Origin of the sequence: Dyella sp. 2HG41-7, assembly GCF_021390675.1 — a bacterium.
GTDB lineage: Bacteria > Pseudomonadota > Gammaproteobacteria > Xanthomonadales > Rhodanobacteraceae > Dyella_B.
This window is the reverse complement of sequence record NZ_JAJEJV010000004.1, coordinates 2,069,562-2,177,919: the sequence shown is the minus strand read 5'-3', so window position 1 is coordinate 2,177,919 and position 108,358 is coordinate 2,069,562. Positions and strand designations below refer to the sequence as shown.

Sequence of the window (108,358 nt, the reverse complement as noted above, 5' to 3'; positions counted from 1 at the left end):
AATCTTTCGTTGACGTTATCGACGCAGGTGACGGCACCCACGCTGCAGGCTCCGGTTTCGCAGGTGCCCACCTTCGATCACGTTTTTATGGTGATGATGGAAAACACCGATTACAGCGAAGTGATCGGCGACACCACCGACGCGCCGTTTATCAACAGCCTCGCCAACCAGGGCGTGTTGCTCGACAACTACAGTGGCGTCTACCACCCGAGCGACGAAAATTATCTCGCTATCGCGGGCGGCGACACTTTCGTAAAGGGCGCCATCTATTACCCGAACATCAAAGTGACCAGTCAACATATCGGCGATGAATTGGAAGCTGCCGGCAAGACCTGGAAAGCCTACGAACAAGGCATGGGCACGCCCTGCAACACCAGCAATAACAACGACAGCTACTACGAACCGGACGACGCGCCGTTCATCAACTTCACCGACATTTCGACCAATTCGGTTCGTTGCGCCGCTCATCTGTTCGATACCACGCAACTGAGCACCGATCTGCAATCGGCATCGACCACGCCAAACTTTGCGTGGATAGCCGCCGACGATTACTACGATGGCGAATCGTCCGGCAACGGTTCGGCGCAAAGTCTGCAGGTGCAGAACGGATGGCTGCAGCAAACCTTGCAACCGATCTTCAATTCGCCCGCGTGGACGCAACAACGCTCGCTACTAATACTCACATGGGACGAATCGGCCTCTTCCACCGGCAATCACGTGGCGACGCTTGTGCTAGGTTCGCCCGGCACGGTGCAGGCAGGCTACGTCAGTAACACCAGCTACAACCATTTCAGCGTCGGTCGCACTATCGAAAACGCGCTCGGCATCGCGCCGCTCACGCACAACGATCAATACGCGCAGCCGATCAATGATGCGTTCGTAAGCACATCCGCCGCCACAACACCAAGCCTCAGCAGCTCCATGCCGAGCGTGGCTCAGGGCACCTACATGCATGTCGACTACGCCACGCCGGCCAGCAAGCTCAATAGCGAGAATTGGATCGGCATCTACGCCTCCGGCAAGAGCCCCGGCAACGGCGCCTCCACGAGCTGGCAATACGCACCAAACGGCAGCGGCACGGCAACTTTCGACACATCAGGCCTCGCACCCGGCACGTACAACGTGTGGTACTGCTACAACAACGGTTACACCGAACTGGCAGGACCGATCACGCTGATCGTGACCGCTCCGTAACGCATCGCGCCCTCCTCATCCCACGAGGAGGGCGCAATCACGGGGCTCACGCGCGAGTCATGCCATAATGCCGAGCTTTCCAGCCTGCATTGCAACCATGCCTCGTCGCCTGCTCGTCACCCACGCCCTGCCCTACGCCAATGGCCCACTGCATCTGGGTCATATGCTGGGTTACATCCAGACCGATATCTGGGTCCGTGCGCAGCGGATGATGGGCAACGAGGTGTATTTCGTGGCGGCGGACGACGCGCATGGCACGCCGATCATGTTGGCTGCCGAGAAGGCGGGCGTATCGCCGGAAGCGTTCATCGACGGCATCCGAGCGAGTCATGAAGCGGATTTCGCCGATTTCCATTTCAGCTACGACAACTACTACACCACGCATTCAGAAGAGAACCGCGAGCTGGCCTCGCAGATCTACGTGCGTCTGCGCGACAGCGGCTTTATCGCCAAACGCGATATCCAGCAATTGTTCGATCCGGACAAGCAGATGTTTTTGCCGGATCGCTACATCAAAGGCATTTGCCCGAATTGCGGTACGCCAGACCAATACGGCGACAACTGTGAAAACTGCGGCGCAACGTATGCGCCCACGGATTTGCTCAAGCCGTACTCGGTGGTTTCTGGCGCCACACCTGTGTTGCGCGATTCGGAGCATTACTTCTTCGAGTTGAGCAAATTCGAATCGCTTCTGCGCGACTGGTTCGGCGGCAAACTTACCGACGGCAAGCAAGTCGCCAATCCCGGTGTCGTCGCCAAGCTTAAAGAGTGGCTGGATGGCGGCCTTAAGGATTGGGATATTTCGCGCGATGCGCCCTACTTCGGTTTTCCCATTCCCGATGCGCCCGGCAAGTTTTTCTACGTGTGGCTGGATGCGCCGGTCGGTTATCTCGCCAGTTTCAAAAATCTGTGCGACCGCACCGATCTGAAGTTCGAGGATTTCCTCTCGGCCGATAGCACGGCCGAAATGCACCACTTCATCGGCAAGGACATCATCAACTTCCACGGCCTCTTCTGGCCGGCGATGTTGCATGGCGCGAAGTTCCGCACGCCGACAGCATTGCACGTCAACGGCTATCTCACCGTCAATGGCGCGAAGATGTCCAAATCGCGCGGCACGTTTATTCAAGCGCGCACGTATCTCGATGTCGGACTCAATCCGGAATTTTTGCGCTATTACTTCGCCACCATGCTGAGCGATACGCCGGTCGACGTCGACCTTGATCTGAAAGCATTCGAAGAGCGCGTCAATTCGCATCTGATCGGCAAGTGGGTGAATATCGCCAGTCGCACTGCTGGTTTCGTGCACAAGTTTTTCGATGGCCGCCTTGCGGCGAATTTTTCGGAAGAACAGAACGAACTGTGGGGCGTGCTGGTGTCGCATTACGAAGGCGTGCCCGCGCTTTATGAGAGCGGCGAATTCGCCGAAGTCATGCGCCGCTTCGTGTTGATCGCCGATTTGGTCAACGGCCACATTGCCACGAAAGCGCCGTGGGTGATGGCAAAAGACGAAACGCAACGCGACGAATTGCACCAGGTGTGCTCGTTCTCGCTTGCTGCCTTCCGCTTGCTCGGTGGACTGCTCAAACCGGTGTTACCAGTCACCGTAGAAGCGGCCGAAAAATTTCTGGCTGCGCCCATCGCGGATTTCGACGCCGCGTGCGCCACGCTGCACAACCACACCATCCACGCCTTCGAACCGCTACTTTCCCGCATCGACCCCAAATACATCGAAGCGATGGTTGAGGCCTCGAAAGAATCGCTCGGTTCCAAACCGGAACCTGAAACCACTCCCAAGAAACCTGTAAAGAAAGACAGCAAACCCATGACCGAATCTGCAGCGCCAGCCCCCGAATCCACCATCATCGGCATCGACGATTTCGCCAAGCTCGACCTGCGCATCGGCAAAGTGCTGGCATGCGAATTCGTCGACGGCTCGGACAAGCTGCTGCGTTTCGAGCTGGACGGCGGCCCGCTCGGCAAACGCCAGATTTTCTCGGGCATCCGCGCAGCGTATAGCGAACCGGAGAAGCTCGTGGGTCGCAACGTTGTCTTTATCGCCAACCTGGCCCCGCGCAAGATGCGCTTCGGTTTATCGGAAGGCATGATCCTTTCCGCCGGCGACGGCGGTAGCGATCTGTTCCTGCTCGATGCGGATCAAGGCGCCAAGCCGGGAGCCACGGTGCGCTAACAGCGCGCGCCTCTCCTCCTTGGAGAAGAATGGCTAGCCCATGACGACATCGCTCGCTGACCGCATTGATGCCCTGCTGCCGCAAACGCAGTGCGAGCAATGCGGCTATCACGGCTGTCGTCCGTATGCGGAAGCCATCGCCAACGGCGAAGCCGACATCAATCAATGTCCACCTGGCGGCAGTGCGGGCATTGCCGCCTTGGCCGAATTGCTCGGCCGGCCGCCGTTGCCGCTCAATCCTGAAAACGGCGAGGAAAAACCGCGGACGCTTGCACGCATCATCGAAGCCGATTGCATCGGCTGTACCAAGTGCATTCAAGTCTGCCCCGTCGACGCCATCGTCGGTGCCAACAAGTTGATGCATACCGTGATCGATGACGACTGCACTGGTTGCGAGCGTTGCGTACCTGCCTGCCCGGTCGATTGCATCGTGCTGGAGCCCATGCCGCTAAAGCAGGCGACCGATGTCGCGTATGCGGATAGGGCTCGCAAGCATTTCCAACGCCGCGAAGCGCGACTGGCTGCGCAACAAGCGCAGCGCGAAGCGGAACTGACGGCGCGCAAAGCGCAAATGCACGGTGCCGGCCAAAATGTATTCGATGCGCTGGCACGCGCCAAAGCCAAGAAACAGGAACCGAAAACGTGAAGAAGGCGGACGTGGTCGAACTGTTCTCGCGGCTGCGCGAACTCAACCCGCATCCCACAACCGAGTTGATTTACACCACGCCGTTCGAATTGCTGGTCGCTGTGGTGCTTTCCGCGCAAGCCACCGATATCGGCGTAAACAAAGCGACGCGCAAGCTCTACCCCGTCGCCAACACCGCGCAAGCCATCCTCGATCTTGGCGAAGAAAAACTAAAGCGTTACATCAATACGATCGGTTTGTATAACGCCAAAGCCAAAAACGTTATCGCGCTCTGCCAGATTCTGGTGGACAACTACGACGGCGACGTGCCGAACGATCGCGAAGCGCTCGAAGCGCTGCCGGGCGTCGGACGCAAAACCGCAAATGTCGTCCTCAACACAGCGTTCGGTCACGCCACTATCGCCGTGGACACCCATATCTTCCGCGTCGCCAATCGCACCGGTTTGGCGCCTGGCAAGGATGTTCGCGCCGTCGAAGACAAACTGGAAAAAGTGATACCAGCCGAATTCAAGCAGGACGCGCATCATTGGCTGATTTTGCACGGCCGTTACGTGTGCAAGGCGCGCAAGCCGGATTGTCCGCAGTGTGTGATTCGCGATCTTTGTAAATACAAAAATAAAACGGCCGAAAAATAGCGCATTGCGAATTCGCAGCGAAGCGCACCTTCGCAGCGCTGCGCGTTCATTCGATTTTTTAAGCGATTCCACAAAGCAAAACGGCGGGCAATGCCCGCCGTTTTTCCATCCTTAGGTCGAACTCCCTTCTGATAACCGTAACAGCTATCCGTTTTCCACCGATTAGAACGGGTAGTAGCGGATGCTGGTGAAGAACATGTTGTCCGCAGCGGTCGGGGCGTTGCCCTTGGCGTCGGTGAACAACTGGCGAGCCAGATGCGAGTACTGCGCGGCGAACTGCACCTTGCCGAACTTGCCCTGGTAGAACTTCCAGGCAAAGCCGACGGTCTGCTCGGAAACCTGACGGTTCTGACCCGTGCATCCGGTGGCCAAGCCGTAGACGCCGCAGTTGGCGTTGTTGTAGCCGAGCGCCGCCGCACCGTAACCGAGTGCAAGGCCGTTCGCACCGGTGGTGAGGTAGCTGTCTTGCTGCTCGCGGCCGCCGGCGGCGTACACGTCGACGTCGTCCGTGGCATGCCAGGTCAGCGTGCCGAGCATCATGTTTTCCTTGAGCGGATGCGGAGCGCCGGTCGAGGTGTAGGTCACGTCGCTCAGACCCGCCGTGCCGTAACGGCCGATGCCCTTGCCGGTCATGCCGGAGAACTGGAAGTCCAGCACTTTCGGCAGCAACGGCAGCACCATGCCAAAGCCGAAGCCTTCGCCATGGGCGGTCTTGTTGTTGGTAGCAGTCGCGCCACCTGCAGCGGCGGTCGGTGTAACGCGCGTGGTGAATTCACGCGAGATACCGAACGCTTCGTAGTGACCCCAACCCGGATCGGCCGCGAATTTCACGAGGATGTCCGGGATGCTGTTGAGCGACACCGTGTTGAGGGTGTCGTACAGGCTGCCGGCCTGGACCGTGCCCGTCGTCGTCGTATAAGCCTTGGTGCCCGGACCCGCCGAGGAACCGAAGCCAGCCGTCTGCGGATTTTCAACCGACACGCCCAACCAGTACTTCTGGTCCCAATCCTTGACCAAACGCAACTGCGTCTGACGCGCCCAGGTGAAGCCGGCGGCGTACTGTGCGTCGATCGTCGGCGGCAGCACTTCCTTGCCAGCGATGATGCCCTGGCTGTCGAGCGTCAGCAGCGACCAGGCCTGACCGGCCAACAGGTGCACGCCGTAATCCTTCCAATCCACCGCGGTCCACAACTGACGTACGCGCATGTTGAACGAGTTGCTCTCGTTCATGTTTGCCGTCTGAGCGCCACCGAGGAAGTCCGTCTCGTAGTAGCCAGTGACGTGCGTGGAATCGTTGATGTCGCCTTCGGCCTTGATCGACAGGCGGCTCTGGCGCGCGCTGTAGACGAACTGATCATTCTTGGCGTTGGTGACCGGGTAAGCCGTGGTCGCGCCGGTGCCCGTGTTGATCGGCGCGGTGGTCGTGCCGCCTTGGAACGGAATGGCGGTGAACTTGGTCGCGATATCGTCGGCGGTGTCGCGCGAGCGGTACGCCGTTTCAGCAGCCAGGAAGCCGCCGAACGTCCACTTCACGCCACCACTGCCACCCAGGATGTCGCCCGAGTGCTGCTTCGCAGCCGTCGTAGCGGCAGCGACCTGAGTCTGCGTGGCCGCCACCTGAGCCTGCGTGGCCTGCACGGACTGAGCCGTTTCAACCTGCGCCTGCTGTGCAGCCTGCTGCTGGGACTCCAGGTCTTGAACCTTCTGCTCCAATGCTTGGATTTCTGCCTTCATCTGCGCCAGTTCAGAAGCGCTGACGGACACCTTCTTGTTGGATGTTTGTGCCGACACAGGCGCCGTAACGCTGGTCAAGCCCAAACCGGCAGCAATGGCTACCGTGAGCATCTTGGAACGCATGTTGTTGTCTCCGCTTTATCAATGGAACCGCAAGGCTTCTCAGCACATTCCCCTGGGAGCGGCCTGCGGGTTGGGGCGCATGATCGGGCGGGAGCTTTACCGTTAGATGGATGTTATGTGACAGAACGAAGACAAAAACATACGGTTCGTCATCAATGTCGCCGCGCGCGCCTGTAAAAACGCCGTTCGCATCAGCTTAGACAGGCCGACTGATATGCTTGCGCGATGGAGCAACTCACTAACAGCTTGGCGGCCCGAATGGCCGATCGTTTCCGCGGCTTCCTGCCAGTGATCGTGGACGTGGAGACCGGAGGATTCGACGCCGAGCACGACGCATTGCTTGAAATCGCCGCCGTCACCATCGGCATGGATCAGGAGGGCAACCTCTATCCGCACCCGGCGGTATCCACGCATGTCGAGGCGTTTCCAGGCGCAAATATCGATCCACGCGCCTTGGAGATCACGGGGATCGACCCGGACAACCCTCTGCGAGGCGCATTGGACGAACGCACCGCGCTCGACCATATCTTTCAAGCAGTACGCGCAGCCGTGCGCAGCAACGAATGCCAGCGCGCGATCCTGGTCGGCCACAATGCCGCGTTCGATCTTGGATTTCTCAATGCAGCCGTGCGCCGCGTCAACCACAAGCGCAATCCGTTCCATCCTTTCAGCTGTTTCGATACCGCCACGCTCAGTGGATTGCTCTATGGACAAACCGTGCTGAGCAAGGCCGTGCTCGCCGCCGGTTACACCTTTGATTCGCGCGAAGCCCACTCCGCTATTTATGACGCCGAGCGCACCGCGCTGCTGTTCTGTCGGATCGTCAACCGGCTTCGCTCGCTGGAGTTGCTGGAGCTTGATCGCGTGGGCTCCGAACTGCCTTAGGGCCTGCCCGTACTATTTAGGTAGCACGCGTTGCCGTGGAGTAGCCGACAGGTGGTAGTGCGAGGCGACGATGTAGCTGGCGCGCAAACGGCTCCCGGCGCAGGCCACGCAATGCGTGCAAACAGGCCCTAAGTGACCGGATTACGTCAAGAATTTGCGATTGTCATCAAGCTGACATATTCATCTCATCTCATTGCAACACATAACCTCTGCAATACGCGGGTCGCAGGCTTTCACTCGCTAAATACCTCCTAAGGAGCCACTGTGTTGAATTCATTCAAACTCCCGTCGCGCCTCGGCACGATCGCCATTGCGGTCGCCGCGTCGCTGTTCGGCATGAGCGCCCACGCTACCGATATCACGGGTGCGGGCTCCAGCTTCGTGTATCCGGTGATCTCCAAGTGGTCGGCGGCGTACGCCGAAAAGACTGGCAACCACATCAACTATCAGTCGATCGGTTCCGGCGGCGGCATCGCGCAGATCAAGGCAGGCACGGTCGATTTCGGCGCTTCCGATATGCCGTTGAAGGCGGAAGATCTCGCCAAGTTCGGTCTGGGCCAGTTCCCCGACGTGATCGGCGGCATCGTGCCGGCGTTCAACGTTGCCGGTGTTGCGCCGGGCGCGCTGGTGCTCGACGGCACCACGCTGGCCGACATCTATCTCGGCAAGATCACCACCTGGAACGATCCGGCGATCGCCAAGCTCAACCCCGGCGCACATCTGCCGAGCTCCAAGATTTTCGTGGTGCATCGTTCGGATGGTTCGGGCACCAGCTTCAACTTCACCGACTACCTCTCGAAGGTGAGCGCGGATTGGAAGTCGAAGGTGGGTGAAGGCACCGCCGTGCAGTGGCCGACCGGTATCGGCGGCAAGGGCAACGAAGGTGTTTCCGCTTACATCAAGCAGATTCCGAATTCAATCGGTTATGTGGAATACGCCTACGCCGTGCAGAACAAGCTGGGCTACGCCAAGATGAAGAACGCGGCCGGCAACGTGGTCGAACCGACCATCGCCAGCTTCCAGGCTGCCGCCAACACCGCCGACTGGAAGAGCGCGAAGGACTTCAACTTGTTGATGACCAACGCACCGGGCGCCGACGCATGGCCGATTACCGCCACCTCGTGGGTGATCATGTACAAGACGCCGAAGAACGCCGCCAACACCAAGGTTGCTTTCGACTTCTTCAAGTGGTCGTACGAGCACGGCCAGGATTCGGCCCGCGCGCTCGACTATGTTCCGCTCCCCGCTACGCTGGTGCAGCAGATCGAGACCTACTGGTCCGGCGAATACAAGATGTAAGCTGCCCGCTGCCGCAAGGACAGCAGCAGCGCAAACCTGCGACGCGCGCAACGTTACGTTGCGCGCGTCGTTCTGATTGAAACCGAACGCGGAATACGCAAAGCATGTCTGCAATAAGTGCCGAACCGGTCCCTCGCGATACCGAACATCGTTCGCGCACAGACGCCCGCCACGATTTTCTCTTTCGAATGCTGTTGCGCTTCTGCGCGTTGCTGGTGCTGGCGGCACTGCTGGGCGCCGCGCTGTCCACACTGTGGGGCGGCCGCGAAGTGCTGTTCACGGATGGCTTCCATTTCTTGCTGAGTTCCGACTGGAACCCGGTCGAAAACCAGTTCGGCGCGCTCGCCCCCATCGTCGGCACCTTGGTGACGTCGCTGATCGCGCTGATTCTCGCCGTGCCTGTCAGCTTCGGCATCGCACTCTTTCTTACCGAGATCGCGCCCAATTGGATGCGCGGCCCGGTTAGTTCCGCGATTGAATTGCTCGCGGGCATTCCTTCGATCATTTACGGCATGTGGGGCTTGTTCGTTTTCGTGCCGTTCATGGCCAACATCGAACCGACGCTCAACGACACGCTCGGTAACATTCCTGTTATCGGCGCTTTATTCCAAGGGCCGCCACTGGGTCTTGGCCTGCTTACCGCGGGCATCGTGCTGGCCGTGATGATTTTGCCGTTTATTTCTTCGGTGATGCGCGAAGTGTTCCAAACCGTACCGGCGCGTCTTAAAGAATCGTCGTACGCGCTGGGATCCACCACGTGGGAAGTGGTGTGGAACATCGTGTTGCCCTATACCCGCTCGGCGGTGATCGGCGGTATCTTCCTGGGTCTGGGCCGCGCGCTCGGCGAAACCATGGCAGTCACGTTCGTGCTGGGCAATTCGTACAACATCACGGCATCGTTGTTGATGCCAGGCACCTCGATCTCTTCGAGCATCGCCAACGAATTCAACGAAGCGGTGGGTTTGCATCGTTCCGCGCTCATCGCGCTCGGCTTCCTGCTGTTCGTGGTGACCTTCATCGTGTTGCTGGTCGCGCGCCTCATGCTGCGTCAGCTCGCTCGCAAGGAGGGTCGCTGATGTCCGCCATTTACGCTCGCCGCAATGCCACCAACATTATTGCGTTGGTGCTTAGCGGAATCGCCACCCTTATCGGCCTGATCTTTCTGGTGTGGATCCTTTGGATCACCGCGGAGAATGGTCTGGAGGCGCTGAAGCCGACGCTGTTCACCAAGATCACGGCGTATGCCGATCAAGGCGGTTTAGCCAACGCCATCGTCGGCAGCTTGATCATGGATCTGATGGCGCTACTGATCTGCGCGCCAATCGGCGTATTGGCCGGCACGTATCTCGCCGAGTACGCAAACTCAACGCGACTTGGCGCATCGGTCCGCTTCCTCAACGACATTCTCTTGTCGGCGCCGTCGATCGTGTTGGGTCTGTTCGTCTACGTGATCATCGTGTTGCCGACGACCGAGCTCACCAACGGTAGCATCACGTTTTCCGGTTTCGCCGGCAGCGTGGCTTTGGCGTTGATCGGTTTGCCGGTGATCGTGCGCACGACCGACGAAATGCTGCAGCTGGTGCCTGGCACGTTGCGCGAAGCGGCGCTGTCGCTGGGCATACCGCAGTGGAAATTGACCGTGCAGGTGCTCATCCGCGCGGCGTTCTCCGGCATTCTCACCGGCGTGCTGCTGGCGCTGGCTCGCCTCGCCGGCGAAACGGCGCCGCTGCTGTTCACCGCGTTCGGCAACAACTTTATGACCGTGCATCCGCTGGACAAGATGGCCAGCATGCCTGTCACCATTTATCAGTACACCAACGACCCGAATCCGGCACTGCACGCGATCGCCTGGGCAGGCGCGCTGCTGATTACCTTGTTCGTGCTGGCGTTGAGCCTGCTGACCCGCATCATGTTTTCGCGCAAGAAGGTGAGTTATGAATGACCTCGCCGCCGCTGCTGCGGCCCCACTGACCGGCGCTACGTCGCCCGCCAAACTGAAAGTGCGTGATGTGCACTTCTACTATCAAGGATTCCATGCGCTGAAAGGCATCAACATGGATATCCCGGAAAAGCAGGTGACGGCGATCATCGGCCCTTCGGGTTGCGGCAAGTCCACCCTGCTGCGCATCTTCAATCGCATCTACGCCATCTATCCGAAGCTGGAAGCGAAAGGCTCTATCGAACTCGACGGCGAAAATATTCTCGACGCGAGCTACTCCATGAACCGTCTTCGCACGAAGGTCGGCATGGTGTTCCAGAAGCCGGTGCCGTTTCCGATGACCATCTTCGAAAACGTGGCCTACGGCATTCGCCATCACGAGCGCCTGTCGCGCGCGGACATGGAAATCCGTGTCGAAAAAGCGCTGCGCAGCGCCGCCCTGTGGGACGAAGTGAAAGACAAGCTCAAGCAAAGCGCACTGGGTCTTTCCGGCGGTCAGCAACAGCGTCTGTGTATTGCGCGCGGCATCGCATTGCGTCCGGAAGTGCTGCTGCTCGACGAACCGACATCCGCGCTGGACCCCATCGCGACCGGCCGTATCGAGCAGCTGGTGGAAGAACTCAAGCACGAATACACCATCGTCATCGTTACCCATAACATGCAGCAGGCTGCGCGCGTGTCCGACCGCACTGCCTTCATGTACTTGGGCGAATTGATCGAGTTCGACAACACCGAAAAGATCTTCACCAAGCCGGGCAAAAAACAGACCGAGGATTACATCACCGGTCGTTTCGGTTGATCCAATTCATAACGCCCTCTCCATGTTTGCGGAGAGGGTTGGGTAAGCGGCAAACCTCGCGACATTCGTTGAGTCCCCTTCCCCATCTACCAAAGTTCAAGAGGCCATCCCCATGAGCGGCAGCAGCAAGGAACACATCATCAAGAGCTACGACGACGAGCTGATTCGCCTGACCGGCGAACTGGTTCGCATGGGCGAGCTGGCGGTGAGCCAGTTGGAGGCGGCCATTGACGTGGTGGATCGCCGCGACGAACGCGCCGCCCAGCACGTGGTGAACAACGACGACGCCATCGATCAGCTAGAACAGGAAATCAGCCACGACGTCGTGCGCCTGCTCGCCCTGCGCGCGCCGATCGCCGGCGACCTGCGCAATGTCTTCGCCGCGCTGCGTATCGCGGCCGATATCGAGCGCATCGGCGACTACGCCGCCAACGTCGCCAAGCGTTCCATTCCGCTTTCCATGGCCGCGCCGATGACGCCTACCGGCGGCCTCGCGCACTTGGCCGAGCTGGCGGCTGAGGAAGTTCGCGGCGTATTGCGCGCCTATCGCGACCGCGATGCCGACCTGGCTTACAAAGTGTGGCAGGACGATGTGCAGCTCGATGAGGCCTATACGGCCTACTTCCGTGAACTGCTCACGTACATGATGGAAGATCCGCGCGTCATCACGCCGTGCACGCATCTGCTGTTCATGGCCAAGAACATTGAACGCATCGGCGATCATGCGACCAACATCGCCGAAAACGTGTGGTTCCAGGTGAAGGGCGAACCGCTGATGGCGCAACGCGACAAGCGCGATCTGACGTCCAGCCCCGAACCCGTGAAACTGGGTAACCGCCCCGATTGACCACGCACTAAGCGGTAGCTATCAAGGCCCGGGTTTATCGCCCGGGCCTTTTCGTTCCGGCATCGCTCGCGTACTGTTCGACTCTTCCAAGACCGGAGACACGTCCGGCGTTACGCGATGCGAGGATTCCAAGCGTTGAATACCCGCCCAGCCGCCAGCTCCCAAAGCCGCCTCGATTGGCCCTGCACGCTTTATGCGCTTATTGCGCTGATCGGTTGCGTGTTCGCGTTCATCGGCCTTTCCAGCAACAGTTTCTGGGCCGACGAGCTGTTTACGATGCAAGTCGTCGGACATCACCAGGGCCTTGGTGAAGTCTTTCGACGCGTGCTCGCCGATGTCCACCCACCGTTGTACGACTTTCTTCTCTACGGCTGGATCAACCTTGTCGGCGCCAGCGAATGGGCAGTGCGGCTGCTCAGCGCCATGTTGGCTGTCCTTAGCCTCGTCGTATTTGCCTTCGGAACACGTCGGCGGCTAAGCCCAACGGCCATCGCCTTTGCTTGCGCCGTCGCAAGCACGTCCTTGTTCTGGTACGAACAATCTCAAAACGCGCGCAACTACACGCTGGCCATTCTCATCTCGTCCGCGCTGCTGGCCGCCGCCATCGATCTTTATCGACGTACGCGTTTGAGCGCACGCTTGCCGGTTGGCGCGTGGCTGTGGCTTACGCTGCTAGGTATCGCCGGGAGCCAAGTGCATCCCTATATGTTGCTGACGGTGGGCATGCTGTTGTTGTATTTGCTGCTCACGTCGCGGACCTGGCCGATGCGTATCGCGATGGGCGTATCCGGTCTTATCGTGTTGGGACTTTATGTCGGCTTGCTGTGGTTGATGACGCACACTTCGGCACACGATTTCCACGACACCTGGTATAGCAACAAAGCGTCGTTCTTCCTTTCGCATCTGCGGCGGGTGTTCTTCCACTTTATGAGCCGGCAGTCGCTGCTGGTGATCGTCGCCATGCTCGTAGCAATGTGGCTGCGCCGGTCGCGACGTGTCGAGCGCTCGGCTGACGCAGAGGTGGACGAAACCGGTTGGACGACTGCACTTTGCGGTGTGGTATGCGCGGGCGTAACAATCAGCGGCATCGCCGTGTCGTTGTTGATTGCGCCATCGTTCTCGTATCGCAATGTGCTGGTATGCGCGCCATTTGGCTGGTTTCTTATCGCGAAGCTGTACGACGTGGCGGGCCCACGTGTCGAGACGCGAATGGGCGCAATCTGTGTGGCAGCCATTGTTTTGCTGATCGGCTCGCAATCGATCGCACTGATACGCGGCCGGTTTCTGCCGTCGAACGAGCCATGGCGTGAATCGGCTGCCTACGTTCAAAGCCTGCCGGGATGCGACAACGCCACCATTCCCGTGGTTACGCTCCCAGGCACTTACGGTATCGGCATGACGCCCGCCGTGCACGATATGATCGAGCGGCATTACTACGGTTATTACCTGCCGGCATCGTATCGACCATATGCCTACGAGCCGGATGACTTGATTCGGCGCTATGCCGATGCGGCGCCCGCATCGAGCACCGCGTGCCCTGTTGTCGCGTGGACACTGCATGATATTTCCAGCGAAGACAACGCCCTGGCATTGGCGAAGAGACTCGCCAGTCAACCCGGGCTTGCCGATCGTCAGGTCGTCGTGCAGGAAATCGTCACGTACGACCTGAGCTGGCTAACGTGGAAACCGCAGCCGAGCGCGTTCGTATTTTTGCGGGCGACGCCTTCCACCGTCGATACGCAAGCAGTGCTAACCCATGGCACTGCGACCGATCGCACGTATTCGGTGGGCGACCGCTTGTTGGTCACTGCCGTGCCTTCACCGCAATCGCCCGGCGTTATCGCGTCGTATCGCATACGCCGCTGGCACACATCAAACGGAACAATCCGCGATACGACGACAACGGCACCAGCCACGTCGCAAAATCAGTAATGACCCCGTCCTACGGTTGGTTGTGGCGCGCTTCCCGACGCAAGCGCGCGCTGCGCGCGATGCCGTAAATGCCGATAAGCAACCACGCTACTTCCATAAAAAACGCCGAGGTGTTAAACGAACCGAACACCAGCGACAGCATCACGCCGAGCGCGCCAAGCACATTCATCAACTGATAGATCAACCCGTTGCCATGCAGCTTGTGCGCTTGCATAAGCAAATACGCCAACAACATCAGCGCAACACCGATGTAGCCAGCCCAATCGTGCCAATGAAACGTCATCGCACGCTCCTCTGACGCAAGGCTTCGAACAGCACGATGCCGGTGGCGACCGAGACGTTGAGACTTTCCATGCTGCCGGGCATAGGAATCTTCGCCACGAAATCGCAGGTTTCGCGCGTGAGTCGGCGGATGCCCTCGCCTTCGCTGCCCAACACCAGCGCCACGGGACCTTTGAAATCGATGTCGTAGATCGATTGGTCGGTATCGCCCGCCAATCCCGTGATCCACACGCCTGCATCTTTGAGTGCTCGCAACGCGCGCGCAAGATTGGTGGCGGCGATCAGCGGCACACGATCTGCGCCGCCGGCCGATGCACGACGTACGACTGGCGTAAGGCCGACGGCGCGATCCTTCGGCACGATCACAGCGGTCGCGTTGGCCGCCGCGGCACTGCGAAGGCATGCACCGAGATTGTGCGGATCGGTCACACCATCGAGCACCAACACCAAAGCGTTGTTGCCCGCCTTTTCGAGCAGATCGGGCAGATCTTGTTCGCTGGCCAAAGGCGGCGCCTCGTACAGCGCCACGATGCCTTGATGACGCGCTTCGCCCGATACGCGGTCCAACTGCTCGCGCGGGCGATGGTGCACCGGAATCTTCAGCGCTTTCGCTTTCTCCGCCAGCTCATGCACGCGTGCATTGCGCTGACCGTTTTCGACCAACACCTCGCGCACACGTTGCGCGTCGTTGTTCAACGCGCCGTCGACGGGATTGATACCGACTATCCAACTCTCGCTCATCGTTTGCCTTTCGATTTCGGCGGACCGCTCTTGGCGGCCCGCGGCTTGCTTTTGTTCTTGGGTTTGCTTGGCGCTTTGTCGTGACGCTTGCCTTCCAGTTTCGCCGCGGCTTTTTTCCCTGGCTTGCCCGTCGCGCGGTCGTGTGTTGGCAGTGGTGGCAGCGAAGGCAACGGCTTCCTGCCGGACGGCAAGGAATAACGCTCGCCTGCGGCAGCGTAATTGTAAGCCCGCGACGTGGGCGCCGCCGCAGCGCTGCTCGTTTCGGCAGGTTTCCGCGCACCCGGTTGCACCAAGCGGAAATCGATCTTGCGATCTTCCAAGCTCGCGCGCAGCACCTGCACATGCACGTGATCGCCGAGGCGGAACTGCACGCCGTTGCGCTCGCCCTTCAGTAAATGCCGCACCGGATCGAAATGGTAGTAATCGTTGGACAACTGACTGATGTGAACCAGGCCCGACACTTTCGATTCGTCCAATTCGACGAATAACCCGAACGAGGTCACACCCGTCACCACGCCCGCGAATTCTTCGCCGATATGCTTGGCCATCCAGGCGCAGCGGAAGCGTTCGTCCACATCGCGCTCGGCTTCTTCCGCGCGACGTTCGCGTTGCGAGCAATGCACGGCCATCGCCGCCATGGCTGCTTCCGAATACACGTAAGCGGAAGGCTTGCCTCCGCTCAATGCATATCGGATCGCACGATGCACCAGCAAATCGGGATAGCGGCGAATGGGCGACGTGAAATGCGCGTACGCTTCCAATGCCAAACCGAAGTGGCCGCGATTGTCGGGCTGATACGCGGCCATGCTTTGCGCGCGCAACAACACAGATTGGATCAGCTCGCGCTCGGGGCGATCGCGCACCATCCGCAGTACATCTGCAAAATCACCTGGCGTGACATCTTCGACCGGCGGCATGCGCAATTTGAATTCGCGCAGGAACTGCTGCAGATCTTCGTACTTCTCCGCCGGCGGCGGTTCGTGCGCGCGGTAGAGCGCGGGAATTTTACGCTTGGATAAAAACAGCGCCGCCTGCACGTTGGCGGCGATCATGCATTCTTCGATCAGCTTGTGCGCATCGTTGCGCTCCACCGCGCCGACCGTCTGCACTTCGCCTGTCTGATCGAGCCGGAACTTCACCTCCGGCGTTTCGAAGTCGATGGCGCCGCGGCGACGGCGTTGCTCGGCCATCGCCTTGTAGAGCGCGTGCAGATGTTCCAACTGCGGCAATACATCGGCGACTTCGTGCCTTGCATCGGCATCCTGCAAACCGATGGCTTGCCACACTTTGTCGTACGTGAGGCGCGCGTGCGAGCGCATCACCCCAGCATAGAACTTGGATTTCACAACCTCGCCGGTCGCATCGACTTGCATGTCGCAAACCATACAAAGGCGCTCGACCTTCGGATTGAGCGAGCAAATGCCGTTGGACAAGGTTTCCGGCAGCATCGGTACGACGAAACCGGGGAAATACGTGGACGTGCTGCGTTCGTACGCTTCTTTGTCCAGCGCGCTGTCGACTGGCACGTAGTGCGACACGTCGGCGATCGCGACCACCAACCGCCAGCCGCCGCCACGTTTGGGTTCGGCGTAGACAGCGTCGTCGAAGTCACGCGCATCCGCGCCGTCGATGGTGACCAGCGGCAGCTTGCGCAGATCGACGCGACCTTCGCGCTCGGCGGCGGTGACTTCCGGCTCCACCGCTTCGGCTTCGCGCAGCACTTCCGGCGGCCATTCGTGCGGCAGATCGTGGCTGGCAATGGCCATGTCGACCAACAACGAGGGCTGCAGGCGTTCGCCCAGCACGGCGCGTATGGCGCCTAGCGGGCCGCGATACGCGGTGGGCGGATCGGTGATCTCGGCCACCACGATCTGACCTGAGGTGGCGCCACGTTCCTTGCCCGGGGCGATCATCAGGTCCTGATGCAAACGGCGGTCGTCGGGCACGACCAGCGTCACGCCATTCTCGACCACGACACGGCCGACCAGTCGCGGTGAACGTCGCTGCAGTACTTCCACAATGGAACCCTGCCGCCGACCACGGCGGTCCAAGCCCACGACGCTGGCAAGCACGCGGTCGCCGTGCATCACGCTGCGCATTTGATACGGCGAGAGGTAAAGGTCATCGCCGCCTTCGTCTGGACGCAGGAAGCCGTAACCTTCCGCGTTCGCCAGCACCACGCCGGGGATCAGATCCAACTTACGCGCTGGCGCGTAGCCGCCGCGGCGTCCCAGCAGCAGCTGGCCGTCGCGCACCATCGCGGTAAGGCGCTTGGTCAACGCTGCGATGCCGTATTCGTCGTAGAGCTGCAGCGCTTCGGCGATGCGAGCCTGCGTCAGCAACTCCCCGCGCTCCTCAAGCAGCGCCAGGATGGCTTCGCGGCTGGGAATGGGACGCTCGTAGCGCTGCGCTTCGCGTTCCGCGTACGGATCGTGCTGCCGCTTGGGCGGCGCCTCGCCCGCGCCAGTCTGGCGATCGCGTCGCGTGGACTTCGAAGCGGCAGCGCGAACTTTCGGCGCCTTGGCGGCCTTGCGGGGCGCCTTCTCTTTGCTGGGTTTCTTTTTCTTGGTCACGTCCTAGTATCGCCTCGATGAATGCCGGGATAAATGACTTGTCGTCCGTTGATCGAACGCCACCGCCGCCATCGGCAAATTGTTGACAATGCATGCGTCGCCCCGTACTCTACGCGGCTCGCACAGCCCAAAAGGCTCACGCGACACCTGCCCAGGTGGCGGAATTGGTAGACGCACTAGTTTCAGGTACTAGCGGGTAAAACCGTGGAGGTTCGAGTCCTCTTCTGGGCACCAAACATAGAAACCAAGGTCTTGAAAAGCCTTGGTTTTTTCGTTTTTGTGGCTTGCTCTACCCACATATCTACCCACACGATTTCATGCATCGAGAAATTCATCGATTGCATCCTTCATGCTGTCCAAAAGATGCTCAAGAATGGAATCTTGCATTGAATAAGAGTGGCCCGGTAACGCGCGTCGCATTGCACTACGCACATGCGCTCTGCCCGGACGCTTTGATTCTGGAACAGTGATATGTGCAATGAACTTGTCGGAGACAATGTCATAGCCGTATCGAATCTCAATTCCTTGATGCACGGCAATCTCTGGACCTACGGCCATCGTCCCTACTCCTGTTGTGGACAAACGTGAACACGAGTGTACATCGGTGACTCAGATCAGCTGTGGGTAACCCGTAGCCGCTAGTCAATGTGCCGACGATCAGGGATACGATAACGACCGATAAAAAGTCTTGTCGGCAATTATCGGTCTGTCGGAGGCGCACACATGAGAGCCAAGTCAGAGCTCGAGACTCGTATGCGGAAGCTCGAGAGCGACCTCTATATGGCGCGGGTGACGATCATCGAATTGACCGGGCCCAAGTTCGAAAAGGTGTTATATCCGCGAGCAGACTTCAACGAACCCGGCGCTGTGTACACCTGGTTTCGCGATGCCGTCGAGAAAGTGCTTGAGCTAGCGGACGTCATTACGGTCGGCAACGAAAAGTACAGCGAAGAGCGAGCAATATGTCCGCTGTGTCGCGCTGAGGCGCAAAACTTCTACAAGCACGGGCCGGGGTTTACGTACCCTGAGGGCCTGCGTAGGCATCTCCACGGCACTCATCGCAGTGCGCAATGTCCTGTCACCGAAGCCGCGCACGAACTCGCCATCAGCAACCGTGAGCGACAAGAACAGCGCGGTTGGTAGTTCCTCAACGTCACTCAAAAAATTTGACTGCGATTGACGGTCACTTCGGCACGAATCGTGCTCATGTCCCCCGGCTTCCCACAAGCGGGGACATCGGGGGAACCAAGGGGAAAACGCCGTCACACGAATCCGTCTCAAACCGGCCACGGCCAAGGCTCGTTCGGTTCTGGCGCATAGTTTCCAACCTTCATCACCTGCCCTTGCAGTCTCGACTCGTGATGCTTGGCATAGCCGAGGACATAGCGCTTTGCCTGATTGAAACTGTAGGCGTAATACGGGCCCGGATTCTTCGGGCCTTTGCCGGCGGCAAACAGGATTTCGAACTCATGGCCGGTGTCACGGACCCGGCAGAACGGCTGCGCGGCGTAGTTGACCTTGAAGTAGGTCGAATCATCAATCCACTGCAGCCTTTCCATGTGAGTGCCCATAGCGGCAAGCTACGCCGCCTCCGTCTCACCCCGTGCGAGCGCCCGTGGCATGATGGACTCCCCGGCTTCGGAGCACGGCGGTGTGTTACTCGGCGATGATCTACGCGGACTTCCGCAAGTACGAACATCACGGCGGCAAGCTCGACATTAAAGCGTTCGTGAAGATGTTCTGGGAGCGCAAGAAGTCCGGCGACTGGGTAAAAAAGGTTCCCAAGGCGATGCGCGATTCTTTCGCCGATCCGCGAACACCGGACGAAGCCGAAGCCAATGCCGTAGCGATCGAGGCCTACCGCTCGGCTGCGCTCGTCTACGAGAAGGAAGTCGCCGAGCAGACGGAGCGGAAGGTGAAAGCGGAGACGGTGCTTGCCGGCGCCAAGCCTACCAAGAAGGCGGCAAATGATGTCCGCGTTGCCACCAACAAGATCGCTGCAGCCGAGGCCAAGCTTCGCGAGCTGAACGACCAATCCAAGACGGACGGCTACGGTCGCATCTGGCCTGGCTCGTACTGCCCCGTGTTGATGCGCGATCACGCGACCGGTGAGCGCATGATCGTTCCGATGCGTTACCGTTGCCGCCTGCCCGGTTGGTCGGCGCAAGACGAGGTCGAGAAGCCAGGAACGTACAACGCCAGACGAGACAAGCTGTCGACCGTCTGGAAGAAACTGTTCGGCTACAACCACGGCGTTGTCATAGCGAGCAAGTTCTATGAATCGGTGAGCCTGCACCGTCTGCACCAGCGTGAACTGGCACCAGGCGAGCGAGATATCGCCGTCGAGATTCGGTTTGAGGCGGAGCCGAAGCAGGATCTCTTTCTCGCCTGCCTTTGGCGCTACGTCGAGGATACGGACGACGGGCCAGGGTTCTACTCGTTCGCGATCATCACGCGAGATCCGCCGCCCGAAGTTCTCGCTGCCGGCCATGACCGCTGCGTCGTCGCCATCAAACCGGAAAATCTCGACGCGTGGCTTGCGCCGGATCCACATCACCTAAACGCTATGTTTGAGATTATCGACACCCCGCCCGATGTGTACTACCAACATGAGTTGGTATCCGACAAGGCGGAGGCTGTATGAACCCAAATGAAGAAGGGCGCAGGCGCTATCCCGAGTCCAACGGGTACTACACGGCAAGTCATGTAGATCCCGTGCCATGTACCTGCGTCGTGACATGCGACCCGAAGTGCGCCGGCGAGTGCGGCTGTTCCGCCTGCATGATCCGCTTCCAAGAATTTATAAGCGACGTTCCGCAATTCTTTAAGGCTGATTTAGCGCTCGATGAAGATCGCGCGTTGCGCGCGTATCGGTTTGGGGATTGGAGCTGATTGCTCCCCGATTCACATGCTCACCCTCGCTGTTCCCTTTTTTTGTAAATGTGGCTCGTCAATTCTCCTAGCGCACGCACCTCTTCAAGGATTCGCTCTGAGATAGCGTCAAAATCTCTGATCTTGTATATCATCATCGCCCCAAAAGTCGGCGCGAGTATTAGTGCATCTGGATAGTCATCGCATACAGCCCACGTTCCGTGCGCAACTTCACTTCGCTCGTTATAACGCTTCCGAAGTCTCATGGCATTCCCTTCCCTAAACTGCTGAGACAATTCCGGCTCGCGCCAATCAAGCAGCTTGCACAAAAGCTCCAATTTGGGATTGAAGGCATTTAGCGCGTCCATTACTTGGCGGGCAACCGGATGCGTTGGTGGAGCATATCCAGGAACCCTAGGGAGATAGTCGCCCATGAGAAAAGCGTAAATTGAGATGACGTGATTTTCGACCAGGCTCCAATTTGCGCACACATTGGCGATCGCCGCAGCTAGATCGGGGCGCTTGAGGACCGTGTTCGGACCATACTGAACACCTTTTCCCGGCATCAAAGGTTGTGGCATTTGTCACCCAATAATTTTGTTTATTGTCATCGAAGCCGTTTTGTTGTGCCTCGCCACGCATGGGTAGAACAGTGGGTACTAACCATATCGCGTTTGCGCAATGCCAAGCGTTATCGGGATTCGCAGCACAATTGCGATTCCCGCTACAGAAATCGAACTATTGTCCCTTGAAACTTAAAAAGGCAAAGAGGGGAATTTGGCACAATACTTCAGCAGTCCAAAATACAATCCTGTTGGCCCAACGAAGTTGTCTTGGTGACCAAGATGAATTGGTCAGCATGATGTTAACGAACGTAAAGAAGGCACACGAAATTCCAATCTGCGCTAACAAATAAAGAATGCCACCGATTACGTATGAAACAACACCATGCAACGCGTGAAACGGCTGGCGCACTATGAAATAGGCAGCACCAGTTGAAAACGCAAACATAGTTGCCAAATTTCGAAGAAATTCGACCACTCCACGCAAAATGGCTAACTGCTTGTCACTAAGGCCGAGCACTTCAGTCGTCATTTTCTTTCCGCCGTTTTGAACATTCCGTTGTGGAGAATCCAGGCATCGGCTACAGCGTCTTGATGAGACATCCGGGAATTTGTTCAACGGATCCATACTTCGTGAAGCACTGTGCAATGTTTGAGCAACTCTTCTTTGTAATTTCGGTCGCAGCGCCGCCGGGAAGGGAAACTCGGAGAGCTGTCAAGACAATTGACTTGTTTGTGACTGGACAATGCTTTGGTAGCGATATTGGCTCTTTGATGCTTGCCATGATCATTCCTTTTTCTGGCGAATTTGACCGACACACTAATTTCAGGGGCTGCTACATCCGCTCAATCGGCATCACGCGACGACGAGTACGTTCACGCAGCGAACATTCCCGCAATTCGTCGGCGAGCTGCTCGAGGCCAGGGATACCGTACAGGAGCACCGAGGGCATGCCTTCGTCGGACGAGTGCAAAAGCACTTCGCACAAGCCCAACGCCTGCATTCCAATCGGCTTCACCACATCGAAGTGATCAACGCGAAACAATTCGAGGTTTCGCTGCACCTTCGAGAACAAACCTTGTTCGACGCGCACGCGCTGAGTCGTGATGACGAACGTCGTCGATAGGCTACGGATCCAATAAAAGAACAGCGCGATGCCGAGCGTGATCACGCACATGACGTACTGGTGGAAGATATAAATCACTCGCGGGTGCCCGGAGAACAGGGTGCGCTCCACCGTCTGCTCTCGGCTCGCGGTATACGCCTCGATATCCGTTCCGCAGAAGCGGCACTTATTCGCCGCGGCCTGGATCGTCTCTGCGCATGCAGGGCATGCCTTGGTCCCGTCTGCCATGAAGCTCCCTCCCCTTTAGTTGGCGGCCTGAGGGTAGCGCAGTCGCGTCCGAGGTGCTCGGCGGCCGGTGTGGGTAGGACGGAGGGTATCCAGCTGCGATCCCACCGGGAGCCCGTTGGCAGATGCCGCTTACGGGCTCGAATGTGGTTGCTCAGTTGGAAGGTGAACCGGCCAGCGCGCACGGCAAGTCACTTGCGCGTCGGCGGAGAGTCCGTCGCAAACGGGCGTTCGGGCAGATACCCCGTCTTCTGCAATTGCCGCACGACCTGCCTTTTGAGCTTCTCCTTCTCCCAAGAGAAGTTCCCCGCCGTGGTCGCTTTGTCTTCAGGGGTCCTTGGTCCCGTAGACAAACCGCCATGCCATTTGCATCGACCGTTCGGTTCGAGCCCGAGCGAACGACATGGGCGCCCCGATTTGGTCCGCGCATTGCACAGACTCGGATCATCGCCGGCGTAGTCGGCGGGAACACCGCGCTTCGTTGCTCCGGGCCCAGGGTCATAACTGAGGATGCGGTCGACCACTTCCATAACACGCTTATGGTCATTTGGGGATCGCATGTCAGTTTCTCCCCGCATTAGTTGAGACAGCGACGTCGCTGCCGGTCTTGTTCGAGATAGTGATGTTGACGTTCGCACCCTGCGCCTGCTGCTTGGCCATCAGCTTGAGCACGCGATCGATGTATGCACTGGTTTCGGTCGGAGACGATGCCTGCCAATCGGCGTCGCCTTTGGTGAGGCTCTTGTCGAGGTTGCCAGGACCCCAGTTATAGCCAGCAAGCGCCTTTCTCAGATCGCCGTGGTATTTCGTTTTCAGATCATGGTCGTAGTGCGCCGCGGCCTCTGCAGATTGCGCGAAGTCGAAGGGATCGGTGACGCCATATTGTTTCGCAGTCGCATCACCGAGCTGGAACGGTCCCTTCGAGCCCTTCGGCGAAATTGCGTATTGCACCCCCGATGATTCAGCGAACGCTTGAGCTTCCAGGAAGCCAGATGGCAATCCATATTTCTGCTCAAGATTGCTGAGCAATGCCGCGTTCTTCTTGTAATCGGGATTCTTCGGATTGAGAAAATTGTAGTACGGGCCGCCGTACTGCTTTTCCGTCCAGTCGCCGAGCCATCCTGCATGATGCACGTCGTAGTAGTTGTAAGGGTGCGACGTTTTATATGGAACGTAGTTCGGGTCGATCTTGCTGTTGGGATCAAGCTGCTCTTCGGGCATCTTGTATTTGTCAGGCAGTAGGTCGGCGATAAATCGCGCCACGGCGCTCACGCCATCGCCGAAGGTCTTGATGTCCTGGCCTGCCTCCTTGAGCGTATTCTTGAAGTCGTCGCTGCCGAGGTAATTTGCAAAATCCTGGATGGCGTCTTCGGCCTTGTGCAGGTTTGCCGGCGTGAGCACCTCATCCAGCAAGACTTTGGCATCGCGCTCGAGCGCGGTAATGAAATCGCCCAGGTGTGGGCCGAGCTCCGCGAGCTTATTGGAAAAATAGGTCTCGATATCGGAGCCCGCCAGCTTCAGATCCCGCATAAAGATGTACAGCGAGTCCGTGCTGCGGTCGCTAACGTTCAACGTTTTGGAGTCCTGCTGGTATTGAGCGATCGCTCTCACGAGCTCAGCGCGATCAGTGTGCCCCTCCTGGCGCGCCAGCTCGAAGGGAAAGCCGGATTGTTCCAGTCCGGTCACCTGATAGAACTGTTTGTTGCGTTGACCTTCCGGCGTATTGGCCCACCAGTCGTGCGCCCGCAGCGCCATGATCCCCGCCAGCGTACCGACATCCGTTTGGTCGATGCGCGCCTGTGACAAGCCGGTGGCGCTGCGGAGCGCCCATTGCTTCGATAGGTCACCTTGCGCGTCTGCGATGGAACCCAGTACGCCGGCGTCTACATAGCGCCCACCAAAGTCTGTTTCGAAGGCTTTCAGCTGACCTGGCGTGAGGCCGAGACCGCGGGCGCTTCGCTGCGTGCCCACCGCACTCTCCGCCAGCTTGTCCAGCCCGAACAACCCGCCGGCAGCGGAGCCAACTCCGAGCACACCCAACTTCATCAAGAACTTTCCGATGCCGAAGATGCTGTCCGCAAATACTTTGGCCTCCTTGCCCATTTTCTTCAGGGCAGTTTCACTGTCAGTCGAAACTGTGACGAAATCTTTCTGTGCGTCGGTCGCCTCTTTGAAGTGATCAACCAGTTCCTTCGCGTGGGCGTTCGAGACAATCATCGTTTCGACAAACGTGCTGACGATGTTCGACATCGCCTCGCTGCTTTCGGTAATCGCTTTGTTCAATGCTTTCCAGTCCTCCGGCATGTTGCCGGCCTCGACCTGATACTCCTTGAAGAGCTCGTAGAACTGGCGAAATTGCGCGTCATCAATGTCAATTTCAAGAATCGGTTTGAAGGCCATGTGTCGTTTCCTCTGATAGGTGTGCGGTTGCCGGTGAGCGCATCAGCCCTGCGGTATGCAATTGAAGATCGTGGACCACGCCGAACCATCCGGAGACCGATAGTCTCCGACGTGGCGCATTTCCTTGATCATGAAATCGTTCTGAAACGCGCTCTTGTATCGAATGCTCGACGGATACGAGCTACCAACCGTCGTTATGAAGCCGGGCGCGTTCTGAAAGCCTTTCGGCATCTTGATGATGGAGCCGATCTGAAGGTCGCCACGCATGACGGTCTTGACCTGCATCACCTGTTTTTCGATCCAAGTAGGCTGGCCGACGAAATCCGTAAACTCCATCTGGATTGGCGAGGGCTTGTGCGTCGAATCAAAAACGACAATTTTTCCCGCTTGAATCGTGATGGTCACCGCCTGGCCAAATTGCTTCTCTGTGAAGGAAGTAAACATGCCGGCGAAACTTTCCAGGGACGAAGCACGATCGATGAAGTCGTAGTCGACCTTCAGATTCGATCCAACGTTGATGCTGACGGGCATCCCTGGGTACGCGGTCGAGAACATGCTCGTCAGCGCATCCGGAAGTGACTGGCCGGCGCGCCAAATGAACATCAAATTCCCTGGCTCGCTCATCGTGTACCCCGAGGGCATAAGGAGCAGATTCAACACCATCTCCGTGCCTTCCCAGTTACCCCAAGATTGGAAGATTTGACCTTTCGCCAAAAGGCCTGCCTGATTTGGATTCGCCAACGGCAGACCCTTTTTCATTCCGCCAATGACTTCTATGTTCCAGCCGGCGAGATCCTGGGCCTCGCCGAGTAACTGAAGCGGCACGCCTTCGACTTGAATCGTTTGGCCGCCCACTGGTGTGTCATACGGCAGGATCGGCATATCGAAAAGGACATTCAGCGCCGCCGGGTCGTATTGCCCATTGGGGTGCGACGTGAAGTGAATCGCCGGTGTCGTTGCATTTGGCTGCGAGAGTGCAATGTCGTAGTAGCGCATCGTCAGAGTTCCTGTGCCTCTCCAAAGAAGGGGCGCCATCCCTCCACGGGGAGATCGGCCGTGTGGTGTCGTGAGGGATGGCGCCGTGAACTCAAGTTCCGTAACCCACTGGAGCGTTCTTGGCTTCGGTAATGTCGCGCTGAAAGTCAGAGGCGTCGTTGCGACTACCGCTATCGGCGTGGCGAATCACCGCTCCGTTTTGGCGAACGATCGATCCATCCGACCTTAGGATCACAAGTTCATCGCTGTCTCTGAGCTTGACTGTTTCTTCGTGCGTGCCGACATCTTTGTTGATCTTTCCGTAGAAAGCCGGGGCTTTGAACATGTCCCAACACACCGCAGGGTCACCCTCGAACCAGACTTCCTGCATCCTCGGATCGCTGCCTTTGACATGCCGAAGCATGAAGCCTTGGGTAGTTGCCTTCTGGCGCGCCGCAGTCAAGGCAGAGTTTTCGACAAAATTGAATACGTTCGGATCTCCCTGCACCAGCTTCGGGAAGTCGAAATTCTTTTCGACAACACCGAGTCGCTGCAGCTTCATCAGCTTCTGTGCGCGAGTTCCGATGGAGCCCTCGCCATCCATCAAATTGCCGTCGATGATGTTCGGATGCTTCGTTTGATCTGCAAATCGAGTGTTGGATGCCTTGCTCGGTCCTATGTCGCTCATGATCATCTCCTCAGGTGAAAGCGATCGCGAGCGTCTGGCCGGTGCCAGGCACAAGGACGATGCCGGTGTTAACGCGGAATCCACCCATTGATGCGGGGCCCACCGTGTTGGGGACGGTGCCGATCTGATTGGCCGTTGAAAGGCCAGAAAGCGAGTTGGAGTCGTAGACGCTTCCAGGCGCGGACCCTGCGACGATGACTGAGACGGTCCAAACACGGCCGAGCACCGCTTTGCAGAGGGTCGGGCCGGTAATGTTTTTCAAGCTCGTGCTGCCGCCGGGAAGCGGGTTCAGTTGTTTTGGGTATGACATCAGTGATCTCCTGGTGTGTGGGTACAGCTGCGGGTAGTTCTGTGGCGTCGAGCCGGACAACCGCGGTGCAGCGCCAGTTGCGCGACCGAAGGTGGTTGCGTGGTCAGGAAAGAAAGTCGCTGGCGCGCTTTTACGGCATGACATTGGTCGAGACGGGTCATTGCTCCGCTCAAAGTCATTCGCGCACGCGCGCCTGTGCGAAGTGAGTGGTATCGATGGGTTGCAGGGCCTGTTTTCATGCCCTGACTACTCGTGTGGATTCCCCCATACCCCCTAGGTAATCCACGAGTCACGAGTCGATCAGGTGCAGAGGGAACGGTGAGAAAGCGCACTGCGTGCGCGCTTTTCTCACTCGTCCCATTTCCCTTGAGCAGTCGTGGATTGCGTATCCACGAGTCACCCACGAGTCGAAATGGCACAGTGGCGCGGTTTAAACGAGCACTCGTGGATTTCACTTGTCACCCTCCCACGAGTCAGAAGGAATGAAATACACAGGCGTCTCGCCTGAGGTGCGGGGGATCTTCGCCATCTTCGTTGCCAGCCGACCTTCGTCCACGGCTCGGAATAGATAGGGGACCGCCCAACCGGTGGCTTTTCCGGCGGCGAGTGACACTGCCCTAGCACTAGCCGGTTTGTTTTCGCGCTGGAGCTTCCTAACCGCCTCCACAGCTTGATCGACCTTCGCCGCGGTCTCGGCATCTTTTGCGTCTGCGCGTGCGTCTGCGCGCTTGCCACTGAGCATCTCGCGCACCTTGCGCCAGCGTTTACCCTCGACCGATGCCGGCGGCGTGAACTCTTTCAAAGCCGGACCATACGGCGTGACATGCCATTTGAAAAACACCGGAGGCGGGTCGATCGCCTTGGAGCTATCCAGGCAGATCAGGACTGAAATTCGAGCTCCGTCCGAAGGAGCAACCAATTCGCGTAACTGAGTGCGCGCATCGTTGCCGGGATGCGGATCCTCGTCACTGCCGAGATTCACCAGTTGAAGGCATTGGCGGCTATTGGCGGTCAGTGCCGTCGCGCCGCGTATGTCGATGGTCGCGAGGTTGAGGGTGGGAAGATTTGCGGTCGCGGCCTGGCTGGTGTGGTGCACCAGCACTACGGCGATCTCTAAAGTTCGCGCAATCTTCCGGAGCGCAGCGATAAGCGTTTTGTGTCCAGCGTTGTCCTCGTCCGCCTGCGTGAGCGTGCTAGCCGTCTCGAAGATCAATAGCCCTGGTGCGCCGGGTTGGCTCATCAGCGGCTGAATAGACGCGATGATGGCGTCGACCGCGGGACTGATCTCTGGGCGTCGGTCTGTCACTCGAACCAATTCGCGCCACTCCATGACACCAGGCGCGTTGAGGTCGGGAACGATGATGCGATTGGTCCATTCGCCTTCGCCGTTGAGCCAGCGCTGTGCCGCGACCTTGCGGGCATATTGGCGACGATCGTCCTCGGCGCTGTAGATGATCACGCTTCGCTCTGCTGCCGGCGTCAGTCCCACGAGGGGCTTGTTGCGTGCGAACGCTGCGGCGAAACCGATTTCGCAGAAGGTCTTGCCTTCCCTGCCCTGGGCGGCAATCAATGTCACCTCACCAACTGGGAAGAGGCCTACATCGGCAGCCTGGAATGCATGAGGATGAGGGGTCGCCGCGTCGCTGAACTCCTGCGCTGAGAAAGGCGCCAGAGCCGACGACAGCGCTGCGGCGATGGGGTTGAGCTTCGTATGCCGTGCGCTCAGCGCATCGACGTCTGCGCGAGCTTGGATGAGTAATGCTTGCGGGTCTTCCGTCCCTTGCAGGGCCGCTGCGGCGAGACGTTCGCCGATATCTACGGCGGATCGAAGTCTGGATTTCTCGGCTACGATTTCCGCGTAGCCGACAATGTTCGCCGCGCTCGCCGTAGCCTGATCGAGCTCAATCAAATAACCGCGGCCACCCGTCAGTTCAGTGAGACCATTCGTCTCAAACCAATCGCCGAGCGTGATGGCATCAACTGCATCACCGCGATCGATCAGCACTGACATCGCACGATAGATCGCCTGATGGTCGCGACGGAAGAAATCGGACTCTTGAAGCCAGTCCTTGATCTTGGCCAGCGCAGATGGCTGGATCATCAGCGCGCCGAGGACTGCCTGTTCGGCGTCGATGGAGCAAGGCAATTCGCGCAACGCATCAGGGCACGGCGTGGTGGTCGCCACGGTGAGCATGCGGCGACGTGGTCGCGTGCTTTGAGCGATGTCGTTGCGCGCTGCGCTCATGCCGCGGCCCTCAACCCAACGAGGTCGCGAATAGCGGATTTGAATTCGATCCCGCGAAGGCGCATGTGGAAACCCACCATGTCACCGCCGCCGCAAGACCCATTGCAGCGCCAATGTCCACGCTCACCGAGCAGCTGCACCGACAGGCTGTGGTTTTGGTCGGCATGGAACGGGCATGTAGCCTGAGCCCATCCCGTGGCATTTGGCGCTCCGAGGTCGCAAACATGGTGTGCGTAATACGTCGATGGGGCCGGCAGACGCGAACGCCAGTTTGCGGGCAGGTGATCGGTGGCCATCAGGCGGCTTCCCTGCCCATCAGCGCGGCGCGGCGTTCAACGACCAGCCTGCGGAAGCCGTCGGCGACACGTTCCAAATTGGTCAACAGCTGAGGCTGCAGTCCGTGTGAGGCTATATGCTCGGCAAGCACTCCCATGCTGTGGCAGGCCGCCAGCAGCTGCGCGTCGACTTCGTCCAGCGGGCGGTTGGTGCCACTCATGCCGATGCCCGCTGAATGAGTGCCTGGATATCCTCTACGCGCCAGGCGGAAACACGCTCACCCAGTTTCACGGGTTTCGGATAGCGCCCAGCTTTGATGCCGGCAAACCAAGTCGACTTGCAGACGGGGAAAATTGCCGGGATGGCCGGAGAAGTATCGGTGGCTGGCTTACCGATGATCTGCGGTAGGCGCAGATAACCAGTTGCCGGTAATGCAGTGGTGTTCATTTTTGACTAACTCCATCCGTTGCGGGATGAAATCAGTCTGTGGCGTCCAACTAACGCTTACACCTCACGAGCAAGCACGTAGGGGACTTAGCTCGCTGAGTCCCTATTTTCCGCCTCTTGATCCGACCACTCTTTGCGCCAACGCTCGACAGTTTTCGTCGCCGTGACCGCTGGAAATTTTTCGACTATGTGCCGATCGAAAGCAGCAGCGGATTTGAATATCGCCGCTCCAGATCGCCAATCCCGCCAAAGCTTGTGGGCGTCGGTCTTGGCCGCCTGCGTCGGATCATTTGCAAGTTTTACGCCTACCGCCTTTTTCGCCCTGTTGATCCTATCGAGCTTGACCATTTCGATGTCTGTTAATTGGCTCAGAAGCGAATCCGCGGCAAATCGAGCATCTACGACATATGTCCACGCTTCAGTGACATCGCCCGCTCGATACGCGGCAATGGCTTGGACGCAATAACCACACGCAACGAGCCCCCAAAATCCGCGATTGCTAAGAATGGGCCTCGCATTCTTAGGCACGAGCCCTTTGTTTTCCAAAGCACTGTAAATTCTCTTATGGCCACCATCCGTAAAGCCTAAATACCAATCGTCTCCGCCGAGTCCATGTTTTGCGTGGGCGTTGGCTGCAAAATTAAACATTCGATCAATGAAATCAGCTTCATCCTTTACAAAGCCGAGCGCCATGAGCGAGTTAGCGGCGGAATCGAGCACCTGCCCCGCATACTCTTCCGGAGTTCGCTCTTTGCGCGGTTTTTCATGCGTATCGATCATGCGCACACCTCTGCGCCCTTCAAATAGGAGCCGCGCCAGCCACTGAAGGTGCGTGGTTTTTGGGGATCAGCCTAGGCGCGGAATAAACAGTTATTCCGTAGCTTGTGACGTCGAGCTACGCGCAGCAATAGCACCACAGATCGTGTCGTGCAAAAGCCACAGCACACCGTCCTGGATCGTCTCACGATTTTCAAGGAACGGCTGAAGTCCACCACCGTAAAGCATCGCTGACAGTGCAGCCGCTTGGTATAACTTGCGGTCCACGACATCCGCGGAACTCTCATATGCCAAGTAGTCTTCAAAACGGTAAGCGGTCGGAGTAACGGCCACGTCGTCTGGCTTCATATTCATACCTCACCTCGTGTGTTGATATTTAACGCGCAGAACTTCACCTGCGATGGAAAGGGAATGATTTCCCCGATGAAGATCAAATACCGTCCCTTGCGAGCTGATCCATATAGTCCGCGATCGCAATCCCGCCTCTGACGAACAAATCGTCCCCCGGCCTTGAGCATGGACGTCGCATAAATTCAATCATCGCGGCCGAGAAGCGAGCACTCTTTCCGTCTTTGACGAAGATGTCGAAGATTTTGCGTTGGCGGTCTGAATAGTCCGCTCTGCCACAGCGAAACCGAATGACTTCCGCACAAGGACCCTTGCGCGATTTGGCGCCCGGTTTCTTTTTGCGCGGAAACGGGATGACTTGAGAACCACGGCCAAACTCGTCGGGCCAAGTAGATCGAATCATCGCTTTGAGTCGGTCGACCATCTCCCTATCGATGCGTGGACTGGGAGTTTCGTGCTCAATCGTTGGCACCATAACTTTCAGTTCCGGCTGGCCCAGCGCGAACTCTTCCGGCCACGTCTTTCGAATGTGTGCGAGCAACTGACCGCGAATTTCCTCGCGAGACATTTTTGCGTTTGCGGGACTCGTTACAGGAACCGAAGGGACGATCTTCAAATCAGCCCGTTTCGTGTTGTATCGCTCCGGCCACTTTGCTCGAATGAGCGCTTTCATTTGGCGGGTCAGACGCTCCATCTCCAACTGGTCGGGCGTCAAAGTGTCTTGGTCTTTCATTGGTGCCTCCCTCTGCGCGAATGAGCCACCTCCGAAGAGGTGATGGACGTGCAGGGTTGGCGAACCGGCGACTAAGGTTACCGGCCAGCCCGAAGGCTGCCCTGCACGCCCACCGCAAAGTGAGCAAGCACACGCGCCGGGCACAAAAAAAAGCGCCATCGGCGCCGTTGCGCCTTAGTCAGTTCAGGTCGCCAAACCTGGTCCCCGAATTGGCAGGGACAAATCTAGAATGCTCCGCGATGCGCAACCTGTCAATTCTGGTTCGCGCAAAAAGAAACGCTTAGGCTTCGTTGCCAGCTCAAAAACTGGAAAGGAGGGCCGCGCTTTGCTCAAGTTTTTGCACGGCCCCCGCTGCCTGCACCGATACGTCGGGACACAAACGAGCCGAGGGTGCGTCGCACTAGACCTCGGACCAGCCAGGCCTTTGCACCCGGGGTCGTAAAGTAGGTGCGCGCCAGAAGCGGCGTATGGCGCAAGAAAGGGACGGTTTAATACCGTCCTTTTCTTTTATTCCCAGACACTAAAAACCCCGCTGGCGCGGGGTTGCAGTTGGCAAATTCAGTTCAGAAGTCTTTTTCCCCTGCTTGCCGGATGATCTCATCAGCAATATTCAAGGCGCCCTTGATCTGCTTTTTTATGTTCTCGGACACGCCATCTGCATGTGCTGTAAGTGCGACCTTTTCGAACTTTGTCGCGAGCAGTCGAGCGACAATATCGCTCCGAACCTTCGCCAAATCATTCATCTCGACACCTTGTCTGCAGTTAGGTACTGGCATTGTGCACTAATCAGTTACCCAACTGCCTTTTTGCGCATCGGCACCACGTTCGCGCCCTTCCGCTTCGCATCGATCATGTCCGCCCAGGCCTGCAGCAGCACCCGCCGTTCTTCGAGATACTGGGAGCGGTGATAGGCCGCGCGGATCTTGTCTTTTGGCACATGCGCCAGCGCGCGCTCGATCACGTCCGGGTTATGCCCCAGTTCGTTTAGGGTCGTGCTGAACGTGGCGCGGAAGCCGTGTGCAGTGATGTCACCAGTCTCGTATCCCATGCGCCGTAGCGCGGCCAACAGCGCGTTAGCGTGCAGCGGCTCGTTCTTCTTCACCGGACTTGGGAAAACCAAGTCACCGTTGCCGGTGAGCGGCTGCATGCGTTCCAAGATGGCCTTGGCTTGCTTGCTCAACGGTACGAGGTGCTCCATACCGGTCTTCGTCCGTTCACCTGGAATACGCCACAGCCCTTTGTCCATGTCGACCTCTGACCACCGCATGCCGCGAGTCTCGCCAGAGCGTGTCGCGGTGAGGAGAAGGAATTCGAGGGCACCTTTCGTTTCGGCACCGGCGCCAACATTCTCCAAACGCCCAAGGTAATCTGGCAACTGATCAAAGGTGAGTGCTGCGCGATGCTGCACTTTGCGTGTCCTAATCACGCCGACAAGTTCTCGTGCCGGATTCGTCTCGCACCGCAACGTGCGCACGCCAAGCGCAAAGATGGACGCTACCCGCTGCAGACAACGTTTCGCCTGATCGAGCGCGTCCCTGCCCTCCACGCGCTTTGCGACCGCCAGCACTTCGGCAGGCGAGATGTTGCTAATCGGTCGATCGCCAAGCGACGGGAGAATGTCGCGGTCGAGTTGTGATTGCACACGTACGACATGCGTTGCACGCCACTTGCCCCGATTGAGTTCGATCCACTCCTCGGCGACCGCGCGAAACGAATTGGCCGCGGCGACCTTCGCCTGTGCCTTCGTTTGTTTTCGTACGGCGCCGGGGTTCAAACCACCACGTAGTTGCGTACGCGCATCGTCACGCGACTGACGAGCCTCAGCAAGCGATACCTGTGGCCACTGACCGAAGCTGAGCATTTGCTCCTTGCCGGCAAAGCGGTATCGAAAGCGCCAAAGCTTTGCGCCATCCGACTGGACCAGCAATGTTAGGCCGAAACCGTCGGCCATTTTGTACGTCTTGGGACGCGGCTTGGCGTTCTTGATTTGCGGCAGCGTGAGCATGGGAATCCACCTGTGATCTACCCACAATCTACCCACACTTAAAGCCGGATGCAATGAATACACCTCGGACGCCACTGGACAACAAAACGCGATAAATGCCTAGAAAAGCCCGCGTTTTTCGGAGCGCACTGGACTTCATCGGATTCCCTTGGACAGCCAGTGTGAGTCCTCTTCTGGGCACCAGATAAAAGCAAAAGAGCTGCCGCAAGGCGGCTCTTTTCGTTTGTGTCTTCACAGCTCGCGCAGTATGCGAAAGCCCACGCGACCGCTGCGAATGCTCGCGTCCGCTCCCTGGCGATACGCCGAATTGGCCTGCTCCGGCGAACTGCCCCACGAGCCGCCGCGCACGACGCGGATCGAACAGCCCGGGTTGATCCACGCCGAACCGTCCACCGGCGCGCGCACGTAGTTATCGTGCCAGCAATCGGCCATCCATTCCGACACGTTGCCGTCCATGTCGTAGAGACCGAACGCGTTGGGCGAGAAACTCATGATCGGCGCGGGCCCCCAAAAACCGTCGCCGTAGTTTTGGAACGCGTGGCTCCAGCGACGCCCGCTCGGCGAGCGATCGAGTGAACCGGTGAGGTTTTCCACTTTGCCCTTGGGCGTACTGTTGCCCCACCAGTAACGCGTCGTGCTGCCGGCGCGCAGCGCGTATTCGAATTCCGATTCGCTGGGCAGCCGGAATTTCTTGCCGGTGCGCTGACTCAACCATTGCACGTAGGCATTGGCGTCGTTCCAGGAAATATTGACCACCGGCAAGTTGTCCGTCGCGGCGTGACCGGCGTAATCGTCTTGCCAATTCGCATCCGACACATCGCGCATCACACCGGTGCGTTCGTCGTAAACGCTAGCGCCGCCTTGCGTCGTCGAATCGGGTTTGTAGCCGCTCGCGCGCACAAACTCGCGAAACTGCGCCACCGTGATATCCGATTGCGACAATGCGTAGCCTTTGCTGATGGTGACCTCGTGCTGCGGCGTCTGCGTATCGGCGCGCCCCGCTTCGTTGTCCGGCGCGCCCATCATGTACGTACCGGTCGGAACCACCAGCATGGTGGGCGATTGACCGTTCATATCCACAAAGCGATCGCTGAACACCTGTCCCGGTTTAAAGTTCGCATAGAGACGCGCATTTGTCAGACGCTCTTCGAATTCCTCCAGCCCGGTCAGCTGCGCGCTGATCGACTGCGCCTGCCCCGCCAGTTGTTTGGCCAGCGGAATGTTGCCGGCATCCAGCGCCGAGCGCGCTTGCGCGAGAATATTGGCCGCGCGTTGCTGGCGAATCGTGTCGATCTGGTTTCGCACGTCGTGCAATTGCGGCGAATCGGGCTGGATAGGCGTCGCTTCCGTCATCGCCTGTTCCGCGCCTACGAAATCGTTCTGCGCCACGGCCGCAAGCGCGCGGTCTAGCACCACCCGTTGCACCTGCAAAATACCTTGCGCGGCCACAGCATTTTCCGGATCGACTTTTTGCACAGAGCGATACATATCCAGCGCATTGCCATCGGCTGGCTTATCGACCTTGCCTTGCTGCAACATCGTCGCCGCTTGCGCCAGCATCGGGCGCACTTGCAGCAAGGTCTTCATGCTTGCTTCGAGCGGCGCGACATCGTTCGCGGTATTGGGTAGCGCCTTGAGGGTGTCCAGCAAGGTGCCTGCCGATTCGGAATCGCCGATGGCGATGTCTTGCGTGATCTGCGCGATCAGATGCGTGCGAACCTGATCCAGCCCCTGCGCCGCGGCACGGCTGTCCGATTTGAGTTTGAGCGCCGCCAGATACAACGCCGCCGCACTGTTTTTGTCGCCAGCGATGCGCCCCGCCTGGTATGCCTTGTCCGCGCGCTCGAGCAAGGCTTTCACTTCCGGCGGGTCCGCCGTCAATTGCTCGGGCAACGGTGCGGGCTTACGAGTCAGGCGCGCGGCAATCACTGCAGTCGGCGCGAGCGTCAACGGCGGGCCGGCGTTGATCTCGTCCTGCTCGGAAGGCACTGCGGTGACGGGACGCGTGGCGGTCGTGGGCGCCAAGCGCGGCACGCCGGGAGCCGGAGGGTTGGCGACCTCTTCCGGGCTCACATGAAAGACCTGGGGGAAAAAGTGATACGTGAGGCCGAACGCCAGCACGAGCACGCCAAGCGCCCCACCTAATGCGCGCTGGCGTTGTACGGTTTCCTTGCTCGGCATGGTGGGCTATCCGTGACTGGCCTGCTATGGTTCACCGCTTACCTTATGGCACCACCGATGACGGGGCAATCGCGAATTGCAGATCCGGTCGTCTCAAGGAATACACATGCCCCTGCTTGCGCCGCCCCCCAAGGCAGATTGGATCGAACAACGCAGCGAACTTGAACGCTGGCTGGACCAATTGTCGACCCCTCAGGTGCTCGGTCTCGACACCGAGTTTATGCGCCGCAATACCTTTTATCCGCAGCTCGCGTTGCTTCAATTGGGTTTGAACGATCAATACGCGCTGGTGGACCCGCTCGCTTTCGATATCGGAACGGCACTGCAACCGCTGAACAATGCGAACGTCGTCACCGTGATGCACAGCGCGAGCGAAGACCTCGAAACGCTGTCGCCCTGGCTGCCGGAAGGGCCGCGCGTATTGTTCGATACCCAGATCGCTGCGGCCTTCGCAGGCATGGGTTTCGGCCTCAGTTATCGCGCGCTCGTCGCGGAACTGGCCGGCGCAGAACTCGATAAAGGCGAAACACGCTCGGACTGGATGCAACGCCCGCTCACGGCATCGCAACGCGACTACGCGACGCTGGATGTCGTTTACCTCAAGACCATCCATGAGCAACTCGTCGAACGCCTGGCGCAGCGCGATCGCACCGCCTGGCACGCCGAAGACTGCGAACGCCTCAAACGCAAAAGCTGCCCGCGCGAGGGCGATCCGCAACCGCAACTCGCCTTTCGCAACGCCGCCGAATGGCCGCGCGAGCAGCAGGCATTCCTGCGCCGCATTTTGTTGTGGCGCGACGCCACCGCACGACAATTGGACAAACCGCGTCCGTGGCTGCTGGAAGACGCGCTCGTCCTCAGCATCGCCGAACAACGTCCGCGCAATCTGGAGGAACTGGACCGCCGCGGCTCAGGCCAACGCGCGCTCCGCTCTCAGCAACGCGCCGAATTGTTCGAGGTGTTGGAGGACGCCGTCACCGACGCTGAAATCGCCGAAACCGGCCTCATCGCCCCCTACCCGCAAGGCAAGGCTAAGCAAGCCCTCTCCGCGATGAAGCTATGCGTGGACACGCTGGCTGCGGAGCTCGACCTGCCCGCCGGTCTGCTCTGTTCACGTCGCGTGCTCGAAGAGTTCGCCGTTACGGCCCAATGGCCTGAAGCGCTGGAAGGCTGGCGCCGCGATGTGCTGTACGACCGGCTCGGCAGCCTTTTACCGGGCTAAGCGTGCAAGGGCTTGGCTCGATCCCCGCTCCGCTGCTACCATTTGGAGCTCGCGTGGGGCGGTAGCTCAGCTGGGAGAGCGCTGCGTTCGCAAGGTAAATTTCTTGCCCACGTCGAGAGTGTTCCAGAGACAATTTATTGGGGCGGTAGCTCAGCTGGGAGAGCGCCACGTTCGCATCGTGGAGGTCGTGAGTTCGATCCTCATCCGCTCCACCAACTTCTTGATTTGATTGGGATTTATGCTCCAATCAAACAACAAGAATTTCGGTGGTGTAACGCCAAAAAAGAACCCTTGAAGGCCAAACCTTCGAGGGTTTTTTTTATGGCCTCACGGTTCGCGCGCTTCCGACCGTTTCCAACCGTTTCCGACAATTTCCGACTGCGTTACCCTGCTGTCCAACCCCTTTTTGGCCCAGATTTGGCCCAGTCCCCATGACCGAAACTTCTCCTGTTGCAGACATCCTGGAAAGTGTTCTCCGGCTCTTTCCCGACCGCCTGGGCGGCTCGCTGTCGATCGAGGAAACAGCGCTCTACCTTCACAGGGTCCATGGCATGGGGAAGGGAAACGATGACTCCAGGTATGAAGTGGCCCGGCGCAACCTGCCGAAGCTCGGCATCAAGCCGCGCGAGCTGTCCGGTGCGGGCAAACGCATCTGGGTGTCTGACTTGGTGAAGGCGATGGCCAAGCTTCGGGACCCGGAGGCCATCCAGCCCAAAGAGTCGAAATCGACCAAAGGTAAGGGCGGCTTCCGGAGCAATCGGATTAACTACGAGAACGAGAACAAGAGCACGAACAAGAGAGGCCCCGGTGCGGACAAAGGGGGTGTCACGACATCCACGGCCGGCCTCATCACGAAAGGCAACATCCTGGTGGCCAACCCCGAGGGGTGGCGTTGGCGTCCCCAGCGCCAGATCCCGGTGGTGCCGGTGCGCACCGAGTTTGTGTCGGAGCTGGCCGCGGTTCGCTACAAGAAAGCCCAGGAACGCAGCAAAGCATTCTGGAATGCCGTTTGGCGCGAGATTGAAGTGCTCCGGGCCACCCGGCGCCAGGCCGAAGCCCTCGCCTCGCCGCCCACGCGCCATCGCGTGCGCCCGCCCACCTCGCGCTCCTGATCCTGTCCAACGAAAGTTGCCTTTTTCGCTATTTTCGTTGGCTCAGTCCCCCACCCGCGCGATCAATCCCAAGCCTGGGAAGGCGGTGCCGACGCTGTTGCGAGGCATCGGTGTCGATGCGTCCACCCACACGGACGGCTCTGGCCACGGGTGAGCCGCGCGCCAGGCCGCCATCCGAGCTCGAACGCTGGCCTCATCCCCGGCTTGGGCCAGGTGCGGTTCCACGCTGACCAGGTGCACCCCCACCGTGCCGCGTGGGGGCGACGCCGTCAGGTCGAGATATCGCCAGGCATCGTGGATCACGTCCCGCCGGGCACCTTCGGGGCCAAGATCGACACCGGCGCCGACGCATCGCACCGCCAGGGGCCCAGTGGATGTCGTCAGGTGCAAATCCCAATCTTCGTCGGCGCTGGGCTGCCCCTGCCAACCGAGGGTTTTGGCGGCCTGGATGATGGCTTGCAGCCGCGCGGTAGGATCCAGCCACCAGGGCGTCACGTGCGCCGGGCCGGGGCGGGCGGGGACGATCCGGGCCCAGGCCTGGAGTAGCAGCGGAAGAAGTGTGTTCACGTCAACGACCCCTGGGGATGGCGCGGATATTGAGTCACTTCCGTGGGTTCGTGAGTGGTGCCACCGGCCAGAGAAGTCCTGGCACGGTGGCCCAGTCATCAGCCCATCAACACCGTCGGCAACACGGTGATCGCACCGATGCGGTGGAAGTAGTCGGTGCCCACGAGCTGGGGGTGATAGCGCATGCCGCGCTTCAACTCGCTCGGATGCGTGAACGTGGCAGTGCCCAGCAACTTCTCGATGCCATGGACCACGCCATAGGTCGAGCCGAAGGTCAGGTCGAGGATTTCATGGCTGGGCAACGTCAGCCAGGCATGGAGGCTCAACGGTCCGGAGATCGGCGGGCCTCGATCCAGCATGGCTTTCAGTTGAGCGACCTCGGTGTGGAACACCGCGCGACCCGTTTCATAGGTGACGTAGCCGATGGTGTAGAGCAGCGGCACTCCCAAATCTTGTTCGAGCGCATCTTTGATGAAGTGATGCACGGCGAAGCACTGGCCCGCGACGGCTTCTGGTTCCAGGTGACCCGTGACGCGCTGGGCGCTCTTCACGATCTTTCCGATGAACGCATCCGTCAGGTAGCGCTGCGTGTTGAACTTGATATCGGGGCATTCCAGCCCCCATTGCCTGGTTCGCGCGATGGCTGCATCCAGCTCGGCTTCATAGCTCACTTCCTGAGGGTTCAACATCGACAAACTCCTGTTGTGGGTGGCGACCTGAGCGTAACGACTTGGCGTCCAACACGCCGCATTTGAGGATCAAGCCTCCAAGCGGTCGCTCCTTTCTGTGCCTCTTGTCGTTCCCGGTTTCGATATAGTTCGAGGCGGGGACAGGCTTTCAGGGACAGGGTGATCATGAGAGTGGCCGATCTTTCGATCAGGAACTATCGGGGCATCCGCGAGGGATACCTTCGATTCAAGCCTCATGTGGTCCTGGTGGGGGCCAACAACACCGGCAAAACCACCGTCATTGAGGCCCTGACCCTCCTTTTGGGCCGTGATCGATTGATCCGGGACCTCACCGAACACGACTTCTTTGGTTCCGATCCACAGCCCGCCGATCGGATCCAACTCGTCGCCACGATCACCGGCTTCGAGGGCGATGACCCCAGTGACCACCCGGATTGGTTCCGAGATGGGCGCGCTGTCCCAAAGTGGTGGGACGATGCGGAGGGCGCGGTCCATCCTGCCCGGACGGATGCCAACTGGAAACTGTGTTGTCAGATCGGTGTGCAGGCCTACTTCGACCGCCCATCGCTGACGGTTGAAGTGGTTCGCTACTTCCATGACCACGATGGCGTCATGGACCCGTTCGATGATGACTCCCCGATTGGCGTTCCGCCAAAACTCGTGCAGCAATTCGGCTTTTTCCTGGTGCGGGCCAGCCGCACCTGGGACCGAGTTCTGTCCTGGGGTAGCGAACTGTTCCGGCGCACCCTTCAAGCAGCCGCAGCGCAGCCAGCCGATGCGATCCTCGCCCAACGCAATCAACTTCGGACGCCAGAAAGAGCCATCGAGGAAGACCCCCAGATCGCTCCTCTGATCAACAGCGTCAACAACGAGGTCGCGCGATGCATCGCCATGTCACCTCGGCTCACGCTCCGGGTGACCAGCACCGACAGTCGCTCGGTGTTGGATGCGGTCTCGCCGCACTATGCGGTGGGAGATGCAGCCAGTGTCCCTGCCGCACGGCAAGGCAACGGGCTCATCTCACTTCAAGGCCTTTTTCTTTTGCTCGAACTGGGTCGCCTTCGCGCCGAAGCTAGGGACGGCTTCACGATGGCACTGGAAGAACCGGAACTGCACCTGCCGCCGGCAACCCAGCAGCAACTGGTTCTGCGTGTGCAGGCCCTCTCATCCCAGACCTTCATCACCACGCACTCGCCGACCATTGCCGCCATGGCCGATCCCACGTCGGTTCTGATGCTGAGAAACGTCCAAGGGCGGCTTTCGGCGGAACCGTTCCTAGCCAAGAAGTTGGGACCGGATGCAGCTAACTGGCAGCGCAGGTTTTATCAGCACAATCGCACCGAGGTGATCGATGCATTGATGCATGCCACGGTCTTGGTGCCGGAAGGCCGCTCCGATCACCTGCTTCTCAAGACCGTGCTCAGGCCCCTCATGCTGCATCAAGGCTGGGGTGGCGAGCATGCCCATGCGTTCGGGCTTGAAGTCGGCGTGGTGCCCACTGAGGACGCGAAGGTCGTGGAAACGACATGTGACCTGTCGCGGATCCATCCTCGGGTGTGTTGCCTCGTGGATGGTGATGATGAGGGGCAACGTTACGTTCGCAATCTTGCAGCCTTGGCCCAACCGCCTGCCGTGGTGATCCGCTGGCCCGACGGTCAAATGATTGAAGATGCCGTCGGCTGGATCCTCGAAGCGGATGTGGCGTCCCTTGCGGGCTTGACCAACGACGTGCCAGAGCTTGATGGGGCCAACCTTGCTGGCGTGATCGCGCACATGAAAATAAAAAACAAAAAGTGCGATCTCGTGTTGTATGAGGCCGTTGCCGAAGCCATCTGTGAAAGCGCCGCGTGCCGCGCCCGAGCATCGGAACTCTTCCAGGCCATCGCCAAAGCGTGCGCAGGAACAGCCACCCCTCGCTTCGTCCAACGCGACCAGGCCTGGGTATTCCAGCCATGAGTGTCACCGTCTTTTCGGGCGGAGCGGGTTGCGGCAAAACGTATCAGTTGATGCAACGGCTGGCCGCCATCATCGAGGCCCAGCCGCCCAAGGACGGCCAGAAAGTGCTCGCCCTGACCTTCATGCACGGCGCGCGCCGAAGGCTCGATGATCGTCTGGCATCGGTGCCAGGGCTTGGAAGGCGTTACGAGTGCACCACGCTGGACAGCTTTGCCGCACGGATCGTTCGACGGTGGCAGTCCTTGGCCGTGCAACAGGGCGCCCGCATTCCCCTGGAGACCGAATATGACGACATCTGCGCTGTTGCCGCTCTGATCCTCGCCCACCCAGAGGTCGTGCGCTGGGTCAAGGCCTCCTTTCCCATCCTGGTGATCGATGAAGCCCAGGATCTCTCTCATTCCCGGCTGAGCATCGTTCAATGCCTTGCCACGGAGCTGACCGCGCTGATCGCGGCCGATGAATTCCAGTGCCTGAATGAAGAGCTGAGGCCCAATCCCGCGTGGGAGTGGTTGAGCGCTCAGAAAGACCACATCGCTCTCGAACAACCGATGCGCACCCGTGTCGCCTCCTTGCTCGATGCCGCAGCTGCAGTTCGGGGTGGCCGGGCTCTGCCGACTGGGAAAGGCTTCACCGTTTCCCTCACAGCAACCGCCCCCATGGCGGGCGGATATCTGAACACGCGCATTGCCGGACTTAAGGGCGGCGGGCTGGCCATCATCACGCCAACCATCAAACACTTCGCAGAGGGCGTCGTCACTTGGTCCAGCACCAAATCAAACAGCCGAGGAATGGGTCCTTACGCGATTGCGTGGGAGAAGAGCGAAACCAGGGCCGCCGAAATCGCCATGGAAGGCATTGCTCTGCCCAAAGAAGCTACCCCGGCCCAAGCGCTCGCGGCCCTGCACGCCCTTCATGACCAGGCTTTGGTCCGCGAGGTGGCATCGTGGCTCGACCGATTAAGTCGCACCCGCGGTCCGACCACCATCACCCGAGAAACGCTGGCTGAGCGCATCCAGATGATTTACGCCAACCGCCGCCGCTTCCAGCGCCCGCTTGATCGGGGTCTACGAGCCATGTCCATTCATGGTGCGAAAAACAGGGAGTTCGAGCATGTGGTGGTGCTTTGGCCCGCGGCCGTGGCTGGTGACGACGAACACAAACGTCGTCTGCTTTACAACGCAATCACCCGAGCGAAATCGGACTGCCTCGTGCTGGTCCAGCTGAAGCAGCAATTGGACCAACCCCCGTTTAAGTAGCGGCACTTTGCTCTTTTATGTGAGCGCCTTGATGGCCTGTGCCAGCCGGCCATTGCGTTCCTCGGTCGGGAAACGGGCCCGATCCACCACCACGTAATGGTGCGCGACGTAATCGACATGGGGTTGGACATCATCGTAGGGCGCCAACGCCTCGATCACGCGCTTCCCGAAAGGATCCGCGAAGCTCGTGGTGTCGCTGAGCACCGCAAAGCCATAGTTCAACACCGCATCGACTGCGGGGAACGGGCTTTCGGTGCATTTGAACAATCGATTGGGCTTCATGCCTTCGTCCTGTTTCTGCTTCAACTGATTTCGCGCAGCTCGTTCCAGCGGGTCGTGTAACGGGGCGACAGCATCCCGCGTTGCATCGACCAATCGCGCTCGCCTTTCACGCCGGCCGAGCCGATGCCCAAGGAGCCCCGCCCCCATTTGCCGTTGGCTTTATCCATCACGCCCATCAGCTTCTCGCGCTTCATGTCCTGCTCCGATGGCAGCGCATCGAAGAGTGACCCTTGCATCACACTCTTTGGTCGCAAGTCATCGAGCATCACACCAGCCTTGACGAAGCGATAAGGCCGGAAGATGGATTTGAGGATCTGCACGGCCCACACCGTCAGCGTGGCGGTGTCGTCCGTGGGCACGGCCAGCCGGATGGTGCGGATGGGTGAGTATTGGGGGTCTTGCGGGCGGAAGGCGTTGGTCGTGATGAACACGCCCAGGCGCCCCGCCACGGAGCCTTGCGCGCGGAGTTTCTCTGCCGCGCGGCCCACGTGCATGCGCACGGGATCGGCCAACTCGTCCACGGTATAGACCGGACCACCGAACGATCGGGAGGAAATGATCTGCTGCTTTGTGGGTGGCTCGTCTTCCCAGGCGATGCAGGACACGCCATTGAGCTCGTTGATGGTGCGTTCCATGACCACGCCCCACCGCTCACGGGCGCGCTTGGGATCGCACCGCGCGAGGTCGCCCGCGGTGTGGATGCCGTGCTCTTTCAATTGTTCGGACAAGCGCCGCCCGATGCCCCACACATCCTTGGCCTCGAACTGATCCAGCAGAGCCAGTCGCTCCTCCGCGCTCAGCGCGGTGAGGTCGCACACGCCCTGCCATTCGGGGCGTTTCTTCGCCACGTGATTGGCAAACTTGGCGAGGGTCTTCGTGCTCCCGCCGAAGCCCACGCACACGGGCAATCCCAGCCACTGTTGCACTTGGCGCTTGATCGCGTGACCAGTGGCGGTGCGGTCGATCCTCTGGCCACCGAAGTCCAGGAAGCTCTCATCGATGCTGTAAATCTCCTGGCAATGCGGCGGCACCCAAGTCGCCAGCAACCCATGAAATCGACGGGACATGTCGCCGTAGAGTTCGTAGTTGCTGGACATCGCCAAGATGCCGTGTTGCCGCGCCAGGTTTTTCATCTTGTGCCAAGGCGTCCCCATCGGGACGCTGCCCAATGCCTTCACCTCGGCACTGCGGCTGACGCAGACCCCGTCGTTGTTCGACAAGATAACCATCGGGGTGCGTTCCAGATCCGGGCGCATCAGACGTTCACAACTCACGTAGCAGTTGTTGACGTCCACCAGCGCCAGGCACCTTCGTTCTGGGGGTTCCATGTCACACCGGCTCCACGTGCACCACGCGCAGCGTCGGCGTTTCCATCGGGTTATACGTGGCCGAGATTTCGCCCATGCCATTCGGCCCGCCGCTGGGTTCCAGTTGCAGGAAAAGGTGACCCGCCACTTGGCTGGCGTCCAACAGGATTTCGCGTGGCGTCAGACCGGTGTTGAGCAAGGACGGACGTGGCGGGTTCTTGCGCCAGGGCGTCAGATCGAAGCGGCCACCGTCACGGATCTGGGCTTGATCGTTGGGCAGCTTGACGCCCAGGTCTTCCAGGTCGGCCGTGCCCAAGGTGAAGGTGTAGGTGTCCTTGCCGTGGACGGCGTTGTAGAGCTTCTGGCGATCGTAGGTTGGGTATTGGTATGTCATGGGATGTTCCTTTTGGTTGTATGACCCACTTATTTATGCCCGCCAAAAACGCGTGTCATCGTCGTCCGCGTTTGAAGGATTTCAGGCAGTGGGTCACGACACCCCAGACCACGAGTTCATCGCCTTCATCGAACGTAATTTTGGGAAAGTGGCTGTTCTCGGGGATGAGGACGGGTTTACCGTCCTCCTCACCCAGAGTCTTGATCGTCAAATCGTTATTCACGATCGCCACCACGACATCGCCCCGAATGGGATGGAGCGCCCGATCCACCACCACACGGTCGCCATCGAAGATTCCGGCGCCATGCATGGACCAGCCCCGCACCTGCAAGATAAAGGTGCTCGCCTCATGCCCGGGAATGACCATCTCAGCCCCAAGATCCAGGTGCTCTTCGTAATCCTGGGCAGGGCTCGGAAACCCACACGGCACCCGGCTGACAAACGCCACCAGGTTCAGATCAGGCGCGATGGCGACCGGCTGAGGATGCTCCGCCGTGGTGTCCTGCCGGTAAGCGTCGAGGAACGCCACGACGGTCTCAACCTGAGAGAGCGGGACCCGGATTTGCTGGGTTTGCTCGCCAAAGGGACCGCCGGGTTTGCGGCCTGCGCCGGGGCGGGCACCGCCGTGTTGGGAGGGAGGCATGGGCGTAAACTTGAATTTTGTGCAGAATTCAAGTTTACCACCGGGCCGGTCTCAGGAGCTGAGAGACCTCACAGCCATTTCCTGTCCGGTTCGGACTCCGCAGGCGGCTGGGAGTTTGCCAAGGTGGCTTTCTGGGCCAGTTCCATCACCCAAATCAGATCGTCCAATTTCACTGTCCTTGGCTCCTGCCCCTTGGCGATCAGGTCAAGGAGTCCCTCGGACTCGGGATCGTTTTGCTGAGCCTGTTTCGCATTTTTGGCCGCGTCCCTCACCGCCGCCTGGACCTCCGGGGTCAATAGGGGTGAATAGCTGTTCGTGTCCATGGCCAGCAGCAACGCTGTCTTGATGAGCTTGGCCGCCGGATCCGTCGCATCCAGTCTTCCCACGCGGTCCGACTGTTCGTTCGTCAACATGCCCCACCCTCCGTCGCGGAACCTGAGATCGGTCGGTGTAGGCTAATTCCAACCCCATCCTCTGCCCAAGCTCCCATGTGCTATTCCGCTGAGGTTTATTCGGATTTTCGCAAATACCAACGCTACGGCGGCACGCTGGATCTGAAAGCCTTTGTCGATCTGTTTTTCCACCAGGGCAAAAAAGGCACGTTCACGAAGCTGGTGCCCAAGGCCGTGCGTGATGCCTTCGACCAGGCCGTGGGCCAGGACGAACAGGACGTCAAGGCCGCGGTGGTCCAGGCCTATCGTGATGTGATTTTGCACTACGAAGAAATTGTGGTGGAGCAAACCGAGCGCCTGATCAAGGCCCAGCAAAAACTGGCCAAGATGCCCACGAAAACGGCGGAGAACGAGGCGCGGATCGCTCAGAAGAAGATTGATGAGGCGAATGCGCGCATGGCGCAGGCGCATGAGGCAGCGGCGCAACACGATGGGTTCACCCGGATCTGGCCGGGGCACTATTGCCCCATCCTGATCCGCGATCCCGCCACGGGGGAACGCCGGATCGTGCCGGCGCGCTACCGATGCCGGTTGGTGGGGTGGACGGAAAAGGACGAACGCCTGAAACCTGGCACGTATAACGCGCGAATGGATTCACTGAAAACCGCGTGGCGCGGGATCTTCGGGCACTTCCATGCGGTGGTCGTGGCGCGGCGGTTCTATGAGTCCGTCTTGCTTCACGACAACCAGCAACGTGCGCTGGCGCCGGGCGAGAAAGAGCAAAACATTGAGATTGTTTTCAGCCCGGAACCCGAGCAAGAGATGCTGCTGGCGTGCCTGTATCGGTATGTCGAGCCGGAAGGCGACGAAGGGGGTTATTTCACCTTCGCTGCGGTGACCCGCGAACCGCCCCCGGAGGTCTTGGCGGCCGGCCACAACCGGTGTGTGATCCCGTTGAAGCCGAAGAACCTGGACGCGTGGCTGGATCCCGATCCCAAGAACCTCGGGGCGCAATATGCGATCTTGGAAGACCCGATTGGTGCGTTCTACCAGCACCAGATTGTGCAGAAGGGATTTGATGCAGAGGGTGAAGAGCCGCCACCCGGGTCGTCATGACCCAGGCGGCCATCGGCCACCGCACCGCCCGGGTTCAATCCTTGCGCCGCGCGCCGAACTCGCCGCTCATGGTCCACACCGTGGACTGGTGGTTTTCGAACTTGCCCCCTACCTGAAAGCCAGCCCCTTCGATGGCGGCGGTCAGGTGGGCGTTGACCTGAAAGTCGTCCTCGTAGTTCACGGTGAGCGAAAACACATCCAAGCCATGGTCCAATCTCAACTTGGCCACGGCTTGCCAAGTCGGCTCATGGGGAAACCACACTGGATTGTCGATCATGGCCGCCGCGTTGCTTCCGCGAAGTGAGGCATGGAACAGCAGGTTTTCACCGGTGCGTGCTTGTGTGCCGACCGAGCCCCCCGCTTGCCCCGTGCCCGCACTGGGTGGAATGGGAACGGACAACTCGCCGGCAAACTCTCGTGACCACCCCTTCACGTGCTGAACATTGATGGTGTTCGCGCCGAGCGCGCCCAGAAGCAGGAGGGCTTCACTGAACTTGTGTTCAAACACATGCCTGTGAAAGGACGCCACCGGGTAATACAAGCGTTGATTGGCGGGATGCTGCATGTAGACGACTTTCGCCCGCGGATGACCAGGCGGGAACAGCAGATCCTTGGCCACGCCGGAACCCACCATCTGCACATCCAGTCCTTCGGATTTTGCACGCCTGCGTGCCTCCATGATGGAACGAATGGCCAGCCCTCCTAGACCAAAAACGCTCATTTGCCAAGAGAACTTGGCGTAGTCCACTGCGAGGCTTTGAACCTTTTGCAGGAAGGGAGCTTCTTCGCTTTCGTTCTTTGGTGTCCCCATCTGCTTTTCAACTTCAACCACGGCGTCGGGGACAACCGTGATCAACAAGCTCAACTGTTCCATCTGCCTGCATTCCCCTGTTTTCAACACGCCCCATCACACGTTCGAATGAGTGCTTTCCAGATATTTGGCCAGACCCAGCAACGCAAATCCATACACCACAACGGCACCGATAACCTTGAACATGTCGAGCTCCTGATGGCGGCGCCCCCTGTGGGCGCCGTTCAACGCAAGGCTACGTGCGTCAACTCTCAGAGGTTGAGATTGGTCCGGCAAGCCATCAGAAGCGCGTCAAGTTCGCCGGAGAAACGGGGTCCGGCCCCCTTGGCCAACGTGCCTCCAAGGCTTTGATGAAACGCACGGTGCTGGCCACGTGGCTGTAAATCAGCAAGGCCTCGTCGTAGCCCAGAATGGTGTTGTCGTGCGCCATGGAGTGGTTGTTCCGCACGTGGTTGAAGGCCTCGAAGTGCGCGATGCTCGATTTCAGGATGCGCTCGGCCATGTCGGAGCCGATCTTGTTCTGCTCTTTCAGCACCTTCACGTAAGCGCCGACCAAGCCGTTCAACGGCACGTTGCGATCCAACTTCAAGTCGTGGTCATCGCAAAGCTTCCGGAAGAATTTCACGACGAAGGTGTGCAGGCGATCGAGGCCGGCTTCGGGCTGGTTCTTCTCGATGGCTTCGCGTGCAGCCTTCGCCACGGCTTCAAAATCCCGGTCATCGGGTTCGGCGGCAATGGCGGCCAGGTCCGCGACGGGCTGACCGGCGGAAATGCGGGTGAGCACCGCCTGGTAGCCGGCCACCAGCTTTTCGTCGGTGATCGCTGGCCACCCATCCTCTCGGGCCAAATCGAGGAGCGCCGTGAGACACTTGGCCACGACCCAGTTGTCCTCCTGATCCCAAAAGGCGCGCATGCGCCACGCTTTGGAACCGCTCTGGATTCGGAAGCGTGGATCGTCGATGTCACGATCCACTTCTTCGGCAAAAAACCGCGCATAGGTCCGATCACTGAAATTCAGCACATAGCCGGAGCCCATGCCCAGAAATGCCTCCAACGCTCGCCGCTCTTTGGGGGTCAAGTCAGACATGGACGCCTTCAAATATCCAAGTTAGGAAGGGAGCGCACGATCTTCATGGACTCCATGCTCACGGTGACCATCCTGAGGAACAGGTCCAGCGGATAGCGCGGATTGTCCATGGTCTCCTCGGCCCAGTCGTTGGCGTCATTGACGATGCCGGTGGGCTTATCGGGATCGACGCATTGCTGTTCGATCACCCATTGCAGCGCCGGCTTGCCGTTGACCACGTAGTCATAGGCTTCCGAAGGAATGCCGGTCACCGTGATCTTGGTGTTGTAGACCAAGGTGGTCAGGTCCTTCCCCTTACCCTTCTTCGGGATCTTCATTTTTTCAACGCGATAGTCCTCATCCTTCAACTTGCCGCCGACGGCCTCGATCTTCGCCGGAAAGAGTTGGACATTTTCGTAGTTCAGATGCAGCTCCGCCAAGCCGCGACCCGCCTGGACGATGAACCGGAAATCGGCGATCGCCTTGACGCAGGGCACGCGCGGCAACTCCTTGGCCAGGTTGTCCGCGAACCGTTCCTGATAGTCCGGGGCATGGAGCAGCCCGTAGACGTAATAGAAGATGTCTTCCTTGGTGATGGCCTCACCAGGATAGGCCGCCTGGAAATGGGCCAATCCTGCGTCCGTGATGGCGTCTTGTCGCACCTCCGCCGGGGCGTCTTGCCCCGCCGTGAAGAGGCCCTCCTCGCCCTCTGTCTCCTCGCTTTTCCCGTAGAGATAGAGCGGGAAGCACTGGGTTCCCCCGTCCGTCTGGAACTCGGGGATCGCATCCACCATCAAGGCAAACTGCCCCACGCCATTCCAGCGTTGCTTCACCATGATGACCTTGTTTTCGGCCTCCGCATGGGGAAACAGGCGCGGCAACTGATAGACATACTCATTGAACCTGCGGTCGAAATACAGCCAGCGCTTGGCGAAGGGTCGATACACGCTCTTCACCAAGGCCTCATCCGAAAACTCAAACCGCTTGCCCTTGATCAGCTCCTTTTTCAGGCCTCGCGTCCAACTGATCTTGGTTCGGTCCGTCTCAATCAGGTGTTCAAGACGCTCTTCGCGCTCCTTGCGACCCAGGCCCGCGCAGGCGTTCTCAAAATGAGTCACTTGTTCGTCGTAGAACTCGATGAAGCTCTGCATGTTCCGGGTCAGTGTGGCCTTGCTTGAGTTGTAGCACCACGCATCCCGGGCGGTGGTCACACCCTGGGAGAAGTTTTCAAACAGGCGATCGCCACCACCCTTCTTGTCCCCCATCGAGATGAACTGCTCGAAGCCAGCGTCCCGCTGACGGAGCCAATCGCCATGGGCGTCGGGTTGGATGGTCTGCCACTCCTGGATCCCCGCGATGCTTTGAAACCCCGCAATTCGCTCCAGCTTTTCGTCACGCGTCAGGTAATCACCAATGTCGTGATAGTGGATGGCGCCCCGCTCCGACTTGGCCGGATTCTTGACCAGCAACGAGATGGCGATGGGGGCGCGACTGCCGCCCTCAAAAATCTTTCCGCCCTCCCGGCGCGACACTTCGCCGATGGTCCGCTGGTTGCCCCGGAGATTGAAAATGTGGAGGCTCGAAAACTCTTCCGCGAGGCACCGACGCATGCCGTCTGCCGTGCCGGCCTCCAGAAATCCACCGTTGGTCACAAACCCAATGACCCCTGCATTCCCGATGCGATCACTCGCCCATCGGATCGCCCGAATGTAGCTGTCGTAAAGGTTTCTGAGGTTCGTTGCATTGGAGCGGGCCGCATAGGTCGCTTCAATGCGATGGTTCAGATACGGGTAGTCCACGTTCTGGTTGTTTTCGTTCGCGTCCTCTTGCCCAACCGCATAGGGCGGGTTGCCGAGGATGACTCGAATGTCCAGCCCCTTCTGGCGCTTTCGGCGCTTGCTGTTGTCCACCAGGATCTGATCGACCAAATCCTCCTTCTCATACATCTGGAAGGTGTCAGTCAGGCAGATTCCCTCAAAGGGCTCGTAGTGGCCGCCCACCAAGCCGTGATACACCGCCTCGATGTTGATGGCCGCGATGTAGTAGGCCAACAGCACGAGCTCATTGGCGTGGATCTCATTCTTGTATTTGTAGGGGAGTTGTTCCGGGGCGATCAGGCCACTTTGCAAGAGTCGCGTGATGAACGTTCCCGTTCCGGTGAAGGGATCGAGAATATGGACATTCTTATCGCCAAGCGACTGCCCAAATTCGGTCTGCAACAAATGCGCGACGCTGTGGATGATGAAGTCCACCACCGGCACCGGGGTGTAGACGATGCCCAGCTTGTCGCGGAGTTTCGGAAAGGCGGTGGCGAAGAATTTGTCGTAGAGCTCCACGACGATCTTCTGCTTGCCGGCCGCATTGTCGATGTCCCGAGCCCGTTCGCGCACACTCTCGTAGAAAAGTTCGAGCGTGTCGGCTTCCTTATCCAGCCGGTGCTCCTGCAGGACATCCAGCACACCCTGCATCGCCTGGCTCATCGGATTGTGTTGGGCGAAGCTGTAATCCGCGAACAACGCGTCGAAGACGGGTTTGGTGATCAGATGCTGGGCCAGCATCTCCACAATTTCGTCGTCGGTGATGTTGTCGTTGAGGTCATCCCGCAACTCAGCCGCAAATGCGTCGAAGGCCGCCCGCTCGTTGGCGTGATTCGGATCTTCAATGATCGCGTGGATGCGATCGATGTGCGTGCGTGCAATTTTGGCAATGTCCTTGGCCCACTCTTCCCAGTGGCGCCGATTGCCGCACTTCTTCACCACCTTGGCGTAGATAGCTTTCTCGATTTCCCCGATCTCAAATGCCAACTGGCCCTGATCGGGCTTCTCACCATGATTGCGTTGCGGGGCGCCAATTCCGAACTGGCCCCGCCCGGCAGCCTGGTTCGATTTTCCCGCTTTGGCATGCGCGGGTTTGCGCTGCACCTTGTCGCTGATGGCGATGACCTCCATCTTCTTCGTGTCTTGGCCAATCAGGTCCAGCTTGTTGACCATGGCGTCGAAGCGGTCATCGTGCGATCGCAGGGCTTGCAAGACTTGCCACACGACGGCATAGGTCTTGTTGTCGTTCAGGGCCTCGTGCGGTTCCACCCCAGCCGGAATCACCACAGGCAGGATGACGTAGCCACGCTTTTTGCCCGGGGCTTTGCGCATCACGCGCCCCACGGACTGGACCACATCCACCTGCGAATTGCGGGGGGTCAGGAACAGCACCGCATCCAGGGCGGGCACGTCCACGCCCTCGGAGAGACAGCGGACGTTGGAGAGCACGCGACAGGTGCCCTCGGGCACTTGGGCCTTGAGCCAGTCGAGTTTCTCCTCCTTGGTGCCCGCATTCATGCCCCCATCCACATGCCGGGCCTCACAGGACAGGCGTGAAGCGGGCTCAATGTCCTCGGCTTCCTGGTAGGCGTCCACCACCGCCTTGAACATGTCCGCGATGTTCTTGGAGCTGACCTTGTGGGCTTTGGCCCCCTTGGCGATTTCAATCACTTGGCAGAAAGCGACCGCACGCTGCATGGGGGCGTCATCGCCCAAAAGGTCTTCGGTCAAGCCCTGCTTGGCCAGGGCTTTCCAGCAACCGATGATCTTGGCGGCGTCATCCACCTTGATGTGGTTGTCGTCGCCGGCAAGCAAGGATTGCAGGCGACGGTTGACGTGGCTTTCTTCCACGGCCAGCACCAGGACCTTGTAGTCCACCAACAACTCGCGTTTCACCGCTTCGGAAAAGGTGATCAGGTAAAGCTGCTTGCCATACAGCGTCTCGTCGTCCATCGAGCACAGGGCCACATGGTCCCGCTCGGCGGTGGCTTTGGCGCTGTCCGCGTAAATACGCGGGGTGGCGGTCATGTAGAGGCGTCGCTCGCTCTTGATGAAGGCCGCATCGTGCACCTTCACAAAATGACTTTCATTGTCGTCATCGGCGAAGGTGAAGCCTGTGGTGCGGTGCGCCTCGTCGCAAATGATCAGGTCGAAGTCCGCCATCCCGAAGTTCGCTTGCGCGTCGTGGATGACGTCGATGGAGTGGTAGGTGCTGAACACCACGCTCATGTGCTCGTTGTCATGTCGAGCCTTCATGGCCTGAGCCAAGCGCCGGGCATCCGTGGTGGCCGGGTAGCGCAGTTCGTGGACGAAGGTTTGGACCTCGTCGTCTTCCTTGCGGCGCTTTTTCTTCCCCACATCGCTGTCGGAGCACACCGCGAAACTGTGAAGGGGTGTTTCGCTCTCCTGAGTCCATTCCGTGAGGGTCTGGGACAACAGGGACAAGCTGGGGACCAGGAACAGGACGCGTTTGCCCCGCCCGGCCATGCGCTCGGCAATTTTCAGGCTCGTGAAGGTCTTGCCCGTGCCACAGGCCATGATCATCTTGCCGCGATCCGCGGTGGCCAGGCCCTGCATCACCGCACGCACCGCACTGTCCTGGTGATCGAGCAGACGCTTCTTGGGTTTCAGTTCGACCTTGTGGAGGGCTTTGAATCGTGCCCAGTCGATCTGGCTGTTTTCGAGCGCGAACAGGTCAATCTTGCTGACGGGCGGCTGCTTATCGACCAAGGCGTCTTCGGCGTGGTCAGACCAGTTGTTGGTGGTGCTGACAATGATTCGATGGGCAAAGGTCTTTTTGCTCGATGCATTGAAAAAGCTGTCGATGTCCGACTTCTGGACCTTGTAGTCCTCTGCGTAGAACTTGCACTGGATGGCGTGGAACTCGCCGGTTCCCCGAGTCCTGGCCACCAGGTCAATGCCGGTGTCCCGCGCGTCCATGCCCTGTTCCCTCGCCCACTCCGCATAGGTCCACACCTGCTCATAGAGGTCTTGGTAGGTGGCCTCATGGCGCAGGTAAGCGCAGATCAGTTCCTCGAAGTAGGTGCCCTTTTCCCGCTCGGTGACGGCGGCATGTCGGTAGGTGTCGAGCAAGTCATGCAGGGCGCTCATCGGAACATCATTCTCCATCAAAGACTTAGGCCGCCCTCTTGGCAGCCTGTCCCCTTCATTTTGGCATGCTTGAGGAGCGGCTCAACCCACGCCGATCCAGGATCAACGCCCCGGTGATCGCCATGAGCACGCCCAAGGGGGCGGCAGCGATGGGAATGTCCCGCTGTGGCGCCAGGACCAGGGTCAACCCCAAGACCAGGAGAGATCCGGCCACCCGCAGACGATGACGGGTTTGTTGGAGTGTTGGGGGTGTCCGCAGGTCGCGCCAGAGGACACACCCGATGACGCCGGCCAACAGCCCGGGCCAAAAGCCCAGGGCGTTCTGCGGGGCCGTGATCATCAGTCCGATCAACAGGGAGTAGGCCGTCAGGACAACAAGCAAGGATTGGATCCGGCGATCGAGGGTGAGCATCAGAAGATCCGAGCAGGGCGATCCCCAGACCCTAGGCCAGCTTCGCCCGTTCGCAAGGCATCAGCCGTCGATGCCCAGGTCCTTGGACTGCTCAGTGCAAAACCGCACGGCGCACGCGATGCACCCGCACTCGCCCTGGCAGGGGTTCCGGCACGCGTCGTTACATCGGCACGCCACGGGGCCCACCTCCTTTGCCTCCCGAAAAATCCCGTCCGGCGGATAGCGTCGGCGCCCTTGCTCGCTTGGCTGCATGTCATCTCCTGCTGACCCGGCGAGCATAAACCCGATGATCAGGTGGGGGACAGGCTTGAATCCGACCGGGAGCGGGCGCAAGAATGAGGGGCCGGGAAGTCCTTGGCGTCCGCAGTGGGGCCCCGCTGCATCACGGATGACCGACGCCCGACCGCCACCTCACTCACCCCGAGGTGGCGTTTTCTTGGGGGCCTTCTTGGCCACCTTCTTGGCCACCTTCTTGGCCAGCGGGGGTGGCATCACTTCCAGGGCCTCGTCCAGGCGCCGGGCAAATTCTGTGAAGCTGGATCCGCAGGCTTGGGCGAAGGCTCGGAGCTGCAATGCGTCCAGCCGGCGCCCCGCCAGTTCCACGTCACTCACATAGGTCTGGGGCCGATTGAGGCGCTCCCCCAGCTCCTTCTGACTGAGCTTGGCCCGCGTGCGCAAAGCACGCAGCAGCCGGCACACGACCTCGTATTCGCGCTGATCAATCGACTTCGTGCTGTTGGCTGGGTTGGCCATGACCGCCCTTCTTCTGCGGTCTCACACAATATGCGCGCCACTCCATGACCTGATGCTCAGGTGGATACGCCGTCCAAAGGCCGTTTTCAAGCCACATCGACACCTGATGTTCAGGTATTCTGGCCAGAACGGGCGCAAGATGAGCCCCAGGCCACGGTTTTGGCCGCCCCAGCGTGCGCTGCCGGTGGGGCTGGTGACGGAGCAGCGCATCCGAAACAGGGGTCCACCATGAAGACCATCCTCACCCTCGCCGCCCTGGCGCTCTCCTTCGTCGCGTCGTCCGCCCTCGCTTCCCCCGACGCCGCCCACCTCCCCGTGACTCACTTGGCCACGCTCGTCAGCCAGCCCGGTGAGAGCGAACACGCGTTCCTCCTGCGCATCGCGCCCCAGCTCCGCGACTACGCGACCCACACCGGCTACCAAGCGTGCGGTCTGATCGGCACCGACGGCCAGGGCCGCTACGGCATCGAGCTGGGTTCCAACCGGTCGCACCTGGGCTGCATCGCCCACGCGTTGCCCGAGGGCATGACGGCGACCGGTGAGAGCATCCACGGCCCCGGCAAAAAGGGTGGCTTCACGATGAGCAACACGGACAAGGTGATTTTTGCCGCGATGGACGATCCGCACGATGAAGTGGATGGCCTCACCCCGGACAGCGGCATCTTGGTGACGATGCACGGCCAGGATCCCAACGTGTTTTCTGACACGGACTTTGCAGCGCCCAGCTATCTCGTCACCCCAACAGCTCTGCTCTATCAGCACGGCCGGAGCCATGTGCAGGCGATCGAGGCCGAACCCAACGCGTTGGCCGCCACGCCCTAAACCCAAGGGGGAAATGAAGATGTCCACTGCGTCGCGCATAGACGAAGAAACAGTTGATCAAGTTAATCGGCATTCGAGCCGCATGACCCGGCTTCAAGTTGACCTCATGCACCAGCGCCAACGGTCCCAAGAGGCGACGCAGGGCGCCCGTCGCCGCGCGGTTCAGCGCGAGAACGATGACTTAGAGGACGAATGCGTTCAATTGCGGGCCGCGCTATCCGAGGCCGAAGAGCTGATCCATTTCTGGGCCAACGGTAGCGAAGCGTTCCGGCGCACCATGCAGCACCTGCGCCAGCACTGGACGCCGCCGGCAGGGGCCGCAACCGACCTGAGCACGCTGGTGAACACCCACCATGCCGAAGCACAACAGGATCCGGCGTGGATCGAGAAGCGGGACGCGACGACGAAACACCAGCGCGAGCGGATCCGCGCCCGCCAATCCTCCGGACGAACCAAGTTCTGACCACCGCATGACCGTGCACGCATTTGGGCCGCCTCAGGGCGGCCCTTTTTTTGGCCTTCGATCCACGCAGAGGTCGTTTGACCTCTTTTTTCGCGTCAGGGGCTTGCCAAGCAGCGATTTTTTGGGAAAACCTGGTAGAGGGCCTCCCGCTCTCGTCCCCTTTCCCCAATCGAGAGCCCCGCCCCATGAACCTTCGACGTTTTCTGCCTGCGCTGCTGGTGCTGGTCGCCTTGGCCACACCTGCCCTACACGCGCAAACCACCGCTGCACCGCAAACCACCCTGTGCTCCGGGTATTTCTGCGCCAACGGATCCGGTGTGGGCGACACGCCCACCGTGTCCGGGTTTTGGTCGCTTGCTGCCGGTTCCGGTGCCCAGACCACATCGAGCCAAGCCATCGCGCTCGGCAACAGTGCCCAAGCAGGCAACGGACAGATCGTGGATTCCAATGGCCAGCCCATCGGTGGCCAAGTCGCCATTGGCTCACTGTCGCAGGCCATCCAGCAGGGGGCTGCCGCTGTGGGATGGGGCGCGCAAGCGCAGAACGTTCAGTCCTCGGCCTTCGGCACCGGCAGTTCCGTCACGGCGGACTACGGTTCGGCCTTTGGTGCCGGCGCGACTGTCACCGGCGCTTACGGGTCAGCCTTCGGCATCGGTGCACGTGCCATGGGTCAGTATTCGCTTGCTGGCGGCAACAACGCCCAAGCCCAAGCCCAGTATTCCATCAGTCTCGGCACGGGTTCCTACGTGCTTTCGAGCGCCACGGGCAGCGCGGCCTTGGGTTTCGCTGCGTCAGCCCAGGCCGCTGATTGCACTGCAATCGGCAACGGTGCCACCTGCACCCAATCGGCCACGGTGAGCTTCGGCAGCCCGGGTTACGACTACACGCTGCAACACGTGGCGCCCGGTGTGCTGAGCAACGACGCTGTGAACGTGGGCCAGCTCAACACGGGGCTGAGCTACTTCGGCGCCGGTGCAGGCCTCAACAACGGCGTGTTCACTGCGCCGAACTACGTGCTTTCGGGCGGCACGTTCAACAACGTGGGCAGCGCCCTGCTCTACCTGGACAGCAAGCCCTCGGGCACGGGCAGCCAGGGTCCGGCCGGTCCTCAGGGGCCAGCCGGTCCAGCCGGTTCTGGTGCGAACGTGGTGGCCGGCACCAACATCGTGGTGAGCCAGAACGCGAACGGCGACCAGGTGGTGTCCACCAGCGCAACGCCGACGTTTTCCACCGTCACCGCTTCCAACGGTGGATCCAGCACTGTGGTCTCCGGCGAGGGTGTGGTGATCACACCTGCGACCTCCAACGCAGTGACGCTGAGTGGTGCAGGGCTGGACAACGGCGGTAACGTGATCAACGGCGTGGCCCCCGGTGCCATTGCACCTGGATCGTCGCAGGCCATCAATGGTGGGCAGCTCTACGCAGCGCAACAGTCCGACCGGAACTGGGCCAAGGCTTACACCGACCAGGCGATCCAGGGCTTGAACGATCGCATCGCGCGCGTGGGTGCCACGTCCGCCGCTTCGGCTGCCTTGGCCTCAAACTACCGCGACACCCCCAACAGCTTTGCAGCAGGGCTGGGCTTCCAAGGTGGCCACAACGCGATCGCCGTTGGCTACCGGCATGTGAGCGAGTCGCAGCGGGTGTCCTGGTCCATCCAGGGTGCCATTTCCGGCAGCGAACGCAGCATCGGGGTGGGCATCGGCTACGGCTGGTGAGCCCTTCGCCTTGAAACAGAGGGCCGCTCTTCGGGGCGGCCTTCTTCGTTTCAGCCCTTCTGTGACCCATCGATCTCTCTTTTCGGTTGGGCTCTTGCCAACCGGCGATTTTCTGCAAAAACATTTCGGAGGGCCCAGGAAAACGCGCGCTCTCGTCCCCGCCCCCATCCGAGAGAGCCCCGCCCATGAAATCTCTGCTTTCCGCTGCGCTGCTGTTGGCCCTGGCTACCCCTGCGGTGGCAGGCCAGAACATCAGCGCGAACGTCTACGACTCGCGTGCAGCGCTCAGTGCACAGAGCGCTGAGCTGGCCACGGTGGTGGCTGTGCGAGACGTGCAAATCAAAAACACCGGCAGCAACCCGGGCACGTATATCGGTGCCACCGTGGGCGCTGCAGGTGGCTACGCTTTGTCCCGCGGCTCCAGCTCGTTCACCGCTCACATGTTGGGCGGTGTCCTTGGCGGGGCAATGGGGGGAGCCGCGGGACAAACCATCGGAAACATGTCCGGCCCCCACCACGCGCTCCAAATTTTCGTTCAGCGCTATCAGATGAACGGGCGTCCTTATCCGCAATTGACCAGTGTGGTTGAGGCGGACGATCAGGGCTCGTTCCGTCCAGGTGATCGTGTGTTGCTCGTGCGCGGCCGCAATGGTCTTTCGATCGTTCGCGCCGACGTGCAACTCGAAGCCCAGCCCGCGCAGACGGATGTGCGTGGGCCGGGTTCGTATGGTGTAGGGGTGCTGCCATGAAGCGCTTGATCCTTGCCGCGCTGGTGATGGCCAGCGCTCCCGCCTTCGCCGATGAAACCTCGCGCGCTGCCCAGGTCACCGTGTCGGTGGCTGAGCAGATCCGTGTCGGACACCCGAGCGGCGATTACGCCGACCTGGGGTCTGGGCGCCAAACGGTGGCGTTGCCGTGGGGCACGTTGCTGGCCTTTGCCGGCACCTACCCCGACACGCGCACCACCCGCAATTTCGGCCTGCACATCGATGGCCTGTCCAGTGGTGACTGCATGGCCTACGTGCGCGCGATTGCGCCTGCCTTCCAGGACGTGTGGATCGCCGATGCCTCCCCTAGCGCGGTCGGCGGATCCGTTTACCGCTCTGGCCATCTCGACCTCGCCGCGCTCGATCGCGCCTGCCATGCCCACGATCAGGTGGGGATGGACCTCATCACTCACTGACCCGGACCCCGCCATGTCTGCCCTTGCCCTCTCTCCTGCTGTGACTTTTCCACCTCTGCTCAAACGCCGCATGCGTGCCTTCGGGTTGCTCGAAGTGATCCTGGTGTTTGCCATCGTGATCGGCGCCGCCGCCGTGGTGTTCACTGTGTTCACGGGCGCCAACGGTTCGGCCAATGCCGACCGCGTGGTGGCCCAGACGGACCTCATCGCAGCGAATATCCGCACGAGCCCGTGGGGCATGAGTCATGACTACTCCACATTGCCCACCAACGGCCAATACATCCCCGGCATTTTTCCGACGGATTGGAACCAGAGCGGCCAGGCGATTGATCCGTCCACGGGACAGCCTGCCCTGATCGGTCCGGGTTTCAACAATCAGCAGTTCAACATCACCATGAATTACGAGCCGTCGGACGGCGCGGCGTGCACAAAAATGCTGAGCGCGTTTGCCGCCGAGGGCTACGACGACATCTGGGCCGCTGGCCCGGGTCCGACGGACACCGGCGCATCGGTGTGCGCCACGACCAATCCCTGCAAAGTGGACATGACGAAAGTGACGGCCTGGTGCTCGGGCACCTTGTTCACCGATGGCCCGTCGTTCGGCTTCTCTGTCTTCGCGCACTGAGGGCCGCCATGACCACGCTTGCTCTCCCCCTCTCCTTCCCCTTGCGCCCGCTGACGAAGACACGGCGCCGCGCCTTCGGGTTGCTCGAAGTCATCCTGGTGTTCGCCATCGTCATCGGTGCTGCGGCCGTGGTGTTCACGGTGTTTCAGTCCGCGCAGCATCGCTCAGACGTAGAACATGACCGCACGTTGGTTCGCACGCTCGGGGCCAACATTGGCACCTTGTTCCATTCGCCGTGGGACAGCTCCTCCGGTCCCGGCGTGATGATGGCTTACATCACCGCGCCGACCGTGGTGGGTGGTCCGTCGTGCACCGGTCCAGATCTCGATGGCTCGCCCAGTGAAGGCCAGGGCTGCTATTCCGCGCTGACCGGCATGTCCATCCATGTGGGTGAGCTCGACCAGGGCACCACGGGCACGGCTTATGACGTGCAGATCCAGGGGGTGCAGTCGCCTGCCGATTGCGCCGATTTTCTCACTGGCGGCCCAGGGGCCTTTGGTGCCGTTGGTGTCTCATCCGATCAAGACCCGCTCGGCGTGTGGGCCAACCCCATTAATCAGGGGGACGTGCTGACCTGGTGCGAAGCGCACACGGGCGGCAACGGCGTCATCCAACTGTGGTGGGGCCACCCGTGATCACTTATGCCCTGCCCCTTCCACACTCACCCTCCCGGTCCGGGAGCCTGGGCGGATTTGTTGTCCGGAAGGGGCGGGGCACCTTCTCTCCTGGTTTCCTGCTCATGGACGCGATGCTCTGGCTCGCGCTCGGTGTGGCGGTCGCCACCGTCGCCCTCGTGCTTTTCATCACAACGTGGGGTGGCAGTGAAACGGCGCAAGCGCAAGCCTGGGTGCAAGACACCGCACAACGCACCGCTGCCGCTTACATGTCACGCCCGGACTATTCGCTGCTCACGCAAGCCAGTGCACAACAAGATGGTCTCTTTCCCCCTGCCGCATTCACCGGTGGCCAGCTCGTCAATCCTTGGGGTGGTGATTTTGCGATCACAGGGGTCGATACACCTCTGAAATCCATGGGCGCGTTGGTCATCACGATGGACCAAGTGCCGGCGGGTGATTGCGTGAAGTTGGCCGGCAGTCTTGTCACCAGCGCGGATTCGATTACGGTCGATGGAACCCCTGTTTCAACGGGGCACACACGACCCGATCCGCAAACCACGAGCATCGCGTGCGAAACGGAGGGGCGGCTCCAATTCACCTACATCAAGCGCTGATCCATGCGGCAATTCCGACACACTCAACTCGCGTTTTCTCTGCTTGAAGCGATGATCGCGGCCGGCTTGATCGCAGGTGTGGCGGGGGTGACGTATGCCATTTTCAGCCCCACATGGAGTGGCGGCGAAGTCACCGGTGAGGTGTCGCGCCTGGATCAACTCCGGCGCTCCGTGCCAGGTCTGTATGCCAGTGCACCAGACTTTCAGGGCATCGGCACGGATGCCACGCTTGCGCATCTGGCCACGCCCTCGCCTTGGGGGAGTTTCTCGCTTCAACCGGCGCAAGTGAATGCCCCCAATGATGGTTGGCTGGCCGCGTATGCAGGCGTGCCCACCAAGGAATGCGAGGGATTGGTCAACGCCGAGATGGGCCGCGAATGGACGTCCATTCAAGTGGATGGCACCGCCCTCAATGACGCGCCACAGGGATTGACGCTTTGCCAGACCTCGAACGCCCACGCCATGACGTTCACGATGTGGGGTGGCTTCCGCGGCGGTGCAGGCGTGGGGCAATTGCTGCCGCCGGGTTCCGGTCAGCCGCGCAACCCGCCGCCGGGGATGCCCACGCCCCCGCTTCCGCCACCCCCGCCCTGGACACCGGCGCCACCGCCTTCCACCGTGCCCTCGGGTGGGCCCACGCCCGCACCAGGTCCTAGTCCCGCACCAGGTCCTGCTCCACCGCCGGTGTATCCACCGGTGCCGCCTCCGCCCGGGTATCCGCCCGTGTGCGTGCCGGCATCGCCTCAAACCCAGGCGATCGCGTGCCCGGCGGGCCAGATCCAATCGGTGTCGCCGTATGGTGTTGATGGCATCAGCCAAGCGCGCTCCGCTTCGTGCACTTACAAATATGGGATCTCGGTCTACGGACCATGGTTGACCACTGGCAACACGTGCGCGCCGAAGTGCGTGGCGCCGCCGACGGGCACCGGCACGCAGACCGGATCGTGTCCGGCAGGCCAGGTGATTGCCTCGGGTGCGACGACGTTTCCGCAGACGCAAGCCATCACTTTCGCGTGCCCCGCACCGACGGGGGCTTACACCACGGCCTACGGCGCCTGGTCACCGGCAGTGGCCAGTGTTTGTGCGCCGAAGTGCGTGGCGCCCGGTCCTGGCTCTCAATCGCAGAGTGCCGGGTGCCCAGCCGGGCAGGTCACCAGCTCGGGTGCCACGAGCTTCACGCAAACGCGATCGGTCACCTATGCGTGCCCGGCGCCACAGGGGAGCTACACCACCGCTTACGGTGCCTGGGCGCCGCCAGCATCGAGCGTGTGCGCGCCGAAGTGCGTGGCCCCAGGCCCGAGTTCGTGGCTGGAATACCGGTGGGATCCCACGACACGCTATGGCACGTGCCCTGCCGGTCAGTCTGGGACGATCAGCTACACCGAACAGCAAGTGCGAACGGACACGACCACCTACGCGTGTCCCGCACCGCAGGGGGGTTACACCAGTTCCACCAGCTACGGCGGATGGAGCGACACGGGCGCGACCACCAACAACGTCAACACCTGCACGCCGAACGCGCCGCCCACCGCATCGGGGAACGGTTGCACGGCCACGGGCATTCCGGGCTCAGGGGTCACGTCCACACCTTGGAGTTTGACGTGGCCCCAGGCAACGACTGTCCAAAAATCCTGCACGTGCTCCGTGACGCTCACGAACAATGGGGTTTCCCAGGGTGTGAGCCTGACCGCTTCGGCTTTCAGCTCCGGCGGAGGTGGCTACTACGGCTACAGCTCTGGAACCTATTCCGTCGGCGGTGGGACCTTCACGGTGGGCGTCATGATCAACGCGAGCAGCTCGCAAACGAGCAGCGGAACGAAATGGGCGAGCACGTGCCAGATTTCCGTGGCGTTGCCCAACGGCGGGGCGGAGCCATGAACGCTGGGGAACCGGATCAGTGATCAATCGACACCTGCCCCCGGATCGATGGTAAGACAAACCTGGTCGCGGGTGAGGTCAGACTCATCGAGCAAGAGCCACGGCGAGGGGTTGAGGGGCTTGATCATGACGTGCTCCGGTTCTCTTCACGCAGTTGTCTGGCTTCCCTACGTGCACATTTCTCCCTATCACGGGTCGCATCCAACGTCCGCTTGAATTCCTTTCTGGCGCCGTTGTGCTTCCTCCGGTCATCACTTTGAATGATGTAGTGCATGTCAATCGCTGAAATGGTGATTTCGCTTGGATCCATGCTTGTGAGGTGCCAAAAACCGCACTTCGGACACAAGTAGACATGGCTCTCATAGTCCTTCCTGCGCCGTTTGATGGCTTCCCCGCGACTGCTGCGTTCACTCCGGACCTCGATGAGCTTCAACTGGGCAGCATCACGCGTTGCGTGCTTCACTTTCATGCAGGGTCTGGCCCAGGTTTGGAGTTTGCTTTTGAGTGACATCCGTTCAACTCCACCGGCGCCAACGATAGGAAAACGGGGTTGGCCGCCACAGCGTGAATGCAAGGCAGTAGAACAGCGATAGGCTCGCAACTCCTGTCGGCCACCATCCTGGTGTGCTTCCCAAAGCCTTATCGAAATGACCGATGGTGGGGAACAAAAACATCCAGCCATAGGCGACGTAAACCATCGCCTTGTCGAGTTTCACATTCTTGTTCATGCGTAATCTCCCGGGTTCCAGTTGCGTGTGCGGCGCCACCCATCGACGCCGATGAGCGCGGCGACGATGCCGCCGGCCATCGCCCACGTGTGCACGGTGGGATCGTTGATGAGTGGAATGAGGTAAGCGACGGCGAGTGCGGTGAGGCCGCCTGTGAGCATCAGGGGGACGGGGCGCATCAGTGACGCTCCTTGGCTTCCAAGGCTCGCACCCGTTCCCGGGTGTCATAGACCAGCGCTTGAAGTTCGACAATGTCGACACTGTGCCGATCCACGATCTTGTCCTGTTCGTCCGTGCGCAGGTGATCCTTTGCTTCAAGCACCGTGACTCGGTCCCGGAGGGGCTGCTGTTTGTTCGTCGGCTCTGCCGACAACAATGCGATCATCGTGGCAACGGATGCACCGAGAAGGATCCCGTAGAGCCATCCCTTGATGAAGTTAGAAAATTCAGCCTGTGTCATCACACCATCCCCTTCTCGCGCAGGATGCGCAGGGCATCCCGGCAGACCGATGAGTTCATCGCGCGCACCACGTCTTCACGCGTGAGCGACTTGGCACCCGGCCGTCCGAAAATCACCACATCTTTGTTGGGCTGGCGCGCCAGGTATTCCCGAGTGGCGGGCGAGGCCTTTTGCCCGCTGGCCACCAGGTGCTGGATGAAAGTCTTTTGCTGTTCGGGATCCGCCGAAGCCATGGCGATGCTGACGGGCATAGGGGCTTGGATCGTCCGATCGGGTGCGGCAGCTTTCGACTTGAAGGAGGTCATAAACTCTTCAAAGCCGACAACGAGGCGGGCGACAAAGCTGGCTTCCTGTTCGCTGCGGGGCTCCTTAACCAAGCGCCTCTCCCGGCGCTTGGCCAGCAATTGATCCAGCTCAACACCTGCATCGATGCTGGGCTCAGCGTGCGGCCCGGCAAAGGCTTCCATCGTGGTTGGGAATTTTGCGCATGGCCGATCACCCGGCATCCCAATCCCGCCATTTTCGGGAATGATGTATCCCCATGGGTATTCGTTTCGGGTGTCCCACCAGCCCTGCTTAAACCACTTGTGGGTCAGACCCTCAATGCGGTTGAAGTCGATATCCAGATGCAGGCCCATGTCGCACACGTGTAGGTCCGCGAGGGCTGTGCGTTCGTCCGCATTCGTCGGCGAGCCCCTCACGCGTCGTTCGCGTTCAAGCAGCATGGCAAACAGGTTGAGTTCGTCTTGTTTCTTCATGACGATCACCACGCCGTTCCGAACCACACGACCACGGCCACCAGCCCACCGATCAACAAGGTGATCAGGAAACGGTTGTGCTTCGTTTGCTTGGCCAGCCGATCAGCCAGGGTCGCCGCGAGCTCGCGGAAGGAGTCGGCTTCGATCTGGGAGGCATCTAGGGCGGCCTGCATGGATTGCAGGGTCTCGTGCTGAACTTGGGTGAGGTCGTCGGCCATGGCGGGGCTCCGATTAGAAAAAGGGTCTTGATTGACCTTGTTCTAGGCCGAAACCGCTCCTTGGCAAGACTGATTGGTGCGTGTATCGACACGGAGTGTGACGGTGATCCCAACAGAGGTGGTTGGGTCACTGATGCGGTTGAAGCCTCAAAAGGAAAGCCCCCGATGGGGGCTCAGAAGTGCAAGATTCGAACTTGCGAAGTCCGCGGCATTTGCGCCCCGTATCGGGCTTCCGGAACTTTTAGATACGTCAACCTTAGACCTGGCTCAGTCAACTTCCAAACACACAACCATCCACCAAAGGCCCTCGATCTGTTGTGTTGCCCTGAGAAAGTGAACCAACAGGTCCGAGGTTTTCCCACTTCGCTTTGGATGACTCTACGTTCTCAAAAAATCGCCGGTTGGCAATCCCCTCGCCGATCGTTCGTGTCGATGGATGTGCCTCGTCCCAGGTGGGGTCGTTGCATCACTGCCGGCATCACCTGGCTTCAAGATGTGCTCTCAGGTCTCAGCCGCCCCAACGAAATCTTCGGCCCTTGGCAAGTCAGCCATTGGCCCTGCTTTTCGCAAGATGTTTCGGAGGGCATACTGGCCCCAAGCGCCAGGGGGCGCGGTTCAATAAGGACTTTGACCGATGGTGCGCAAATCCGTTTTGGCTTTGGTTGTGTTGACGCTGGCCGCGTGCTCGCAATCGCCCGCTCCAACCCCTACCGCTCAGGTGGCCCCAGCCGCTGCTTCCACCAGCTTGGCGATCCCGCCTCCGCCGCTCGCATCGAAGAACACCCCGGAAGCCTGGCGTGCGGCGTTCGACAGTTCGTTCCACATCGTGGGCAAGCCTGAGGATCAGGGCGACGGCAACACGCAGTTCTACGCCTGCTTCGACGCGGCGGTTCCCGAGAAGATGAACAAGTGTCAGTTGGGTGCGGCGGTGGATCGGGATGGCTTCCGCAAGCTGTGGATCTTCAAGTCACGCGGTGCGGGGATCGACAGCATTGCCCCCGATGGTCCGTATTTCGCCCAATACGTTTCAGTGAGAGAGAACCGGGCGCCCGTGTATTTCCTCGCCACCCACTTCGTCGGCGGGCATTGGTTGTTCATGTCGGATCTGGCCATCATGGTCGATGGCGACATTGTCTTGGAGCACCACTTCGATCACGCCGACGTCAACACGCACGTCGGGACGGGTTACGTCCAGGAAGATTCTGATTTTGTCCTGACGCCCCAGCAAATCACCGCGCTCCGGAAGATCGGACCGGATAGCCAGGTGATCATTCGGATCACCGGAAAAAATGGCTACGTGAGTGTTGACCAGGGCGGCAAGGGCAAACATGCACCCCTGTTCAACTCGAAGATCTTTGCTTACGACACCCGCGAAATGCTGGGGATCTACGATGCGATTTCAGCTCCGATCAAGGGCAAGGAAGTCCTTGCCCCGTAAGTGAGGCCAAGGCGTGGTCAGAGGCTCTGGCCACGCCCTTGTGAGCGACGCACCGCCTCGGCCAGCGTCGGTGGCACCTGCTCACGCAAGCGCTGGAAGGCCTCGGCGGCCTTGGTCACCGCGGCGGCATCCAACTTGGGGGCCTGAGCCTGGGCCTGGGCTTTCTTCGCGCGATGCTCGGCGATCAGGTCCTTCGTGCTGCGGCCACCGAAGGCGACGCCCTCTTCCAGCGCGTTGACCTGCAGGCGGTCGGTGACCACTTGGGCGTCGCGGTGGAGGTTGTCCTTGTCCTTCGTCAGCATGTAGAGCCCGAAGTGTTCCTTGTGGCGCGTGTAGGACACCATCGCGCTCTGACGGTCTACGCAACGCGGGTTGTGCACTTGGTAGACGTCTTCGATGCTCTGGCCCTGGCTGCGGTGCACCGTGCGGCCCCAGGCCAGGCCGAAACTCTGCTGGTCGGAGCGAAAATGGATGTTGCGACCGTCCTGCTTCTCGATCGAAGACTCGATGCGCGCCTCGATCTGGGCCTTGCCGTCCTTGCCCGGGATCAGCGCCGTGACCACGGCCACCGTCCCGTTGACCACGTCCAGGTCGTCATCCTTGGCCGCGAAACGGATGCGATCCCCGACGGCCAGCTTCATCCGAACCTCGTGGCCGGCGCGCGGGGTCTTCGTCAGCACTTCCTTGTCTTCACCGAGCTCGCCCGCGGCTTGCTTGACCTGGCGCAAGGCCTCCGTGACTTCATCCACGTCTGCATGGACGCCACCCAGGATGACCTTCTCCCGATCGGGCCGTGGGTTGGCCTGGTAGTCGGCCACCAGGTTCTTGATCAGGGCCTTGCGGTCCAGGTAATCGAGCAGGTGCCCGTTGTCGTCCATCTCCTGCATGATTTCCCGGCCCTTGCGCAGGTTCTCGGCGCGGGAACGCTTCTCGGCGCCGCCGGCCTCACTGAATTTCGTGGCGATGTCCCGGCCCTTCTGGCTCTTCTGCCGGCGAATGTCTTTCAGCTCCGTCATGCCGATGGCATCGACCACGGTCCTGAGGCCACCCCCGGCCTCCACGGATTGGAGCTGGTATTGATCACCCTGGAGAATCACTCGGGCCCCCGCGTCGTGCGCGTGCTTCATCAGGCGCTGCAAACTCCGGGTGCCGATCATGCCCGCTTCGTCCACGATCAAGACGGTCTTGCTGTCCATCTGGATCTTGGACTTCGGCCCTTTCTGCATCTGGTTGAGAATGCGCGAAATGGAGTGGCTCTCCACGCCCGTTTCCGCTTCCAGTTTTTTCGCAGCATCCCAGGATGTGGCGGCTCCCAGGACTTTGAAGCCGGAGCGACGGTAGGCATCGACGGTGACGTCGGACGAAGTCGTTTTGCCGCTGCCCGGGGCACCACGCACCACTGCCACGCCGCCCGTCTCCTGGGTGACGTAGCGCACGGCGGTGGCCTGCTCGGGCGTCAGGGCAAAGCCGCGCTTCTTCTGGAAGTCCGCCATGCACTGCTCCACGACCTTGGGATCCAGGCGCTGGTGGGTCTCGTGCTGACGGGCTTTGGCCCCTTCGGCCAAATCCTTCTCCATGTCGAGCACGCGGCTCTTGGACGCGAACCGGTATTCCTTGAAACGCATGGAGGGTTTTTCCACACGGTCATCTTCGTGCACCTGCTCGCGCTCGATCACCGCCAGGTCGTCCTGGCGCGCCAGGAAGTCATTGGCGAGTTTGATGATGCCCTTGGCGTCGTAGTCGCCTGCTGTTTTGTCAGCGATCACGCGCACGAGGTCGCGCTTGCGGAACACCGATTGGGTTTCGTGGAGTTTGTCCAAGACTTCGCCGTCAAACTCCTCCTGCGTCTGCTGGGCTTTCTGTAGGCGCCGGAGCTGCTCCTCTTCCGAGGGCGCCAGGCCCAGCATGTCGGACAGGCGCTCGGGGAGGTTCAACTCGGGGTGACGGCGCCGGAAGTCGGCCTGGCTCTTGCGCCAGTCGTGGATCAACTCCTCAAACTCCGGTTCCCTCTTGGCCTTGCGGGTGGCCAAGTTGGCTTCCTGGCTGCTCGCGCCGGGGTTTTCCTCCAGGAACGCTTCGATCTGCTGCCGCCGCCCGGATTTCTCGCGGCGGTATATTTCGGGAATGCCGACAAGCTTGTAGGCACCCTCGATTCGTTGACCGTTCTTGTCGAGCTGCTCGGTGAAGTCCAAGCCGAACCGCGCTTCCTGCAGGTCTTTGGCCATGCCCGCGCGATAGATCGCGCTGGCCGTGCGCAGCACTCCCAGCATCTCCTGCGCTTCGAGCGAGGAAAAGCGGCCGTCGGCCATGCAGGTGTTCATCACGACAAAGTGGGTGTGTAACTGCTCATCGATGGTGTCCGCCTCCGAGTCCTGTCCGCGATCGTGCGCGCGTGCGGTGAAGTGATGGAACGCCCCAATCACCAGGCCTTCGCCCTTCAAGTAGTCGTTGCTGCCAGCGCCCCGGCGCGTTTCTGCGTGGTCCTCAATGAAGGTGATGGCCTTCAGGGCATTGCGCTCGTGGATCTGGTGGATCAGTTCCCCGAGGGCCCGCTCTTTGGGGTCATCGCTGGCCATGCCGATGGCCCACGCATTCGACACGGTTTTTTCAGGAGAGCAGCACAGGTCGTAGCCCATGCGCATCTCCTGGAAATGGCCAGCGGGTTCGCCCTTGTCATCGAGCTTCGGCGTGCCGTCACGATTTTTGGCCGCGATCCAATGGGGCTTTTCGCCCGCGTTCTGGCGCAACTGTTCCCCTCTCGGGCCAATCCCCATGAGGAGGTTGGAAAACACATCCTCGTCCACGCGACCCGTGAGGCCGAGGGCTGCGGCTCCCTTGCCGCACCATTGGGACACGCTCTTCTTCTCGCCCTTCGCGTCGCAGTAATAGCTTTTCGCACCCGCGCCGAAATATTGGCTCAGGTCACCGCACGTGCCGTCGTCTGCACTGGTCTTGAGTTCTGCTGCTGTGAACATGTGAAGGGATCCGCGTGGGTTCCCTCCAACTTCTCAAAATTCCGCCGGTTGGCAATCCCAGGCCTATCGACGCCGCCTGCGTGCCGGTGGTGGACCCTTGGCCGCGTTGGCCTCCCGCGCCAGGCGCATCCGTTCTTTCATCGCGTCCAGGTTGTCGATGCACCACAGGCCTTCGAGGCACAGGAACCGATCGGACATCACGGCGTCCAGGAGCTCGGGCAGTGTGGCTTCAAAGCCACTGGCGCCGGTGACCTTGGCCTCCCCTGCGTCATCCAGCGTCAGGATGGCCATGGGCAGGTCGGGATGGCAGGCGCCCTGTCGTTCCAGGTTTGGGTTGTGCCGATCGGCGCGCCACTTCTCTTTGGCCAGGGACATGAGCAGGGTGCGGTAACGATCCAGGCGCAACAGCCACACGGTCCTGACGCCCGCCGCTCGGTATTTCTCCTGGCGATCCAGGTAATCGCGCGAGTGCTGGTAGGAGCGCTGGATTTCCACAGCGATGCGCATGTCCCCGCGCTCACCCCACACGTCCGCTTGCCAGCGGCCAAGCTCGCCCTGGCCGGGCTGCTCCAAGGTGGCCACACAGCCGAGTGCTTCGAGGGTGGCCCGGACGGTGTGCTTCGCCGCTTGATGCCACTGGCTTTCCTCGGACTCACTGCACGCGCCGGACGCGTGGGCAAAGAACGGGTGGCCGTTGGGGCTGACCTTCGGCACGGCGCTGCCCTTGCAGCACGGCATTTGTAGTTCACCCATCGTGTAGGTGTCCTGCAACTGCCGCCATTCGGCAGGGGTCATTTTGAGCGCGTTGACCGTGCCGCCGTTGACGTGGAGGGCTTCGATGCATTCGACGTAAGACATGGACATTCCCTGTTGTGCAATGGGGAGATGGTCGTGTCACGACCGTGCCCTGTCCATCAGCCGGTCTGCCGAGCCTTCGCCAAGGGATTGGCCTTGACCTCTTCCAGGAGGCGCTCAGCGGGGGTCATGACGGGTGGGAACGGCGAGGCTTCGGCGTCCAGGCCAGGTTCCGGCTCGTATGTGTTTTCGTATGTGAAGTTGGCCCGGTTGCCCGCCGGCTTCCGCCCCGCGCGCCATTCCGCGTCCGCGTTGCGTGCATCACGGGACGCCGCACGCTTGGCTTCCAGCTCCGCCTGCTTCTGCTTTGCCTTCTCCTCGTTCTCCTTGCGGATGGCTGCCGCCTTGGCCTCCCGCTCCACCTTGGTGAGTTCGGGCGTCATGCCGGGCTGAGCGGGGCCCAGGGTCCATTTTGCCGGGCGATGTGGCGTGCGGCGCTTCGTCGGGGACACGCCCGGGAACACCGCGCGCACAAGGTTGGGGCCGATGCCGGCGACGATGGCCGTGACACCCCAACCCAGCGGCAGTTTTTTGTCCTTGACGGATCCGAGTTCGGAGAGCTCATGGGGTGCCACCACGGCACGGTTTTCCTCGTGCAAAGAAGTGCTCTGACCACTGTTCGATGTGCTGACCGCGGTAACAGCCCAGCGGGCCTTACCGAACTGGTCCGCGACGTCATCGCGGGTCGCACCGGGCTGGATGCGGAACACCAGATGCGTGCCCAACATGCTGCCCAGAGATCGCATGGTTTCTTCGCCCCAGACTTCTTTTATTTGTGAGAGGTCTTGGCAACAGCCGACGAAAATGCACCCTTTCGACCTGCCCCTTTCGAGCGCCGCCTTGAACGGGATGGGTCCAAGTGAGGGCATTTCGTCGATCACAAACGCGATCGTGCGCCCGAGTTCATCATCGGGCGTGGCTGCGCTCAGGATCTGTGGGAGCACGAGATTAAGCATCGCCGAACCGAGCGCGGTGTTCATGGAGGCATCCGGGCCGGCCTGGAAAATGAGCTGCCGGATCTTGCCTTCATAACCATCGCTGGCCCAGGCGCGCAAGGAGATGGACGGGCGCATGCGACCCGCGTCATCGCGGCCATCGCCCCATGCACGTGCCAGGTCATGCACGACTTTTGTGTAAGCGCTGAGGGTAGCGAGCACGGAACTGGTGGTGCTGCTCTGCGCGTCCGCAACCAGCAAGGCGGCGAGCGGGGCGTGTTTGGCCATTCGTTCGGCAAATGAGGGGGCATCTGCGGTCAAACGATCAGCCAGAGTTGACCAGCCCCAATTGGTGCCCAGTTCGTTCTGCAAGGAAATCAACGTGCCTTCGAGCAGAGACTTGGCAGCCTCTGACCAGAACTTGCCTTCGCCGCCGGCTTCACCAATGAGGGACGATGCAAACACCTGAGAATCACTGGGGGTGCGCACATCCGCGCCGATGTCCCACGTCAACGAGCGGCGATCTTGGGGACAAATCAGCCCCACCGTGCCGCCAAGCCAATAACTTGAGAAGTCTCCTTTGACATCGTAAATCCAGGCGCGATGTCCCTGGCCCGCTGGGCCCGCTGCGATCAGTTGCTCGCAGATGGGGATGAGGGATTGGGTTTTCCCCGAACCCGGCGATCCATACAACAAGACCCCACGCGTCCATCGCTGCTTCGGCAGCCACACGCCTGGCAGGAGCTGCATGAAAGGCTCCTTGCCGGCGAGCTCCTCGGCGGCGGCGCGCATCAGTTCTTGCAGCGCCTCTTTCGGATCAAGGATGAGCTTTGGGCCTTCGAGGTGTCGCATGCGCGAGTAAGGGTGGAGGCCTGCACGAAGCGCGAAGCCACCGGCAACGAGGCCCACCAGGAGACCGGGGAGCAATCGCAGGTGCACGGCAGCGGGGGTGGAAAGGTCACTCGCGGGGTTGTCCGTCCACACCGTGACGGCATGCGGATGGAGCTGAGCCACCAGGAGGGTGGGATAGTGCAGCCACTGCCAGAGCAAACCCCCGGCGGGCACAGGCGAACCGAACATCGGATGCCAGAGCACCCAACCGATCGCCAGGCTCACCAATGCGGCCACGAAAAGCCCCAGCCCGATCGCGGCATCCACCCGACGAATCGGGATCGCCGGGGGATGGTCCGCCGGCACACTCGTCAGGAAAAGGTTGAGGACTTCTTTCTGGGCCATCAGCGGCCCCGATCAAGGCCCATCGCGCGGTCGCCCTGTTCTTTCGCCAACGCGATCATCGCCGGCCCGTAAACCAAGGTGTCCCGCAACTGCTGTGGGGTTTGCCGGTCATGGTCGGGGATGTCCGTTCGAGCGCCCCGCTCCACCAGCGCTTGCCAGATTTCGGGTTGCTTCTGATACGCGAAAGCAGCTTCGTGCAGAGCCGTGCGTCCATCGCGGTTCGGCACATTGAGTTCCGCGCCCGCATCCAGGAGCAGGTGCACGGCATCGACGCTCTTGGCCATGATGGCCACATGCAAGGGTGTGTCCTGCATGTGCAACGACTGGAAGTTGACGCCGGCCCCGTTCGCCAGGGCTTCCCGCATGCCGTCGAGATTGCCCATGGCGGTCGCGTAGTGAAGGGCTTGGTGGGGTGATTGGTCAGAGGCCATGGCTCATTCTCCGGTTCTGTCGTGCGGTCAGGCCGGCACGCAACTGTTGCGCCGTCAGGCCCTGGTTGTTCTTGAGGTCATCGCTCGCGCCGTGATCAACCAGGAGGGACCAGATCAGCGACGATCGCTTCGCTGCGTGATGGAGCGGTGACATGCCTTCGCGGTCGGTCAGGTTGACGTCCGCGCCCCAGGACAACAGGCAGCGGACGGCTTCCACATCCTCCCGATCGACCGCAAGGATCAGGGCCGTTTCCTGCTCCGGGTAGGTCTGAGCGTTGATGTCCGCGCCTAACAGGAGCGTGATGCCCATGGTCCACAGGTCACCGTCTCTGGCGGCCAGGAGAAAGAGTTGCGACATGTTCACGCGGCGATCCTCCAGAACAGGCGAACGGAGTGGCTCCATGCCTTGCGCAAGTCATGTTCCAGGGATCGTTCGATCTCTGGGAAAGTCGGCACGTCATCCTTGTGGCGCGGCTGATGCCGCCACCGCACCTGCACCAGGGCTTCCATGACGCGGCCGAGCAAGCGGCGCTGGCCAGCGGCATCCAGGAGCCCTTCGACGCCGGCCTGTGTGATCACGCGTTCCACGCGCAGATGCGCCTGGTGACGCGCGCGTTGATGTTCCGGTGCGTCGGGAGTGTGCGTGTGCCACACAGCGTTTTCTTCTGCCCACAGGCACGCGTGGGCCGCACGCAACAGGGCTTCACGAAGGATGCCAGCGCGGTTCATCGGGCGGCTCCGGCGGCGATGGGTTCGGGGGTGCGCGAGCGGCGCTGCTGTTGCTGGGCCTGCTCGGCCTCGGGAGCGCGTTCGATCGGTTCGATCTTGCGGGCCTCGATCATGGCCTGCTCGTGCACCTGGTAGCGATCGAACTGCATCAGGAACTGTGTGGCCACATCGGCCTTGTGAGCGGCGCGGAAAATCTCGTTGGGATCCTTTTCGAGAATTTCCAACCAACTCCGCAAATAGGCGGCATGTTGCTCGTCCAGGCCGGGTCGGCTGAGCGCCATGTTGCGGCACATGAAGTGCGACGTCAGCTCCGCCGCCAACTCCTCACGAGCATAATCGGGGGTCCCGAACCCTGCCTTACCAATCTCGCGGTTGCACCGGTCTGGATGTGAAGTCCAATGCCCAAGTTCGTGAAGCACGGTTGCATAGGCGTGCTCCATCTGGGGGAACTGCCCCATCTCGGGCACGACGATGCGATCAGAGGCTGGGCTGTAAAACGCAGCGTTGCCGTTACGGTATTCGATGATCGCGCCTGAGGCCTGGATCAGATCATCGGCACGAGCGTTCGGCTCCCACGTGGGCTCCGTTGGTTTGTATTCGGGCAACCCGAGAATTTCCGAACCGTTGAACACGTAGCTGTAAATCGGCTTCCGACGAACCAGCTCAATCTCACCGGTTTCCTTGTTTTCTTCCTTCTTCGGTGGAGGCCAATACTCGATCAGCCGGGTGGACTCCGGTGAGCGCTTGACTTGGCACCCGATGCTCTGGGCCTGCAAGTAAGTCATCCACCGCTTATCCTCGTAGCCAGCGGCCTCAAGGACGACCGAATTGATTCCGCGATAAGACTTGCCTGACGTAGGGTTGTAAGGAGCTTCCCCCATCCCTGGCTCCCAAGGCTTGATCCACTGACAGGTGCCGTTCTGGATCTTGTCCAGCAAATCCAGGTTGGTCTGTTGCCGATAGGGCAGGCGGTTCTGGTCCTTCATGGCCCCACCTCTTCCGGCTCGCGCGCCGCCAGGGCGTCTTCGTAGCTCAGTGCGTCTTCGGTGAAGCAGCCGAGGTTTTCCGCTTCTTCGGGTGTGAAGCGGCGCACCCGATGTTGCAGGGTCAGCGTGGGACGGTCAGGCGCAGGCGCCGCCGGCTTCTTGCGGAAGGGGTTGGACATGGGGAAGGTTCCACGGGGATACTCCTAATGTCCTAGTCGATTTCAGCCGGTTGGCAACCCGATGGTCCCGCACCTCTTTTTGCTTCCTCAGCTCCCTGCGTCCAAGGTCGCCAGGACCACGGAAGCGCTGATCACGTTGCCCTACGACCAGGTGCGGCTGCTGCGCGCGGGTCTCCATGCACTGGTGGAAGTGGACTCTTCGGAGGACCCGGCCCGTGTGGCCGATGCGGTGTCAGCCGTGCTGGCTCCGCTGAAACTCGATGTGGAAGCGCTGAGCTGCGGGAAGGAACACTTCTACGACCACACGCTGATCGTCGGGAAAGTGGATCCCGTGAGTTTCACCGAACTGCTGGCCAGCCAGTTCTACCGGGATGAACTTACCCTTACGTCGCTGGATCCAGGCGGAGAAAAGTGGCTGGTGTCGATGCCCCTTCTCCCCTTCGGCTCTTTCGCAACCATCAAGCAATTGGCGAAACCGCTCAAGGTGCGCGCGGTGCACTTCAAGGCGCCCTGACGGGCCGAGATGGGGTGGCATTGCACCACCCCACCCTTGTCGATTACGCCGGTTCGGCTTCGGTCTCGGTTTCCCGGGCCACGTCCGGCCAGATCGCCAGCATCAGGCCGACCAGCTCAATGCCGCGCTTGATGATGGCGTCTTCGTTCCACACCGCCGCTTTGGCCTCGTCGTGGAAATACTGCGTCAGATTGAGTTTGGAGAACTTCAAGAGCTCGGGCCGTTTTTCGTTCCAGGGGCCATTGCTCAGCGACGGGTTCAAGGACCCGGTGATGAGGGTGAGGTTGCCCAGAGTTTGCAACAAGGCCTCACGACGATCCTTCCACTTCTTGATGGCCTCCGGGTCGGTGCCGATCTTCTCCGGCATCGGCCAGTGATCTTGCCACTCCTGCGGCATGACATGCTCGATCGTCAGGCCACTGGGCAGCGGGACCGCTTCGGATTTCTTGTTCTGCAAGGATGCGTCCACGGCTTCGAGGATGGCGCGCACTTTCTTTTGACTGAGGTTCTTGTAGATCGCGGAGATGGCGATGGCGCTGCCGAAATCCTCGTTGTTCGGGAACTTCAAACTGTCGGCCTTGCTCTTGGCCAACCAGGCGCCCACGCTCTCTGCGGTGAGCACGCCACTCTTGGCCACGCCCTTGATCAGGTCAATGAAGAGTTTGTTGTAGTTCTTCGTCGTCAACTGGCAGACCATGCGGCGCACCAGGAACGACTCAATCACCTGCAGAACCTTATCGAACTCAGCCGGGTTGTCCGGCATCAGGTGATCGTGCGCCATCAGCAGGAACGGATACACGGTGGTCGTGTCCACCGCATCCAGGCGCCGGAGGAACGTGGCCAGGCGCGGGTGCGCACTGGCTTCACCCCAGCTCCGATAGATGCGCCCGAACCGGGCCAGCATCGCCATGTGTTCCTCGGCGGTGCTGGCTGAGCCAATGAGCTTGTTTTCTTTCTGTTCCTCGTCCTGGACATAGCCCTTGAAGGCATTGAACAGGTGCGTGGATTTCACATCGTCCTGCGTGGTCAGGGCGAGGTAGTGGTTGAGAAAGATGTCGATGAGGGGACGGGTGATGCGACCCTGTTTCACTTCCACGCGCCAGGGCTTTTCATCAAAAAAGGCCCAATGCTGCGCGTAGAGTTTCTCCACGTCCGCATCCTCGGCCATGGCCCGGCGGAACAGGTAGTTTTTGATCAGGTCTGACGGCAGCAGGGGTTCGCCCAGGCTGTTCATCGTCTCGAAAATCACCTGCGCCTCGTCTTGCTTGTCGAGGTCGATGACCACGAGTTGCAGCTTGCCGCGCATGACGGTCCACAGCGCTTCCAGGCGGCGCGCGACGTCGGGTTGATCGGCCAGCGGGCCGTCCTCCCCTTCCAGCTCGCTCTTGAACCAGGTGGCCAGGCGCTGAGCGAAATAGAGATAGGCGCCGATGATGTTGGAGCTGCGCAACGTGGGGTGGGCCTTCAACTGCTTTTCGAGCTCAGCCGGGGAACCACTGGCCTGGATGAGGCGATAGGCGCCGCGATCGGAGTTCGTCGGCCAGACCTTGAAGGCTTCATCGGCCTTGTCGATGCGGTTTTCCCGGTTGCAGACCAAATCCCCGAACCGCTCCCCGAACTTTTCGCTGTCCAGGCCCAAGGCATGATCGCGGCACACAGTCATGACAATTTGCAGCGTGGTGAAGCGCTGCTGGCCGTCGATGATCTGTCGCGTTTCCACGGCGCCCGTGGCGTTGCCCAATTGCTCCAACACCACGGCGCCCATGAAGTGCGGGTGCACCTTGCCCCGGGTCAGCTCGCGGTTGAGCAGATCCTCGATGTCTTCCCAGAGCTCTTGCCAACCCTTGTCCACATCCCAGACGTAAGGCCTTTGGAACAACGGGATTTGGTATTGAATGGCCCGATCAAAAATCTTCTCAAGATCGCGTGCGTGCGCTTCCATGTGTCGGCCCCCTGAGCCTGTTCGCAAGGGTCCAAGGATACGCTCCCAGGCGGGATCTCAGAACCGGGGCGGCCGAAGTTCATACCGGGGCGCGCACCGGCGGGTCTGGCGCCAGGGCACGTCCGCGCTTGCCGGCTTCGGGGTGCGCCAGTTCACCCCGAGCTCGGGGTAGAGCCGAGCCATCGTGGCATCCAGGCGGAGTCTGGGCACATAGATGGGCACATACACCCCCGGCGTGGTGCCGGGCGGGAACGGAGTGGGGTTCATCCGGTAAGCGTTCACGGCCCGCGCCAAGGCGCCCTGCGTGACCTGGGGTCGCACGGTGTCCCGCAACTGGCCGAGCATGTCATGCATGTCCACCAGGTGCTTCAGATGATCGAGGCCCATGAAGCCCAGGGTGCACCCTGCTAGACAGCCGGCGAAGGCTTCCAGGAACACGGACTCTTCCCGGGGTTCCAGGGTGCGCGGGTCCAAGGGGACAAAGAGCAGCATAGTGGTCGTGGCGGGGTTCATGAGGGTTCTCCGGCGGTGCAAACATTCTTGGGTTTCTGCCACACGACACTCGCGGTCGTGGGCCAGTGCGGATAGGCGGCGCATGTGCGCACAGGGGCGCCTTTGCCGTCGATGTAAAGGTAGGTGCCACTGACACTGCCCCATGCCTTTTCCAGTTTGGGCAGGGCATCGGTGGGAACGGCGGCGCACCCTTCCGAGAAGTCTTGGTGGGTTGCAGTGACGAACTTGGACGGGTGGAGCGCGATGCCGCGCACCAAGGCGTTGGAGTTGGTCTTGTCGAGCCCCAGGAGCTGATAGCTCCACCGATCGTATTGGATGCTGCGGTAGCGCTCGCCCACCGCGTAGAGGCCCAGGCTCGTCATCTGGCTGTCGGGCTGGTTGCCAAACACGCTGGCGTAGCCGGTGTGCTTGGGATCGGAGCCGCTGCCGTGCTCCACCCAGGTCTGCAACACCACCTGGGGATGCTGGGGATCCGAGAGGTCCAGTGCCCACAGCCGGGGTTTGGAGTTGCGCTCGTGCATGTCGGCAATCAAGAGCCGTTCGGGCATGTGGCCCGCGGCGCACACGGCGGAACTGAGGGCGTGGTCCAAGACTTGGGGTGGCGGTAGATCGAACATAGGCGGGGTCTCACTTGTTAAACTTTTGCCGTGATCGTTAGATCACTGTCTCTATCTCCAGGCTAAGGGAAAGGGGGTCGCTGTCAATGCAGGATCGATCGTCGGTCGATGTCAGAAAAGGCGCACAAACACCAAGGGCCGCTTGCGCGGCCCCGGGTGATGGGTGGAGGGTTGGGTCAGATGCTCTGCGTGCGCCGACGCTTCTGGGCGGCTTCACGCTGCACCACGGCGTCCCCGATCGTGTTGCTCCGCTGCGGCATCGCCATCCCACCCACGGGCACGGGGTTGTAGTAAGAGCTGTGGCTCGGACGTTCCTGGCCACCCTGGCGACCGCCCTGCCCTTCCCCTTCACTCTTGCCCTGCCCAGTGGCTGCGGCGGCCGCTTCACCCAAGCTGGCGTGACGCTTGGGCATGACCATGCCATTGGCCACGGCGGTGGCCAAAGTTGGCGGGACGCGCTGCATCTGTTCGTCGGGTTTCATGTTCTTTTCCACGGGATTCTCCTGTTGCTGATGTTGAAGGTGCTGTCGCTCCGCCGAGGCGTCCCGAACCGCTTGCTCGAATGCGGGGCCCTTGCTCACGGGGATCAGGCCGAAACTCTCAGGGTCCTCGGCCCATTTCTGAGTGACGGACAAGGGTTTCTCGCGCGTGCCCGCGTTGGCCTGGATGTCAGCCCCGGCGAGCACCAGGCGCCGAGCCACTTCGGGATCCTGGGCCAGATGCAACGCGCTTTCGCCCTGAGTGCTTTCGTCCGCATCCATGTGTTGTTCTTGGGTGCGAGCATTCGGATGGAGGCCCCGATCCAGGAAAGCTTGGGTCACCTGCGGGTTGGCGAGCATGTCTTGATGCCAAAGGCACTTCTGAACATCGGCCCCGTTGTTGCAGAGCAGATCCACCATCTCGGGGGACTTGGCGCGCATGAGCGGAACAAGAGGCGCGTCTGCATTCGCGGCATACTCCGAGATTTGGAAGTTCGGATCCGCCCCGTGGTCCAAGAGGCGTTGCACCAGGCCCAACTTGTTGTCCGCCACCGCGGAGTGCAGGGGCGTGGTTTCGTCTGTGGCGTGATCGAAGTCCACATTGCTGGCCTGGTGGGCCAATGCCTTGTCGATCGCGGGCGCCATCGGATCCTTGAAGTCGATGAGGGACACTTTGGATCCGCCGGGCAGTTCGATGCTCGATTGCTGCAACAGGTCTTCATTCGTTTGCGACGGCTGAACGAGATTAAGTTCGCGCAATTCCGCGACGCGGTCACGGGCCTGGTCGAAGGCCTGGCCGAAACGCGCCCGGGCTTCTTCCAGACGCTGGTCTTCGTGTTCGATTTTCATGGGGACCTCCCCCTGCTGTTGAGTGTTCGGTTCGAGGGTCGGCGCCGAGGTGGGTCCAAACAGGTTCATCCCGGGGATCGGTGTGTGATCGTTGGACACCTCCTGACGCTCCCGTTGCGGGAGTTGGACGCGATGGATGAAGAGGTTGCGGTTCATGCGGTCACCTCCGCGGCGGCCTCGGCTTCCGCCTCAGCGTTGGCCTTGTCCGCCGCCTCTTGCGCGTTGAATGCGGCCACTTGCTCCTTGATCTTTTGCATGTCCGCTTCGTGCTTCTTCCGCTGTTCCTCGGTGACTGTCGGATCCAAGAGGTCAGCGGCGATCGGGCCCGGGGGCAGGAGTTGCACGAAGTCGCGGCGGATAGCGCCGGCACGCATCACCTGCACGAAGGCCACGCCGCCTTCGGGTTCGAGTCCGTTGCCGCCCTTGGTGATCTTTTGGGTCTTGCTGAGGAAATCAGCCAAACTGATCAGCGGCTCTTCCACCCACTGCCCGCCCGTGACCACGGCGTGCCGAGAGGCCCTTTCGGCGTGGTCGTCCTCCGTCACCCGCTGCACCGTGCCGGGCTTGAAATGGACTTTCTGGAACGTGCCGAAGCCACGACGCAACAAGGACTTAAGGAACGCGCGGTCGGGATGGCTGGTGTCGTAGAGCACGCTGCCCAGGGCGTTCGACGCGGAGCTGATGTAATCGATGCCCTGCGTGTTCTTCATCCAGCCCGGGATCCACACGGGGCCCACGGTGTCCTGCAACCACTTGGCCGTGATCGGGGTGGTCTGCATCACAATGCGGCTGAGCAGGTTACCCAAGAAGGCATCCAGGCTCGATTTGTTGTGATTTGTGGCGTAAATCGCCTCGATGTTCTGGGCCAGGCAGCACAGCCACAAACCGAGCGAACGGCCCTGCAGCGCGATGGTGACCTCCGCCTCGGTGGCAATGGCCGGATACTCGTCTTGCACCACCCACACCGGCGTCGAGCCAGGAATTGCCGCGGCCCAGTCGTTGCCGAAGTCGGCGCGCTTCTTACCCTTTGTGTAAATTCGGTTCTTCAGGAAACTCGAGGCCAAAATTCCCGCGCGTCCAAACTGGACCTCCCCCAAATTGATTCCAATAATCCCCCCGAACAAACAGGCCTCTGGATCTTTCTCAGAGTGCACCGCGCGCGCCCAGCGCTGAATGTCCTTCTGCGACAACAACGGCGTCGTCCAAGCACCGTAGGTCGCCAGCACCGAGCCGCGGACCGTGTCAGCCCATCCGCCCATGGTGTTCTCAACATAGTTGATGGCACCGCCCAGCAGACCCGACATTTCACCGGGGTATTGCGCCTTCAAGAATTCCAGGTATTTGCCCACCTCGACTCGGTCGGCGTCCTTATCGGAAAGCGCCAACTGGGCCAGTCGATCGTGGTCATACATGCACCAGTTCCACACCCGGTCTTCTTCGGGCGTGTTCATGGCATCGGCATACTTCACGAGCCACCAGAGGATCACGGCGGTGTTGTAGATCACGTCACTGGTGCTGTTCTGCCAAATGGGATCCTTGGCGTCCGGGCGCATATTGATTTGCGCATAAGCCGTCGTGACGCCCTCGGGTTCCAAGCCTTCGTAGAGCGAGATGACGCACACGCGAGGATCGATGAAGATGTAGTTTTTCAGGTGCCGGAACTCGGCGGGCAACGCCCCTTTGCCGTCCATGATCACGAGTCCGCCGATGTTTGCGCGGATGTAGTCCTGAATAAGCTGTTTAAGAAGGACAGTTTTGCCCACACCATTCGCGCCCAAAATGATCATGTGTTGCGCGAGAGCACTGGGCTCCATCAAGACGGGAAGACCCGGATCAGGTGCGAAGCCATCCCAGCGGTTCAAACTGAGGAACCCCGTGGCGGTGCCGAAATGCAGCATGCCGGCATACGGAAGATTTTTGACGGTGTAAGGCAGGGGGTTCACTTGCATGACGCATACTCCTTAGCGGCGCGGAGGGTTTGAGCACGACGGGCGTCCACGTGGCCGAGACCATTGGCGCTGTCTTCCCAGTTGCAGGTGGTGCCGTAGACGGCGAGCTCGATGCCGCGGGCACGGCGGAGGAAGAACGCCCATGCCCAAGGCAACGCGCAGGCGGGGATCAGCAGCACGGCGGGTTTGAGGGCATCGGGCGCCACGGAGGACAGCAGCAGGACGATGGTGAGCAAGAGCAAGCCGCCGACGGCCGTGCGGGCGTTGCGCAGGCCACCGAAGAGGAGAGCAAGGCCGACGATCACCCCGGCCTTGACCGCAAACCCCACTGAGTCCCAATCACCCGTCATGCTCAGGGCGTGGTCGGTCAATGTTTTCAGGGGCAGCAGCGCAGCCAGGGCGGACAAGAGCACCCAGCCCTTGCCCACGGATTGCGTGGCGTTTGAGATAAAGGCCAGGAGCAGGCCCAGCACCCCCAGCACAGGGGCAATGACTCCGATTGAGTCCAGGGCACTGGCACAGTAGATCAAGAAACCAACGAAGGGCACCGCCGCGAAGAGGATGGGCACCGCGCTGGACGGGGAGCCACTCACCAGGTCATCGGGCAGGATGCGGCCAGCCACGCGACCCTGGCGCCCCGTGACGGGATCGGGCGCGGTGCGGTAGAGGCGCGGGCGCGTGTCGCGGAGGTCCGGAGGAATCGGAAACCACTCCTTGCCGATCTTGATGTAAGGGGTGTCGTCATCGTCGGGCTGACCTGGCTTGCGCTCACCCTGGATCACGTCCCAGCGCGTGGCGACACTCTGTGCGGTCTGCACGGCCCGCTCACCCATTTGTCCGTGATCGAGCCAGCGGCCCAGTTTTAAGAAATCCAGCATGGCGGGGTCCTCATTGATAAACGGGGTGGGGAGCGTTCATGTCCGCGGTGCGGATGAAGCCGCGAAGCTGACAGCTCGACAGGAAACTGCCCAAGGCGATGTCGTCCGGGTCGATGCTGTAGCGCCAGTGATCCTTGGCCGTGAGCGCATTGAAGTCGGCCACGTGCGCCTGGCAGGTTTGCGGGCCCACGACACCGAGGGAGGTCTGGGAGAACTTCCGGACGTGGTATTGCACCGGCAGGGTGGTCGAGGCCGCGACGAATTCCTGGGCCACGCAGTTCTGAGTGAAATTCATGAGCGCGTGGTCGTCGTCGGACCAGTCCTTGATCGGCTTCTGGTTGCTCGACAGGTCATTGATGTCGCTGAGATGCGACGCGCAGTTGGCTTGAGTGATGTCGCCGAGGGCCTTGATCGCATCCGCCTTGTGCTGGGCCTCCACCTTCACCTCATGCGCCTCGTATTTGGTCTTGATGTCCATCCCCCACTTGGTGAGTTGCACACTCACCAGACTCAGACCCAGGACGACGGCGAAGCACAGGCCGCTCAGGACCAGCCCAAGGCGGTTGGTCAGGCTGAGGCGGTAGACGTTCGTCATGAGCTTGTCCGCGAGCACGTCGCGCTTGCGGATGTCCTGGGGCAAGGGCTGCACGCGGTCGCCCATGTCGAAATAGAAATCCGCGTCCATGCCCAAGGACTCGGGCGTTCCGACAAAGATCGAACCGAGGCGGTGCAGGACTTTTGAGGTAAGGGAGATCGTTTCCATGGGGCTCTCTTGAGGCGGGGAGAAGAGAGAGCCGGAGCCCTCTCAAATGTTTTTGCAGAAAAAAGCTGCTTGGCAATCCCTGCTCAGTGACTTTTTTTCCAGGCGTTCAACGCCGCGTCTGCGTCCTGCTCGTATTTAGGTTTGGCCGCGGGCTTCGGCGTCGGTTTCACCACGTGGACGTTCTGGGCCCACCGTGCGCGGATCTCCTCCGGCGTCGGACTCTTGACCGGCACCGGCGCGGCTTTCTGTGATCCTTCAACCTCTGGAGTCGGCGCGGAAATGGGCGATGGGGTCACCTGTGCCACGGGGGCAACCGGGGTCACCGGTGCGGGAGCGGGAGTCACGGGTTGCGGCGCGATCGCCACTGCAGGCGTCGGCGCGCTGACGGCCGGTGCAGGCTTCGGCGTCGAAGGCGCCACGACAACGAGAGCCGGTGCCAGCGTGGAAGGTGCCACCGCGATCGGCGCCGGCTTCGGCGCTGGTGCACGGGTGAACCACCACCCTGCTCCCGCCGCGAGTGCCAGCACGGCGATCCCAGCACCCAGGACCTTGGCGGGAATCTTCGGCATCGAGACTTTGGGCAACGTCAGGTTGGCCAGGCGTTCCTTGCCCTGAGCGAAGGTCTCGCGCGCGACCTTGGCCGCTTCATGAGCGCGGGCTTTCGTGTCCGTTGAGAAGAAATCGGTAGAGGCCGTCGCGGGAGCCTGGGTCGGTGGGGCAGCGGTCGTGCTGCCTCCGTTGAACTGCTTCAAAAGTCTGGACATGACTTACTCCTTATCTACAGGGCACTCGTCGGCCGAGGCCAGGGGACGCACGAAGCGCCCCTGCTCCACCACGACGATGCAGGCCGAGAGGACCGGGTGCTGGTGCGCCTCGCTGGCGAGGAACACCGGCAACCAGGCCAGCTCGGCACGCAGGGCGGGGTCAAAGGTGACCATCAGTGCTGCGCCGGGGTCGGGATCGGGCTGATCACCAGGCTGGGCACCTGGGCATCGGTCTGGATCAGCTTGACCGTGCTGTCCACCTTGAACGCCCCGCGAAGCTGCGACGTCATCCACGTGCGCTCGGACAACGTGCCCTTGACCTCAATGGTCGTCTGCTCAGCCGAGCTGTCGGCCACAGTCGCGGCCTTCTCCAGGATGCGCTGCACGGCCGGCGCATGCGTCTGGACGTCCTTGCCCGGCAGCGTGATGGTCAGCTTGTCGAGCGCTTCGGTCTTCGTCGGCTGGCCGTTGTCGTCCTTCGCATCGACGGTCTTGGTGGCGACCGTGGCGGTCACACCCTTGGTGGCTTCGGCTTCGGCGGCCAGGGCACGGGCCTTCTCCAGTTCATGCTTGTGGATCTGCACCGACGCAATGGCACCCGTGGCTGCGCCCACAGCGCAACCGGCCAGCGCGCTCTTCCCGAGGAAATGGCCGATCAGGGCGCCAGCGCCGCAACCGATGACGCCGCCGGAGACGGCCGAGGCGGTGTTGTCGTTCTTGATCCCGACCGCATGCCCCAGCGACTGCGTGGTGCTATCGATCGTCGCGCAACCGCTGGTCACAGCCAGGGCGACGCTGATGGTGAGGGCCAAGGTGGCCCGAGTGATCTTGTGGTTCATGGGTGTTACCTCTTTCGATGTGGGAAGTGGGTGTTGCGGGGCAGACCGTGGGGATCGGTCCGAACGACTCAGGCCGGAAGGGGAACCGGCGCGGTGCGGGTCGCGCGGTGGATCCACACCGTCGTGCTGATCAGCAACCCGGCGATGTCCATCCACCACCAACCGGCGGCCATGAAGACCGTGGCCGGGATTTGGAAGAAATGGACGGAGCTAACAGCGAGGGCCACGACAGCAGCGAAGGCAATGGCGATCCTGGCGATGGCGGGGAGTGAGGGGGTTTTCATAAAGGGCTCCTTGGCGGGTTGAGAGGGATGGCAGCGAAACGGGGTCAGCAGGAACGGGATGCTTCGGTCGCACCGGCGGCGACAGTCGGGGTGACCGTGTGCTGTTCGGCATCCACGTTGTGCAGGACGACCGAGGGACAGCCGGCGGCCAGCCACTCCGCGCCGGACAGCGCCTGGTTGATGGAATGGCCGAACGCTGCGGTGATGGCGTCCACTTCTTCGCCGCTCACCCGGTAGCCGGCGTCCACCAGGCGCGTGATCAGTTCCAGGGCGCCCACGGGGCCCGTCTGCACCGAAGCGCCGATCACTGGGAGCACACGAATGAGCGGCAGCACGCGGATGGCCTGCGGGTCGGCGTTGTCCTTCAGCAGCGCATCGATGTGTCGGGTGGGCAGCGACAGGCGGGCGCCCGTGATGCGCCGGGTGCTTTGCTCGATGCCATCAATCAGCGTGCTCCACACGTGCACCAGCTTCTCGGTGGCGTGCGCGTTGAACGTCGCCCCGATGCGCGGGAAGAGCCAGGCGCGTTGGATGGTGGCGAACAAGCGCACCTCTTCGGCAACAGCCAGTTCACGTTCGGTCGGGAGGTCTTTGTCGGGATCGTGGGCAAACATGGGCAGGCCTCGTAGGGGATCAGCGGGAGCGGCGCGGCATGTCGCTGCCGCCCGTGGAAGTGGTGGAGGTGTCGGAAGGCGCCGGAGCCGGCACGTGCGGGGCGAGGTCGCCGAGCTTGTTCAAGAAACTGGCGAGGAGCTGGCCGAAGCTTTCAACGGTGATGGCGTTGGCCTCGACCATCTGCTCGCGCACACCGGCCCACTCGGCTTGCTGTTCGGCGAGTGCGGCTTTCAGCTCCTCGTTGACGATCTGTCGAATGGCCTTGCGGTGCTCACCCAGGTCGAGGCGGAAGGTCAGACCCGTGCGGATGTGGCCGGTGACCGTGCCGCCCTCTTGACGCACCAATGCATCCAGGGCGGCGAGCTGGCCGGGGGACAAGCGAAGGGAAACGGACGTGGACATGAGGCGGCGGGGCTCGGCGAAAGTGGAGAGGTCGCTCGACCTCTGTAGATCCAACCTTGCAGAAAATCGCCGCTTGGCAAGCCCCCGGGGCGTATCTCGCGCTCGGGCCTGCAAAACAAGGGGTTTTCCGTGCTTTTGGGGGCGCGTGTCAGTCAGCAGGGGGCGCGCAGCGCATGCCGGCGTGCAGTGCGGCTTGGCGCTTGTGGGGATTGGGTTTTCCTGCTTTTGCGTATTACGTTCTGTCACCCCTCCGAAGGAGCGCAGCGTGTGTCCTCAGATGTTCTACATACAACTAAGTGATATGGAACATCGAGGACGTTCTTGGCTTCATGCTTTTCCCGCCACAGCTTTTCAGTGGCGGCATTTTGCTTTTGCTCTGGGGTCGGCTCTTGCTTCGGTTTTGGGGGTTGCCAAGGAGCGGATTTTTGGGAGCTTGAAGGTATCCCTCCCCTTCACTCGGTTCCCTCATGTCCACGCCACTCGTTCGCCCTGATGGTCGTCCACTCTCTCCTTCCGAACGAAAGCGCCGTTGGAAGGAGAAGCACAAGGACGACCGTGGCATTCGCACGTTCCACCTGCCCACGGGTGCCTCAGCCATTCTGGAGCAGGACGCTTCCGCCCTTGATGTGAGCGACTCCACTTATCTGACGGCGGCCATCCTTCTGGCTCAACGTCATCACGGGGAAATGTCGGCACACATCCATGAGGCCCGCATGCGCTATCTGCTGCAGGTGCATCCGCGCTCCAAGGATCGTGGCCCCCGTGGTGTCCGTGCGCCGCTTGAAAAACTTTCTGGGGGTGAGTGATGGCCCACCCGCTCTTCTCCATCACGCGTGAGCAGGCTCAGGACATCATTGACCACCTGCGCTCGTTGCCCAGCATCCGTGAGCTGGCGGCCAACCCACCGCCCCGCCCATGGACCCCTGAGTGGACCGTGCCGGTGAACCCGGAGGCCCTCGCGGCGTTCACGGGCAAGATCGCGCGGATGAAGCCATGGAGCCACGGCGGGCAGGCTTGGAGTCACCGAAAGCTCTTCAAAGAGTGGGGCGGCAAGTGCGCCTATTGCGGCGTCAAGCTCTTGCACCCGGATGAGGCCACCCCCACGGAACGTCGCTTGCGCCCGTGTGCGGATCACCTGCTCCCGCATGCCTCGGGGGGAATGCTCAACGGTGCAACGGTGTTGGCCTGCTACTCCTGCAACACGCTCAAGGGCAGTCTCGATTGGTTGGAATGGGGCAAGGCCCGGTCCCCAAATGTGCGCAAGCGGCTGCTCGCGCTGCGCATGGCCGAGCATCGCCGTGCCTTCAATCACTTCAGCCGCGATCCGGTGAAGGTGAGGACGGATCGAATGATTGGCCGGATGCTGGAAGCCCGATGGCAACACCCTCGCTTTAAGGTCTATGCCTCGATGACGACGGCTGGCACGTTCATCGGCTGGAAGCTGGGCTGGCATGTGCCACAGGCTGCCCTGTTCATCCTCAAGGGATTGAAGGGGGAACCGCTCAATGATGGATCTGGGGTCATCGGCTTCACGTTCGACAAGCCAACGGCCGCCCTCGAAGCCATCTGGTCCCTCATCGACATCAATGCGTGGGTCCTGTCCCTGGAACTCGACGGCTTCCCGCACCTCGCGCCCCAGGGTGCCTCGGACTGGCGGATGTGGTCGCCCAATTTCCGCGACCTCGTGAAACGCGAATTGGCGAAGGATCGCCCCAAGCGCAACAAGCCCAAGTGGAAGCCATACCGGAGGCGCAACCGTGAGTGATCAAGCCTACCGCACGCGCACGCGCCACCTCTACGCGCTCCTCTGGCGATCTGGAAGAGCCTACATTGGGCAATCCGTAGACCTGCGTCGTCGCCAGAGTCAGCACAGCAAGGCTTGGGGCGAACCCTTCAAGATGGTGCACCTCGGGGATTGCCAGGGCACCCTCGCGGATGCAGAGGAACACGAATACGCCTGGCGCTATGTCGGGCAGTCAGCCGGCTGGACCATCGTCGCCCGCGACCGCCAGAACAACACATTCACCGTCAACGCCACTAACCGGATGACACCCGATCGCTACCGGCTCGCCGCCACGTGCAAGTGGCCGCGCGCACACCGGCGCAACGGATGGAGCATCCCTTGGTGGCTGCAATGGGCAGCCTGGCAGGGAGCGGCGCTGGCCAGTGTTGTGCTGATCCTGCGCCACCCCGTTTGATCGCCGGGGTGCTCTTTACCCCTTGAGTTGGGCGGTCACGGCAGCCAACGCGGCGCGCAATGGCTCAACGAAGGCCACGGGCATCCGCACCGTGAACCCCGATCGAAACTCGACGGGCTGGGCGGTGGCGTGCCGATGCAAGGCCGTGAGCAGCCCGTCGTCCCCCACGGTGATTTCGTCCGGTTGGTAGCGGTTGAAGTCGTCGTGCGTGTAGCTGGCTTGGTCGGGGCGGTCATCCCACAAGCGCGCATCGACCCCAATCCAGATTCCCCCGGCCTGCTCGCACACGCCCAGGCGCACCCTCAGGTCATCATCGAGGACACCCCAAAGGGTGCCCTCGTGCCATGAGTAGACGTCGGCCATGAGTCAGTCCTCGTCCACGAACATGATCGTGGACACCGGCTGCGGTGTGTCACCAGGTCCGATCATCATGTAGAGCTGCACGTCCCGCGTGACCGGTTCACCTTCGTCGTAGATCACGGCTTGCACGTGAAAATCGCAACGGTCGGGCTGGGCATCCGGCACCCCTGCCCGCTCCATCTGGATCTTCGTCCGAACAGACAGGAACGCGGCGCGCAACAGGGCTTCTTCCCGGATCCGCTGCATGCCCTCCTTGTTGCTGGCGAACGGCCAGGCGATCAGGGAGGCCCACACGCGCTCGGTGCAAGCGGTGTGGATCTTGAAACCCTGGTGCGGAGCTTCCTTCAGCTCAACGAGCACACCATCGGCCAGCGCCATCTTTCGGGTGTAAGCAAAGATGATCGGAGCCCCTTCAAACGGATTGCCGGCGTTGTCGCTCATGCCTGCTTCTCCTGGCGAACGTGGCGGGTGATGGCGCGCATGGCACCGATCAATGTGCGGACTTGCACCAGGTGGAAACCGCCGTCCGTGTGACCGATGCGCACGCGGATCTCTTCCTTCGAGTGCCGATCGGGGGTGCTGAGCTGGATGTGATGGCCGCGATAGCCGAGTGTGTGGAACATGCTTCCTCTCCTTTGTCATTGCTGGCCCTGTAAGGGCAGCGGGTGCGAACACGCTGCCGATGGCAGCCGCCCCGCCCGGAGAGAGGCGCGGTCAAGAGCAGAAGAGAGGGGGTTGGAGCGGGATGGAGGCCGCATGGCGCGGGAACGAAGTGACACGGGCGGCCGACTGACACGGACCCCCGAGCGTCTCTTGACCGGGGAAGCCGAGCGTGAGGGCTGCTTTTGCCTTTGATCGATTGCTCTTGTGAGCCAGGGGCCCCGCGAGCCCCAGGCGTGGTTGCAGATGGTGTTTTGGACTTTCGGTGCGCGAAGGGTGGGCAGGCGCGTGGGCGATCAGGTGGGGAAGCCGAAGGCTTGTCCACGTGTCGTCCATCCGGCTGTCCACGCGGTGCCCAGCGGGCATCGTGCACCGGCTCGTGACTTCATCTTTCGCGCTGCTGGCCGATACAGGGTGAAACCGGCAGGACGCCGGCAACATGGAGCTCGTCTTGATCAAGAAAATCGTTTTCGGCGCCGCCCTGGCGCTGGCCACCCCTGCCCTGTTTGCCCAGGTCTCGGTGATTCAGTTCATCACCCCGACGCATTACAAGGCCCTGAGCCAGGACGCGCGCGAGAAATACGTGGCGGGCATCCTCGACGCTGAAAGCGTTCTCGTCCCCCAGGGTTTCGCTGCCATCCAGTCGTGCGTGAAGGGGGCGGACGTGGCTGATTTGACCGCCAAGGTCGATCGCTACATGGAAGGTCAGGCGGCCATGGGCAGCGCGATGGCGCTGAACGTGCACAACGCCATCGTGATGTCCTGCAAGCCTCAGCCGTAAATCGCAGCGGTCCGCAATGAAAAGGGCCCCAGGGCCCTTTTTCATTTGCTGTCGATGTTTTTCAAGCGGCGCGCGTGATCCGCTTGATCCAGATGTGCACGGTTTGCCGAGACACGCCCAGACGTTCCGCTATCTCGGCGGCCGGGAGCCCTTGCGCGTGAAGCGTGGCGATGTGGCCGCGCAACGGGGAGCGGTGCCGTGGCGGTCGCTTTTCGCGCGCGAAAGGCGGGAGGCGCATGTGAGCGCGCAGGATGTTCACCGCACGAACCGTCAAGCCCATGCGCGCGGCGACCTCGGGCGCAGAGAGCCCGTGGTAACGGAGCTTGGCCACCTTGCGCATCCGGAACGCGCGGGTCGAAGGGAGGCCAAGGATCTTCGTGTAATGCTCCACGTAATACGTGTTCAGGCCCACAGCTTCCGAGATGGCCTTGTAGTGATCGCCGCGAATCCGGCCCTTCACGATGCCCTTTACCTGGCGTTGCGTGGCGGGGTCGAGCTCCTTGTAGCGCTCCCACCCGATCCGCAACAGGCGGGGATAGAACTTCAAACGCGACCAGTGAAGCGGGTCCAAACTGGGCTTCATGTCAGTCTCCTTCGGGCCAGCCTCCATGCCGGCCCTCGTTTGTGGATGGGTGGGATCAGGCGGCCTTTGGAAACGCGTGACCGGGCAGCTCCTGGATCAGCGCTTGCAGCGTGCGGCCGTAATTCGACTTCGGGCCCTGGTTGCGCGAGTCCACCTTCCAGCTCTCGATGACTTCAGCAGTCGCCTGGCGGGCATGCACATACTCGACACCCACGGGCAGCTTTACGGTGCTCAATTTGACCGGGAAGCCCCACTTGCCGCCGCTACTCGTGCCAGTCTCGACCACGATGTAGCGGGCTTCGGAGGTGATGATTTCAGCGTGGATTTTCATAGTGATTTCCTCGATTGGGTTGTGTGTGCCACCCGTGCGGTGGCTAAGTCGTTGTGTGATTCATAGATCACACCTCATGACTCCAACCTAGGCTCGCCTGAAAATCTGTCAAGCCTTTTCAGGAAAATAATTTCAATCTTTTTGTGCGCCATCGACAACGCATTGCGTGGGTCTTTTCCTACACTCCACCCACGTTCACCATCGATGTTTTTCAAGTGGTGCCCCGGCGAGGCCATGCCGAGCCTTGCGCCCTGCTCTTCCCCACCAGCGCCTTTGCTCTTGGGATCAGCCGCGGAGCGGCCGGACAGGTGACCCGCCCCCATGCGTTCGGTATGTTCGGCACAACACCACAGGGATGGTTGCCATGGATCCGCTTCCCCGCAGCATTTTCGATGTGTTCGCCCTCTCGCTGCCGCGCGGCCTGGGCTTCGGCGAGAACCCTCCGGTCAACGCCTGGGCGGGTGCGGATGGGATCACCGTTGGCGCGCTGACCCGGAATGCAACCTCGCAGCGGCATGGCGTCCTGATCATGCGGCGGCGGGTCGACGACGTCTGGGCCGTGCTTCGTCGGGAGGACGATGCTTTCACCGAAGAGGAGGCCATGGAGATCCTTCGCCAGGCGTGCGACGAAAACGCAGACCGGGTCCCCGTTCCACCTGGCGTGAAAAGGCGCCCTGCACTCCCCGATTTCAGAGGCAAAGAGCCCAGCGGCATCTTCAAGCTTCTGGCTCACCCCTTTCGTGAGCGCGGCGCGTGGATGCTCAATCAGTTGTATCTGGCCCTACCGAACCCCGACGACAACTGGGCCAGCGACTGCCGCACGGAGAATTTCCACACCCGACTGTGGGAAGCACTGTTGCTGGCCAGCTTCCGCGAGCAGGGGCTCCTGGTGACTCAGGACCATCCCTCACCTGATTTTCATGTGTCCAATCGCAAGGGAGGTGAGGCATGGGTCGAGGCCGTGACCGCCAATCCTGCGGTGCGTTACGACCACGCCAAAGCCAAGGAAACCCCGATGCCCACCGAGCGCCGGGAGCTGATGCTGGGCACGGCGGCGGTTCGATTTGCAAAAACGATCAAGAGCAAGATGGAAAAGGGCTACGCGCAGATGCCCCATGTTGCGGGACGGCCCTTTGCGCTCGCGGTCGCCGATTTCCACGCACCGGGTTCGATGGTGTGGAGCCGCTCCGCGTTAATGGGGTATCTCTACGGGATCTACGCCCGCGAAGTGGATGTAGATGGAAAAACGGTGGCGGTGCATGAGGACGTCGAAACGCTGCTGGGAGATCAGCACATTCCCGCTGGGCTCTTCCTCAGACCGGAAGGGGTAGACCTGTCGGCCGTGATCTTCTCTAACGGGGCAACGCTCGCCAAGCTCAGCCGCGTGCCGATGTCCTTCGGGGGTCCCACCGGGGATTTTCGCTATGTGCGGATTGGGGAGTTCGCTGATTTCACCCCAGGGGCCTTGCGGGGCATCCCTTTCAGCATGGACGTGAACACGGATGAATACCGTGCGCTCTGGACTCCCTATCCCTACGAGCCCTGGACGGCCGAGTTGGAGGTTTTCCACAATCCCAACGCCAAACACCCCATCAATCCAGCGCTCTTTCCCGAAGCCGACCACTGGCTTCCGGTCGATGGGGTCATGGATTGCCAGCGTTTCTTCAAACACAGCATCCTCAAGTCGCGCACCCTCATCCAGCCGGCTGACGATCCTATCCCACTGGCAGAGGAGCTGGCGTTTCAGGAAACCCACGACAGCAATGACGGGATGGGTCAGTAGGTCACCCGCACAACCGCCGTTCCCGCGTAGTCCCCCACCGGCACCTCCTGCCCACCCTGCACGTTCCCGGTCACCGGCAGGGACACCACACGCGCTCCCTGCCCGATCGCCGAGCTCGGCGCGCTGAGCGTGTAGGCCAGCGTTGCCCCGCCCGGTCCGGTAAGCGGCCCCTGTTCCAGGGAAACGGTGACGGGGGTGCCGCGTGTGCAACGCAGGTCGATGCTCCCGGCGGTGACGGTGCCGGTTGGGGATGCGGAACCGGTGGAGTGCGGGGTGAGGGTGAGCGGCTGAGTGGAGACGTTGCAACTTGCGACCACCGTGGCTCGGATTTCGAGGGTTGCGGTGACGCTGCCGGCGCTGGCCAGTGTTGGCAACAGATAGATGAGGACGATGAGGAAAAGACGCATGGCGGGGTCTTTGGATTCGTTTGTGGGGCGCCGGAGCGGATCATTGGCGGGTTGGATCCGCCTCCGGCGAGTTACAGCGGGGTCAGGCGACCAGTCGCAAGTGTTTCAACCGGTAAGCCATGGTGGCCGCCACCGACTGGCCCAGGCCTTCATCCAGGTGCGGTTGCCAGAGGGCCACGGCTTCTCGGCACTCCTCAAACGTGTTCAGGGGCAACCCTTCACGCTTGGCCAAGGCGATCACGATTTCCGACCACTCATCCCAGATGCTGTGGGGCGGCTCGATGGGGGTGTGAGGGATGGCCACCACATGTGTCTTGATACGAGCTGCCACACGGGCCATTTGGGCATTGAGCTTGGCTTGGCGTTTTGCCTGCCGGCGGTCGTCCAGGGAGTTGAGCAGAACATTCATTGAATAAAAGTAGGCTGGCATTCCGATCATGACGACGGACAGATAGATGCCCGCTTCTGCATAGATATTCATGGGGTTGCTCCTTGGTTGTGTTTGAGGGATCAGTGGGCGATGAAATCGATGCCCACCGAGGGTGAGGGTTGTGCGGGATCAGTAGCCCAAGACTTCGTTGGCCAGCGTCGCCGCACTCTCGGCATCGCGGGCGCGCAGTCCGCGCAGGATGCTCAGGGCTTGGTCGATGATGACTTTGCGCTCCGGGATCGAGTCCGGCATCGGAAACAGTGGTGCGGTCTTGCTGGTCAGGTGAGCTTTCATGGGCTGGAAATCAGCGGCCAGGGTGCCCATGCCGTCCTGGGCAACCAAAGCCTGAAATTCGTCTATGACATAAGGGGTCCCTTCAACGGGAGTGCGTTGGTCTTTCAGAACGACGATCTTGTTTGTCACGGCGGGTCTCCGATGTGGATTTTTCGATTTACGTGATCGTTAGATCACAGTCTTACTGAAACGCTAGGCCGATCTTCGAGGTCGTCAAGATGACCGCTGTCCCACTTTTTAAACGTCGCTCAACCCCAACCGTCGCCGGATGTCGCCCACGGTGGCTTCCGACAGGCCCACGCGTTCCGCAATCTCTCGCTGGGTGACGTGATGCTGTGAGGCGGCACGGACCTGCTGCTCCCGGATCCGGATGGCCGTGGGCCAGCCGTGGGTGTGCCGGAGGTGGCGCACTCGGTTATCCGTGACACCCAACCGTCGCCCGATTTCGCAATCTCCCAGGCCCTTCATGACCAGCGGGCGCACAACCTTTACGTCGATCGGGGCCCGGTGGGATGGGATGCCCCATTCGTGCCGAAGTTGGCTGATGCGCTGTCGGGTCACCCCTTGGGCGCGAGCAATGGTGACGTCGTGTTCACCAGCCAGGAGGGCGGCGCGCACTTGGGATGGGTTGAGCTTCTGGGTTTTCACTGGGCCTCCTGAGCCACGGGGATTGGATGGGGGTGCGGGTGATCGGTGAGCGCGACGGTCAGAAGCCCCCAGCACATCAGAGCCATCACCAGGATGGGTTTAAGCATGGAATGCGGGTCGATGGGTTGCAGGTGCATGGCGGGGCTCCTTACAGGGGTCGTTCGATCACAGTTATTTTCAAGCTAGGCCGAAGTTCACAATCGTCAAGGGGCCAACCGTCGCACTTTCACCAGGAAGGTGCCGCGGTAGCTCTCGATGACGTCCGTGACCGCGGCGGTCCAGGTCTCCCCTCGTGCAGAGGTCATGGCCACGCGATCATTGGGTTGCACGTCATCGACTCCGTTGATGCAGGCGCCCCAGGTTCCGTCCGGCAGCCGAACCGGATGTCCGGCGATCATTGGACACCCCCGACGTAGACGCCCAGGCCGAAGCTGACGGGCCACTTGTTGAGCTTGTCGATCTGTTCCAGGTCGTATGCGCTGGCGTCGGTCTGGTGCACATGCTCCCGGACGATGCGGTAGCGGTCCGCCTGGTCGCGGGCAGCCATGGCCAACAACACCGGGTTGTCCGGGTAGAGTTCGCCGGCCAGGTCAAAGGCCTCTTTGGACGGCATGCCATTTTCGCGGAGAAACCGCACCTGGCGTTTGCGCAAGGCACCGATCAATCGGGGCGCCAGGTAGTCCACGGGCAAAGCGTTGAGGTCTGGATAGACCGGTGGGTAGGCGCGTTCGCCGTGCTCCCAGGCCGTGAGGGCTTCCAAGTAGGTTTGGGTCTTGTGCATGCCACCCTCCTCAACCCTGGTTGGCGCGCAGGGTGGCCGGGTGATAGGCCATCGGGTCCGTCGGGCAACCCGCCTCGGCACCTTGGGCGATGACTTGCTCACGCGTGCGGTCGAAGCACAGCGGCGCAGGTGCGGGGGCCATGACTAGCGTGTTCACCGGCGGTGGCGTCGGCTGGCCACCGTAAGCCGGCATCTGGCCAAAGACATACCAAGCCCCGGCGCTGAGCATGGCCAGCAGCACGATGACAAGGAAAGTCTCGAAGAGGGAGTGGCCGCCAGGGGCGGTGTCGTAGATGGGGGTGGTGTAGGTCGAGGTGGTCATGGCGGGGTCCTCTTGGTGCTGGGTGTGGGGGGTCTTGCGGGTGGTGCGAGGGGGAAGGCGCCAGGGGGTTCTGGCGCCCTTGTTGCTCAGTTACCCCAGGTCTCGAAAAGCTCGGCGCGCTCGGCAGGGGTGGCTTCAGCAAACAACCCGAATGCCTCGCGCTCCATTTCGCCCCAGTGCGGCATCTCTGCTTCAATCGCATAGATCCCATCCGGATCCTCGACGCGGTCTTGGGCCGAGAAGTCCTGGAAATAGTCGTTGCGCAACAGCTTGCTCATGAAAGAAGCGGCGTCGGAGGCGCTGGAAAAATAGTTGCTCATGGGTATCTCCTCGGTTGGATTAGGCGTGATCGAACGATCACTTCATGATTCCAACGTAGGCCGATTTTCGAGATGCGCAAGACCTACAACTACTGAAATCGACAACGCGTTGCGTGGGTGTTTTCCTACAACCCGGCCCCTTCGTTCTATCGATGTTTTTCAACTGGCGCGCCCCAGGCGAGGCCTTGCCGAGCCATGCGCCCTGCTCTTCCCGTCTGCGCCTTTGCTCTTGGGATCAGCCGCGCAGCGACCTGGTTTTCAATCGCGCACAAAAAAGCCGGGTTGCCCCGGCTCTTTGTTCACGCTTCCTCTTCACCTTCACGCTTGGGCACCACCAGCGTCTTCTTGCGCCGTTTCAAGTCATCCAGCGCCCAGCACGTCAACGCCATCACGGCATGACTGAATGGCAAAGTGTCATCGATGGCCGCTTCGATGCGACGGCGAACGTCGAGGGGAACCGCCACACGGCGCCGGCCTTCATTGCCACACACGGGCATCTTGCCTTCCATCACAATGCGCGTGCCCCGGGTGTCTGCGAGCGTATAAGTGACCAGCGGCCCCGTGCCCTTGTCTGCGTCCCGGGCGACAAACGTGACGCGCTTGCCTTTCAACTGGTCCATCGCGTAATCCGCCAAGGCCATCGGCGCCGTGGACCAGTTGACGTTGTGCGTGACGTCCTTGAGCCGCTTCGCCAGCTCGGGGTGGAAGGCCACCTGGGTGCCTCGGGCATCCGCGCGGATTTCGGCACCCATGAACACGCTGCCGTTGCCAGTGATTTCCTCGAACTTGAAGGTTTGGCCCTGAACACTCTGCCGCGCCTCCTGGTTCGCCTTTCGTGGCTTCCGGCGTCCATTTTCGTCACGATTGATCTTCACAGCTTCGGCCATCCAAGCGGGTTGGGATGGCGACAAGATACCTTCTGACCTCTGGTTCACGATACCCCTCCTGCCTGGACCGGCGCAAAGGTCGGGTTCCCCAGGGCGGCCAACACCTGCTGCACCACCGGCAAATGCTCCTGGCGTGCGGCTTCGGCATGCGGCCCGGACATGTCGTAGATCGTCTGTCCCGCGCCGTAGCTCGTCGGGTAGATCGCCCGATCCCGGACGGCGTGGACGCCTTCGAGCTGCGCCAGCATCTTCCGGGGCTCCGCACGATCGAGGCGCACGCGGCTGGCCACCACGATGGGCGCAGGCTTCCGCTTAGCCAACTGCGCCTGAAGCCTCATCGCCGAAATGACATTGCCTGGATCCAAGGATGTAGGAATCACGATCAAGCCCTCCGGCAACCGGCTGGGCTGCCCCGGCGGATGGTCGAAGATCACCACGTCCGCCTCTACCCTGCGCGGGAGGGCCGGGCACACGGTGAACGCGGGCTGCCGACCATTGGCGTGCGCCAGAGAGGCCCAGCGCAAACTTCCGCCGTCGGCACCGTTCGGGTCGAGGTCCACCACCAGCACGTCGGCGCCCAGGGAGGCAAGGGCACCGGCGAGCGTGAGGGTGGTGAGGGTTTTGGTGGATCCGCCTTTGCGGCCGTGCACATGGATCGTGTGCGTCACAGGTTGCTCCTTCGCTGTAGGGGTGGTTAGGTCACTGTGTTTGCCGTGGTCGTTAGATCACTGCTGCACGCTGGACACTATTCCCTTTCCGCCTGGAGTCAAGCGGCGACCCGGTAGCGATCCTTGCGGTAGATGTTGCGGCCCACGTAAGAGCCCACTTTTCCGTTGTTTGCCGGATTGGCTGTGCCATCCGTTTCCGGCTCAGGCCACCGTTGCGCGGCGGTGAGCTCGGCCATGCGCTGCACCAGGCACCGGGGCACGTCACCGCCTTCGCACCAGGCCGCCGGCATGTGGCAGCTCGAATTCATCCCAGCGCGCTTGGCCAGGGCGCCCATGCCATCGCGGGCGGTGGGATCCGCACCGGCGGCCAGCAGGAGTTCGGTGATCAGCTCGGTCTCGGGCGAGCGGTGGAAGGATCGATAGGTGCGCTTCCCGTGCATCCAACACACGAGATGCAGCGGCGTGAGCTGGCCCAGGGGATGGCGCGCGTTGACGTCGGCGCCTTCGGCCAGGGCGAGGCGGACGCCGGCTGGGTTGGCGTCGGTGATGGCGTCGAAGAGGTGTTCGGTGGCGGGGTTCATGGGGGTTCTCCGGGAGGGGTTAGTTCAGGCCGTAGCGGGCCATCAGGGTCAGCGCGTGGGCGTGAAAGGCGGCCCACCATGCGTCCCGGTCCACGTATTCCAGGGCGCGCTCTTCACGCGTGAGCATGGCGTAGGCTTCGAGGGCCACTTGGCTGGGCATGTTCTGCAGGCCGGCGGGGATCGGGCGGGGGTTGAAGGCGTGATACATGGCGGGCTCCGGTTTCAGGAAATGTCAAAGTCGATGAAGACGGGGGATGAAGGCTTGCGACACGCCCGGTCCAGGAGCACGGGATCGAGGTGCCCGTTCGAGAAAACGCGAACGCCCGTGCCGAAGCGGGAGGTGGGGTCGGTCACGAAAGCATCCGTCACGGGCGCGGCAGCAGAGATGGCCTGCACGTAGTGAATGCAAGCGGCGCCCGCGGGGAGGTAGGCAGTCTGGACGGCGAGGCTTTGAGTGTTTCCCATTCTCTTCAGGCCTACAAAATTCACTTGCCCCCATGCGTAGGACTTGCTCACGGGGTGATCGATGTCGGTGAAATTGCCCTTGGGATGGGACGCGCGAACCTGCTGGATCAACGCCAGGGTGTCGCTGGCTTGATTGGAAACGCCCTCCCTGCTCGGGGTCGCACACACGGACAGGGAAACCAAGGTGAGAGCTAAGGCGGTGATGGAAGTGCGGATGGACATGTCGGGGTTCCTTATGGGTTGTTGTTCGTGATCGTTAGATCACACCTAGATTTACGCTAAGCCGATTTTCGTGATGCGCAAGGGCATATCGATCGGGCTTTGGGGTTAGGCCACGGCGGCGTGCGAGTGCCAGCCAATGGTGGCCAATTCTTCTTCCCAGGCGGCCACCTCTTCCTGCTTGCACATCTGCTTGTAGAGCAGCTCACCCATCGGGCACCCCGTGCGGCGCACGTGCTCATCGGTGAACCGGCTGGTGAAGGTCAGGCGCAAGGCGAGGTGGCGGCCCTGGATCGTGCGGCACTCCCACACTTGGGCACCGGTGCTGGTGGTGCGCACCTGGGCGAAATGGAGGGCGGCGGCGGGGTTGCGGTCCGAGCCCATGGGGAGCTCGTGACCGTCGGCGGTGGTGATGTAAGTGCGGTCCATGATTCAGCCCTCCAAGGCCAGTTTTGCGATCGCATTTAGACACCGCGGGCAGGTCACTTGGTCGATCGGCCGCGGCGTGGAAGACCACCCGGCACTTCGCGCGCCCGGCTTCGCGCCACACAATGCTTTGGCGTCAGATTGGGTGGTGGTCAAGATCGTGCCGCGAGGAACCGCATGCAGCACTGACCCTTGACCTCGCTCTTGACCACTGGTGCATCGGCCCGATTTGGCCGCAGCACAGTAGTTTTCCAGGTTGTTGATCGAGGTGTTCATGGCGGGTTCTCCCTCAGATGTGACCGTAGGAGCAGCCGTTACGCAGCACGGTCATGAGGCGCTTGCGGTTGCCGGTCTCGATTGCACACAGGGTCCGATCCTCGCCGGACCACAGCACATGGCGGACGATTTCGTGCTTGACGCCGCCGTTCTTGGGCAGGACAAAAACCACGTCGCCTGGCTGAATGTCGGTGGCGGCCTGGTTGATCCAGACGCCCCAGCTTCCATCTTTGAGTTTGGTGTAGGTGCCTTGCATGGTCATTCTCCTGGCGGGGTTCGGCGTGATCGTTCGATCACTTCATGATTCCAACGTAGGCCGATTTTCGAGACCCGCAAGACCTACAACCCGCTGACTTTCAAGACACGTGACGTCATCCTTTTCCTACGTGTGAGGTGTGACGACGTCGATCCTTTTCAGGGTGTGAGGGCACGACAAGCGAGGCGTTGCCGAGCCCTGCCCATCCCTGCTCTTCCCATCCTGGCGTTTGCTCTGGGTCTCTCGGGTGTTCAGTGCTTCGTGGCCTGGCCAGCTTCCGCCTCCGTGGCTTCATTGATGCGGGCCACCAGGGTGTCAAAGGTCGCCTCCACCTGCTTCGGATCCGCCCCGCGCAAGAGGGTGGCAAAAACACTCACTTCGTGGAGGACGCGGAACATCACGTCGTCATGGTCCAGGTCCTGCATCTCGGACATCGAGTAGCCGATGCCCTGGTTCTTGCTGTCGGCCTTCGTCTTCAACTCGAACACGGGCATGGGCCCACCGGGGAGCAAGGGCCATTCGTGCTGAGCAAAGCGCCAGGCACGTTGGGTCAGGTCGGCAAGGTATTCAAAGGTGATCGTGGACATGGCGGGGCTCCTGGAAGTGGTGGGTGGGGTGTCGCCACCCCTTACGGTCATTGTGGTTCAAAACTCAAACGATCCCTCAGCCGTGTCCTCGTCCTCCTCGTTGGATTCCACGGTGATTTCGACACGGGTCCCGTCTTCGTTGCCGCGATGCCCCTGCGAGAGGTATTCAAAGACGGCATCCAGCATCGCGTCGGCGTCTTCGATATCGTCCAGGTCGGCGATGCCTTCCCAGCGGCACACTTCACGCTCGTCCACTTCCTCACCGTCGATTTCGATCGTGAAACGGGCCTCGTCTTCCACCACGAACTCGTCCGGGATCATGGAAGTGTCCTGGGTGTAAGTCCGGTTGGCCTGGCCGCCGAAGTCTGCCGGGTTGTTCTCGTCTTCAATCCAATACCAGCGGTCCTCACCGTTCGACGAATCGCACACGCGATATTCAATGTTGTTGAGACGGCCGAGGTATTCCCAATCGCCATCGGCATCCGACGGTTCATCGGGATGGACGTAAATGTCCTGATTGAACTCGCTGTCGTCATCCAAGTCGGTCACTGACACATCAAAACCGATGGTCTTGGTTTGCACTTCGTCAAGCTGCTCCTCTGAGTTTTCCAGGAGCCAGTCTGTCACCTGATCCCAGGCCTCATAAGCGCTGTTCGCTTCGGACAGGTCAACATCGTTGAACTCGTATCCGTCAACATAGACTTCAAAGCGGGAATCGGTAGACATGGTCATTCTCCTGGCGGGGTTAGGCGTGATCGTTCGATCACGGTATAAGTTCAACGTAGGCCGATTTTCGAGTTGCGCAAGACCTAAAACCGCTGACATCGACCACACTTTGCGTGCGAGTTTTCCTACATCCCACCCATGGATGCTCTGGTGGCAACTGGCCGCTCCGATGCCAGCACGGATTGGCCTGAAAAGACGTAGTCCTCCCACCCCCATTTCATCGCGCGTCGGTGGCGCTGGGTGTTCAAGTAGTAGGGGACGCCGCGGATCGTCCACAGGTGCCACCGTTGACGGCGCTTCGTGGTGTTCATCCTCACCGCCGCCCTGCTGCACGCAGGATGAGTTCGCGCCGCCAACGGACTGGGCTCCAAGCGAGCTCCTTGCGCTGGATGATCACTTCACCCCACCCTGGGCCACCGTTTTGCTCATAACGAAAAGCACGCTCACCGTAGACCGGGATCTCATGGTCACTGATGCGAACCTCCCCCACGCCTGGCAGCACCAGGTAGCGGCTGTCCGCCTGGCCCGAACTCCGTGAGGTATGCCGACGCTCAAACCCCCACTTCCGTGCCAGTCGCGTCACAGCCTCCAAGGTGGCGGCGATGGCCTCATCCAGGGCCCAATCCTGATCGAAGGTGGCCTTGGCCACGGCCGCCCGCCGATCTGAGCGCCAGTGTGCGGCGATGGGCAGGGCCAGATAGGCATCGGTGTCGGCTTGGCGCCGCCGCTCTTCACGCAAACGTTGGGCTTTCGTCTGGCGATAGGAGGCGGCCAGCAACAACGGATCCAAGGTTCGGTGCGCCCACCGGGCCGTTTTCAGCGCATGGATGCGTTTAACGGATGCGCGTGCATCTTGATCATGGAGCAGCCCACGATCGGTCAACGCTTCGGTTAAATCTCGGCGTGTCAGGGCACCGCTATTGATAGCTGAGATGTCGGTGGCAATTTCTGCGGCAAGTCGGTCACTGATCATGCTTCTTCTCCATCGGCTGGATTTCATGTGATCTTTCGATCACGTCTTGAGTCCAACTTAGGCCGATCTTCGAGATGCGCAAGAGTGCCCGGTGAAGGCATCGACACCCGTTTGGCGTGGTCGTTTTCCTACACCCCACCGGTTTCAAACTTGATCGGCCCAGGGCCACCGGGCAGGATGCGGAGCTCGGACAAGGGGAAATGGAATGACAAATCGGGATGACGAAGGAAAGAGTGTGCCCGTGGACTTCGACGGGCTCGGTGAGGTGAGGGTCAAGACCCTTCTTGCGCTGCCTTCAAATGGCTGGACGCCCCACCAGGTCGAAAAGGCCATGGAATGGCTCGAAGGCATCCGGGTTTCGCGGGAGGCGGAAGCCGCGAAGGCTGCCAGTGAATCGCTGCGGGTGGCCAACCAATCGCTCACCGTCGCCAACCAGTCGCTGACGGTTGGTAAAAGGTCCCTTCGCGTGATGTGGCTCACTTTGGCTATCGCCCTGGCCACCCTACTGGCGACCTATTTGCTCGCGCCCAATTCCTGATCTAGGCATCGACGGTCGTTGGGTGAGGCCGTTTACTCCTGCCCTCCCCTGGCTAATTTCTAAACGGGTCGAAACGGTACCGGACAGTAATTCACCAGGGGCGCGCCAGGCGAGGCCCTGCCGAGCATCGCCCCCAGCCCTGCTCTTCCCCTCTGCGCCTCTGCCGACATGCCGCGAAGCGGCCAGGACGGCAAACGCCCACAAAAAAGCCGGGTCGCCCCGGCTTCATTGCACTGACCCCACGGCGCTCATGCGTGTTCGGGTGCCCCCTGGGTTTCGCCGGCCAGAACCTGCCGCAGCATCTCGGCGGATGCGGCGCGAGCCTTGGCCATGGCGCGCTTGTGCGTGCCTTCCAGGTCGCAACGCCCCTGAAGGAGGTGATTGAAGCCCTCGACCAGGATTTCGACTTTCCAGCGCGGATAGTTCACACCGCCTTCCTCGAAGGCCCGAGCCATCAAGGTATTGGCGCTGTGCTCGTCCAGCTCGTGGACCAGATCGTCCCGATAGGACATTTGATGGAGGGCACCCGCCGTGCCCAACGCTCGTTCGTCTTGCGATTTCATACTCGATTTCCCCAACGGATTCCCCTTGCACCTGCAAGGTGAAGATGCGCCTGGGCTCAGGACGATTCAAGCGGGCGACACGATTTTGAAGCGAAATCGGCCTCAGCCCTTGGTGACGCCCTGGATGCAGCCGTTGGTGTAACGCTGCTGGGAAGCTTCCGGTGTGTCGTGTTCGGTGTAGAGGGCGGCCACATACTGCACGACGGCACGATCAGCCGGATCGTTCATGTCCGGTGCGTGGCCGGATGCCTGCTGCAGGCTCTGTAAAACCCCACTCATCGGGACACCCTGGTCCCGCGCCCGGACGATGGTGGCGATCATCTTGCCCACTTCCTCGCACCTGGCCACCTGGGCGGTGACGGAAGGCGGGGCTGGACTTTGCTGTGCGCTCGCCAGACCTGGCAGCATCAGCGCCGCGGCGATCAGTGCGCGGATCTTCATGGATCTATCCCCTGTTCCGGTGTTGGGTGTGCGGTCCTAGCTTTTGCGCATGCCGGCCCAGAGTGCGCCCACGCCTGCGAAACCGAAAACCAGCGTCAGGGCGACCCGGCCCCAGTCAGTGACCGCCGCCCGTTCGTTGCCGTAGACGTCGCTGGGCACCCGGCGCGTGGCGTTGAGGCCAAAGTAAAGCGCCATGGCGAGGCAAACGATGCCGCCGATCACCTGGATCTTGCTGGTCTTGTTCACCTGGCATCCCCCGTTGCTTGCCGGGTGAAGTCTAAACCCAGCGAGGGATCCGTCGACCCTTGGGGATGGTTTCAAGCCGCAGCGTTTGTCCAAGGGCCTGGACACGGCTTGGACAAAACCACTGGTCGCGCCGCGACGGGTTTTCATCCTGCCTTCCCCTCGGCGCTCTTGGCTTCACCGCGAAGCGGTTCCTCAGCTCCTCCCTAACCTCGTTGCACAAGCAAACCCTTCCACTTGTGCAACCACTTGTGCAACCGGAACCCTTGTCCCACAAGGGTTTCAAGGCCGTTGCACAAGAGAACAAGTAGAACAGGTCAAAAAACTATTCTGGAAAATATTCACCTAAGAGAGGGTCGTTCTTGACCGGTGGAAGAGAACAATCTCCTGCAAAAATGTTTGTGGTCTGTTTCACCTGTTCTCCTGTGCAACACCCCCGCTAGGCCTTGTGCCACAAGGGTTTCGGTTGCACAGGTGCCCTCAAAACCGGTTGTGCAACCACTTGTGCAACGGGGGTTCCACTTGTGCAACGGGCAAAAAGAAACCCGGCCTGAGCCGGGCGCTTCTTTGGATGCTGACTGCTGAGGGATCAGAACAGGGGTTCGGCCACCTGATCCGCCACATCCTGGGGCATGGCATCCGCCGGCTGGACGTTCCACCGGTAATCCTGATCCGGCACCCCCTGGATCACCAGGTTGCATGTGCGACCCGGACGCGGCAGGTGGCGCGGGGCGGAGGGTTGCCGTTCCTGGAACTTGCCGCCACGGGACTCGACAAAGCCGCGGGCCGTGCGCCAGAAAGCGGCTTCACTGAGGGGGTAATACTCCCCGTCCAGCAGGGCTCGCTTGTAGGCCTGGTAGAGCGAGGATTTCGCCGTTTCCCGACTGGGCGACGCGGCAATGCCACTGTCCACCAGCCAGGCGTAGGTCGGATCCGTCTCCATTCGCTGCACTTCATCGGCCGCTTGCATGCAGGCCGGCTTTACGGAGAACCGCTTGCCGTTGCGGCACAGCCGGGCCACCCCAGCCAGTGCCCAATCCAGCAAGAAAGAAAGCTGGACCGGATCATCAGTGACCAGGCTTGAGAAGTTCTTGATCTCCTTGTCGCTGTTGCGCGGAATGCGGACGTTGAAAGGGAAGTAGATGATGCGCTCTTGCATCGCTGGGCTGCGGTCGTGCAGCTTGAGCGCGCCGCCGTTTTTGGCAAACCAGATCTGGCATTCAGGCTCAAAGTAGCGGGCGCTCTGATACAGGCCACGCCCCCGGATGCAATCGCCCGCGGAAATCGCCTTGAAACGCTGCTCCGATTGTTTGCCCAGGTGATCGGGCGTCTCCGTGGAAAGGGCCAGCGTCTTCCCTTCCAGGTCCGCGATTTGATCCGCGGCCTTGTGCAGGATTTCAAGGTCCAAGGAAATGTTCGCCGGGTGCAACGCTTTCAGGAATTTCAGCAACGTGCTCTTGCCATTGCTGCCGTCCTCGAACTGAGACTGGCTGCCCCCGATCAGGCCGAAGGCTTTGTGCCAGCCCGCGCCAGGCATCAGGCTGCTGCCCACCGCCTCCTGCAGCAGGTTTTGCACATCTTTGTTGGGCACAAACAGGTTCAGATACTCAGCCATGCGACTGTCCGCCGGCAGCGGTCGCGGCGTGTAGATCCCCGTTTCGGGATCCACCCGTGACCAGTCCAGCTTCGCTGGCACGCGATGAGTCACGCCGGCCTGCATGCTCGGGCGACTGGCTCGGATCAGGCCATCGTCGCCGATGCGCAAGTAAGCCCCGATCACAGGCAGGATGGGGTGGCGGGAGTCACGCTCAGGCATCCGCTTGGCGGTGTCATCGGCATACAGGTCGAGCGCTGTCTTCAAGCACTTCTTTGCCAAATCGGCGTCTGTCTTCTGCCCCGCGTTGTTCGACAACCACCGCGTCGCGTGGGAACGGGCCTGGTCGTCGTTCTGCACGACCCACCGATCCTCGCGCCCGTCCCACACATAGACGCTGCGCCCACCGTCGAGGCTGCCGCCAATGCGGATGTCTTCGTTCACAAAGAAGTGGCGGGCGTAGCGCAACTGCAACGAGTCGTCGTTGCTGGTGGCGGATTGGCCACCGCCCTCGCCACCGCCTTCCTTCTTGGCTTTGCGGCGCTCCTGGCGATCCCAGGATTTCATGCCCAGGCGGATGATTTCTTGCAGCGCAGGATCCGAGGTGATCTCAGCCGGATCCAAGGCCGGTTCCGCCTTGGCCTGCTCGCGCGCGGCGCGGTGCTCGTCCATGGATGTGACTTTTCCACCCCTGCCGACGATGAATGGCACATCGTCAGCGATGGTGTTGACTCCAGGCGCATCCTGGATATGATCTTGGGTAGACATCTTGTGTTCCTTTCGAAGTGGGGACATCCGAAAGCCGGCCTGCCAGGGCTGGCTTTCTTCTTTTAAGCGGCTTGCATTTCGCGTTCGAGCAACTCCCGCACCGCGCGACGCACGAACCCGGACTGGGTTTCCTGGCGCCGCGCAATCAGCGCCTCAACACCCTTTCGGGTGTCTTCATCAATCAATCCGTGGATCGGAAAGTCCTTGCGCGTGCCCACAACCGGGCGACCGCGGGGACGTCGTGGGGTCTTGGCGGTGAGGGTCATTTCTTTCTCCGGCGTTGATTTATCTGCGTGTTATTTGTTCTAGTCCTGCCCCTCGATCGCGCAACCCCACTTCCCTTCCCCATGTGTTCCTTCGTCGCCCGAAATCCCTTCAAAAGCGTTGTCGTGCAACGTTTTTCGAGGGATGCAGAAACCTAGAAAATCGGACGTCCAGTTCGATTGCGAACGGGCGAATGAACGGTAAGGTGAAGGTGTGAGGCCTCATCAACCTCACCATCGTGGTTTGGACAGAGCCCCGGCTGGGTGCAACCGGCCGGGGATTTTTTACTGTGACCGAACCATCACTGGTCATCCGCATCCTTGTTGCCGTCCTCGTCCACCACGGCGATTTCCATCACCTTGCCCTTGACTAGGCGCTCTTCGACTTTCCAGCCGCCCACACCCCCCAGGGTCCGCCAGTCCACGCACAAGCGGCGTTCAGCCGGGCAGACCCCGAAGAAATCGCCTGTGAAACACTCCAGGGCTTGCATGATTTTCAGAGCTGTCTTGGCATCGCGCTCCATCCAGAAAATCTCTTCCTTACTTTCGACGATGTAGCCGTAAATAGCGGACCGCTTCATGCCACTTCTCCCGTCAGCACGCGCAGCGCCTGCTGTTCCAAGCTCGCGGCACTCTTGTCGAACAGGCCCAAGGCCAGGTTGCGCATGGCTTCGTAATCGAGGCCCAGGGCGCGGAGCTTGCGGCGGTGCTTCAACACATGTGCGCCGAACTGCTCGCGCAGGAACGCGCGGAAGGCCGCCCGGGTCAGGTGTTCGGGAAACGTCGTGGCCACCTGGGCCAGCTCTTCCACGACGCCGGTTTCATTGACGGTCGTGGCCGCGTTCACGCGGATCGCGCAGGGCTTGCCCGTCATGGGATTGGTGGGCTGTTCCTTCGGCTGCTCGATCATCAGCAGCGTCGGCGTGACGATGGTGACGACGAACCACGCACCGGGAAGCTGGTTTTGATACCGGCGCAGGAAGCCCAGGACCGTGCTGAGGCAACCGGGGTTGTCCACTTCCAGTTCGAGGCGCGGGGCGTGCGTCAGGATTTCGTTCCAGACGTCAGCGGCGAACCGGCGGAGGGCGATGCGAGGGGTGATGTTCATGGGATTTCCTTGTGTTTGGGCATGACTTCCCCGTCACCGCGCGCGGCAGTGTTGGGGGATCGGTTTCTGGGAGGGTTTAGAGGCTCAACGCCCTGGGCGCGTTGAGAGATGCAGAGGTGGACGTCGCTACTAACTAAGGAAGCTTCACTTGCTGCATTTCTTTCAACAGGTCACCTGTCATAGATCGGCAGGTCGTAGCGCTGCCCGTCCTGGTCGAGGTTGAGCCACTCGGCGCCATGGGCGATCGCCATGCGGATCAGGCCTGCCAAGCCCTCGCTGACGCCTTCCAGCTCCTGGTCCCATGCCGCGTCGATCTCTTCTTGCGTGGCATCCAGTTCCAAGCCGACGCTGAGGTGCACCAGCGCGTTGAACTCACCCCAGGTGACTTGCCCATGGAAGTTGCCAATGCGGACGTCCGAGTCCCAAGCCATGGCTTTCAGGGCTTCGATTTCGTGCTGGGGCACGTGAGCGAAGTTGGCATCGAGCATGACGCGGAGGAAGGGTTGGATTTCCGTGCTCATGTGGGTCTCCTGGCCCCTTCGCGCCCACCGCGGCATGCGGTGAGTCACGTGGGGTCCTTGGAGCCGGAACTTCCGACAGCGCCAGGCCCAAATGCAAAACGGCGCCGTAGCGCCGATTCCGCGAAGCGACTTCCGACTATTTCCGACTGCAGCGGGCGCTGTTCCGACGCCCAGCCCACGGGCGCCGACGGGTGCGACGGTGCG

Annotated in this window: 128 protein-coding genes, 2 tRNA genes and 1 pseudogene (1 of these 131 running past the window's edge); 37 read left to right on the top strand and 94 right to left on the bottom strand. The window is 60.9% G+C overall.

Annotated elements, in window-relative coordinates; genetic code table 11:
- The 4 genes from L0U79_RS11150 to nth all read left to right on the top strand — a co-directional run.
- On the top strand, window positions 1-1,194 hold the 3' portion of the coding sequence (locus tag L0U79_RS11150) for an alkaline phosphatase family protein (protein ID WP_233842350.1). It extends 609 nt beyond the left edge of the window; the window shows 1,194 of its 1,803 coding nt (coding positions 610-1,803); its start codon lies beyond the left edge, outside the window; its stop codon occupies window positions 1,192-1,194.
- Between the two features lie 97 nt (window positions 1,195-1,291).
- Window positions 1,292-3,385, top strand: coding sequence for a methionine--tRNA ligase (metG, locus tag L0U79_RS11145; protein WP_233842349.1), 2,094 nt, complete (start codon window positions 1,292-1,294; stop codon window positions 3,383-3,385).
- A 40-nt stretch (window positions 3,386-3,425) separates the two neighbouring features.
- The gene (locus L0U79_RS11140; RefSeq protein WP_233842348.1) at window positions 3,426-4,031 is read left to right on the top strand and encodes an RnfABCDGE type electron transport complex subunit B; all 606 of its coding nucleotides are present in this window, start codon (window positions 3,426-3,428) and stop codon (window positions 4,029-4,031) included.
- The gene (gene nth / locus L0U79_RS11135) at window positions 4,028-4,666 is read left to right on the top strand and encodes an endonuclease III (RefSeq protein ID WP_233842347.1); all 639 of its coding nucleotides are present in this window, start codon (window positions 4,028-4,030) and stop codon (window positions 4,664-4,666) included. Before L0U79_RS11140 ends, nth begins: the two co-directional genes overlap by 4 nt.
- Before the next feature lie 162 nt (window positions 4,667-4,828).
- On the opposite strand, the gene L0U79_RS11130 is transcribed toward nth, so the two are convergent.
- Window positions 4,829-6,523, bottom strand: coding sequence for a hypothetical protein (locus L0U79_RS11130; RefSeq protein ID WP_233842346.1), 1,695 nt, complete (start codon window positions 6,521-6,523; stop codon window positions 4,829-4,831).
- A gap of 225 nt (window positions 6,524-6,748) precedes the next feature.
- Here L0U79_RS11130 and rnt point away from each other — a divergent pair, with 225 nt between their 5' ends.
- The 7 genes from rnt (at window position 6,749) to L0U79_RS11095 (ending at window position 14,224) form a co-directional block, all read left to right on the top strand.
- Complete coding sequence (rnt, locus tag L0U79_RS11125) at window positions 6,749-7,408, top strand: ribonuclease T (protein ID WP_233842345.1); 660 nt, start codon at window positions 6,749-6,751, stop codon at window positions 7,406-7,408.
- A gap of 264 nt (window positions 7,409-7,672) precedes the next feature.
- Window positions 7,673-8,707, top strand: coding sequence for a phosphate ABC transporter substrate-binding protein PstS (pstS, locus tag L0U79_RS11120; protein ID WP_233842344.1), 1,035 nt, complete (start codon window positions 7,673-7,675; stop codon window positions 8,705-8,707).
- 104 nt (window positions 8,708-8,811) lie between these two features.
- On the top strand, window positions 8,812-9,783 hold the full coding sequence (pstC, locus tag L0U79_RS11115; protein ID WP_233842343.1) for a phosphate ABC transporter permease subunit PstC: 972 nt from the start codon (window positions 8,812-8,814) through the stop codon (window positions 9,781-9,783).
- Window positions 9,783-10,649, top strand: a complete 867-nt coding sequence (gene pstA / locus L0U79_RS11110) for a phosphate ABC transporter permease PstA (protein WP_233842342.1) — start codon at window positions 9,783-9,785, stop codon at window positions 10,647-10,649. The genes pstC and pstA overlap by 1 nt, the downstream gene beginning before the upstream one ends.
- Complete coding sequence (pstB, locus tag L0U79_RS11105; protein WP_233842341.1) at window positions 10,642-11,445, top strand: phosphate ABC transporter ATP-binding protein PstB; 804 nt, start codon at window positions 10,642-10,644, stop codon at window positions 11,443-11,445. The genes pstA and pstB overlap by 8 nt, the downstream gene beginning before the upstream one ends.
- A gap of 112 nt (window positions 11,446-11,557) precedes the next feature.
- Window positions 11,558-12,292, top strand: coding sequence for a phosphate signaling complex protein PhoU (phoU, locus tag L0U79_RS11100; protein WP_233842340.1), 735 nt, complete (start codon window positions 11,558-11,560; stop codon window positions 12,290-12,292).
- A gap of 135 nt (window positions 12,293-12,427) precedes the next feature.
- A complete protein-coding gene (locus L0U79_RS11095) occupies window positions 12,428-14,224 on the top strand; it encodes a glycosyltransferase family 39 protein (RefSeq protein ID WP_233842339.1) in 1,797 nt (598 codons plus the stop codon).
- Between the two features lie 10 nt (window positions 14,225-14,234).
- Here L0U79_RS11095 and L0U79_RS11090 read toward each other — a convergent pair whose 3' ends face one another.
- The 3 genes from L0U79_RS11090 to rnr are packed head-to-tail and all read right to left on the bottom strand — an operon-like array spanning window position 14,235 to window position 17,637.
- A complete protein-coding gene (locus L0U79_RS11090) occupies window positions 14,235-14,507 on the bottom strand; it encodes a hypothetical protein (protein WP_233842338.1) in 273 nt (90 codons plus the stop codon).
- Window positions 14,504-15,247: a 23S rRNA (guanosine(2251)-2'-O)-methyltransferase RlmB gene (gene rlmB / locus L0U79_RS11085; protein ID WP_233842337.1), complete on the bottom strand. Its 744-nt coding sequence runs from the start codon at window positions 15,245-15,247 to the stop codon at window positions 14,504-14,506. Before rlmB ends, L0U79_RS11090 begins: the two co-directional genes overlap by 4 nt.
- Entirely contained in the window at window positions 15,244-17,637 is a 2,394-nt protein-coding gene (gene rnr / locus L0U79_RS11080; protein ID WP_233843888.1) for a ribonuclease R, read from the bottom strand. The genes rlmB and rnr overlap by 4 nt, the downstream gene beginning before the upstream one ends.
- Window positions 17,638-17,969: 332 nt before the next feature.
- Between rnr and L0U79_RS11075 the strand changes: the two genes are divergently transcribed.
- Window positions 17,970-18,054: transfer RNA gene (locus L0U79_RS11075), tRNA-Leu, on the top strand.
- Between the two features lie 81 nt (window positions 18,055-18,135).
- Here the strand turns inward: L0U79_RS11075 and L0U79_RS11070 are convergent.
- Window positions 18,136-18,378, bottom strand: a complete 243-nt coding sequence (locus L0U79_RS11070; protein ID WP_233842336.1) for a hypothetical protein — start codon at window positions 18,376-18,378, stop codon at window positions 18,136-18,138.
- A gap of 195 nt (window positions 18,379-18,573) precedes the next feature.
- Here L0U79_RS11070 and L0U79_RS11065 point away from each other — a divergent pair, with 195 nt between their 5' ends.
- Window positions 18,574-18,963 (top strand): hypothetical protein, encoded by a 390-nt coding sequence (locus tag L0U79_RS11065; protein WP_233842335.1) that lies wholly within the window; start codon window positions 18,574-18,576, stop codon window positions 18,961-18,963.
- A 134-nt stretch (window positions 18,964-19,097) separates the two neighbouring features.
- Here L0U79_RS11065 and L0U79_RS11060 read toward each other — a convergent pair whose 3' ends face one another.
- Window positions 19,098-19,379 carry a hypothetical protein gene (locus tag L0U79_RS11060; RefSeq protein WP_233842334.1) on the bottom strand — a complete coding sequence of 94 codons (282 nt, stop codon included), beginning with the start codon at window positions 19,377-19,379 and terminating at the stop codon, window positions 19,098-19,100.
- 107 nt (window positions 19,380-19,486) lie between these two features.
- Here L0U79_RS11060 and L0U79_RS11055 point away from each other — a divergent pair, with 107 nt between their 5' ends.
- Window positions 19,487-20,464 carry an SOS response-associated peptidase family protein gene (locus L0U79_RS11055; RefSeq protein WP_233842333.1) on the top strand — a complete coding sequence of 326 codons (978 nt, stop codon included), beginning with the start codon at window positions 19,487-19,489 and terminating at the stop codon, window positions 20,462-20,464.
- A 268-nt stretch (window positions 20,465-20,732) separates the two neighbouring features.
- Here L0U79_RS11055 and L0U79_RS11050 read toward each other — a convergent pair whose 3' ends face one another.
- The 16 genes from L0U79_RS11050 to L0U79_RS10975 form a co-directional block, all read right to left on the bottom strand.
- The gene (locus tag L0U79_RS11050; RefSeq protein ID WP_233842332.1) at window positions 20,733-21,272 is read right to left on the bottom strand and encodes a hypothetical protein; all 540 of its coding nucleotides are present in this window, start codon (window positions 21,270-21,272) and stop codon (window positions 20,733-20,735) included.
- 157 nt (window positions 21,273-21,429) lie between these two features.
- Window positions 21,430-21,786: a hypothetical protein gene (locus L0U79_RS11045; RefSeq protein WP_233842331.1), complete on the bottom strand. Its 357-nt coding sequence runs from the start codon at window positions 21,784-21,786 to the stop codon at window positions 21,430-21,432.
- 304 nt (window positions 21,787-22,090) lie between these two features.
- A complete protein-coding gene (locus L0U79_RS11040; protein ID WP_233842330.1) occupies window positions 22,091-22,609 on the bottom strand; it encodes a PH domain-containing protein in 519 nt (172 codons plus the stop codon).
- A 558-nt stretch (window positions 22,610-23,167) separates the two neighbouring features.
- Entirely contained in the window at window positions 23,168-25,006 is a 1,839-nt protein-coding gene (locus L0U79_RS11035; RefSeq protein ID WP_233842329.1) for a lytic transglycosylase domain-containing protein, read from the bottom strand.
- A gap of 42 nt (window positions 25,007-25,048) precedes the next feature.
- Window positions 25,049-26,002, bottom strand: coding sequence for a hypothetical protein (locus L0U79_RS11030; protein ID WP_233842328.1), 954 nt, complete (start codon window positions 26,000-26,002; stop codon window positions 25,049-25,051).
- Window positions 26,003-26,093: 91 nt separating this feature from the next.
- Window positions 26,094-26,669: a hypothetical protein gene (locus tag L0U79_RS11025; RefSeq protein ID WP_233842327.1), complete on the bottom strand. Its 576-nt coding sequence runs from the start codon at window positions 26,667-26,669 to the stop codon at window positions 26,094-26,096.
- A gap of 10 nt (window positions 26,670-26,679) precedes the next feature.
- The gene (locus L0U79_RS11020) at window positions 26,680-26,979 is read right to left on the bottom strand and encodes a hypothetical protein (protein ID WP_233842326.1); all 300 of its coding nucleotides are present in this window, start codon (window positions 26,977-26,979) and stop codon (window positions 26,680-26,682) included.
- A 451-nt stretch (window positions 26,980-27,430) separates the two neighbouring features.
- Window positions 27,431-29,224: a DnaB-like helicase N-terminal domain-containing protein gene (locus tag L0U79_RS11015; protein ID WP_233842325.1), complete on the bottom strand. Its 1,794-nt coding sequence runs from the start codon at window positions 29,222-29,224 to the stop codon at window positions 27,431-27,433.
- 295 nt (window positions 29,225-29,519) lie between these two features.
- On the bottom strand, window positions 29,520-29,720 hold the full coding sequence (locus tag L0U79_RS11010; protein ID WP_233842324.1) for a hypothetical protein: 201 nt from the start codon (window positions 29,718-29,720) through the stop codon (window positions 29,520-29,522).
- A complete protein-coding gene (locus L0U79_RS11005) occupies window positions 29,717-29,947 on the bottom strand; it encodes an AlpA family phage regulatory protein (protein WP_233842323.1) in 231 nt (76 codons plus the stop codon). Before L0U79_RS11005 ends, L0U79_RS11010 begins: the two co-directional genes overlap by 4 nt.
- A gap of 87 nt (window positions 29,948-30,034) precedes the next feature.
- Window positions 30,035-30,727: a hypothetical protein gene (locus L0U79_RS11000; protein ID WP_233842322.1), complete on the bottom strand. Its 693-nt coding sequence runs from the start codon at window positions 30,725-30,727 to the stop codon at window positions 30,035-30,037.
- A 90-nt stretch (window positions 30,728-30,817) separates the two neighbouring features.
- A complete protein-coding gene (locus tag L0U79_RS10995) occupies window positions 30,818-31,078 on the bottom strand; it encodes a hypothetical protein (protein ID WP_233842321.1) in 261 nt (86 codons plus the stop codon).
- A 76-nt stretch (window positions 31,079-31,154) separates the two neighbouring features.
- Window positions 31,155-31,805: a hypothetical protein gene (locus tag L0U79_RS10990; RefSeq protein WP_233842320.1), complete on the bottom strand. Its 651-nt coding sequence runs from the start codon at window positions 31,803-31,805 to the stop codon at window positions 31,155-31,157.
- A gap of 563 nt (window positions 31,806-32,368) precedes the next feature.
- On the bottom strand, window positions 32,369-32,548 hold the full coding sequence (locus L0U79_RS10985; protein WP_233842319.1) for a hypothetical protein: 180 nt from the start codon (window positions 32,546-32,548) through the stop codon (window positions 32,369-32,371).
- Between the two features lie 47 nt (window positions 32,549-32,595).
- Window positions 32,596-33,810 carry a tyrosine-type recombinase/integrase gene (locus tag L0U79_RS10980; RefSeq protein WP_233842318.1) on the bottom strand — a complete coding sequence of 405 codons (1,215 nt, stop codon included), beginning with the start codon at window positions 33,808-33,810 and terminating at the stop codon, window positions 32,596-32,598.
- A 231-nt stretch (window positions 33,811-34,041) separates the two neighbouring features.
- Window positions 34,042-35,991 carry an SUMF1/EgtB/PvdO family nonheme iron enzyme gene (locus tag L0U79_RS10975; RefSeq protein WP_233842317.1) on the bottom strand — a complete coding sequence of 650 codons (1,950 nt, stop codon included), beginning with the start codon at window positions 35,989-35,991 and terminating at the stop codon, window positions 34,042-34,044.
- A gap of 106 nt (window positions 35,992-36,097) precedes the next feature.
- Here L0U79_RS10975 and rnd point away from each other — a divergent pair, with 106 nt between their 5' ends.
- The 3 genes from rnd to L0U79_RS10960 all read left to right on the top strand — a co-directional run bounded on the left by rnd (window position 36,098) and on the right by L0U79_RS10960 (window position 38,325).
- Entirely contained in the window at window positions 36,098-37,213 is a 1,116-nt protein-coding gene (gene rnd / locus L0U79_RS10970) for a ribonuclease D (RefSeq protein ID WP_233842316.1), read from the top strand.
- 139 nt (window positions 37,214-37,352) lie between these two features.
- Window positions 37,353-37,428 (top strand) — tRNA-Ala (locus L0U79_RS10965).
- 216 nt (window positions 37,429-37,644) lie between these two features.
- Window positions 37,645-38,325, top strand: a complete 681-nt coding sequence (locus tag L0U79_RS10960; RefSeq protein ID WP_233842315.1) for a hypothetical protein — start codon at window positions 37,645-37,647, stop codon at window positions 38,323-38,325.
- Between the two features lie 42 nt (window positions 38,326-38,367).
- On the opposite strand, the gene L0U79_RS10955 is transcribed toward L0U79_RS10960, so the two are convergent.
- Window positions 38,368-38,892 carry a hypothetical protein gene (locus tag L0U79_RS10955; RefSeq protein WP_233842314.1) on the bottom strand — a complete coding sequence of 175 codons (525 nt, stop codon included), beginning with the start codon at window positions 38,890-38,892 and terminating at the stop codon, window positions 38,368-38,370.
- Window positions 38,893-38,990: 98 nt separating this feature from the next.
- Window positions 38,991-39,581, bottom strand: a complete 591-nt coding sequence (locus L0U79_RS10950) for a hypothetical protein (RefSeq protein WP_233842313.1) — start codon at window positions 39,579-39,581, stop codon at window positions 38,991-38,993.
- A gap of 165 nt (window positions 39,582-39,746) precedes the next feature.
- Here L0U79_RS10950 and L0U79_RS10945 point away from each other — a divergent pair, with 165 nt between their 5' ends.
- Both L0U79_RS10945 and L0U79_RS10940 read left to right on the top strand, forming a co-directional pair.
- Complete coding sequence (locus tag L0U79_RS10945) at window positions 39,747-41,537, top strand: AAA family ATPase (RefSeq protein ID WP_233842312.1); 1,791 nt, start codon at window positions 39,747-39,749, stop codon at window positions 41,535-41,537.
- A complete protein-coding gene (locus tag L0U79_RS10940; protein ID WP_233842311.1) occupies window positions 41,534-42,793 on the top strand; it encodes an ATP-dependent helicase in 1,260 nt (419 codons plus the stop codon). The genes L0U79_RS10945 and L0U79_RS10940 overlap by 4 nt, the downstream gene beginning before the upstream one ends.
- A gap of 15 nt (window positions 42,794-42,808) precedes the next feature.
- On the opposite strand, the gene L0U79_RS10935 is transcribed toward L0U79_RS10940, so the two are convergent.
- The 5 genes from L0U79_RS10935 to L0U79_RS10915 form a co-directional block, all read right to left on the bottom strand.
- Entirely contained in the window at window positions 42,809-43,075 is a 267-nt protein-coding gene (locus L0U79_RS10935; protein ID WP_233842310.1) for a hypothetical protein, read from the bottom strand.
- Between the two features lie 20 nt (window positions 43,076-43,095).
- Window positions 43,096-44,403, bottom strand: coding sequence for a Y-family DNA polymerase (locus L0U79_RS10930; RefSeq protein WP_233842309.1), 1,308 nt, complete (start codon window positions 44,401-44,403; stop codon window positions 43,096-43,098).
- A gap of 1 nt (window position 44,404) precedes the next feature.
- Window positions 44,405-44,776, bottom strand: a complete 372-nt coding sequence (locus tag L0U79_RS10925) for a hypothetical protein (protein ID WP_233842308.1) — start codon at window positions 44,774-44,776, stop codon at window positions 44,405-44,407.
- 55 nt (window positions 44,777-44,831) lie between these two features.
- Window positions 44,832-45,419, bottom strand: coding sequence for a translesion error-prone DNA polymerase V autoproteolytic subunit (gene umuD / locus L0U79_RS10920; RefSeq protein WP_233842307.1), 588 nt, complete (start codon window positions 45,417-45,419; stop codon window positions 44,832-44,834).
- A 68-nt stretch (window positions 45,420-45,487) separates the two neighbouring features.
- On the bottom strand, window positions 45,488-45,832 hold the full coding sequence (locus L0U79_RS10915; protein WP_233842306.1) for a hypothetical protein: 345 nt from the start codon (window positions 45,830-45,832) through the stop codon (window positions 45,488-45,490).
- 75 nt (window positions 45,833-45,907) lie between these two features.
- Here L0U79_RS10915 and L0U79_RS10910 point away from each other — a divergent pair, with 75 nt between their 5' ends.
- Window positions 45,908-46,927 (top strand): SOS response-associated peptidase family protein, encoded by a 1,020-nt coding sequence (locus L0U79_RS10910; RefSeq protein WP_233842305.1) that lies wholly within the window; start codon window positions 45,908-45,910, stop codon window positions 46,925-46,927.
- Window positions 46,928-46,961: 34 nt separating this feature from the next.
- On the opposite strand, the gene L0U79_RS10905 is transcribed toward L0U79_RS10910, so the two are convergent.
- The 5 genes from L0U79_RS10905 to L0U79_RS10885 form a co-directional block, all read right to left on the bottom strand.
- Entirely contained in the window at window positions 46,962-47,801 is an 840-nt protein-coding gene (locus L0U79_RS10905) for a hypothetical protein (RefSeq protein WP_233842304.1), read from the bottom strand.
- Between the two features lie 217 nt (window positions 47,802-48,018).
- The gene (locus L0U79_RS10900) at window positions 48,019-48,825 is read right to left on the bottom strand and encodes an abortive infection family protein (RefSeq protein WP_233842303.1); all 807 of its coding nucleotides are present in this window, start codon (window positions 48,823-48,825) and stop codon (window positions 48,019-48,021) included.
- 8 nt (window positions 48,826-48,833) lie between these two features.
- Window positions 48,834-53,732, bottom strand: coding sequence for a type ISP restriction/modification enzyme (locus L0U79_RS10895; protein WP_233842302.1), 4,899 nt, complete (start codon window positions 53,730-53,732; stop codon window positions 48,834-48,836).
- 55 nt (window positions 53,733-53,787) lie between these two features.
- Window positions 53,788-54,144, bottom strand: a complete 357-nt coding sequence (locus L0U79_RS10890) for a hypothetical protein (RefSeq protein WP_233842301.1) — start codon at window positions 54,142-54,144, stop codon at window positions 53,788-53,790.
- A gap of 411 nt (window positions 54,145-54,555) precedes the next feature.
- Entirely contained in the window at window positions 54,556-54,897 is a 342-nt protein-coding gene (locus L0U79_RS10885; protein WP_233842300.1) for a helix-turn-helix transcriptional regulator, read from the bottom strand.
- A 228-nt stretch (window positions 54,898-55,125) separates the two neighbouring features.
- Between L0U79_RS10885 and L0U79_RS10880 the strand changes: the two genes are divergently transcribed.
- The 9 genes from L0U79_RS10880 to L0U79_RS10840 all read left to right on the top strand — a co-directional run bounded on the left by L0U79_RS10880 (window position 55,126) and on the right by L0U79_RS10840 (window position 62,817).
- Window positions 55,126-55,719, top strand: a complete 594-nt coding sequence (locus L0U79_RS10880) for a hypothetical protein (RefSeq protein ID WP_233842299.1) — start codon at window positions 55,126-55,128, stop codon at window positions 55,717-55,719.
- Window positions 55,720-55,732: 13 nt separating this feature from the next.
- Window positions 55,733-56,182, top strand: a complete 450-nt coding sequence (locus L0U79_RS10875; RefSeq protein WP_233842298.1) for a hypothetical protein — start codon at window positions 55,733-55,735, stop codon at window positions 56,180-56,182.
- Between the two features lie 185 nt (window positions 56,183-56,367).
- Entirely contained in the window at window positions 56,368-57,900 is a 1,533-nt protein-coding gene (locus L0U79_RS10870; RefSeq protein ID WP_233842297.1) for a YadA-like family protein, read from the top strand.
- A gap of 185 nt (window positions 57,901-58,085) precedes the next feature.
- Window positions 58,086-58,649, top strand: coding sequence for a hypothetical protein (locus tag L0U79_RS10865; RefSeq protein ID WP_233842296.1), 564 nt, complete (start codon window positions 58,086-58,088; stop codon window positions 58,647-58,649).
- Window positions 58,646-59,083, top strand: a complete 438-nt coding sequence (locus tag L0U79_RS10860; RefSeq protein WP_233842295.1) for a hypothetical protein — start codon at window positions 58,646-58,648, stop codon at window positions 59,081-59,083. The genes L0U79_RS10865 and L0U79_RS10860 overlap by 4 nt, the downstream gene beginning before the upstream one ends.
- 13 nt (window positions 59,084-59,096) lie before the next feature.
- Window positions 59,097-59,708 (top strand): type II secretion system protein, encoded by a 612-nt coding sequence (locus L0U79_RS10855; RefSeq protein ID WP_233842294.1) that lies wholly within the window; start codon window positions 59,097-59,099, stop codon window positions 59,706-59,708.
- A gap of 8 nt (window positions 59,709-59,716) precedes the next feature.
- Window positions 59,717-60,343, top strand: a complete 627-nt coding sequence (locus tag L0U79_RS10850; protein WP_233842293.1) for a type II secretion system protein — start codon at window positions 59,717-59,719, stop codon at window positions 60,341-60,343.
- Between the two features lie 104 nt (window positions 60,344-60,447).
- Window positions 60,448-60,939, top strand: a complete 492-nt coding sequence (locus L0U79_RS10845; protein ID WP_233842292.1) for a type 4 pilus major pilin — start codon at window positions 60,448-60,450, stop codon at window positions 60,937-60,939.
- Between the two features lie 3 nt (window positions 60,940-60,942).
- On the top strand, window positions 60,943-62,817 hold the full coding sequence (locus L0U79_RS10840) for a hypothetical protein (protein WP_233842291.1): 1,875 nt from the start codon (window positions 60,943-60,945) through the stop codon (window positions 62,815-62,817).
- A gap of 515 nt (window positions 62,818-63,332) precedes the next feature.
- On the opposite strand, the gene L0U79_RS10835 is transcribed toward L0U79_RS10840, so the two are convergent.
- The 6 genes and pseudogenes from L0U79_RS10835 to L0U79_RS10810 form a co-directional block, all read right to left on the bottom strand.
- Complete coding sequence (locus tag L0U79_RS10835) at window positions 63,333-63,545, bottom strand: hypothetical protein (protein WP_233842290.1); 213 nt, start codon at window positions 63,543-63,545, stop codon at window positions 63,333-63,335.
- Window positions 63,542-63,724 (bottom strand): hypothetical protein, encoded by a 183-nt coding sequence (locus L0U79_RS10830; RefSeq protein WP_233842289.1) that lies wholly within the window; start codon window positions 63,722-63,724, stop codon window positions 63,542-63,544. The genes L0U79_RS10835 and L0U79_RS10830 overlap by 4 nt, the downstream gene beginning before the upstream one ends.
- Window positions 63,724-64,005, bottom strand: coding sequence for a hypothetical protein (locus L0U79_RS10825; protein ID WP_233842288.1), 282 nt, complete (start codon window positions 64,003-64,005; stop codon window positions 63,724-63,726). Before L0U79_RS10825 ends, L0U79_RS10830 begins: the two co-directional genes overlap by 1 nt.
- On the bottom strand, window positions 64,005-64,763 hold the full coding sequence (locus L0U79_RS10820; protein ID WP_233842287.1) for a hypothetical protein: 759 nt from the start codon (window positions 64,761-64,763) through the stop codon (window positions 64,005-64,007). The genes L0U79_RS10825 and L0U79_RS10820 overlap by 1 nt, the downstream gene beginning before the upstream one ends.
- 5 nt (window positions 64,764-64,768) lie before the next feature.
- Window positions 64,769-64,981, bottom strand: a complete 213-nt coding sequence (locus L0U79_RS10815; RefSeq protein WP_233842286.1) for a hypothetical protein — start codon at window positions 64,979-64,981, stop codon at window positions 64,769-64,771.
- A 173-nt stretch (window positions 64,982-65,154) separates the two neighbouring features.
- Window positions 65,155-65,262, bottom strand: a pseudogene (locus L0U79_RS10810).
- A gap of 353 nt (window positions 65,263-65,615) precedes the next feature.
- Here L0U79_RS10810 and L0U79_RS10805 point away from each other — a divergent pair.
- On the top strand, window positions 65,616-66,419 hold the full coding sequence (locus L0U79_RS10805) for a hypothetical protein (protein WP_233842285.1): 804 nt from the start codon (window positions 65,616-65,618) through the stop codon (window positions 66,417-66,419).
- Window positions 66,420-66,436: 17 nt separating this feature from the next.
- On the opposite strand, the gene mobF is transcribed toward L0U79_RS10805, so the two are convergent.
- From mobF to L0U79_RS10765, 8 genes are all read right to left on the bottom strand, one after another.
- On the bottom strand, window positions 66,437-69,394 hold the full coding sequence (gene mobF / locus L0U79_RS10800) for a MobF family relaxase (RefSeq protein ID WP_233842284.1): 2,958 nt from the start codon (window positions 69,392-69,394) through the stop codon (window positions 66,437-66,439).
- Between the two features lie 63 nt (window positions 69,395-69,457).
- Window positions 69,458-70,252: a competence protein CoiA family protein gene (locus tag L0U79_RS10795; protein WP_233842283.1), complete on the bottom strand. Its 795-nt coding sequence runs from the start codon at window positions 70,250-70,252 to the stop codon at window positions 69,458-69,460.
- A gap of 56 nt (window positions 70,253-70,308) precedes the next feature.
- The gene (locus L0U79_RS10790) at window positions 70,309-72,420 is read right to left on the bottom strand and encodes a type IV secretion system DNA-binding domain-containing protein (RefSeq protein ID WP_233842282.1); all 2,112 of its coding nucleotides are present in this window, start codon (window positions 72,418-72,420) and stop codon (window positions 70,309-70,311) included.
- On the bottom strand, window positions 72,420-72,851 hold the full coding sequence (locus L0U79_RS10785) for an ankyrin repeat domain-containing protein (RefSeq protein ID WP_233842281.1): 432 nt from the start codon (window positions 72,849-72,851) through the stop codon (window positions 72,420-72,422). Before L0U79_RS10785 ends, L0U79_RS10790 begins: the two co-directional genes overlap by 1 nt.
- Complete coding sequence (locus tag L0U79_RS10780) at window positions 72,841-73,209, bottom strand: ankyrin repeat domain-containing protein (RefSeq protein WP_233843887.1); 369 nt, start codon at window positions 73,207-73,209, stop codon at window positions 72,841-72,843. The genes L0U79_RS10785 and L0U79_RS10780 overlap by 11 nt, the downstream gene beginning before the upstream one ends.
- Before the next feature lie 2 nt (window positions 73,210-73,211).
- A complete protein-coding gene (locus L0U79_RS10775; protein WP_233842280.1) occupies window positions 73,212-73,580 on the bottom strand; it encodes a hypothetical protein in 369 nt (122 codons plus the stop codon).
- Window positions 73,577-74,566, bottom strand: a complete 990-nt coding sequence (locus L0U79_RS10770; RefSeq protein ID WP_233842279.1) for a zincin-like metallopeptidase domain-containing protein — start codon at window positions 74,564-74,566, stop codon at window positions 73,577-73,579. Before L0U79_RS10770 ends, L0U79_RS10775 begins: the two co-directional genes overlap by 4 nt.
- Window positions 74,563-74,745, bottom strand: a complete 183-nt coding sequence (locus tag L0U79_RS10765) for a hypothetical protein (RefSeq protein WP_233842278.1) — start codon at window positions 74,743-74,745, stop codon at window positions 74,563-74,565. The genes L0U79_RS10770 and L0U79_RS10765 overlap by 4 nt, the downstream gene beginning before the upstream one ends.
- Before the next feature lie 61 nt (window positions 74,746-74,806).
- Here L0U79_RS10765 and L0U79_RS10760 point away from each other — a divergent pair, with 61 nt between their 5' ends.
- On the top strand, window positions 74,807-75,259 hold the full coding sequence (locus L0U79_RS10760) for a hypothetical protein (protein WP_233842277.1): 453 nt from the start codon (window positions 74,807-74,809) through the stop codon (window positions 75,257-75,259).
- 43 nt (window positions 75,260-75,302) lie between these two features.
- Here L0U79_RS10760 and L0U79_RS10755 read toward each other — a convergent pair whose 3' ends face one another.
- The 13 genes from L0U79_RS10755 to L0U79_RS10695 all read right to left on the bottom strand — a co-directional run bounded on the left by L0U79_RS10755 (window position 75,303) and on the right by L0U79_RS10695 (window position 86,153).
- On the bottom strand, window positions 75,303-77,201 hold the full coding sequence (locus tag L0U79_RS10755) for a DUF262 domain-containing protein (protein ID WP_233842276.1): 1,899 nt from the start codon (window positions 77,199-77,201) through the stop codon (window positions 75,303-75,305).
- A 57-nt stretch (window positions 77,202-77,258) separates the two neighbouring features.
- A complete protein-coding gene (locus tag L0U79_RS10750) occupies window positions 77,259-77,714 on the bottom strand; it encodes a hypothetical protein (protein ID WP_233842275.1) in 456 nt (151 codons plus the stop codon).
- The gene (locus tag L0U79_RS10745; protein WP_233842274.1) at window positions 77,711-78,331 is read right to left on the bottom strand and encodes a murein L,D-transpeptidase catalytic domain-containing protein; all 621 of its coding nucleotides are present in this window, start codon (window positions 78,329-78,331) and stop codon (window positions 77,711-77,713) included. Before L0U79_RS10745 ends, L0U79_RS10750 begins: the two co-directional genes overlap by 4 nt.
- A gap of 176 nt (window positions 78,332-78,507) precedes the next feature.
- Complete coding sequence (locus tag L0U79_RS10740) at window positions 78,508-79,815, bottom strand: ankyrin repeat domain-containing protein (protein WP_233842273.1); 1,308 nt, start codon at window positions 79,813-79,815, stop codon at window positions 78,508-78,510.
- On the bottom strand, window positions 79,812-81,608 hold the full coding sequence (locus L0U79_RS10735) for a type IV secretion system DNA-binding domain-containing protein (protein ID WP_233842272.1): 1,797 nt from the start codon (window positions 81,606-81,608) through the stop codon (window positions 79,812-79,814). The genes L0U79_RS10740 and L0U79_RS10735 overlap by 4 nt, the downstream gene beginning before the upstream one ends.
- Window positions 81,599-82,486 (bottom strand): hypothetical protein, encoded by an 888-nt coding sequence (locus tag L0U79_RS10730; RefSeq protein ID WP_233842271.1) that lies wholly within the window; start codon window positions 82,484-82,486, stop codon window positions 81,599-81,601. The genes L0U79_RS10735 and L0U79_RS10730 overlap by 10 nt, the downstream gene beginning before the upstream one ends.
- 10 nt (window positions 82,487-82,496) lie before the next feature.
- Entirely contained in the window at window positions 82,497-83,249 is a 753-nt protein-coding gene (locus tag L0U79_RS10725) for a hypothetical protein (protein WP_233842270.1), read from the bottom strand.
- An 83-nt stretch (window positions 83,250-83,332) separates the two neighbouring features.
- The gene (locus tag L0U79_RS10720; RefSeq protein WP_233842269.1) at window positions 83,333-84,013 is read right to left on the bottom strand and encodes a hypothetical protein; all 681 of its coding nucleotides are present in this window, start codon (window positions 84,011-84,013) and stop codon (window positions 83,333-83,335) included.
- Window positions 84,014-84,016: 3 nt separating this feature from the next.
- Window positions 84,017-84,187 carry a hypothetical protein gene (locus L0U79_RS10715; protein ID WP_233842268.1) on the bottom strand — a complete coding sequence of 57 codons (171 nt, stop codon included), beginning with the start codon at window positions 84,185-84,187 and terminating at the stop codon, window positions 84,017-84,019.
- Window positions 84,187-84,852 carry a glycine zipper domain-containing protein gene (locus L0U79_RS10710; RefSeq protein ID WP_233842267.1) on the bottom strand — a complete coding sequence of 222 codons (666 nt, stop codon included), beginning with the start codon at window positions 84,850-84,852 and terminating at the stop codon, window positions 84,187-84,189. Before L0U79_RS10710 ends, L0U79_RS10715 begins: the two co-directional genes overlap by 1 nt.
- Window positions 84,853-84,920: 68 nt before the next feature.
- Window positions 84,921-85,136 (bottom strand): hypothetical protein, encoded by a 216-nt coding sequence (locus tag L0U79_RS10705; RefSeq protein WP_233842266.1) that lies wholly within the window; start codon window positions 85,134-85,136, stop codon window positions 84,921-84,923.
- Between the two features lie 44 nt (window positions 85,137-85,180).
- Window positions 85,181-85,750 (bottom strand): hypothetical protein, encoded by a 570-nt coding sequence (locus tag L0U79_RS10700; RefSeq protein ID WP_233842265.1) that lies wholly within the window; start codon window positions 85,748-85,750, stop codon window positions 85,181-85,183.
- A 19-nt stretch (window positions 85,751-85,769) separates the two neighbouring features.
- Window positions 85,770-86,153, bottom strand: a complete 384-nt coding sequence (locus tag L0U79_RS10695; protein ID WP_233842264.1) for a hypothetical protein — start codon at window positions 86,151-86,153, stop codon at window positions 85,770-85,772.
- A gap of 467 nt (window positions 86,154-86,620) precedes the next feature.
- Here L0U79_RS10695 and L0U79_RS10690 point away from each other — a divergent pair, with 467 nt between their 5' ends.
- From L0U79_RS10690 to L0U79_RS10680, 3 genes are read left to right on the top strand one after another with little or no spacing between them, the layout of a single operon-like run.
- On the top strand, window positions 86,621-86,959 hold the full coding sequence (locus L0U79_RS10690) for a hypothetical protein (RefSeq protein WP_233842263.1): 339 nt from the start codon (window positions 86,621-86,623) through the stop codon (window positions 86,957-86,959).
- Window positions 86,959-87,918 carry a hypothetical protein gene (locus L0U79_RS10685; RefSeq protein WP_233842262.1) on the top strand — a complete coding sequence of 320 codons (960 nt, stop codon included), beginning with the start codon at window positions 86,959-86,961 and terminating at the stop codon, window positions 87,916-87,918. The genes L0U79_RS10690 and L0U79_RS10685 overlap by 1 nt, the downstream gene beginning before the upstream one ends.
- Window positions 87,911-88,351, top strand: coding sequence for a hypothetical protein (locus L0U79_RS10680; RefSeq protein ID WP_233842261.1), 441 nt, complete (start codon window positions 87,911-87,913; stop codon window positions 88,349-88,351). The genes L0U79_RS10685 and L0U79_RS10680 overlap by 8 nt, the downstream gene beginning before the upstream one ends.
- Before the next feature lie 15 nt (window positions 88,352-88,366).
- Here L0U79_RS10680 and L0U79_RS10675 read toward each other — a convergent pair whose 3' ends face one another.
- The 3 genes from L0U79_RS10675 to L0U79_RS10665 are packed head-to-tail and all read right to left on the bottom strand — an operon-like array spanning window position 88,367 to window position 89,334.
- On the bottom strand, window positions 88,367-88,714 hold the full coding sequence (locus L0U79_RS10675; protein WP_233842260.1) for a hypothetical protein: 348 nt from the start codon (window positions 88,712-88,714) through the stop codon (window positions 88,367-88,369).
- Window positions 88,715-88,717: 3 nt separating this feature from the next.
- Complete coding sequence (locus L0U79_RS10670) at window positions 88,718-89,152, bottom strand: DUF6573 family protein (RefSeq protein WP_233842259.1); 435 nt, start codon at window positions 89,150-89,152, stop codon at window positions 88,718-88,720.
- Window positions 89,149-89,334 (bottom strand): hypothetical protein, encoded by a 186-nt coding sequence (locus tag L0U79_RS10665; RefSeq protein ID WP_233842258.1) that lies wholly within the window; start codon window positions 89,332-89,334, stop codon window positions 89,149-89,151. Before L0U79_RS10665 ends, L0U79_RS10670 begins: the two co-directional genes overlap by 4 nt.
- Before the next feature lie 488 nt (window positions 89,335-89,822).
- Here L0U79_RS10665 and L0U79_RS10660 point away from each other — a divergent pair, with 488 nt between their 5' ends.
- Window positions 89,823-90,152 (top strand): hypothetical protein, encoded by a 330-nt coding sequence (locus L0U79_RS10660; protein ID WP_233842257.1) that lies wholly within the window; start codon window positions 89,823-89,825, stop codon window positions 90,150-90,152.
- A 61-nt stretch (window positions 90,153-90,213) separates the two neighbouring features.
- Here L0U79_RS10660 and L0U79_RS10655 read toward each other — a convergent pair whose 3' ends face one another.
- Together L0U79_RS10655 and L0U79_RS10650 are read right to left on the bottom strand one after the other, a co-directional pair.
- Complete coding sequence (locus L0U79_RS10655; RefSeq protein WP_233842256.1) at window positions 90,214-90,735, bottom strand: helix-turn-helix domain-containing protein; 522 nt, start codon at window positions 90,733-90,735, stop codon at window positions 90,214-90,216.
- Between the two features lie 55 nt (window positions 90,736-90,790).
- Window positions 90,791-91,066 (bottom strand): hypothetical protein, encoded by a 276-nt coding sequence (locus L0U79_RS10650; protein WP_233842255.1) that lies wholly within the window; start codon window positions 91,064-91,066, stop codon window positions 90,791-90,793.
- Between the two features lie 364 nt (window positions 91,067-91,430).
- Between L0U79_RS10650 and L0U79_RS10645 the strand changes: the two genes are divergently transcribed.
- Window positions 91,431-92,849, top strand: coding sequence for a hypothetical protein (locus L0U79_RS10645; RefSeq protein WP_233842254.1), 1,419 nt, complete (start codon window positions 91,431-91,433; stop codon window positions 92,847-92,849).
- On the opposite strand, the gene L0U79_RS10640 is transcribed toward L0U79_RS10645, so the two are convergent.
- The 20 genes from L0U79_RS10640 to L0U79_RS10545 form a co-directional block, all read right to left on the bottom strand.
- Entirely contained in the window at window positions 92,843-93,256 is a 414-nt protein-coding gene (locus L0U79_RS10640; protein ID WP_233842253.1) for a spore coat protein U domain-containing protein, read from the bottom strand. The two genes, L0U79_RS10645 and L0U79_RS10640, sit on opposite strands and share 7 nt — an antisense overlap.
- A gap of 82 nt (window positions 93,257-93,338) precedes the next feature.
- Window positions 93,339-93,737: a hypothetical protein gene (locus L0U79_RS10635; RefSeq protein ID WP_233842252.1), complete on the bottom strand. Its 399-nt coding sequence runs from the start codon at window positions 93,735-93,737 to the stop codon at window positions 93,339-93,341.
- Window positions 93,738-93,815: 78 nt separating this feature from the next.
- Window positions 93,816-94,109, bottom strand: coding sequence for a hypothetical protein (locus tag L0U79_RS10630; protein ID WP_233842251.1), 294 nt, complete (start codon window positions 94,107-94,109; stop codon window positions 93,816-93,818).
- 108 nt (window positions 94,110-94,217) lie between these two features.
- Window positions 94,218-94,628, bottom strand: a complete 411-nt coding sequence (locus tag L0U79_RS10625; RefSeq protein ID WP_233842250.1) for a hypothetical protein — start codon at window positions 94,626-94,628, stop codon at window positions 94,218-94,220.
- Window positions 94,625-94,765 (bottom strand): hypothetical protein, encoded by a 141-nt coding sequence (locus L0U79_RS10620; protein WP_233842249.1) that lies wholly within the window; start codon window positions 94,763-94,765, stop codon window positions 94,625-94,627. The genes L0U79_RS10625 and L0U79_RS10620 overlap by 4 nt, the downstream gene beginning before the upstream one ends.
- Window positions 94,766-94,831: 66 nt before the next feature.
- Complete coding sequence (locus tag L0U79_RS10615) at window positions 94,832-95,026, bottom strand: hypothetical protein (protein WP_233842248.1); 195 nt, start codon at window positions 95,024-95,026, stop codon at window positions 94,832-94,834.
- Window positions 95,023-95,409, bottom strand: a complete 387-nt coding sequence (locus L0U79_RS10610) for a hypothetical protein (RefSeq protein ID WP_233842247.1) — start codon at window positions 95,407-95,409, stop codon at window positions 95,023-95,025. Before L0U79_RS10610 ends, L0U79_RS10615 begins: the two co-directional genes overlap by 4 nt.
- Window positions 95,410-95,419: 10 nt before the next feature.
- Entirely contained in the window at window positions 95,420-95,731 is a 312-nt protein-coding gene (locus tag L0U79_RS10605) for a hypothetical protein (protein WP_233842246.1), read from the bottom strand.
- Between the two features lie 86 nt (window positions 95,732-95,817).
- Entirely contained in the window at window positions 95,818-96,051 is a 234-nt protein-coding gene (locus L0U79_RS10600) for a hypothetical protein (RefSeq protein WP_233842245.1), read from the bottom strand.
- Window positions 96,052-96,350: 299 nt separating this feature from the next.
- Window positions 96,351-96,926: a hypothetical protein gene (locus L0U79_RS10595; RefSeq protein WP_233842244.1), complete on the bottom strand. Its 576-nt coding sequence runs from the start codon at window positions 96,924-96,926 to the stop codon at window positions 96,351-96,353.
- 56 nt (window positions 96,927-96,982) lie between these two features.
- On the bottom strand, window positions 96,983-97,606 hold the full coding sequence (locus tag L0U79_RS10590; RefSeq protein ID WP_233842243.1) for an AAA family ATPase: 624 nt from the start codon (window positions 97,604-97,606) through the stop codon (window positions 96,983-96,985).
- A 98-nt stretch (window positions 97,607-97,704) separates the two neighbouring features.
- Window positions 97,705-98,187, bottom strand: a complete 483-nt coding sequence (locus tag L0U79_RS10585; protein ID WP_233842242.1) for a hypothetical protein — start codon at window positions 98,185-98,187, stop codon at window positions 97,705-97,707.
- A gap of 19 nt (window positions 98,188-98,206) precedes the next feature.
- The gene (locus tag L0U79_RS10580) at window positions 98,207-98,395 is read right to left on the bottom strand and encodes a hypothetical protein (RefSeq protein ID WP_233842241.1); all 189 of its coding nucleotides are present in this window, start codon (window positions 98,393-98,395) and stop codon (window positions 98,207-98,209) included.
- A 14-nt stretch (window positions 98,396-98,409) separates the two neighbouring features.
- Entirely contained in the window at window positions 98,410-98,874 is a 465-nt protein-coding gene (locus tag L0U79_RS10575) for a hypothetical protein (protein ID WP_233842240.1), read from the bottom strand.
- A gap of 105 nt (window positions 98,875-98,979) precedes the next feature.
- Entirely contained in the window at window positions 98,980-99,300 is a 321-nt protein-coding gene (locus L0U79_RS10570; RefSeq protein WP_233842239.1) for a hypothetical protein, read from the bottom strand.
- A 3-nt stretch (window positions 99,301-99,303) separates the two neighbouring features.
- Complete coding sequence (locus L0U79_RS10565) at window positions 99,304-99,573, bottom strand: hypothetical protein (RefSeq protein ID WP_233842238.1); 270 nt, start codon at window positions 99,571-99,573, stop codon at window positions 99,304-99,306.
- A gap of 13 nt (window positions 99,574-99,586) precedes the next feature.
- Entirely contained in the window at window positions 99,587-99,829 is a 243-nt protein-coding gene (locus tag L0U79_RS10560) for a hypothetical protein (RefSeq protein WP_233842237.1), read from the bottom strand.
- 251 nt (window positions 99,830-100,080) lie between these two features.
- Window positions 100,081-100,416 (bottom strand): hypothetical protein, encoded by a 336-nt coding sequence (locus tag L0U79_RS10555; RefSeq protein ID WP_233842236.1) that lies wholly within the window; start codon window positions 100,414-100,416, stop codon window positions 100,081-100,083.
- 57 nt (window positions 100,417-100,473) lie between these two features.
- The gene (locus tag L0U79_RS10550; protein WP_233842235.1) at window positions 100,474-101,142 is read right to left on the bottom strand and encodes a hypothetical protein; all 669 of its coding nucleotides are present in this window, start codon (window positions 101,140-101,142) and stop codon (window positions 100,474-100,476) included.
- 313 nt (window positions 101,143-101,455) lie between these two features.
- Complete coding sequence (locus tag L0U79_RS10545) at window positions 101,456-102,115, bottom strand: hypothetical protein (protein ID WP_233842234.1); 660 nt, start codon at window positions 102,113-102,115, stop codon at window positions 101,456-101,458.
- 235 nt (window positions 102,116-102,350) lie between these two features.
- Here L0U79_RS10545 and L0U79_RS10540 point away from each other — a divergent pair, with 235 nt between their 5' ends.
- Window positions 102,351-102,653 (top strand): hypothetical protein, encoded by a 303-nt coding sequence (locus tag L0U79_RS10540; RefSeq protein ID WP_233842233.1) that lies wholly within the window; start codon window positions 102,351-102,353, stop codon window positions 102,651-102,653.
- A 248-nt stretch (window positions 102,654-102,901) separates the two neighbouring features.
- On the opposite strand, the gene L0U79_RS10535 is transcribed toward L0U79_RS10540, so the two are convergent.
- From L0U79_RS10535 to L0U79_RS10500, 8 genes are all read right to left on the bottom strand, one after another.
- Window positions 102,902-103,216, bottom strand: coding sequence for a hypothetical protein (locus tag L0U79_RS10535; RefSeq protein WP_233842232.1), 315 nt, complete (start codon window positions 103,214-103,216; stop codon window positions 102,902-102,904).
- Between the two features lie 102 nt (window positions 103,217-103,318).
- On the bottom strand, window positions 103,319-103,657 hold the full coding sequence (locus L0U79_RS10530) for a hypothetical protein (protein WP_233842231.1): 339 nt from the start codon (window positions 103,655-103,657) through the stop codon (window positions 103,319-103,321).
- Window positions 103,658-103,693: 36 nt separating this feature from the next.
- Window positions 103,694-103,903: a hypothetical protein gene (locus L0U79_RS10525; RefSeq protein WP_233842230.1), complete on the bottom strand. Its 210-nt coding sequence runs from the start codon at window positions 103,901-103,903 to the stop codon at window positions 103,694-103,696.
- A gap of 586 nt (window positions 103,904-104,489) precedes the next feature.
- Entirely contained in the window at window positions 104,490-106,262 is a 1,773-nt protein-coding gene (locus L0U79_RS10520) for a DUF5906 domain-containing protein (RefSeq protein ID WP_233842229.1), read from the bottom strand.
- 62 nt (window positions 106,263-106,324) lie between these two features.
- Window positions 106,325-106,528, bottom strand: a complete 204-nt coding sequence (locus L0U79_RS10515; RefSeq protein WP_233842228.1) for a ribbon-helix-helix protein, CopG family — start codon at window positions 106,526-106,528, stop codon at window positions 106,325-106,327.
- A gap of 299 nt (window positions 106,529-106,827) precedes the next feature.
- On the bottom strand, window positions 106,828-107,106 hold the full coding sequence (locus L0U79_RS10510) for a hypothetical protein (protein WP_233842227.1): 279 nt from the start codon (window positions 107,104-107,106) through the stop codon (window positions 106,828-106,830).
- Entirely contained in the window at window positions 107,103-107,633 is a 531-nt protein-coding gene (locus L0U79_RS10505) for a hypothetical protein (protein WP_233842226.1), read from the bottom strand. Before L0U79_RS10505 ends, L0U79_RS10510 begins: the two co-directional genes overlap by 4 nt.
- A 170-nt stretch (window positions 107,634-107,803) precedes the next feature.
- Complete coding sequence (locus tag L0U79_RS10500) at window positions 107,804-108,154, bottom strand: hypothetical protein (protein ID WP_233842225.1); 351 nt, start codon at window positions 108,152-108,154, stop codon at window positions 107,804-107,806.
- Between the last annotated feature and the right edge of the window lie 204 nt (window positions 108,155-108,358).

Excerpts from the sequence above, each read along its gene's own strand:
- metG (WP_233842349.1), top strand. The coding sequence starts at position 1,292 with ATGCCTCGTCGCCTGCTCGTCACCCACGCCCTGCCCTACGCCAATGGC.
- L0U79_RS11140 (WP_233842348.1), top strand. The coding sequence starts at position 3,426 with ATGACGACATCGCTCGCTGACCGCATTGATGCCCTGCTGCCGCAAACG.
- L0U79_RS11130 (WP_233842346.1), bottom strand. The coding sequence starts at position 6,523 with ATGCGTTCCAAGATGCTCACGGTAGCCATTGCTGCCGGTTTGGGCTTG.
- rnt (WP_233842345.1), top strand. The coding sequence starts at position 6,749 with ATGGAGCAACTCACTAACAGCTTGGCGGCCCGAATGGCCGATCGTTTC.
- pstC (WP_233842343.1), top strand. The coding sequence starts at position 8,812 with ATGTCTGCAATAAGTGCCGAACCGGTCCCTCGCGATACCGAACATCGT.
- pstA (WP_233842342.1), top strand. The coding sequence starts at position 9,783 with ATGTCCGCCATTTACGCTCGCCGCAATGCCACCAACATTATTGCGTTG.
- pstB (WP_233842341.1), top strand. The coding sequence starts at position 10,642 with ATGAATGACCTCGCCGCCGCTGCTGCGGCCCCACTGACCGGCGCTACG.
- phoU (WP_233842340.1), top strand. The coding sequence starts at position 11,558 with ATGAGCGGCAGCAGCAAGGAACACATCATCAAGAGCTACGACGACGAG.
- L0U79_RS11090 (WP_233842338.1), bottom strand. The coding sequence starts at position 14,507 with ATGACGTTTCATTGGCACGATTGGGCTGGCTACATCGGTGTTGCGCTG.
- rlmB (WP_233842337.1), bottom strand. The coding sequence starts at position 15,247 with ATGAGCGAGAGTTGGATAGTCGGTATCAATCCCGTCGACGGCGCGTTG.
- L0U79_RS11070 (WP_233842336.1), bottom strand. The coding sequence starts at position 18,378 with ATGGCCGTAGGTCCAGAGATTGCCGTGCATCAAGGAATTGAGATTCGA.
- L0U79_RS11065 (WP_233842335.1), top strand. The coding sequence starts at position 18,574 with ATGCGGAAGCTCGAGAGCGACCTCTATATGGCGCGGGTGACGATCATC.
- L0U79_RS11060 (WP_233842334.1), bottom strand. The coding sequence starts at position 19,379 with ATGGAAAGGCTGCAGTGGATTGATGATTCGACCTACTTCAAGGTCAAC.
- L0U79_RS11055 (WP_233842333.1), top strand. The coding sequence starts at position 19,487 with ATGATCTACGCGGACTTCCGCAAGTACGAACATCACGGCGGCAAGCTC.
- L0U79_RS11050 (WP_233842332.1), bottom strand. The coding sequence starts at position 21,272 with ATGCCACAACCTTTGATGCCGGGAAAAGGTGTTCAGTATGGTCCGAAC.
- L0U79_RS11045 (WP_233842331.1), bottom strand. The coding sequence starts at position 21,786 with ATGACGACTGAAGTGCTCGGCCTTAGTGACAAGCAGTTAGCCATTTTG.
- L0U79_RS11040 (WP_233842330.1), bottom strand. The coding sequence starts at position 22,609 with ATGGCAGACGGGACCAAGGCATGCCCTGCATGCGCAGAGACGATCCAG.
- L0U79_RS11035 (WP_233842329.1), bottom strand. The coding sequence starts at position 25,006 with ATGGCCTTCAAACCGATTCTTGAAATTGACATTGATGACGCGCAATTT.
- L0U79_RS11030 (WP_233842328.1), bottom strand. The coding sequence starts at position 26,002 with ATGCGCTACTACGACATTGCACTCTCGCAGCCAAATGCAACGACACCG.
- L0U79_RS11025 (WP_233842327.1), bottom strand. The coding sequence starts at position 26,669 with ATGAGCGACATAGGACCGAGCAAGGCATCCAACACTCGATTTGCAGAT.
- L0U79_RS11020 (WP_233842326.1), bottom strand. The coding sequence starts at position 26,979 with ATGTCATACCCAAAACAACTGAACCCGCTTCCCGGCGGCAGCACGAGC.
- L0U79_RS11015 (WP_233842325.1), bottom strand. The coding sequence starts at position 29,224 with ATGAGCGCAGCGCGCAACGACATCGCTCAAAGCACGCGACCACGTCGC.
- L0U79_RS11010 (WP_233842324.1), bottom strand. The coding sequence starts at position 29,720 with ATGAGTGGCACCAACCGCCCGCTGGACGAAGTCGACGCGCAGCTGCTG.
- L0U79_RS11005 (WP_233842323.1), bottom strand. The coding sequence starts at position 29,947 with ATGAACACCACTGCATTACCGGCAACTGGTTATCTGCGCCTACCGCAG.
- L0U79_RS11000 (WP_233842322.1), bottom strand. The coding sequence starts at position 30,727 with ATGATCGATACGCATGAAAAACCGCGCAAAGAGCGAACTCCGGAAGAG.
- L0U79_RS10995 (WP_233842321.1), bottom strand. The coding sequence starts at position 31,078 with ATGAATATGAAGCCAGACGACGTGGCCGTTACTCCGACCGCTTACCGT.
- L0U79_RS10990 (WP_233842320.1), bottom strand. The coding sequence starts at position 31,805 with ATGAAAGACCAAGACACTTTGACGCCCGACCAGTTGGAGATGGAGCGT.
- L0U79_RS10985 (WP_233842319.1), bottom strand. The coding sequence starts at position 32,548 with ATGAATGATTTGGCGAAGGTTCGGAGCGATATTGTCGCTCGACTGCTC.
- L0U79_RS10980 (WP_233842318.1), bottom strand. The coding sequence starts at position 33,810 with ATGCTCACGCTGCCGCAAATCAAGAACGCCAAGCCGCGTCCCAAGACG.
- L0U79_RS10975 (WP_233842317.1), bottom strand. The coding sequence starts at position 35,991 with ATGCCGAGCAAGGAAACCGTACAACGCCAGCGCGCATTAGGTGGGGCG.
- rnd (WP_233842316.1), top strand. The coding sequence starts at position 36,098 with ATGCCCCTGCTTGCGCCGCCCCCCAAGGCAGATTGGATCGAACAACGC.
- L0U79_RS10960 (WP_233842315.1), top strand. The coding sequence starts at position 37,645 with ATGACCGAAACTTCTCCTGTTGCAGACATCCTGGAAAGTGTTCTCCGG.
- L0U79_RS10950 (WP_233842313.1), bottom strand. The coding sequence starts at position 39,581 with ATGTTGAACCCTCAGGAAGTGAGCTATGAAGCCGAGCTGGATGCAGCC.
- L0U79_RS10945 (WP_233842312.1), top strand. The coding sequence starts at position 39,747 with ATGAGAGTGGCCGATCTTTCGATCAGGAACTATCGGGGCATCCGCGAG.
- L0U79_RS10940 (WP_233842311.1), top strand. The coding sequence starts at position 41,534 with ATGAGTGTCACCGTCTTTTCGGGCGGAGCGGGTTGCGGCAAAACGTAT.
- L0U79_RS10935 (WP_233842310.1), bottom strand. The coding sequence starts at position 43,075 with ATGAAGCCCAATCGATTGTTCAAATGCACCGAAAGCCCGTTCCCCGCA.
- L0U79_RS10930 (WP_233842309.1), bottom strand. The coding sequence starts at position 44,403 with ATGGAACCCCCAGAACGAAGGTGCCTGGCGCTGGTGGACGTCAACAAC.
- L0U79_RS10925 (WP_233842308.1), bottom strand. The coding sequence starts at position 44,776 with ATGACATACCAATACCCAACCTACGATCGCCAGAAGCTCTACAACGCC.
- umuD (WP_233842307.1), bottom strand. The coding sequence starts at position 45,419 with ATGCCTCCCTCCCAACACGGCGGTGCCCGCCCCGGCGCAGGCCGCAAA.
- L0U79_RS10915 (WP_233842306.1), bottom strand. The coding sequence starts at position 45,832 with ATGTTGACGAACGAACAGTCGGACCGCGTGGGAAGACTGGATGCGACG.
- L0U79_RS10910 (WP_233842305.1), top strand. The coding sequence starts at position 45,908 with ATGTGCTATTCCGCTGAGGTTTATTCGGATTTTCGCAAATACCAACGC.
- L0U79_RS10905 (WP_233842304.1), bottom strand. The coding sequence starts at position 47,801 with ATGGAACAGTTGAGCTTGTTGATCACGGTTGTCCCCGACGCCGTGGTT.
- L0U79_RS10900 (WP_233842303.1), bottom strand. The coding sequence starts at position 48,825 with ATGTCTGACTTGACCCCCAAAGAGCGGCGAGCGTTGGAGGCATTTCTG.
- L0U79_RS10895 (WP_233842302.1), bottom strand. The coding sequence starts at position 53,732 with ATGAGCGCCCTGCATGACTTGCTCGACACCTACCGACATGCCGCCGTC.
- L0U79_RS10890 (WP_233842301.1), bottom strand. The coding sequence starts at position 54,144 with ATGCTCACCCTCGATCGCCGGATCCAATCCTTGCTTGTTGTCCTGACG.
- L0U79_RS10885 (WP_233842300.1), bottom strand. The coding sequence starts at position 54,897 with ATGGCCAACCCAGCCAACAGCACGAAGTCGATTGATCAGCGCGAATAC.
- L0U79_RS10880 (WP_233842299.1), top strand. The coding sequence starts at position 55,126 with ATGAAGACCATCCTCACCCTCGCCGCCCTGGCGCTCTCCTTCGTCGCG.
- L0U79_RS10875 (WP_233842298.1), top strand. The coding sequence starts at position 55,733 with ATGAAGATGTCCACTGCGTCGCGCATAGACGAAGAAACAGTTGATCAA.
- L0U79_RS10870 (WP_233842297.1), top strand. The coding sequence starts at position 56,368 with ATGAACCTTCGACGTTTTCTGCCTGCGCTGCTGGTGCTGGTCGCCTTG.
- L0U79_RS10865 (WP_233842296.1), top strand. The coding sequence starts at position 58,086 with ATGAAATCTCTGCTTTCCGCTGCGCTGCTGTTGGCCCTGGCTACCCCT.
- L0U79_RS10860 (WP_233842295.1), top strand. The coding sequence starts at position 58,646 with ATGAAGCGCTTGATCCTTGCCGCGCTGGTGATGGCCAGCGCTCCCGCC.
- L0U79_RS10855 (WP_233842294.1), top strand. The coding sequence starts at position 59,097 with ATGTCTGCCCTTGCCCTCTCTCCTGCTGTGACTTTTCCACCTCTGCTC.
- L0U79_RS10850 (WP_233842293.1), top strand. The coding sequence starts at position 59,717 with ATGACCACGCTTGCTCTCCCCCTCTCCTTCCCCTTGCGCCCGCTGACG.
- L0U79_RS10845 (WP_233842292.1), top strand. The coding sequence starts at position 60,448 with ATGGACGCGATGCTCTGGCTCGCGCTCGGTGTGGCGGTCGCCACCGTC.
- L0U79_RS10840 (WP_233842291.1), top strand. The coding sequence starts at position 60,943 with ATGCGGCAATTCCGACACACTCAACTCGCGTTTTCTCTGCTTGAAGCG.
- L0U79_RS10835 (WP_233842290.1), bottom strand. The coding sequence starts at position 63,545 with ATGAACAAGAATGTGAAACTCGACAAGGCGATGGTTTACGTCGCCTAT.
- L0U79_RS10830 (WP_233842289.1), bottom strand. The coding sequence starts at position 63,724 with ATGCGCCCCGTCCCCCTGATGCTCACAGGCGGCCTCACCGCACTCGCC.
- L0U79_RS10825 (WP_233842288.1), bottom strand. The coding sequence starts at position 64,005 with ATGACACAGGCTGAATTTTCTAACTTCATCAAGGGATGGCTCTACGGG.
- L0U79_RS10820 (WP_233842287.1), bottom strand. The coding sequence starts at position 64,763 with ATGAAGAAACAAGACGAACTCAACCTGTTTGCCATGCTGCTTGAACGC.
- L0U79_RS10815 (WP_233842286.1), bottom strand. The coding sequence starts at position 64,981 with ATGGCCGACGACCTCACCCAAGTTCAGCACGAGACCCTGCAATCCATG.
- L0U79_RS10805 (WP_233842285.1), top strand. The coding sequence starts at position 65,616 with ATGGTGCGCAAATCCGTTTTGGCTTTGGTTGTGTTGACGCTGGCCGCG.
- mobF (WP_233842284.1), bottom strand. The coding sequence starts at position 69,394 with ATGTTCACAGCAGCAGAACTCAAGACCAGTGCAGACGACGGCACGTGC.
- L0U79_RS10795 (WP_233842283.1), bottom strand. The coding sequence starts at position 70,252 with ATGTCTTACGTCGAATGCATCGAAGCCCTCCACGTCAACGGCGGCACG.
- L0U79_RS10790 (WP_233842282.1), bottom strand. The coding sequence starts at position 72,420 with ATGGCCCAGAAAGAAGTCCTCAACCTTTTCCTGACGAGTGTGCCGGCG.
- L0U79_RS10785 (WP_233842281.1), bottom strand. The coding sequence starts at position 72,851 with ATGGCCTCTGACCAATCACCCCACCAAGCCCTTCACTACGCGACCGCC.
- L0U79_RS10780 (WP_233843887.1), bottom strand. The coding sequence starts at position 73,209 with ATGTCGCAACTCTTTCTCCTGGCCGCCAGAGACGGTGACCTGTGGACC.
- L0U79_RS10775 (WP_233842280.1), bottom strand. The coding sequence starts at position 73,580 with ATGAACCGCGCTGGCATCCTTCGTGAAGCCCTGTTGCGTGCGGCCCAC.
- L0U79_RS10770 (WP_233842279.1), bottom strand. The coding sequence starts at position 74,566 with ATGAAGGACCAGAACCGCCTGCCCTATCGGCAACAGACCAACCTGGAT.
- L0U79_RS10765 (WP_233842278.1), bottom strand. The coding sequence starts at position 74,745 with ATGTCCAACCCCTTCCGCAAGAAGCCGGCGGCGCCTGCGCCTGACCGT.
- L0U79_RS10760 (WP_233842277.1), top strand. The coding sequence starts at position 74,807 with ATGGTCCCGCACCTCTTTTTGCTTCCTCAGCTCCCTGCGTCCAAGGTC.
- L0U79_RS10755 (WP_233842276.1), bottom strand. The coding sequence starts at position 77,201 with ATGGAAGCGCACGCACGCGATCTTGAGAAGATTTTTGATCGGGCCATT.
- L0U79_RS10750 (WP_233842275.1), bottom strand. The coding sequence starts at position 77,714 with ATGAACCCCGCCACGACCACTATGCTGCTCTTTGTCCCCTTGGACCCG.
- L0U79_RS10745 (WP_233842274.1), bottom strand. The coding sequence starts at position 78,331 with ATGTTCGATCTACCGCCACCCCAAGTCTTGGACCACGCCCTCAGTTCC.
- L0U79_RS10740 (WP_233842273.1), bottom strand. The coding sequence starts at position 79,815 with ATGAACCGCAACCTCTTCATCCATCGCGTCCAACTCCCGCAACGGGAG.
- L0U79_RS10735 (WP_233842272.1), bottom strand. The coding sequence starts at position 81,608 with ATGCAAGTGAACCCCCTGCCTTACACCGTCAAAAATCTTCCGTATGCC.
- L0U79_RS10730 (WP_233842271.1), bottom strand. The coding sequence starts at position 82,486 with ATGCTGGATTTCTTAAAACTGGGCCGCTGGCTCGATCACGGACAAATG.
- L0U79_RS10725 (WP_233842270.1), bottom strand. The coding sequence starts at position 83,249 with ATGGAAACGATCTCCCTTACCTCAAAAGTCCTGCACCGCCTCGGTTCG.
- L0U79_RS10720 (WP_233842269.1), bottom strand. The coding sequence starts at position 84,013 with ATGTCCAGACTTTTGAAGCAGTTCAACGGAGGCAGCACGACCGCTGCC.
- L0U79_RS10715 (WP_233842268.1), bottom strand. The coding sequence starts at position 84,187 with ATGGTCACCTTTGACCCCGCCCTGCGTGCCGAGCTGGCCTGGTTGCCG.
- L0U79_RS10710 (WP_233842267.1), bottom strand. The coding sequence starts at position 84,852 with ATGAACCACAAGATCACTCGGGCCACCTTGGCCCTCACCATCAGCGTC.
- L0U79_RS10705 (WP_233842266.1), bottom strand. The coding sequence starts at position 85,136 with ATGAAAACCCCCTCACTCCCCGCCATCGCCAGGATCGCCATTGCCTTC.
- L0U79_RS10700 (WP_233842265.1), bottom strand. The coding sequence starts at position 85,750 with ATGTTTGCCCACGATCCCGACAAAGACCTCCCGACCGAACGTGAACTG.
- L0U79_RS10695 (WP_233842264.1), bottom strand. The coding sequence starts at position 86,153 with ATGTCCACGTCCGTTTCCCTTCGCTTGTCCCCCGGCCAGCTCGCCGCC.
- L0U79_RS10690 (WP_233842263.1), top strand. The coding sequence starts at position 86,621 with ATGTCCACGCCACTCGTTCGCCCTGATGGTCGTCCACTCTCTCCTTCC.
- L0U79_RS10685 (WP_233842262.1), top strand. The coding sequence starts at position 86,959 with ATGGCCCACCCGCTCTTCTCCATCACGCGTGAGCAGGCTCAGGACATC.
- L0U79_RS10675 (WP_233842260.1), bottom strand. The coding sequence starts at position 88,714 with ATGGCCGACGTCTACTCATGGCACGAGGGCACCCTTTGGGGTGTCCTC.
- L0U79_RS10670 (WP_233842259.1), bottom strand. The coding sequence starts at position 89,152 with ATGAGCGACAACGCCGGCAATCCGTTTGAAGGGGCTCCGATCATCTTT.
- L0U79_RS10665 (WP_233842258.1), bottom strand. The coding sequence starts at position 89,334 with ATGTTCCACACACTCGGCTATCGCGGCCATCACATCCAGCTCAGCACC.
- L0U79_RS10655 (WP_233842256.1), bottom strand. The coding sequence starts at position 90,735 with ATGAAGCCCAGTTTGGACCCGCTTCACTGGTCGCGTTTGAAGTTCTAT.
- L0U79_RS10650 (WP_233842255.1), bottom strand. The coding sequence starts at position 91,066 with ATGAAAATCCACGCTGAAATCATCACCTCCGAAGCCCGCTACATCGTG.
- L0U79_RS10645 (WP_233842254.1), top strand. The coding sequence starts at position 91,431 with ATGGATCCGCTTCCCCGCAGCATTTTCGATGTGTTCGCCCTCTCGCTG.
- L0U79_RS10640 (WP_233842253.1), bottom strand. The coding sequence starts at position 93,256 with ATGCGTCTTTTCCTCATCGTCCTCATCTATCTGTTGCCAACACTGGCC.
- L0U79_RS10635 (WP_233842252.1), bottom strand. The coding sequence starts at position 93,737 with ATGAATATCTATGCAGAAGCGGGCATCTATCTGTCCGTCGTCATGATC.
- L0U79_RS10620 (WP_233842249.1), bottom strand. The coding sequence starts at position 94,765 with ATGCACCTGCAACCCATCGACCCGCATTCCATGCTTAAACCCATCCTG.
- L0U79_RS10615 (WP_233842248.1), bottom strand. The coding sequence starts at position 95,026 with ATGATCGCCGGACATCCGGTTCGGCTGCCGGACGGAACCTGGGGCGCC.
- L0U79_RS10610 (WP_233842247.1), bottom strand. The coding sequence starts at position 95,409 with ATGCACAAGACCCAAACCTACTTGGAAGCCCTCACGGCCTGGGAGCAC.
- L0U79_RS10605 (WP_233842246.1), bottom strand. The coding sequence starts at position 95,731 with ATGACCACCTCGACCTACACCACCCCCATCTACGACACCGCCCCTGGC.
- L0U79_RS10600 (WP_233842245.1), bottom strand. The coding sequence starts at position 96,051 with ATGAGCAACTATTTTTCCAGCGCCTCCGACGCCGCTTCTTTCATGAGC.
- L0U79_RS10585 (WP_233842242.1), bottom strand. The coding sequence starts at position 98,187 with ATGAACCCCGCCACCGAACACCTCTTCGACGCCATCACCGACGCCAAC.
- L0U79_RS10580 (WP_233842241.1), bottom strand. The coding sequence starts at position 98,395 with ATGTATCACGCCTTCAACCCCCGCCCGATCCCCGCCGGCCTGCAGAAC.
- L0U79_RS10575 (WP_233842240.1), bottom strand. The coding sequence starts at position 98,874 with ATGTCCATCCGCACTTCCATCACCGCCTTAGCTCTCACCTTGGTTTCC.
- L0U79_RS10570 (WP_233842239.1), bottom strand. The coding sequence starts at position 99,300 with ATGGACCGCACTTACATCACCACCGCCGACGGTCACGAGCTCCCCATG.
- L0U79_RS10565 (WP_233842238.1), bottom strand. The coding sequence starts at position 99,573 with ATGAACACCTCGATCAACAACCTGGAAAACTACTGTGCTGCGGCCAAA.
- L0U79_RS10560 (WP_233842237.1), bottom strand. The coding sequence starts at position 99,829 with ATGCAAGGCACCTACACCAAACTCAAAGATGGAAGCTGGGGCGTCTGG.
- L0U79_RS10555 (WP_233842236.1), bottom strand. The coding sequence starts at position 100,416 with ATGTCCACGATCACCTTTGAATACCTTGCCGACCTGACCCAACGTGCC.
- L0U79_RS10550 (WP_233842235.1), bottom strand. The coding sequence starts at position 101,142 with ATGTCTACCGATTCCCGCTTTGAAGTCTATGTTGACGGATACGAGTTC.
- L0U79_RS10545 (WP_233842234.1), bottom strand. The coding sequence starts at position 102,115 with ATGATCAGTGACCGACTTGCCGCAGAAATTGCCACCGACATCTCAGCT.
- L0U79_RS10535 (WP_233842232.1), bottom strand. The coding sequence starts at position 103,216 with ATGAAATCGCAAGACGAACGAGCGTTGGGCACGGCGGGTGCCCTCCAT.
- L0U79_RS10530 (WP_233842231.1), bottom strand. The coding sequence starts at position 103,657 with ATGAAGATCCGCGCACTGATCGCCGCGGCGCTGATGCTGCCAGGTCTG.
- L0U79_RS10520 (WP_233842229.1), bottom strand. The coding sequence starts at position 106,262 with ATGTCTACCCAAGATCATATCCAGGATGCGCCTGGAGTCAACACCATC.
- L0U79_RS10515 (WP_233842228.1), bottom strand. The coding sequence starts at position 106,528 with ATGACCCTCACCGCCAAGACCCCACGACGTCCCCGCGGTCGCCCGGTT.
- L0U79_RS10510 (WP_233842227.1), bottom strand. The coding sequence starts at position 107,106 with ATGAAGCGGTCCGCTATTTACGGCTACATCGTCGAAAGTAAGGAAGAG.
- L0U79_RS10505 (WP_233842226.1), bottom strand. The coding sequence starts at position 107,633 with ATGAACATCACCCCTCGCATCGCCCTCCGCCGGTTCGCCGCTGACGTC.
- L0U79_RS10500 (WP_233842225.1), bottom strand. The coding sequence starts at position 108,154 with ATGAGCACGGAAATCCAACCCTTCCTCCGCGTCATGCTCGATGCCAAC.